Source organism: Spongiactinospora sp. TRM90649 (assembly GCF_029382225.1).
GTDB lineage: Bacteria > Actinomycetota > Actinomycetes > Streptosporangiales > Streptosporangiaceae > Spongiactinospora.
Window position 1 is genome coordinate 172,346 of sequence record NZ_JARLTC010000009.1, and the last position, 113,454, is coordinate 285,799.

Here is a 113,454-nt window from a genome sequence, read left to right on the forward strand (position 1 = left end):
GCTGATGAGCGGGGCGAAGGTCCGCCTGCTGGACGAGCCCTTCGGCGCGCTCGACGAGCTGACCAGGGAACTGCTGAACACCCAACTGGCGGAGATCCACGGGCGCGCGGCCTCGGCGACGATCCTGGTCACGCACAGCGTCTCGGAGGCCGTGCTGCTCGCGGACCGCGTGGTGGTGATGACGGCCAGGCCGGGCACGATCGCCGCCGACGTGGCGATCCCGCTGCCCAGGCCGCGTCCGATCTCGGTGGTGCACACGCCCGAGTTCCAGGAGCTCGCGCTGACCGTGCGGGACGGCCTCGGCCGCGTCCGGGCCGAAGGCGGGTGTCCGGAGTGACCGCCGGGCCGACCTCGTTCGCCGCCGCCGGGGCCAGGTCGTCCCACAGGCGGCTGATCCCGCCGATCGCGCTGTTCGCGGTGATCGTGGTGCTGTGGGATCTGGCGAACACCCGGCGCTGGGTCAGCGACCTGATCCTGCCCAGGCCGGGCGAGGTCGTCGTCTCCGTCTACGAGCACTTCGCCGGCGGGCTGGTCTGGCCGCATCTGGCGACCACCCTGTACGAGACGCTCGCCGGTTTCGCCCTGGCGGCGGTGCTGGGGGTCGGGCTGGCCGTCGCGGCGGGTTCGTCTTCGCTGCTCAGGCAGATGATCTACCCCTACGCGGTGACGCTGCAGATCCTGCCGATGCTGTCGATCGCGCCGATCCTGATCTCGGCGTTCGGCTTCGGCTACACCTCGAAGATCGTCATCGCGGGCATGATCGCCTTCTTCCCGATCTTCGTCAACGCGCTCACCGGCCTGCTCACCCCGGACCCGGACGCCGAGGAGCTGTTCCGCTCGCTGCGCGCCGGGAAGAAGAAGACCTTCACCGGCCTGCTGCTGCCCACCGCCGCCCCGATGATCTTCGCCGGGCTGCGGATCGGGCTCACCCTGGCGCTGGCGGGCGCGGTCGTCGCCGAACTCGTCTCGGCGCAGGAGGGGCTGGGCTTCCTCATCCAGCGGCACACCGCACAGCTCAACCAGGACGACGCGTTCGCGGTGGTGCTGATCCTGACCGCGATGGGGCTGCTGCTGTACGGGGCGATCAACCTCATCGACCACGTCGTGGTGTTCTGGCGGCACCCCGGCAGGCTCACCCGCAAGTCAAGAAGCCGGAGCAGGCGCTTCCAGCGGCTGCTTCCGCCGGCGGCCGTCACGGCGGAGAAGGTGCCATGACAAGATCTCGGCCAACACCCGTTCTGCTCACACTCCTGCTGATCATCGCGCTGTCCGCCTGCGGCGGCACCGGCGCCGCCACCGGCGGCTCGGACGGCAGGCTCACCCTCGCCACCCCCGCCCCCAACTCGCTGTTCACCTTCAACCAGGTCATCGCGGAGAAGCTCGGCTTCTTCAAGGACGAGGGCCTGACCGTCACGCTCGCCCCGGTGGTGGACAGCATCCCGATCGCCGGGCTGGTGCAGAACGGCAAGGCCGACATCGGCCTGGTCGCGGCCACGGACGCGATCACGGCGGCGCTCCGCACGGACGAGCTGCGCATGCCGTACGACGAGCGGACCGGCGGCAACGGCTTCCTCGTCGGCCTCGTCGTCCCGGAAAAGAGCGGCGTCAAGACGGTCGCCGACCTTGCGGGGAAGAACGTCGGCCTGGCCTCCCCCGACCAGGACCGCGCGTACCTGACCGCCGTCCTGCGGAAGGCCGGCATGACCATCGGCGACGTCGAGACCACGATGGTCGGGCCGGGCAGCCCGTCGGTGGCGCAGACCCTGGAGTCCGGGCGCATCGCGGCCTACGCCGGGACGCTCACCGACTTCTTCGCCTTCGACGAGGCCGGGCTGCCGGTGCGCGACATCACCCCCGAGGGCCTGGAGGGCCTGCCGGTCGGCGGCTACATCGTGCGCGCCGAGAGCCTGAAGCAGGGCGACGCGCTGGTGCGGTTCTTCCGGGCGATGGCCAGGGGCACCTACGTCGGCCTGGAACGCCCGAAGGTGGCGGAGGCCGCCGCCCGGCAGGCCGCCCCGGAGGAGTGGGGCGAGCCGGAGAAGAGCAGGGGCCTGCTCGCGGAGCTGGCCAAGACCCTGGCACCCTTCGACGGGAAGAACTTCGGCGAGATCAAGGCGGATCGCTGGAGCAACGCGCAGAGCCTCCTGAAAGAGGCCGGGGTGATCGACGCCTCCGTCGATCTGAACACGTTCCTGGCGCGGGACGTGCTCGCGCCCGTCAACGCCTTCGACCGCGCCGCGACGCTGGCCAAGGCCGACGCCTGGCTCGCCCAGAACGGCTGAGCCCCCCATCCACCATTCCGGCAATGAAGATCCGACTCTTCTTGAGGAGCACACCTTGACGAACATCGCCGTTCTCGGTTCCGGGCGCGTGGGTGGCACCCTGGCCGCCAAGTTCGCCGAAACCGGGCACCAGATCACCATCGGCAGCAGGAACGTCACCGAGGTCTCCGCCAGGTGGGCGGGCCCGGCGGTGAAGGTCGCGAGCCCCGCCGACGCCGCGCGGGCCGCCTCGGTGGTCGTCAACGCGACCCCCGGCGACACCTCCCTGGAACGGCTCACCGCGCTGCGCGACGAGCTGTCCGGGAAGATCCTGATCGACGTGTCCAACGCCACGGAGCACGGGCCGGACGGCATGCCGGGCGGCCTCTGCTACCCCAACAGCAGCGTGGCCGAGCACCTGCAGGCCGTCCTGCCGGAGACGCGGGTGGTGAAGACCCTGAACACCATGGTCTTCCCGGTCATGGTCGATCCGCACCGGCTCAAGAGCTCGCCGAACGTGTTCCTGTCCGGTGACGACGACGCCGCCAAGAAGGTCGTCACCGAGCTGCTGGGGGACCTCGGCTGGCCCGCGGAGTGGATCGAGGACCTGGGGGGCATCACCACCGCGCGGGGACCGGAGGCGATCATGCTGCTGGTCCCGGCGATCATGCGCAAGCACGGCATGGTCCCGTTCGCGTTCCGCGTCGTGCTGTAGGCGGCGGGCATGCGGAAGGAACCGCACTGGCTGACGGCCGTCGAGGCCGTCCGCCTGCTGCGCGACGGCGCGCTGAAGATCGACGACTATGTGGAGGCGCTGATCGAGCGCACCACCCGGCTGTCGCACCTGAACACCTACATCACCCACGATCCCGGCCTCATCCGGCGCTCGCTGAACGACGGCCCGGAGCCGGCCGGCCCGCTGTACGGCCTGCCGTTCGCGCTGAAGGACTCCATCGGCACCGCGCACCTTCCCACCACGGCCGCCACCCCGGGCCTGCGTAACTGGCGGCCGGGCCGGGACGCGCCGATCGCGCGGCGGCTGCTCGACGCGGGCGGCACGCTGATGGGCAAGCAGGCGCTGGGCGAGCTGTCCTTCGGGATGACCGGCGACAACCCGGCGTTCGGCACGGTGGGCAACCCCTATAACGAGTCGTACATAGTGGGAGGAAGCAGCGGCGGGACCGCTGCGGGCGTCGCGGCCGGGCTGGTCCCGGCGGCGCTGGGGGCCGACACGGGCGGGTCCTGCCGGATCCCGGCGGCGCTGTGCGGCTGTGTCGGTTTCCGCCCCACCCACGGGCGCTACGACCAGCGCGGCATCGTGCCGATCTCCTCCACCCGCGACACGGCCGGGCCGATCGCCCGGTGCGTGGCGGACGTGCGGCTGATCGACTCCATCTGCTCCCCCGACGGCGCGGACCCGTCGGCCACGGCCGACCTGTCCGGGCTGCGGCTGGGCGTGCCGTCCGCGTACTTCTACGAGGACCTCGACCCGGACGTGGCCGCGGTGACCGAACGCGCGCTGGCCGAACTCGCGGCGCGGGGCGCGGTGCTGGTCGAGCAGGACATCCCGCACCTGCGGCGGCTCAACGAGCTGGTCGCCTTCACCATCGTGCTGTACGAGGTGGGCCGGGAGCTGTCGGCCTATCTCTACCAGCACGCGGCGCCGCTGAACTTCCGCGACCTGGTCGGGTGGGTCGCGATCGGCTCGGTGCGCGAGACGCTCTCCGCGCTCGTCGGCGAGGACCAGATCTCCGCCGCCGACTACCGGGAGGCGCTCACGGTGCACCTCCCGGCGCTGCGCGCGGCCTACGCCGGCTACTTCGTCGAACACGAGGTGAGCGCCATCGTGGTCCCGACGACGCCGCTGCCCGCCCGTCCGCACCGGCCTTCGGGGCAGGACGCCACGGTCCCGCTCAACGGCGTCGAAGTGGACACCTTCCTCACCTACATCCGCAACACCGACCCGCCGAGCAGTGCGGGGCTGCCGTGCCTGTCGATTCCGTCGGGCCTGTCCGGCGACGGCCTGCCGATCGGCCTGGAACTCGTCGGCCCCGCCGCCTCCGACACCCGGCTGCTGGCCATCGGCGAGGCGATCGAGGCCGCCCTGCCCCCGCTGCCCAGGCCCGCGCTCTGAAGCCCCGTCCACTCAGGAGCCGAATCATGAACGAGAGCAAGGCCGTGCACTACGAGCGGCGGGACGGGCTGGCGCTCATCCGCCTCGACCGGCCGGAGGCCGCCAACGCCATCGACCCCCCGGCGCTGCGGGCGCTGGGCGCGGCCTATCACCGGGCCGACAACGACGATCAGGTGAAGGTCGTGGTGCTGCACGCGGAGGGCCGCGACTTCTCCGCCGGACTGGACCCGACGAGTTTCCTGCCGGTGCTGCGCGCCCGCGAGTACAGCGCCGACGGGCCCGGGCTGATCAATCCGTTCGGGACGACGACGCGCCTGTCCAAGCCGCTGGTCGTGGCGGTGCAGGGCACGGTGGGCGCGATGGCGCACGAGCTGATGCTGGCCGCCGACATCCGGATCGCCGCGTCCGACGCCAGATTCGGCCAGGGCGAGGTCAGCCGGGGAACCTCCCCGGCGGGCGGCGGCGGCGCGCGCATGCCGCTCACGGCGGGGTGGGGCAACGCCATGCGGTGGATCCTCACCGGGGAGAGCTGGGACGCGGCGGAGGCGTTCCGGCTCGGGCTGGTTCAGGAGGTCGTCGCGCCCGGCGAGCAGGTGCCGCGCGCGGTCGAGCTGGCGGAGCGGATCGCGACGCACCCGCCGCTCGCCGTCCGCGAGACGCTCCGGCTGGGACGGCGGGCCTGGGAGGGCCACGCCCAGCAGGTCCTCGCCGAGCTGGTGCCGACCCTCTACCGGCTGCTGAACACGCGTGACTTCGCCGAGCGGCTCACCGCCATGCGCGAGGGAAGGGAGCCGGTGTACGTGGGCGAGTGATGCTCCCGATACGCCTTATCGCCGCAGGCCGTCGAACGCCATCGCGCGGACGGCCGCGGCGAGCCCGGCCGCCCCGGTCGGCTCACCGGGGCGGTACCACTCCACCACCGAGTTGATCATGCCGAACAGCAGCCGGGCGGCGATGGCGGGATCGACGTCGACCCGGATGTCGCCGTCGTCCTTGGCCTCGGCGACGAGTTCGGCCACCAGCCGGTCGAACCGCCGCCGCCGCGCCAGCGCGCGCTGCTCGACCTCGGTGTTGCCGCGCACCCGCAGCAGCAGGGTGACGAAGGGCAGCCGCTCGACCAGCACCGCGACGCTGCCCTGGATCAGGTGGTCGAGCCGGTCGATCGCGGGGGCCTGGCGCGCTGCGGCGTCGGCCGCGGCCTCGAACAGGCCGTCCAGGGCGTGATCGACGGCCAGCCGCAGCAGTTCGTCCTTGCTCGCGACGTGATGGTAGATGGCGGCCTTGGAGATGCCGAGCTTCTTGGACAGGTCGTCCATGCTGGTGCCGTCGTAGCCGCGCTCGTTGAAGACCTGGACCGCCACCTGGAGCAGGGTCTCCCGGTTGTATCCGGGGCGTCCCCTGCGCGGGCGGCTTGAGTCCACGGTCGGCACGCTTTTCATTATGGGCCCATGGACCAGGGCTTCCGCCGGGCGCACCCGGCGGGTTACATTACTAACCGAACGTCCGGTCAGTTAATGGAGGTGGCCAGGGTGATCCCACTGCGGAGCTTCGTCTCGGGTCGTTGGCAGGTCCCGTCCGACGAAGGCCGCCCGGTGCTCGACGCGGTGACGGGCAAGGAGGTGGCGCGCGTCTCGGCGGCGGGCGTCGACCGGGCGGCGGCGCTCGCCTACGGCCGCCGCGCCGGCGGCCCCGCCCTGCGCGAGCTGACCTTCCACCAGCGCGCCGCGCTGCTGAAGCGGCTCGCCCTGTTCCTGCGCGAGCACCGCGAGGAGCTGTACGCGCTGTCGGCCCGCACCGGCGCCACCCCCGCCGACTCCCGCGTCGACGTGGACGGCGGGATCGGCGTGCTGCTGTCCTACGCGAGCAAGGGCCGCCGCGAGTTGCCCAACGACACGGTGCTGGTGGAAGGCGAGACGGAGCCGCTGAGCAAGGGCGGCACGTTCGTCGGCCGCCATCTGTGCACGCCGATGCCGGGCGTCGCGGTGCAGATCAACGCCTTCAACTTCCCCGTCTGGGGACCGCTGGAGAAGTTCGCGCCCGCCTTCCTCGCCGGGATGCCGAGCCTGGTCAAGCCCGCCACCCCGACCGCCTACCTCACCGCCCGGCTCGTCGAGCTGGCCGTCGAGTCGGGCGTGCTGCCCGACGGAACCCTGCAGCTCCTGTGCGGCGAGGCCGGAGACCTGCTCGACCACCTCACCGAGCAGGACCTGGTGGCGTTCACCGGCTCGGCCGCCACCGCCGCCCGGCTGCGCGACCACCCGGCGATCTCCGGCCGCTCCGTGCGGTTCAACGCCGAGGCCGACTCGCTCAACTGCGCCGTCCTGGGCCCCGACGCCCGGCCCGGCACGACCGAGTTCGACCTGTACGTCGGGCAGCTCGTCACGGAGATGACGGTGAAGGCCGGCCAGAAGTGCACCGCGATCCGCCGGGCCATCGTCCCGGCCGATCTGCTGGACGCGGTGGCCGAGGCGACCAGGGAACGGCTTGCGGCCGTCAGGGTCGGCGACCCGGCGCACCCGGAGGTCACGATGGGCCCGCTGGCCGGCCGCGAGCAGCGCGAGGAGGTCCGCTGCGCGCTCAAGAGCCTGATGGACGCGGCGACCGTCGTGCACGGCACGCCCGACCGGGTGGACGCGCTGGGCGCGGACGCCGAGCGCGGCGCGTTCCTGTCGCCGATCCTGCTCTCGGCGGGCGATCCCGCGCGCGGCGAGGTGCACGAGGTGGAGGCGTTCGGGCCGGTGGCCACGCTGGTGCCGTACCACTCGGCGGCGCACGCGGTGGAGCTGGCCGCACGCGGCCGGGGCAGCCTGGTGGCGTCCGTGGTCACGGCCGACCCCGGCTTCGCCCGCACGGTCGTCCTCGGCGCGGCGCCCTGGCACGGGCGGATCCTGGTGCTCAACGCCGAGGACGCGCGGGAGTCCACCGGCCACGGCTCGCCGCTGCCGATGCTGGTGCACGGCGGTCCCGGCCGGGCCGGGGGCGGCGAGGAGCTCGGCGGCGTCCGGGGCGTGCTGCACCACATGCGGCGGACGGCGATCCAGGCCGGTCCGGCCATGATGAGCGCGCTCACCGGCAGGTGGACCCAGGGCGCGCCGCGCGCCGAGGGCGTCCACCCGTTCCGCAAGCACCTGGGCGAACTGCGGGTCGGCGACTCGGTGACCGCCGGGCCGCGCACGGTGTCGCTCGCCGACATCGAGCACTTCGCCGAGTTCACCGGCGACACCTTCTACGCGCACATGGACGAGGAGGCCGCCGCCGCCAACCCGTTCTTCGACGGCCGGGTCGCGCACGGCTACCTGGTCGTCTCACTGGCCGCCGGGCTGTTCGTGGACCCCGATCCGGGGCCGGTGCTGGCCAACTACGGCCTGGAGAACCTGCGGTTCCTGACCCCGGTCTACCCCGGTGACGAGCTGAGCGTCACACTCACCGCCAAGCAGATCACGCCCCGGGAGGACGCCGAGCACGGCGAGGTCCGCTGGGACACCCGGGTCACCAACCAGGACGGCGCCGTGGTCGCCGCCTACGACGTGCTCACCATGGTGCGGAAGTGAGGGCCAGATGAGTGACCCGATGAGTGACCCGATGACCGGATTCGACGCGATCATCGCACGTGACCAGCGGGTGGAGCCCCGCGACGAGATGCCGGACGCCTACCGGGCGACGCTGATCCGGCAGATCGCCCAGCACGCCCACTCGGAGATCATCGGCATGCAGCCGGAGGGGTACTGGATCACCCGGGCGCCCTCGCTGCGCCGCAAGGCGATCCTGCTGGCCAAGGTCCAGGACGAGGCCGGCCACGGCCTCTACCTCTACGCGGCGGCCGAGACCCTCGGCGCGGACCGGGACGACCTCACCGACGCGCTGATGTCCGGACGCCAGAAGTACTCCTCGATCTTCAACTACCCGTCGCTGACGTTCGCCGACGTGGGCGTGATCGGCTGGCTGGTGGACGGCGCGGCGATCTGCAACCAGGTGCCGCTGTGCCGCACCTCCTACGGCCCGTACGCGCGGGCGATGATCCGCATCTGCAAGGAGGAGTCCTTCCACCAGCGGCAGGGCTACGAGCTGCTGATGACCATGATGCGCGGCACCGGATCGCAGCGCGAGATGGTCCAGGACGCGGTGGACCGCTGGTGGTGGCCCGCGCTGATGATGTTCGGCCCCCCGGACGGCGAGTCCCCCAACTCCGCCAGGTCGATGGCCTGGAAGATCAAGCGGCACACCAACGACGAGCTGCGCCAGCGGTTCGTGGACATGAGCGTGCCGCAGGCGGACGCGCTCGGCGTCGCCCTGCCCGACCCGGAGCTGCGCTGGAACGCCGAGCGCGGCCGGCACGACTTCGGCGAGATCGACTGGGCGGAGTTCCGCCGCGTGGTCGGCGGCGACGGCCCCTGCAACGCCGAGCGGGTCGCGGTGCGCCGGGCGGCGCACGAGGACGGCGCCTGGGTCCGCGAGGCCGCGGCGGCGCACGCCGCCAAGAGCGCCGGGCGGGCGGCATGAGCTGGCCGCTGTGGGAGGTCTTCGTCCGGGCCAGGCGCGGCCTGAGCCATGTGCACGCGGGCTCGCTGCGCGCCGCCGACGAGGCCATGGCCCTGCACAACGCCCGCGACCTCTACACCCGCAGGGACGAGGGCGTGAGCATCTGGGTGGTCAGGAGCGAGCACATCGCCGCCTCCAGCCCGCAGGAGCGCGACCCGTTCTTCGCCCCCAACGCCGACAAGATCTATCGCCACCCGACCTTCTATGAGATTCCCGAAGATGTCCCCCATATCTGAGGAACTGGCGCAGTACTGCCTGATGCTGGGCGACGACGCGCTGATCATGTCGCATCGCCTCCAGGAGTGGTGCACCCACGCCCCCGAGCTGGAGGAGGAGGTGGCCCTGGCCAACATCGCGCTCGACCTGCTCGGCCAGGCCCGCCTGCTGCTGGCCCGCGCGGGCGGCTCCGAGGCGGACGAGGACCGGCTGGCCTTCTTTCGCGACGCCGGGGAGTTCCGCAACGTGCGGTTCGTCGAGAAGAGCGGGGACTTCGCCGTCGTCATGGCCCGGCTCCTGGTGTTCTCCGCATGGCGGCTCGCGCTGTTCGGCGCGCTGACCGCCTCGCGGGACCCCGAGCTGGCGGCCGTGGCCAAGAAGGGCGTCAAGGAGCTCGCCTACCACCGCGACCACGCCGCCCAGTGGATGGTCCGGCTCGGCGACGGCACCGACCTGTCCCGCGAGCGCGCCCAGCGGGCCTGGGACGACGCCCTCGACGACGCCGCCGAACTGCTGCACGCGCACCCCGTCGAGCGGCGGATGGCCGGGGCCGGGATCGGCGCCGACCCGGCCGCCGCGCGTGCCGCGCTGGACGAGGTCCTGACCACGGTGGCGACGGCCGCCACCCTGCGCCACCGCCCCCTCGGCCCACCGCCGGACGGCGGGACCGGCCGGTACGGCGAGCACTCCGCCCCCATGGCCGGGCTGCTCGGCGAACTGCAGGGCGTCGCCCGCGCCCACCCGGACGCCACATGGTGACGGCATCGGGGGCACCGACGGCCTCGACGGCACCGACGGCACGGCAGGTCGCCGAGACGGTGACCGACCCCGAGCTGCCGGTGCTGACCCTGGCCGATCTCGGCGTGCTGCGCGAGGTGACCGAACGCCCGGACGGCCTGGTCGTGGTGGCCATCACACCCACCTACACCGGCTGCCCGGCGATCGAGGCGATGCGCGACGACCTGCGCGCCCGGCTGGCCGAGGAGGGGTTCACCCGGGTCGAGATCCGCACGGTCCTGGACCCTCCGTGGACCAGCGACTGGATCAGCGCGGCGGGCCGGGAGAAGCTCCGGGCGGCGGGGATCGCGCCGCCGTCCCCCGCTCCCCCGTCCGGCGGCCCGGTGAACCTCGGGCCGATCCACCGCCTGGTGCGCTGCCCGCGCTGCGGCTCGGCCGACACCGTGACGCTGTCCGCGTTCGGCTCCACCGCCTGCAAGTCCCTGCACCGCTGCCACGCCTGCGGCGAACCCTTCGAACGCGTGAAGGAGATCTGAGATGAGCGGTTTCCACGCGCTCGCCGTCGATCGGGTCGAACGGCTGTGCGACGACGCAGTCGCGATCACCTTCGCCGTGCCCGCCGAGCTGACCGGCACGTTCGCCTTCCGGCCGGGGCAGTTCCTGACCCTGCGCCGCGTGGTGGACGGCCGGGAGGAACGCCGCTCGTACTCGATCTGCGCCCCCGACGGCGAGGCCCCGCGCATCGGCGTGCGCGAGGTGCCCGACGGGCTGTTCTCCTCCTGGCTGGTCCGCGAGGTCGGGCCGGGCGACGTCATCGAGGCGCTGCCCCCCGCCGGGTCCTTCACCCCTGACCTGGCCCGGACGCGGCACCACGTGCTGATCGCGGCGGGTTCGGGCATCACGCCGATGATGTCCATCGCCGCCGCCGTCCTGCGCGACCCGGAGGCCCGCGTGTCCGTCCTGTACGGCAACCGCCGGGGCCGGACGGTGATGTTCGCCGACGAGCTGGCCGACCTGAAGGACGCCCACCTGGACCGCTGCGAGGTCACGCACGTGCTGAGCAGAGAGCCCAGGGAGGCCGGGCTCGGCGGCAGGCTCGACCGGGCCGCCCTCGCCGAGCTGCTCCCCCGCCTCTACCCCGTGGACGAGGTCGGCCACTGGTGGCTGTGCGGGCCGCTCGGCCTGGTCACCGGCGCGCGGGACGTGCTCGGCGAGCTGGGCGTGCCACGGGAGCGGATCCACCAGGAGCTGTTCTACGTCGGGGACGAGCCCCCCGCGCCCCGGCGGCACGGCGAGGAGGCGACCGGGGGCGAGTGCGCGGTGACGATCACCCTGGACGGCCGGGCGACCACCCTCCGCGCCACCCGCGAGACCCGGCTGCTCGACGCCGCGCGCCGGGTCCGCCCCGACGCGCCGTACGCGTGCCGGAGCGGGGTCTGCGGCACCTGCCGGGCCAAGGTCGTCAGCGGGCGGGTGGACATGCGGCGCAACTTCGCGCTCGAACCGGAGGAGATCGCCGCCGGGTTCGTGCTGACCTGCCAGTCGGTCCCCGACTCCGACGAGATCACCCTGGACTTCGACGGCTGACCCGGCCTCACGTGTGGCCTACATGTGGGTGAACAGGACCTCCGGGCGCTCGACGCAGTCGGCGACGAACCGGAGGAACCCGCCCGCGACGCCGCCGTCGCAGACGCGGTGGTCGAAGGTGAAGGAGAGCTGGGTGACCTCGCGCAGCCGGATCTCGCCCTCGAACGCCCAGGGGCGGGGGGCGATCCGCCCGACTCCGAGCATGGCGGCCTCGGGGTGGTTGAGGATCGGGGTGGAGCCGTCCACGCCGAACACGCCGTAGTTGTTGAGGGTGAACGTGCCGCCGGTGAGGTCGGCCGGGGCCAGCCGTCCCTCGCGGGCCGCCTCGGTGCGTTCGCGCAGGGCGGCGGCGAGTTCGGCCAGGGTCATCGTGTGGGCGTCGCGGACGACCGGCACGACCAGGCCCCGGTCGGTCTGCGCGGCGAAGCCCAGGTTCACCCGCGACATCCGGACGATCTCCTGACGCCCGGTGTCCACGGTGGCGTTGAGCTCGGGGAAGCGGCGCAGCCCGGCCAGGCAGATCCGGGCGAACAGGGCGAGCATCCCGACCCGCGCGGCGGGGTCGGCGTCTCCGATGTCGTGCTTGAGGCGCACCAGGGGGGTGGCGTCGGCCTCGACCCAGGTGGTGGCGTCGGGGATCTCCCGCCTGCTGCGGGACATCTTCTCGGCGATGGTCCGCCGGATGCCGGTGATCGGCACGCGGACCGTGTCGCGCTCCTCCGGGACCTTTGGGGCGCTTGGGATCTCGGTGGCGGCGATGGCGGTCTCGACGTCCTGCCGCAGCACGACGCCGCCCGCGCCGCTACCGGTGAGCGTCTCGACATCGACGCCGTTGTCCCTGGCCAGGCGGCGCACCACGGGCGAGATGACCCGCGTGGCCGTCCCCGCCGGGGCAGAGGATGAGGGAGGCGCCGCCCGGCGGCGGCGAGAGCGGCGGGTTTCGGTCGTCGTGCCGTACCCGACGAGGACGTTGCCCGAGCCCGCCGGTTCCGCCGGGACGGTCACCGCGATCAGCGGCGACCCGACCCCCAGTACCGATCCGGCCTCGGCGTACAGCTCGGAGACCGTCCCGGCGAACGGCACCGGCACGTCCACGGCCGCCTTGGCGGTCTCCACCTCCACCACGACCTGGTCGATCGTCACGGTGTCGCCGACCGACACCCGCCACCGCAGGATCTCCGCCTCGGTCAGCCCTTCGCCGAGATCCGGCAGGCGGAAGACCGTCGCGCTCATGCGGCACCGTCCAGGAGGTAACGAGTATCGGGCCGGTCGTCGCGCTGGAGGCGGTCGAGCACGTCGAGGATGCGATCGACGCTCGGCAGGTGGTGGCGCTCCAGCATCGGGGGTGGATAGGGCACGTCGAACCCGGCCACCCGCAGCACCGGCGCGCGCAGGCTGTGGAAACACCGCTCCTGCACCCGTGCGGCGATCTCCGCGCCGACCCCGGCGAAGCCCGCGGCCTCGCTGACCACCACGCAGCGGCCGGTCCGGCGTACGGAATCACCGACGGTCACGTCGTCGAACGGCACGATCGTGCGGACGTCGACGACCTCCAGGTCCCAGCCCTCCTCCTTGGCCGCCTCGGCGGCCTCCAGCGCGACCGGGACGCTCGGCCCGTACGCGACGAGGGTCGCGTCGCCGCCCGCCCGCCGCACGACGGCCCGGCCGAACGGCTCGGCGCGGGTGAGCCGCTCGACGTCCGCCTTGGCCCAGTACAGCTTCTTCGGCTCCAGGAAGACGACCGGGTCGGGGTCCTCGATCGCCTCGCGCAGCAGCGAGTACGCGTCCTGGACGGTCGCCGGGGTGACGACCTTCAGCCCCGGCGTCTGCGCGTAGTACGCCTCGCTGGAGTCGCAGTGGTGCTCCACCCCGCCGATCCCGCCGCCGTACGGGATGCGGATGACGAGCGGCAGCCCGACCTTCCCCCGGGTCCGGTTGCGCATCTTGGCGACGTGCGAGGCGATCTGCTCGAAGGCCGGGTAGGCGAACGCGTCGAACTGCAGCTCCACGACCGGGCGGAAGCCGCCCATGGCCATGCCGACGGCGAAGCCGACGATGCCCGCCTCGGCGAGAGGGGTGTCGAAGCAGCGGTCGTCGCCGAGCGCGGCGGCCAGCCCGTCGGTGATCCGGAACACGCCCCCGAGCGCGCCGACGTCCTCGCCGAACACCACGACCCGCTCGTCGTCGTGCATCGCCTCGCGCAGGGCGGTGTTGAGCGCCTGGGCCATGGTGATCGTGCTGATCACGGCTGTGCCTCCTCTGCCAGCAGTTCGGCGCGCAGCAGCGCCCGCTGCTCGGCCAGTTGCGGGGTCGGCGCGCTGTAGACGTGGTCGAACAGCCCGAGCGGGACGAGTTCGGGGTCGGCGTTCATCCGGGTCCGCAGGCTCGCGGCGAACTCCTCGGCCTCGGCCGTCCACGCGGCCTCGTCTTCGTCGGTGAGCAGGTGGCGGCGGCGCAGGTGGCCCGCGAGCCGGGCGATCGGGTCGCGGGCCCGCCACTCGTCGGCCTCGGCGTCGTCGCGGTAGCGGGTGGCGTCGTCGGCGTTGGTGTGCGACTCCAGCCGGTAGGTGTGCGCCTCGACCAGGTAGGGGCCGTTGCCCGCGCGGGCGTGCCGGACGGCGGCGGCGAGCACGGCCAGCACCGCGACCGGGTCGTTGCCGTCCACGCGTTCGGCGGGCATGCCGTAGCCGATGCCCTTGTGCGCGAGGGACGGCGCGGCGGTCTGGCGCTCCAGCGGGACGGAGATGGCGTAGTGGTTGTTCTGCACGAGGAACACCACGGGGGCCTTGAACACGGCGGCGAAGTTCAGCGCCTCGTGGAAGTCGCCCTCGCTGGTGGCACCGTCGCCGACGCAGGCCAGGGCGACCTTCCCGGTTCCCTTCCGGCGCTCGGCGTAGGCGACCCCGGCGGCGTGCGCGCACTGGGTGGCCAGCGGCGTGCACTGCGGGGCAACGTGGTGCAGCACGGGGTCGTAGCCGCAGTGCCGGTCCCCGCGCAGCAGGGCGAGCACCTCCACCGGGTCGATGCCGCGCGTGACCAGGGCGACCGACTCGCGGTAGGTGGGGAAGAGCCAGTCGCCGTCGCCGAGGACGAGCGCGGCGGACACCTGGCAGGCCTCCTGGCCGTGGCTGGAGGGGTAGACGGCCAGCCGTCCCTGCTTGGTCAGCGCGGTGGCCTGCGCGTCGAACCGCCGTCCGATGATCATCGCGCGGTGGGCCGCGCGCAGCAGCTCGTCGTCCGGCGCGGGGTGCGGATGCCGGCCGCGCCGCAGCGCGCCGGTGTCGGTCAGGTAGCGGACGGGCTCCGCTGAGGGGAGCAGCGTCTCTGCCCGAGCCGTCATGGGGTTCACCTCCGAATGCGATCCGTGCTAGGAATATGCGCCAGGTGAGCCATTAGTCTCAATAGCCAGGGAAAAGTGTGGACGTACGGCCCAGATCAGGAGGTTCCATGGACCAGTTGCCTCCCGAGGCCCCACCGACCTCCGATCCGATCGGACGTTCGGCCGGTCGTCCAGCCGCCCCTATCGACGACATCGACCGGGCCATCATCCGGGCGCTGCGGGACGACGGCCGTCTTTCCGTCCGCGCGCTGGCCGAACGGGTCAGCGTCTCCCGCTCCAACGCCTACACACGCCTGGAACGCCTGATCGACGACGGCGTCATCACCGGCTTCACCGCCCTCGTGGACCCGGTCCGCGCGGGCCTGGCCACGGGCGCGTACGTGCTGGTCACCATGGAGCAGCACTCCTGGCGCGAGATCGCCGCCCGGCTGCGCGAGATCCCCTACATCGAGCACCTGGCCTTCGTCGGCGGCGACGTCGACCTGGTCATGCTCGTCCGCACCCCCGACAACGCCTCCCTGCGCGACGTCGTCCTGGCCCGCATCCACGCAGTAGAGGGCGTCCGCTCCACCCGCACCTGGCTGATCTTCGACGAGCCCCCGGCCGACTAGCCGGCGCAGCCGGAGAGCATGGCCTCGACCAGGTCGCGGACGACGTCCCTGGTGACGGCACCTGGCGGGAGGCCGACCAGGGTGAACAGCGCACCGCTGTAGAGCGCGATCAGGATGGGAATCCGCTCGCGGGGGACGGTGAGACCGAGCGTTTCGTGCTGCCCGACCGTGATGTGCTCCGCCGTGGCCGCAAGGCCCGCGAGCGCCGACGCGAGGGCCGGGCTGCGCGTGGCCTCCAGTCGCAGTTCGAAGATCGCCAGATAGCGGTCCCGAAGCGTGGTCGCCGCCGTGAACAGCGAATCGGTGAGCAGCTCGGCCGGCGCGGCCGGCCGAACTGCCAGCGCGGCGGGCCGCTCGACGGCCTCGGCCTGCTCGGCGTGGTGCAGCTCGGCGACCCGCTCGGCCGCGGCCACCAGCAGCGCCTCCCGGCTGCGGAAGTAGTTCGAGGCCGTCCCCGGCGGGACACCGGCCGCCTTCTCGACCGCGCGATGGGTCACCCCGTGCACCCCCGACGAGGCCAGCAGGGCGATCGCGGTGTCGGCCAGCGCCCGGCGACGGGCCGGATTCGTGGGCGGCATCCGGCCATGCTACCAATATCCGTACTAGTACGATCGTAGTGAACCGGAGGCTCATATGAGGATCGCGGTGGTCGGAGCCGGGCTCGGCGGAGTCGCGGCGGCGGTGGGGCTGCACCGCACCGGGCATGAGGTGACGCTCTTCGAGCGGGCCGCCGAGCTGCGCGAGGCGGGCACCGGGATCGTGGTCATGCCCAACGGCCTGCACGCCCTGGACACGCTCGGCCTGGCCGAAGACGTGCGCGGGCACGTCATCCGGGCGACCCGCGCCGGCCTGCGCGACCGGCGGGGACGTCCGCTGCTGATCACCGACCTGAACGCGGCGCAGTCGGTCTTCGGCACACCGGTCATCATCGACCGTGCGGAACTGCACCGAATCCTGCGCGCCCCGCTCCCGGACGCCCTGGTGCGGACGGCGACCCCGATCGAACGCCTGGAGCCCGCCCCCACCAGCGTGCGCGTGATCGCCAACGACCCACCCGCCGCCACCGGCGTGATCGCCGACGGTACGCCCGGCCCCACCGACATGAACGTAATCGCCAACGGTACGCCCATCGCCACGGTGGACGCCGTGATCGCGGCCGACGGCATCGGCAGCGCGCTGCGCGCGCAACTCTTCCCCGACCACCCGGGGCCCCGCCGGATCGGCCGGATGGACCTGCGCGGCATGCTGCCGCGCCCCGCCGGCCTGGACCCGGAACCGCTGGCCGGTCAGTTGGTCGACCGCCGCAACGGGGCGATGTTCGGCCTCTTCCCGCTCGGCGACGACCGGCTGTACTGGTTCACCGACACCGCACTGCACGGCCCGCCGCCCGGCCCCGAGGAAGCCCGCCGGCAGATGCTGTCCCTGATGGCCGACTGGCATCCGACCGTCACGGCGGTGATCGAGGCCACCCCGCCCACCGCCATCTACGTCGACCCGATCGGCGCCCTGCTCGACCCGCTGCCCTCCTATGTGAGCGGCAGGGTCGCCCTCCTCGGCGACGCCGCGCACGCCATGTCCCCCGACCTCGGCCAGGGCGCGAGCCAGGCCTTCGAAGACGCCGCCGCCCTGACCCGCCACCTGACCGGCGCCACAACGACGGAGGTCGCCCAGCGCCTGCTCCGCTACGACGCCGAACGCAGACCCAGAGCCGGAACCATGGTCCGCGCGGCCCTCCGCCAGTCCCGGCTCACCTCCCAGACCGGCCCCACCGCCTGGCTACGCGACGCACTGCTGCGCACGGTGCCATCACGCCTGGCCGCCCGCCAACTCGCCGCCCTCTGGCAGGTCTAGCGGCCAGAACGGCGGGCGCAGACCGACGCATTCACGCAGTGCACGCCATATAGCATCACGGGAGCGTGAATTCGACTTTGTTGCTGACAATGTTGACCGCTTCGACTTGGACGAGAATAGTTTCGCCAAGCGACGGCCAGGCATAGGCGGGCTTTCGCTCGAATTCGGCTGCGGGGATCAAACCTTCTATGCCAACATCGGGACGTACGAACACCCCGAACGGCAGGACCTTACTGACTTCGGCCTGGAGAGTCTTTCCAAGACAGGTGCGAGCAAACTTCAGCAGTGGCTTGGGTTGCAGCTCTCTGAGAGACAGCGATAGCTGCATTCTTTCTAGGTCCACCGCCAGGACCACTACTGCTACATTTTGGCCGACATTGACGATATCGGCAGGGTGATCGAAGCGACCCCAAGACAGGTTTACGTTAGTTATCACGCCCTCCACATCACCGAGATCTACAAAAACACCGAAATTTCTGATGTCCGCGATGACTCCATTACGGACCTGGCCGATCTCTAGAGCAGACAATGCCCTCCGATATGCCTCATCCCCTACGGTGCGGTCCATGGCGTCACTCCTTCCAGATAGATCCCCTATATCACAAATTTGATAGAATGTAATCCTTGCAACTTCCCGTTGTGTCTTCCGATTTTTTCTTTGTGCAACGACTCGAGGTGTGGCAGACATAGAGCCGACCCGCCCGCACGCCAGCCCGATACGAAGCATCGGGCTGGCATGGGGAGGACTATGCGTCGGTGACCAGCAGTAGCAGGTCGGCTTCTAGATTTCTGACGCCGCTACCAAGTGTAGCCGTTTCCGAGTTCATCTTGGTAGTAGTTTATCCAGCGCACGTTGCTTATATACGAGTTGAAGCGAGGTATCTCGTTGCGTGGAATAAGCCATTGATACTCGTGCGGTTTACTGTCGTGCGTGGTCCTGTACTTGCCGGGAGGAAACGCTTTTAGGAATCCCGGTCGCATCGTGTACTCGTGATAGCCGTCCTCATGCGTTCCCTGCGCCGCATAGTGCTGAGCTACACGTTCAGGATCTCCGAGATATGCCGTACCTGGGTGAACTCGACTCGGAGTTACGACGTCCGGATGATTCGCGGGATCCAGGCCCTTGGATTCGCTTAGCCTGTTACCCTTCGCCGGGGAGCGGTAGAGTTTGTACGAATCATCATCATTTTCATCGTTTTGTTGGACAGATTGACAGCCGGTCGCATTGGGCGTGTCGCCACAAAGCGACAGAACGGTGAGAAGCGTTCCGACGAACCCTACAATCGAGAGGATGCGTGCGGCAGCGCTCACCGGTGCCGCCGGTGGGGGTTGTGGCCCTATTACCGGCGCCTTCGGTACCGTAATCGGGGGCTGGGCGTAGCCCACACGCGGCTTGTTTTCCTCTGAATTGACCGGCCCTTTTGGAAGGTTTATATTGCGACTGTTACCGCAACTTCCTGGGCTTTTTTCACACCGCCAGTACCTGTCGTAATCGAACGTTTCTGACTTGAACTTCGGATTATGCCATGGACGGGGTTCGTGGCCGTCGATCTCGATGTTGGTGACGGGGTTTCCACCAGTGAAGGCGTAGCGATTGGCGGTCCAGGGATCTAAGCCGAGCCCGAGGTCGGCCAGGGCGCCACTGTAAGAATCGAGGGTGAGGAAGCGGTTGAGGTTGGGGTTGTAGTCCCGGAACCCCATGTCGTACATGCCGGTGGAGTTGTCCCAGCGCTTTGCGTTGAAGCGGTAGGGGTTGTACTCCTCCTTGGCGGTGGGGTCGGCGGGGTCGGGTTTGTCCACGCCGGTGAAGAGTTTGTCGTCGTTCTTGCCGTAGGCGGTGTAGCCGTAGGTGGCGCGGGTGTCGCCGTTCTCCTTGGTCAGGGTTTCTACGTCGCTGTGGGGGTTCTGGCCGTAGTAGGAGGACTCTTCGGAGTCGTCGGGGCCGACCTTTGTCTGGGAGAGGCGTTCGCCCCAGGGGCCGTATTGGAAGGACTTGGTGAGTTTGCCGGCGACCTCTTCGTCCAGGACCTCTTCTGACAGGCCGAGGTAGGAGTAGGTGGTCGTCTTGGCGCGGTCGGTGCCTTCCTTCTCGGTCTTGGAGGTGGTGCGGTCGAGCGGGTCGTAGGTGTAGGTGGTGACGGTGGTCTCGTTACCCTCGCCGAGCTTTTCGTGGCGTTTGACGTGGTCGAAGCCGTCGTAGACGTACTTCTCCAGGGTGGTGCCACCGCCGGTGATGGAGCGGAGGCGGCCGTAGGGGTCGTAGTTCTGATTCGCGGTCGCGCCGTCGGTGGTGGTGGAGATCAGGCGGTTGCGGTCGTAGGCGAAGGTGGTTTCCTTGCCCTTGACGTTCTCCTCATAGACGTTGCTGTTGGCGTCGTGGAGGTAGGTTTCGGTGGTCGCGGCACCGGTCACTGGAGTCTTGACCGTTTTGGCGATGCGGTCGCGTGGGTCGTACGCGTAGGTGTACGTGTGCTCCAGATAGGTGCCGGGGTCGTCGGCGTTCTGGAGTTTGGCCTCGTCGCGGCTGCGGTGCAGGTTGCTCTGGTAGCCGATGGTGTGCTCGGCGACGACTGCGCCGTTGGGCTTCTTCTCCAGGCTGTGGCGGAGCAGGCCGTCCAGGTAGTAGTCGTAGGTGACGGCGTTGCCGTTGCCCTTGGTCTCGGTCGCCCGTTCGGCGCGCGGGGTGTAGGTGTAGCGGGTGACCTTGGGGTCGGTGTCGGTCGCGGACTTGCGGTTGGTGACGGAGTCGACCAGGTCGCGGATGTCGTAGCCGTAGTCGGCGATGGTCTTGTCGTGGGTGCGGCGGGTGACCGCGCCGTTCTCGTTGTAGGTGTAGGTGGTGGTGTTCTTGACCGCGCCGTTGAGCTTCTCGACGATGCGCTCGATCTGGTTCAGGCCGGTGTAGGAGATGTCCCAGTCGTCGATCCTGGCGGTGGCGGTGCGGTCGAGGATGCCGGTCAGGTTGGCGTTGGGGTCGTAGGAGTAGGTGAAATCCTTCTTCTCTGCGTCGGCCGCATTGGTGTCGCGGATGAACTGGACGGCGTCGGCCGCCACCGTTCCGTTGGCCTTGTCGGTGAGAGTGACCTGATACGGCTTGTCCTTGGTGAAGGAGTACTTGCCGAGGTCGGCCCACTCACCCGGTTCGCGGGTCTGATCGAGAGTGGCGGTCGCGGTACCGGAGTCGTGCTTGATCTGGTACTTCGCGTTGGTGGCGGTGGCTCCGGCGGGGTAGCGGACCTGGACCTTGTAGGTGCCGGTCGCCGGCGGGGTCAGGGTCCAGGTGAGGGATGACGTGCCCGTCCCGGCGGGGGCGATGGCGTGGTCGTAGCCGAGGTCGGCCGATGTGGCCGATGGGCCTGCTGGGCGGCTCCAGGTGCCGGTCGTCTTGGTGGTGGTGTCGGAGTTGTCGGCGATGACGGCGTCGATGTCGAGCGGGACGCCGTTGTCGGAGTGGGTCCTGGTCTTGCCGTCCGGGTAGTACGACCAGTCCTGGGCCCGTTGGGAGGAGCCGCCCGCCGAGGTGACGGTGCGGTTGGTCTGCAGGCCGAGGGCGTTGTAGTCGTAGGCGGTCTGGATGTCCCACGGGTCGGTGCTGGTCTTGGTCCAGCCGTTGTCCCAGTAGGTCATCGTGGAGACGTTGCGGACCGTCTGCCCGTGGGAGGGCGGCTGGGAGATCTCCTTCAGCCGTGACACCGCGTCGTAGACGTAGCGGACGGAGTCGGGGGTGTTGTAGCGGGCGTCGTCGGGGTCGTAGGGGTGGATCTCTTCGATGGGCCGGTTGAGCTTGTCGTACTTGGTCTCGTTGACGAAGTCGGCCGCATCGTCGGTGGTCTCGACACCGCGTGGGGTGATGGTCTTGGTCTTGTTGCCGGCCTGGTCGTAGACGAACCGGGTGACGGTGTACTTGACCACCCCGTCCGCGGAGGAGTGCGGGACCTTGGTCTCGGTCACGTCCCCGCGTCTGTCCAGGGTGAGCAGGGTGGTGTTGTTCTCGGCGTCGGTGGTGGCGGTGACCAGGCCGTCACGGTCGTAGGTGGTGGCGGTCTGGTGACCGGCGGCGTCCTTGACCGTCTTCACCTGGTGGTTGCGGTCGTAGGTGGTGGTGACGGTGTGGTCGGCCGGGTCAGGGGTGGCGTTCTTACGCGGGTCCACCACTTTGGTCACGTTGCCGACGTTGTCGTAGGTGTAGGTGATCTTGTGGCGTTCGGCGTTCAGTACGTCGGTGAGCTGGTAGATCGGGTCGTAGACGTAGGTCGTGGTGAAGTCGCCCGGCGTGGCGGTCAGGTTGCCCTTGGGTTCGGTCTGGGCGGTCAGGTTGCCGGCCAGGTCGTAGGTCATGCTGGCCCTGCGCTCGGGGCCGTCGTCGGTGTCCTTGGGTAATGAGGATTCGAGGAGCTGGTCGGCCTTGTCGTAGACCGCGGTGGAGACGGCGCCGTTGGGGGCGGTCGTCTTGGTGATGTTGTCGTTGGTGTCGTAGACCGGGGCCGGGGTGGTGATGAACTTGCCGTCTGCCTGGTCCTTGGGAACGCGGCTTTCCAGTGGGCGGGTGAAGACGTCGTAGGTCTGGGTGGTCTTCTTGCCCAGCGCGTCAGTGACCGACAGCACGTTGCCGCGCACGTCGTAGGCGGTCTGCGTGATGTTGCCGTACGCGTCGGTGATCTTCGCCGGGTAGCCGGTGGGGTGGTAGTCGCCGTAGGTGGCGGGGTTGCCGTTGGCGTCCACCGACCGGAGCAACTGGCCGTACCCGTCGTACTCGTACGAGGTGGTGTAGTCGCCCGCCGCCGGGGAGGCGACGCCGAGCGGGTCGGTGACGGTCTTGAGGTTGCCCCGCGCGTCGTAGCCGAAGGCCCACTTGCGGCCTTCCGGTGAGGTCTTCTCGACCAGGTCGGCGATGCGGCCGTTGAGGCCGGTCCGGTAGACCAGCGTGGTGGGGGCGGTGCCGTTGGCGTTGGCCTCGGCGTCCTTCAGGGTCAGCGGGAAGCCGGTCCTGGTGTCATAGGTCCAGGTCGTGACCGAGCCGTTGGCTTCGGTGAGTTTGATGGTGTTGTGGTCGTCGTCCCATTCCGCCGATGTGGTCTCGTTCTTGGCGTTGGTGATCGATGTCGCTCTGCCGTACCCGTCCAGCACGTACCGCGTCGCGTTGCGCAGTGGGTCGGTGACCGTGGTTCGTACCGCGCGGGTGAACGGGCCGGTGTCGTAGTCGAAGGCGGTCACTCCGCCGAGCCGGTCCACGATCGAGGCGACCCGCAGCTTGCACCAGAACAGCGAGTGCGTGCGGTGGTAGGTGAACGTCGTGGTGTTGCCACGCGGGTCGGTGACCCCGGTCAGCTTGGTGTTGCCGGTTCCCCAGCCCGAGTCGTAGTCGAAGGCGAACGTCTTGGCCTGGGCGTCCCCGGCCCCATCGACGGTGCGGGCGAGTTCGCCTTTCAGGGTGTAGGTGAAGGCGACCTTCCGCCCGGCGATGTCGGTGATCGACTTGATGTTGTCGATGATGTGCGTGTTCGACAGCCGACGCCCGGTGACCTCGCGGCCTGCGCCGTCGATGTAGGTGTAGTCCTGCCCCTTCTTGTAGTAGTCGATCGTCAGGGTGCGGCGACCGGTGGCGTCGGTGATGTGCTGAAGGAACTTGGTGACCTTGTTCCAGCACTTGACGCGACGCTCGTAGCCGAACGACATGGTGTTGCCGTTCTTGTCGACGATCGCCGACTGGTAGCCGTCCTCGTCGAAGAAGAACTGCGTGCGGTCCGGCTTGGTGAAGACCCATTGGCGCAGCGGGTCACGGGAGATCCGGGTCGGGTCGTCCGGACGCGCCACCCGCTGGAGGTAGAGGTGAACGCCCTTCGGGCTCACGTAGTCACAGACAGACGGGTTGCACTGGCTGCTCGGACGCCCGTGGGTGTCCAGCGTCCAGGTGTGCGTGGTGCCGTCTCCGTCGGTCAGCCGGAGCTGTTGCGGCCAGTCGCTCCAGGTCGGGTGGAAGGTCAGCGGCGAGCCGAGCCGTTGCAGCGATGAGATCTGCAGCGACCAGCCGTACCCGGCCGATGAGGAGCTGGTGTCCAGGCTGTTGTAGGTCATCCGGGCGAAGGTCTGCGGCCCGCGCGAGGGGTTGGAGAACGCGTTGTAGCCCCACACCAGGTTCCCCGAATAGGCGTTGACCAGGGCGGTTCCGCCCGCGCCTGTGTTCTTGCCGGAGTAGGTGTAGAACTTCTCGGCGCCGAGCTGGTCGCTGGTGGGAGCCTCCAGCCGGACCCGTTGCGGCAGGCGCGGCAGGCGGTGGGTGCCGGATTTCCAGCCGGTGCCGTCCCAGATGTCCCAGCTGAGCGTGGCGGCCTCGGCCTTGTTGGTGCCCTCGCCGGTCAGCTCCGGCGCGGTCACGGCGGCGGCGACCACGGTGCTCTGGCCGGGGGCGAGGTCTTCGGGCAGCGAGGTCTTGGCCTGGTTGGCGGGGGTGGAGACCTCGGTGCCGTCCGGCTGGGTCCAGTGGTAGCTCAGTTCGGTGGTCTCGGCCGGCCACACGTGGTCGGTGGTGTTGGTCACCACCACGGGAACCTGCGTTGATGCGGCGGTGTCCAGCCGGTCGGGAGTTCCAGGGGCGTAGAACGTGCTGGCCCCGTCGGAGGTGTCCCGGTAGGTGACCCGCAGTCGCGGGCGCAGCAGCGGCTCGTCGGCCTCGGTGGACAGGAACGAGATCGACTGCTTGGCCGTACCCGCCTCGTTGGCGACCTTGACCAGCAGCCCGTGGTTGGCCGCCGGGTCGGCGAGCCACGCCTTGGCCGCGCCGGTGACGGTCAGCCGACGCCAGCCAGGAGCGGCGGTCAGCCCGGAGGCCGAGCCCAGGGCCGGGGCGGCCAGGTCACCGCCGGGGGTGGTCCACGGGGTTGCCCAGGTCGCGGACTCGTCGAACCCCTTGGTCAGGCGGTGGGCGTCGAGTCGTACGCCGGAGCCGGTGGCGTTCGCGCTCCACAGCGACAGCGACGCCTCACTGATCTGTGCGCCTTCGGGAATCTTGGCGGCGAAGTCCTCGAACTTCAGCACCGCGCGGGTGTTGCCCTGCGGGGTGGCGGTGTTGCCGACCTGCAGGCGCTTGCCGTCGTGGGCCGCGGACGGCTCGCCGGACGCCAGCGTGGTGTCGGCCGAGCCGTCGATCAGCGTGGTGATCAGGCCGGGACGCGGCAGGATCACCCGTAGTTCCTGGGACGGCACCGCCTCCCCGTTGGCCAGCACCGCCTCGATCCGGTACGTGGCCTCGTGGGTGTATTCGGGGTCGTAGACCGCGTACGGGTCGCCGCCGCTGCTGGTGTCGGTATACGACGTAACGTCCGGCGGCAGCGTGGTGACCAGTTCGTCCTCATCGGTGGACTGGCCGTTGCCGTTCTGGCAGCCGGACGGGCAGTACCGGTACAGGCGGTACTCGGCCAGGTCATCGGACGCGTCGCCGGGGGTCGGGTCGGCGTACGGGGTCCAGGTCAGGTCCGAGCCGAGGGCGGTGGCGACCGGTCCCGGGCTCAGTGTGACGGACGGCTTGCCCCAGGTGATGATCAGCCTGGGGTGACTCGTGGTGTCGCCGATCATGCCGTCGCCGCCGTACAGGTCCTCGCTCGACTCGTACACCGGCCCGCCGACCTTGCCGGTGGCGCTCTCGTCGGCGGCCTTCAGCACGATCCCGTCCATCGGCGCGTCCGCCGAGGACAGCCAGCCGTTCACCACCGCGGTCACGTTGAAGGAGTGCCGGCGTGACACCTCGCCGGGCTGGCGGGTGACGGTGGAGGCGACGGTGGGCGAGTAGGTCGGCTGGTCGTTCCAGGTGACGTCGTAGGAGTCCCATTCGGAGGTGATCTCCCGGGCTTCCACGGTCACCGGGCCGGCCTCGCCGAGCGCCTGGTCGAAGTACGTCTCCAGGTGGGCTTCGTCGATCCGCGATCCGATCGGGATCTCCGAGGGGATGTTGAACCGCAGCAGCGCCCGGTTGATCCCGGTCGCCGTCTTACCCACCGGCAGTTGCCAGGCACCGTCGAAGTTGGCGGTACGGCGGGCGGAGTCGACGTAGGTGTCGAACCGCTCGGGCGACAGGCGGAAGGTCGGGTCGATCAGCACCGGCCACTTACGGTCGGGCGCGGCCAGCCAGCCCGCGTCCGGAGTGATGGTGATCGTGGTCTGGCCGTCCTTCTCGATGAGGTCCTGCTTGACGGCATCGGTGTGGCGCAGTCCGTACGGCGAGCCGGGATCCTTGGCCGAGTCGACCATGAACGGCTTGGGTACGGTGAACGCCGCCGTCCCGTCATCGGCGGTGAAGGCGATGGAACCATCGGCCTGCCGTACCGGCTTCAGCCCCTCGCCCTTGACGGTGAAGGTCAGCGGCGCGGTCGGCGGCTTGGACAGCACGATCAGCTCTTTCAGGCCCTCCGGCGTGACCACGTAGACCAGATCGGCCCCGTCCCACACCCCGGGATAGGTCACCTTGGAGCCCTCGGCCTTGGGCGTGATCCTTCTGGCCTCACCGGGCAGGCCGATGGTCACTCGGCGGTCGCCGATGGCGGCCTGTGCGAGCTTGTCGGCCTTGTCGCCGAAGCGGGAAGTGAACCCGGCGGCATCGTTGCCGAGCACGAACCCCTGGTCGGCGACCGGCCGGACACGTGGGTCGATGTCGCGCCAGACGCCCTTGGCGTCGCGGTAGTGCGCCGGCACCGCGGACACCTCGGCCTGGCGACGGCCGTCCTCCAGCTCGAACACCTTGTTGTGCGCGGTGCGCTCACCGGGCAGCTCTTTGACCCGCTTTCCGGGCTTGGCGGGCTCCCGCGCGGGTGGCGGATCGGCGCGGCCGGGAAGAGCGGCCATACCTTGGGCGGGACGCGTCCCGCCTTCGGGCTCGGGCTCCAAGGTCTCCCGCAGCCAGTTGAACGGCGCGGCCATCCACGTGCCGACCTTGGATAACAGCGCGCCGCCCGGGAGCGTCGCGCGGGTATCGGCAAGCGCGGATGAAGCAGGGGCGAGAGAGGCCGTCAGCATGACGACCGTCACGACGATCGTGAGCCGGCGGAGCGGCCAGCGCCACCGTTTTCTGTTGGTCTTGCGCGAGGTTCGGACCGAACGTAACAGCGGAGAACTCATAAGTCACCCCGGGTGATCTCGGTCGCTACGACGCCCCGAGGGTAGGAATTCGAACAGATACTGTAAATATCCACGGTATGTGTCCGCGAAAATACGATGTAACACAGACAGGGGAACGCCCGATGTCTATGACTCCCCCACGCGACCCACCTTGGCGCGCAGGCCGCCGTCACGTACGGCGACCTGTACGGCGGCGCCCGAGGGACGGAACCTCACCGGCATTACGGTCAGCCCTCTACCGGACGTTCTCCGAGAACCAGAAAGGCACTGTGATATAGATCACACTTACAGAAATGGCGTTATATACTATTTCAGCAAGGCTGAATACCAAATAATCTTATGCCCGGTGACCTGCGGATATATCACACGGAAACGCGTAAGATACCTGCCGTCGCCTGGATTTCGAGAATCGAGCAAGAGGACCTGGTCACCTCACTCTCCGCTCAGATCACCGGACAAATGGGCACAATCCGCACGCCAAGCTCCGCAGTCGCCTGGGGCCGCGCCGACACCCCGACGCTGCACGCCGCCCAGTGGTCGATCCGGCGATGCCGACCCCAGGCCCAGGCACGCCCGCTCCTCGAACACGGCCGCCCGACTATGGCAGAAGCCAATAGCTCAGCAGATAAATGGATACTGCCGTAATACGGATCATTGGCCTTATTTCATGCTGATAGGACCGGTCGACATCGGTCATCGCGTGAGGTATTTCTATTCGTTCCCGGGACCGCGATCCCCAAGTGAGTGCCATAGTTAGGGCAGGTCAAGACCACGCACCAGAGATGAACCTCTGGCACCTGGCTACCTGAACGATCAGGAACGGAGTGAACGCGTTGGGCGCAGGTCGTATCCCTCACCCCGTGGATCCTCGTGAGTCGCCCTGGCATCTGCTGGGGGCCGCCATCCGGCACTGGCGGGTCATCGGTTCGGGCACTCAGCAGACGACGGCCAAAGCGGCATTGGTCGATGCGGGGGACCTCTCCAAGTGGGAGCGGGCGGTGATGCGGCCGACCAGACCGGCAGTTTGTTCTCTAGATCAGCATTTCGGCGCCGGTAACCAACTTATAGCCCTATATGACATTATCTCCGAGCTGGAGAGACTGCATAAAATAGCGGAGAACAGCACGCACGAATTCAAGGAGGACGCCACGGACCGCAGACGACTACTACAATTCGCCGCCGCCGCCGGAGTGACCGTGACGGCGGGTGATCCCACACGGCTGTTGTTCGAGCTGGCGCTGGGCGGCGAGCCGCGCACCGCCGAGCAGTGGCACCGCAGCACGATGGATCATCTGCACGCGCTGCGAACCCGCGCTCCGCGCGTGGTCGCCGACGAGATCCTGATCGACCTGATGCTGCTGCGCGAGCAGATCGGGCGTCCCGGCGGCGATGACACGATCGAGTTGCAACGCGCCCTGGCGGTGCTGGCCGCGTTCTACTCCAGCATGAAGGTCCGTCTGGGCGACCACGGGACCGCGCTGCGGTTCTACCGCACGGCCAACCGGGCGGCCGACGCCAGCGGGGATCTGGATCTGCGCCTTCGAATCCGCGCCCATGAGGCGTATCACAGCCTCTTCGGGCCACGCGACCCCGCCGTGGTGCTGGAGATGGCCCGCGACGGACAACGGCTGACCGATGGCCGGCCTTCGGTGGGGCTGGCCTCGTTGGTATGCGAGGAGGTCAAGGCTCTGGCCGACCTCGGGCGAAACGCCGAGGCCGCGAGCCGCCTGCAAGACCTGGAAGACCTGGCCGAGGCAGACCTTCCCGCGATCCCGGGCTTCTGGGAGTCGGCGGCCGATAGGGTCTCCTGGGCCGCACTGTGGGTTCACGCCAAGGCCGGGGACGAGACGTCACTGTCCGGCGATATCGACCTGTTGCGCATCGGCTCGGGTAACTACCAGTACAGCACCTCGACAACGTTGCATCGGGCGCTCTGCACGGTGGCGGCTGGCGGAGTGAAGAACGGCACGCGGCAGGCCACCACCGCCATCGCCGCGCTGCGGCCGGAGTTCCGCAACGAGATGATCACATGGACCGCGCACAGGGTGCTGCAAGCCGTCCCGCGTGACCAACGAGACCGAGGCGAGGTCCGCGAGCTGGCCCACATCCTGTCGGCCAGGACGTCGGCCTGACCAACGCCGGAGTAGCGACGCGGCGTACCACGGGCGCTCCGGAGACCACGGTCAGGGCGGCGGGCGCAGGCCGAGGAGGGTGGCGAAGCGCAGGGCGGTGTCGAGTTCGGTCCGGGTGCGGCCGTCGGAGAGGCCGGCCTGGGTGAGGTCGTGGATGCGGCCGAGGCGGTACTTGCCGCCCGAGGGGGGCCGCGCGGTTCGGCTACTGGGGCAAGGTCCTGGCCGTCGCGGCGGAGCGGTGCGGCGTGGCCGGGCTGATCATCGACGGCGGCGTCCGCGACACCGCCCGGCTGCGCGAGCTGGGCTTCCCCGCCTTCAGCACGCACATCGCCATCCGGGGAACCGGCAAGCGGTGGCGGGGGACCGTCGGCGCGCCGCTCGTGCTGCGCGGACGCCCGGCCAGGACCGGCGACCTGGTCGTGGCCGACGAGGGCACCCCGGCCCGGGTCGAGACCTTCGCCGATGCCCTGTCGGCCCGTCTGCACGCCGACGGCCTGACCCCGCACCAGCTCATCGAGGCCCAGCACGCGCTGGAGCCCGCCGCCGCCGAACCGGCCGCCAATGTCCGATTTGCGAATATTTGCCGCTGATCGGGGTGGGCCACACCGTGCGTCCGGTATTGAAACGGTGAACGGGAAAGGAGACCCGCCATGGCCCAGCGCCACAAGATCAAGTCACGTAAGGAACACGAGGATCACCCCGGCGAGACTCTCGTCACGACCCAGCACGACGTGATCCGGAAATGGGCGGAGGAGCGCGGCGCCGTGCCCGCCACCGTCCCGGGCACAGAGCACGACGGCCACGCCGGCGTGCTGCGCCTGGACTTCCCCGGTTACGCGGGCAAGGACCTGGCGCACATCGACTGGGACGCCTGGTTCAGCGCCTTCGACCAGCGCGGCCTGCGCTTCATCTACCAGGAACACCTCAAGGACGGCGACACCAGCAACTTCTTCCGCCTGGAGAACTCCGACGGCTAGCCGTCACGGCGTCACTGAACCGGCGCAGGCCCACGGCTTCCGCCGGCTCAGCCGACGGCCTTCTCCAACAACGGCAGCGGCCTTCCGCCGGGAGTTCGCCAAGGCCACGCCGGCCGCCGCCATCGGCGCGCTCTGCGGCGTCGCGGTGGCCGCCGACGCCGAGGTCCTCCGCGAGCTCCGCGTTCTCACCGCGCTGCGCCAGGCGTTTGTTTAACGCCCCATCGGCGGGAAGCAGAACGGGGCCATCGTCTCCGAGAATCAAGGAGGATCTTCGTGTCCGACATGTGGAACTACCGTCCTGGCGTGTACGACGACGACAGCCTCAACATCGTCGACTTCGACGTCGAGGCCACCGACGGCTCGATCGGTACCGTGGACGAGGCCCAGCACGAGGTCGGCTCCCGCTACATCGTGGTGGACACCGGCCCGTGGATCTTCGGGTCCAAGCACGTGCTCCCGGCGGGGACCGTGGACCGCATCGATCCGCAGCAGCGCAAGGTCTACCTGGCGCGGACAAAGGCGCAGATCAAGGACGCTCCGAAGTACGACAAGGACACCTACCGTGACGCCCCGTACCGTGACGAACTCGGCGGATACTACGGGCGCACGGGCGGCACGCTGTAGCAGTAGCCGGTTCGGTTCACCCCGGACCGTTCCGAGCGGCCGCCCGCCGATCTCAGGCGGGCGGCTCGGCTCCCACCCTCGCCGCCTGGCCCGGGTGGGCGAGGAGCCGGTCGAGCTTCGCGTGGACGGTGGCCAGCTCCGTCCGGAGCGCGGCCAGTTCGGCCTCGGCCCGCGCGTCGCCCGCGCTGGAGTCCGCCTCGTGCATGGCGTTCACGACGACCGCGATGAACAGGTTGAGCGCCACGAAGGTGGACATCAGGATGTAGGCGATGAAGAACACCCACGCCCAGGACTTGTGCTCCATCACCTCCTGGGCCACGTTCCCCCAGTCGTCGCCCGTCATGATCTGGAAGAGCGTGAACAGCGACCGGGGCAGGTCGTCGAAGCGGTCGGGGACGATGTCGCCGAACAGAGTGGTCGCGATCACGGCCGCGATGTAGACCATCAGGACCAGCAGCCCGATGATGGAGATCATCCCGGGGACCGCGCTGAACAGCGCGCCCACGACGCGGCGCATGCTGGGCACCGCCGACACCAGCCGCAGCGCGCGCAGGATGCGCAGCGACCGCAGCACCGACAGCGGTCCTGAGGCGGGGATGAGGGCGATGGCCACGATGGCCGTGTCGAACCAGTTCCAGGGGTCCGACCAGAAGGCGCGGCGGTAGGCGTAGAGCCGCGCGGCGATCTCGACGGTGAAGACCGCCAGGGCGATCCGGTCCACGGCGTGTAACAGCCCGCCCGCGCGCGCCATCACATGCGCGCTGGTCTCCATGCCGATGGTGATCGCGTTGACCACGATCACGGCGATGATCGCGTGCTGCGTGACGGGGTGCTCCAGGACGGCGCGCGCACGCTCGCGCCCCGGGGATGTGTTCTCGGTCATCGCGGCGACCGCTCAGCCGGCCTGGGGCGGCGCGGGCTCGTGCGGCGCACGGACGTGGGGCGTCAGCCGTACCTCGGTGATGGCGTGGCGGTCGAGCGCCGTCACGGTCAGCTGCCAGTCCCCCGCGACGACCTCCGCGCCCGGCGCGGTCGGCACGCGCCCGAGCAGCGCCATGATCAGGCCCGCGACGGTGGTGTAGTCCCCGTCGGGCCGTTCCTCCAGGTGGACGCCGATGTCGGGCAGGTCGTGCATGGGGAAGCCGCCGGGCAGCGTCATCCCGCCGTCGCTCTCCCTGCGGATCTCCAGCACGTCGCGGTCGGTCTCGTCGTAGATCTCGCCCACGACCTCCTCCAGCAGGTCCTCCAGGCTGACGATGCCGTCCACGGCCCCGTGCTCGTCGATGACCAGCGCGAACTGCTGGCGTTCCGCCTTGAAGTGGCGCAGCGCGTCGGAGACCCGCAGGCTCTCGGGCAGCAGCAGCGCCGGGCGGGTCACGTCGGCGGCGGTGTGCCCGGACTCGTCGGTGAACAGGTCGCGCAGGTGGGCGATGCCCACGGTGTCGTCGAGCGAGCCGTTGCGGACGACGGGCGCCCGCGAGTGCCCGGAGGCCGCCAGTTCCCGGCCCGCCTGCGCCGCCGGGGTGTCGGCGGCGAGGGTGAACACCTCGCGGCGGGGCAGCAGCACCTCGCGCAGCGTGCGTTCGGTGATCTCCACCGCGCCGGAGATGATCAGCCGCTGCTCGGGCGTGAAGCCCCGATGCGCGCCGACCAGCTCGCGGATCTCCTCCGGCCCGATCTCCTCCCGGTGCCTGGCCGGGTCGCCGCCCATCAGCCGCACCGCCACGTCGGTGGACTTGGCCAGCGCCCACACCACCGGACGCGTGACGGTGGCGATCAGGTTCAGCGGGCGGGCCATCAGCAGGGCCCAGGGCTCGGCGCGCTGCATGGCCACCCGCTTGGGGGCCAGCTCGCCGAACACCAGGGTCAGGAAGGTCAGCACGATCGTCACGACGATGATCGCCGCCGGCCCCGCCGCCGCGCCGAGGAATCCGAACAGCGGCACCAGCGGCTCGGACAGCGTGACCGCCGCGGTGGCCGAGGCGAGGAACCCGGACAGGGTGATCACGAGCTGGATGGTGGCCAGGAACCGGCTCGGGTCGCGGGCCAGGCGCACCAGCACCCGGCCGCCCGCGCCGCGCTGTTCCAGCCTGCGCAACTGCCCTTCGCGGAGGGAGATGAGCGCGAGCTCGCTGCCCGCGAAGACCGCGTTGACGATGATAAGGATCACGACCAGGGCGAGCTGGAACCAGTAGCCGTCCAGGGCGACCCTCCCATAACAGTTGCCGTATTGCGCAACTATACAACTAAATCGGGAGGAGGTGGCGATCCCGCAGGCGGACCGACAGCGCCAGCGCCACGCCGTACACCAGCAGCAGCACGCAGAGCAGCAGGTAATAAGACGCGGGCAGCACGACCAGCCCCAGCGCGGGGGCCAGCGGCGACAGCGGGAAGAGCACCCCGGCGGCGGCCAGCGCCCCGGTGGCCAGCCACAGCGGACGCGACACCCCGCGGCCCGGATGCAGCATCAGCATGATCAGGGCCTGGGTGAACAGGTTCTCCACGAACCACCCCGTACGGAACGCCGCCTGGTCCTCACCGGCGATCAGCCGGTCCAGCAGCATGAACGTGGTCAGGTCCGCGGCCACGTTGAGCGCGCCGAAGGCGGCGATGAACCCCAGCAGGCCGTTCGGCCGCAACCGAATCGGACGGCGCAGCGTCCCCGCCGCCGGACGGTCGAACGCGAAGGCGAGCTGGGCGGCGTCGAAGCACAGGTTCTGCACGAGCACCTGAACCGGCAGCATCGGCAGGAACGGCAGCATCACCCCCGCCGCCAGCATCGCGATCACGTTGCCGACGTTCGACGACAGCACGATCCGCAGATACGTGATGATGTTGCCGGTGCAGGTCCGGCCCACCGTGATCGCCCGTTCGATCGCGGCCAGGTCCTTGGACGCCACGACGACGTCGGCCGCCTCCCGGCTGACATCGACCCCGTTACGCGGGCAGATCCCGACGTGCGCGGCGCGCAGCGCGGGCAGGTCGTTGACCCCGTCGCCGAGGAACCCCACCACGTGCCCGGACGCCGCCAGCGCCCGCACCAGCCGGGCCTTGTCGGCGGGGGTGCAGCGGGCGAAGACCACGCCGTCCCCGGCGACCGCCGCGAGCGCGTCGTCGTCCAGGTCCGCCAGGTCGTCGGCGACGATCACGGCGTCCGGGCCGAGGCCGAGGTCGCGGCACGCCCTGGCCGCCGCCCCCGGGTGGTCGCCGGTGAGCACCTTGATCCGCACGCCGCGCCCGATCAGGTCGGCGAGGGCCCCGGCCGCGCCGGGGGTCAGCGCGTCGCTCATCGCGACGAACCCGGCGAAGGCCAGGCCGTCCTCGTGCGGCGGTGCGAGCGCCGCGCGCCGCGCCGTCGCGACGGCCAGCACCCGCAGCCCCTCCCCGGCCAGCCGCGCGGCCTCCTCACGCGTGCCCGGCGGGACGGCGGCGCAGCGCCCAAGCACGTCCTCCACCGCGCCCTTGACGATCAGCAGCCGCTCGCCGTCCTCCACGCGGACCAGCGCCGACGACGTCCGCGAGACCGGATCGAACGGCCGGGCCGTCAGCCCCTCCCCCGGCTCAAGGTCCGGGACGGCCCACAGGATCGCCTCGTCCAGCGGATCCGGCACCGGCAGGTCGGCCAGGTGGAGCGTCCAGAAGCCGTTCAGCGCCGCCCACCTGAGCACCTGTGGATCGGGTCCGGCGACCCGGTCGAGCACCGGCCGGTCCTCGGTCAGCGTGCCCGTCTTGTCCGTGCACAGCACATCGATCGCGCCCAGGTCGTGCAGCGCGGGCAGGCTCTTCACGATCACGCCCCGGTCGCGCGCCAGCACGGCCGAACCGCGCGCCAGCACGGCGGTGACCACCACCGGCAGCATCTCCGGCGTCAGCCCGACCGCCACCGCCACGATGAACGGCACGGCCTCCAGCCCGCGTCCCTGCACGATCGCGTCGGCCACCAGCGCCACCGGCGGCACCAGCAGCATGAAGCGGACCAGCAGCCAGGAGATGCCGTCCACCGCCCGGTCGAACGCCGGTCTCGCCCGCCCCGACCCGGCGCCCAGCCGGGCATCGGCCAGCCGGGTGCGCTCCCCCGTCGCCACCACCACGGCCAGCGCGCTGCCCGACGCGACGCTCCCGCCCTGCCGGCACAGGTGATCCCGCTGCCCCGGCGCGGGACGATCGACGGCGTGCAGCGCGGTCGGCGCCGACTCGCCGGTCAGCGCCGCCTGTAGGACGGTGAAGCCGGAGGAGCGCAGCAGCCGCACGTCGGCGGGCACGAGATCGCCCGGCCCGAGCTTGACCGCGTCTCCCGGCACCAGTTCCTCGATCGGCACCTCGCGCGCCCTCGGCGGCTCCTCCGGCGACGGCCTGCGCACCACGGTCGCGGTGGCCGGGATCAGCGCGCGCAGCGCCGCCGCGGCCCGGTCGGCGCGGTGCTCGCCGGTGGCCCGCAGCAGGCAGCTCACCGCGACCAGGACGACGATGACGCAGGCCGTCCCCCAGGAGGAGATCATCGCCGAGACCGCGCCGAGCCCGAACAGCACCAGCGTGAACGGATCGCTCGCGGCCCGGGCCAGCCGCGACGGCCAGCCCGGCGGACGCCGCTCGGGCAGCGTGTTCTCCCCGTAGACGACCAGGCGCTCGACGGCCTGCGCCTCGGTCAGCCCCTTCGGCCCGCCGGAAAGCGCCCGCAGCAGTTCGTGACGGGTGGCGCCGGCGATGTCGTCCAGGCGGAGGGCGGGGGCGTGTTCGGGTGCCCTGCTCTCAAGCGCCCATACCACGCGCGGCCCCAGAGGCGGGCCCGGCGAGGGGCCCGGTAGTCGAGCGCCGCATCCGCCGATCGACCAGCAGCCGGACGGTGTCCACCACGTCGGCGTCGTCGACGAGATAGACGACCCGGCGTCCCTCCCGGCGCGACCTGACCAGCCCCGCGAGCTTCAGCTTGGTCAGATGCTGGCTGACGGCGGGCAGCGCGCCGCCGACGCGGTCCGCCAGGCCGGTCACGTCGCACTCGCGCTGCGCCAGCGCCCAGACGATGTGCAGCCGCAGCGGCGAGGCCAGCAGCCCGAACACCTCCGCGACCTCCGCCAGCACCTCACCCGGCGGATCGTCGAAGGTCTCGGCCATCGTCCCCGGCCTCCTTCCCACCGCCTCCAGCCAGGTCACCCAGTGTAGGCCGGACGCCGCGCCGGTCCGAGCGTCAGCGGGCGGCGACGGCCGCGCCGACCAGCCCGGCGGTGGCGCCGAGGGTGGCGAGCTCGATCGGGGGGCACAGCCCGGGGAGAAGGGAGGCGGTGACGGCCCGGAGGCGGCCGAGGTAGGGCTTGAGGTCTTCGGTGATCCCGCCGCCGAGCAGCACGAGCCCGGGGTCCAGCACTCCGCACACCGTCGCCAGGGTGAGCGCCCACCCCTCAATGGCCTCCTCGGCGATCACCCGCGCCACGGCGTCCCCGCGCTGAGCCGCGCCCAGCACCCGCTCCAGCCGCCCGCCCTCCGGCAGCGGTTCGGACAAGGCGGCCGACAGGGCGCGGCCACCGTAGAGTTCCTCGATCCATACGTATCCGGGGGGTGGGGCCGGATGCAGGGACTCGGCGGGGCGGGTGCGGAGGACGCGCTGCCAGGTGCGGTCCTCGGTGGCGGGCAGGCGTAGGGGCAGGGTGCCGATCTCGCCCGCCGCGCCGCGGACGCCCCGGTAGATGGCGCCGTTCGCGACGATCCCCATGCCGATGTTGGTGCCCAGCGTGATCAGGACGAGGTCGGGACGCCCCTGTCCCGCGCCGTGCGTCGCCTCGCCCAGGGCGGCCAGGCTGGCGTCGTTGTCCACCACGACCCGGGTGCCGAACCGCGCGGCGACGCGGTCGCGCAGCGTCTCGCCCGCCGGGATGCTGGTGCCGAGCGGGGCGAGCAGCACCCCTTCGGCGTCCACGACGCACGCGACGCCGATGCCGATCGCGGGCGGCGGCGCCCCCGGTTCCACCGTCATCCGCGCGGCGGCCCTGGCGATGACCTTCTCCAGCCCCGCCAGGAAGTCGCCGTCGTGCTCGCGGGCCAGGTCGCCGACGCGGTACTCGGCGAGGTCGTGGATCCGCGCGCCCTCGGCGACGCCCACCCGGACGTTGGACGCCCCGATGTCCAGGCAGATTCTGGCCGAGTCGTGCACCGGCATGTTCGTAACCTCCGTTTCGGCGGTCCTGGCACCCATGCCGGCCGAATCTCTCACGCGGCGAAACCCCTCAGGCCCTCAGAACGGGAAGAGCGTCTTCGCCATCTCGTCGCTCAGCGGCGTGCCGTACTCAGAAACCTCGTAGGCCTCGGCGTACCGAGCGGCGGACCCGCGTTCCGCGCCGTACCGGGTGATGAGTTCCGCCCGGAACCGGTCGGCCTCGGTCTCGGGGTCGGCCCCGGCCTTGCGCCGGATGAACTCGCCGCGCTCGGCCGGGTCGGTGGGCATCTCGTCGGCGTAGCCCTTGATCCACGGCAGCCACTCGGTCATCTGCCGCTCGTGGCTCGTGATCGCGTCGACCTTCTTCTCGATCACCGAGGTGAGGTCGAACACCAGGTCCGGCTGGAACGGGTACGGCCGGGTGAAGCGGTCGGACATCATGATGACGACCGGTACCGCCGGCGGTACGGTGACGTTCGGCACGATGTTCGGCACCATGATCATTGACAGCGCGTCCTGGACGAGAACGCCCGTGTAGCGGTGATCAGGGTGGTAGTCGTTGGGACGATGCGTCGCGACGACATCCGGCTCGAACTCTCGGATGGCCCTGATGATCTGGTTGCGGTTCTCGATGGTGGGGAGCAGCGTGCCGTCCGGGATGTCGAGCACCACCGACTCCGCGCCCACGGCCGCCGCGCCCGCCAGCGCCTCGGCGCGGCGCGAGCGGGCCAGCGGCCCGCCGCCGATCTCGTGGTGCCCGGCGTTGCCGTCGGTCACCGACAGGAACCGCACCGCGCCGCCGCGCCCGGTCCAGAGCGCGGCCAGGCCGGCGGACCTGATCTCGCAGTCGTCGGGATGTGCGCCGATGCACAGCAGCCGGGGAGCGTCACTGGAGCGCTGCGACATGGGGGATTCCTTTGACTTCAGCATGGTTGATAGGAAACTAACCTATCATTTATCTCGTCGCAAGCCTTGGCATCAACACAGACAGGAGAGCGATCCATGACAGACGGCCTGGAGCCGCCGGCAGTCGCGCGGCCGCAGTTGATGCGGGAGATGAACACCCAGGTCGTCGTGGATCTGCTGCGGCGCTCGGGCCCGCTCTCGCGTACCGACCTCGGCCGCCTGACCGGGCTGTCCAAGCCCACGGTGCAGCAGGCGCTGGCCGGGGCGGAGAAGGCCGGGCTGGTCACGCTGCACGGTCACCGGCAGGGCCTGCCGGGGCCCGCCGCCAAGCTCTACAAGATCGACATCGCCGCCGGGCACGTGCTGGCCCTCGACGTCGGCCACGAGTACCTGCGCGGCGCGGTGTGCGACCTGACCGGCGAGGTGTACGCCCGCCGCGCCCTCCCCGTGCAGGCCACCAGCGCGCGCGGGCGGGTCGCCGAGGTGGTCGACTTCGGCCGCTCCCTGCTCGCCATCGCCGAGCTGCCCGGCTCCGGACTGCGGCAGACGGTGCTCGGCAGCCCCGGCTTCTACGACCCCAGGCGCGACGCCCTCACGCTCACCGGCGGCCTGGAGGGGTGGGACTCCCCCGACGTGCTCGCCGCGCTGCGCGCCGAGTTCGGCGCGTCCATGGTGATCGAGAACGACGTCGACCTCGCCGCCGTCGCCGAGCACGCCGCCGGGCACGCGCAGGGCGTGGACAACGTGGCCTTCGTGTCCATCGGCACGGGCGTGGGCGTGGGCCTGATCATCAACGGCCGCCTGCACCGTGGCGCGCACGGCGCGGCGGGCGAGGTGGCGTTCCTGCCGTTCCCCGAGGGGGGCGACGCGCAGGACGCCAGGCGGCGTGGGTCGCTGGAGGCGGCGGCGTCCGCGGCCGGGGTGGTCCGCAGCGCGCGGGCGCTCGGCGTGGCCGGATCCGGCTCCGCGCAGGACGTCTTCGACCTCGCCCAGGAGGGCGTGCCCGCCGCGGCGGCGGCCGTGGCGAGCGAGGCCGACCTGGTGGCCAAGGTGCTGACCACGGTGATCGTCGTGCTGGACCCGGCCCTCATCGTGGTCGGCGGCGGGATCGGCCAGGCCCCCGGCTTCCTGTCCGCCGTGGTGGAGCGGGTGCGCGAGCTGGCCCCGGTGATGCCCCGGATCACGAGCAGCGCCCTCGGCCGGGAGTCCGTGGTGGACGGCGCGCTGTCCCTCGGCGTCGATCGCGCGTGGACGCGCCTGCTCGGGGAGGACGGCGAGAACGGCGCTCAGGAGCGGCGCGACTGACGACACCAGGCACCCGGCACAAGGGGCTTGTTGGATTCTGATAGATAGGCTACTTTCCTATCAATCACAGGCGGTGAAGCCGCCTCGCGCCGCGATCGGAAGGACGGTCTCGTGGTGCTGTGGAAGAGACCCGGATTGACATTCACCCTGGCGGCGACGGCCGTCCTGATGGCCGCGTGCGGCACCGGCGGGAACGAATCCGCCCAGACCGATAACAGCAGCGGCGGCGACAAGATCGCGTTCCTGCTCCCCGAATCGAAGACCGCCCGCTACGAGGTGGCCGACCGGCCGTACTTCGAGAAGAAACTGACCGAGCTGTGCCCCACCTGCGAGATCATCAACGGCAACGCCCAGGGTGACGCCGGCAAGCAGCAGCAACAGGTCGAGGCCGCCATCACCAAGGGCGTCAAGGTCCTGGTGATCGACCCGGTCGACGTCAAGGCCGCGGCCAGCGGCGTCTCCCAGGCCAAGGCCGCGGGCATCCCCGTCGTCAGCTACGCCCGCCTGGTGCAGGGCGCACCGGTCGACTACTTCGTCTCCGTCGACTCCTTCCGCGGCGGCCAGCAGCAGGCCGAGGCGATGCTCACCGCGCTGAAGGCCGCGGGCAAGGACAAGCCGCGGATCGTCATGATCAACGGCTCGCCGACCGACAGCAACGCCGAGCCGTTCAAGCGCGGCGCCCACAGCGTCTTCGACCCGGCGGGCGTCGACGTCGTCCGCGAGTACGACACGCCCAACTGGGATCCCACCGAGGCGCAGCGGCAGATGGAACAGGCCATCACCTCGCTCGGGGCCGACGGCTTCGACGCCGTGTACGTCACCAACGACGGCATGGCCAGCGGGGTCATCGCCGCGCTGCGCGGCGCGGACATCGACCCCGGCTCGCGTTACGTGACCGGGCAGGACGCCGAGGTCGCCGCGCTGCAGCGGATCGTCGCCGGGGAGCAGTTCATCACGCTGTACCAGCCGATCAAGAAGATCGCCGACACCTCGGCCCAGCTCGCCGTGAACCTGCTGCGCGGCACCGCCCCCACCGGGCTGACCACCACCGACCAGGACAACGGCGCGGGCAAGGTCAAGTCGATCCTGCTGGACACCGTCGTGGTGACCAAGGACAACATCAAGGAATCCGTCCTGGTCGACAAGTTCACCACGGCCGAGCAGATCTGCACCGGCGCCTACGCGGCGGGCTGTGAGAAGGCCGGGCTGACGCCCTAGGGGCCTGCCGGACGAATGGACGGCGAGACGGCGCGCACCGGCGCGGCGGGAAAGGCGGATCGGTTCCATGACCCAGGCACACGACGCTCCACTCGATTCTTCGCGCGATGGGGCACCGGTGCTGGAACTGCGCGGCATCACCAAGTTCTACGGTGCGGTGCGGGCGCTCACCGACGTCGATCTGACCGTCGCCGCCGGGGAGGCGGTCGCCCTGGTCGGCGACAACGGGGCGGGCAAGTCCACGCTGATCAAGGTGGTGTCCGGGGTGGAGCAGCCGGCGGCCGGAGGCATCCTGTTCGAGGGCCGCCCGGTGACCGTCACCGGGGCGCAGGACGCGGCGACCCTGGGGATCGCCACCGTCTACCAGGACCTCGCGCTGTGCGACAACCTCGACGTCGTCGCCAACCTGTTCCTCGGCAGGGAGCGAGTGCGCGGCGGCCCGCCCGGCGTCGTCGGCTGGATGGCCGAGTCGGAGATGGAACGGCGGGCCGTCGATCTGCTCGACACGCTGGCGGTGCGGCTGCCCGACGTCCGCATGCCGGTCGCGTCGCTGTCCGGCGGGCAGCGCCAGTCGGTCGCCATCGCCAGGTCGCTGCTCGGCGAGCCCAAGGTGGTGCTGCTCGACGAGCCGACCGCCGCGCTCGGCGTCGCCCAGACCGCGCAGGTGCTCGACATGGTGGTGCGGCTCAAGCAGCGCGGCCACGCGGTCGTCGTGATCAGCCACAACCTGGCGGACGTGTTCGCCGTGTGCGACCGGGTCGTGGTGCTGCGGCACGGCCGCAACAACGGGTCCTTCGTCGTCGCCGAGGCGACGCCCGAGATGGTCGTCGCGGCCATCACCGGGGCGGACGCGGGTTCGGGGACCGGTGCTAGGGCCGGACGGCGGGTCGGGCTGCCCGCCGGACACGCCCAGGACGCGGTGAAAGATCTTGGAGGCGACGAGTCGTGACCACCACCGACACCGGCAGGACGCCGCCGCCGGGGCGCTCCGTCAGGGGGCGCGACGCCGTCCGTGCCGTCAGCGATCGGGCCACCCGGGCCGGACGGCGGCTGCGCGGCGGCGACCTCGGGGCGTTCCCCGTGGTCATCGGCCTGGCGATGATCTGGACCACCTTCCAGACGCTCGACTCGTCGTTCCTCACCGCCGCCAACCTGACCAACCTGATGCTCCAGGTCGCCTCGGTCGGGATGATCTCGGTGGGCATCGTCATGGTGCTGCTGCTCGGCGAGGTCGATCTGTCCGTCGGCTCGGTGAGCGGGCTGTGCGCCGCGATCATGGCGGTGCTGAACATCAAGCTCGGCATGGCCGCGGAGCTGGCCGTCCTGGCCGCGCTGGCGGGCGGGCTGGCCGTCGGCGTGGTGCAGGGCTTCTTCGTCGCCCGGTTCGGCGTGCCGTCGTTCGTGGCGACGCTGGCCGGGCTGATCGCCTGGCAGGGCCTGCAACTGCAACTGCTGGGCAGCACCGGGACGATCAACCTGAGCCCGGGCTTCATCACCCGGCTGGTCACCACGTTCCTGCCCGGGTGGGCGAGCTGGGCGCTGGTGGCCACCGTGATCCTCTGCTACGGGACCAGCCAGTTCGTCGAGTCGGCGCGCCGGACCCGCGACGGGCTGTGGGCCAGGCCCGCGCCCGCCGTCCTGGCGAGGACGGCCCTGCTCGCCGGGTCGCTGCTGCTCGTCACCGCCATCCTGAACGGCCATCGCGGCGTGCCGCTGGCCGTCGTGATCTTCATCGGGTGCGTGGTGCTGTTCGACCTGATCCTGCGCCACACCCGGTACGGCCGGTCGGTCTTCGCCATCGGCGGCAACGCCGAGGCGGCCCGGCGCGCCGGGCTGCGGGTGAACCGCATACGGATGTCGGTCTTCGCCATCGCCGGGCTGATGGCCGCCGCCGGTGGCGTGCTCGCGGGCGCGCGGCTCTTCGCGGTGAACCAGTCCTCCGGCAGCGGCGACATCCTGCTCAACGCGATCGCCGCCGCCGTCATCGGCGGGACCAGCCTGTTCGGCGGACGCGGCAGCGCCTATTCGGCGCTGCTCGGCGTCCTGGTCATCGGCTCGGTGTCCAACGGTATCGACCTGATCGGGCTCGGCGCGCCGATCAAGCTGATGATCACGGGCGCGGTGCTGCTGACGGCCGTCACGATCGACGCCCTGGCCCGCCGATCCCGCCGGGCCACGGGACGCGGTTGAGGTTCCCGGTCAGAGAAGCCCTGCGGGTGCCGCCCTACATCACCGCCGCCCGCGCGGGCGGCGGCCCGGGACGCGCGCCGGGACGCGTTCGAGCACGCCGCCCGCGAACACGTGGTAGAGGCCCAGCCGTTCGAGGTGCACGTATCCGATGTGGCAGTCGCACACGGGCAGCGGGCACGGGCGCGGGGCGAGGGCGCGCAGCGCCGACCCGTCGTAGAGGTTGCCGATCGGCCGCTCGACGAAGTGACACCGGCGCACCGTGCCGTCGCCGTCCACCGACACCACGCTCTGCCCGGTCCGGCAACGCGCCCCCAGGCTGCGGTGCGGCCTCCTGCTGTAGCCGAACAGCGGGTCGATCTCGGTCCAGGCCACGGCCTCGCACTCGGTGTAGACCCGGCCTTCGGCCGCGTTGATCCACAGGTACACGTCATCGGGCAGCTCGGCCCGCAGCCGCCTGGCCGGTTCGGCGTGGTCGGGCAGGCCCACCACGCCGACGCTGAAGCGCACCCCGAGGTCGAGCAGCTCCCGGCACCGGGTCAGGAACCGTTCATGAGTCACCTGGCCCGGGTGGTAGGTGACCCACAGGGCCAGGGTGTCGAGGTCGGCGTCGGCGAGCCAGCGCGACCGGGCGCTCAGGTTGGTCTGGATGGCCACCCGGCGCACGTGGGCCAGGTGGCTCAGCTCCACCATCGCGGTGCGGTACCACGACCTGACCAGCCCCTCCCCCCACGGCGTGAACAGCACCGAGATCGGGAAGTCGCGCCCGGCGACCCAGGCGGTGAAGCGGGCCAGCGCCGCCCGGTCGGCGCGCAGGAGGTCCGGGCTGTCACGCCGCTTGGCGAAGGGGCAGTACGGGCAGTCGTAGTCGCAACTGGCCAGCGGGCCCCGGTAGAGCAGGGTCAGCTCCTCCGGCCTGGGCGCGTCGCAGGCAGGCGGGGTCGGGTCCACGGGTCTCGGGGTGATGTCCCAGATCGACAGCGGCCGGCGGTCAGCGGAGGTCATAGGAGTCCATCAGGGCGCGCACCCGGCCGGAGAACAGGGCCGGGCCGATGGCGTCGGACCTGGCCAGGCCCTCGGGCGTCAGCCGGACGCGGGTGGAGTCGGCGGTCACCCAGTCGCGTTCCGCGAAGGCGTCAAGGGAGAAGTCGCCGAGGACGTCGGCGCCGAACCGCGACTTGTAGGCGGCCCGGTCGAGGCCCTCGGCCTGCAGCAGGGACTGGATGAGGTGACGGCGGCGGCGCTCGGCGCCGTCGAGCGCGAAGCCGACGTTGGCCACGTCGAACGCGCTGCTCGGCAGCCGGACGAAGTCATCGATGATCGCGCGCACGTGGCGCACGCCCACGGCGTACTCGAAGGAGTAGTGCAGCCCGGACGTGTAGGAACGGGCGCCGCACCCCAGACCGACCATGCCGTCACTCTGACAGCGGTACTCCGTGGTGGATTCGGTGCCGGGCCGCCGGAACATGCGCATCGAGACCTGCTCGTAGCCGGCGCCCAGCAGGTGGTCGCGCCCCTGACGGTAGAGGCCGAGCCGCTGGTCGTCCCAGTCGCGGCCGAGCAGCCCCAGGCCGGTGAGCGGCCGGACGTACAGCGGGTAGAGGTAGATCTCCTCCGGACGCCAGGCGAGGGCGGCGTCGAGGGAATGACTCCAGGTCTGCGGGGTCTGGCCGTCGATGCCGTAGATCAGGTCGATGTTGAGCGTCGGGAACCCCGCCGCGCGGATCGCCGCCAGCGCGGCCTCGACCTCGGCGCGGCGCTGCGGGCGCAGCGCGGCCCTGGCCTCGGTGTCGATGAAGCTCTGCACGCCGATCGAGACGCGGGTGGTGCCGCGTTCGGCCAGCACGGCCAGGCGATCGGGGGTGGCGGTGGCCGGGGAGGTCTCGACGCCGAGCGGCGTGGCGGAGAAGTCGGCGCCCATGGACTGCTCGGCCAGGTCGAGCAGCCTGGCCAGTTCGGGGGCTTCGAGGTAGGTGGGGGTGCCGCCGCCGATCGCGGTGGTGGCGAAGCGGGCGCCGGGGGGCAGCGCCCGCCATACGGCCTCGGCCTGTCGCTGGAGCGCGTCGAGGTAGGAGCCCACCAGCTCCTCAGGGGCGCCGGTCCTGGTGAACAGGTTGCAGAAGCCGCAGCGCATCTCGCAGAACGGCACGTGCAGGTAGAGGAAGAGCGCGTCGGTGCTCTCCCCCGCCCAGACCTCTTCCAGCCGGGGCCTGGGTTCGAGCGGACGGTAGGCCGTCTTGTGTGGATACGCGTAGACGTAGGCTTCGTACGGCCTCATGGGCGCCCTTCCGGGTGGAGCACGAACTCGGCATAGGGGACCGTCCAGACCACCTCGTGGCCGAGGCGATGACCGGTGTATCCGTCCTCGCCGTACGCGGTGCCGTGATCGGAGCAGACGATGGCCAGGCACGGCCGTCGCGCGCTCATCAGCGCGAACAGGCGGCCGATGTGCCGGTCGACGTATTCGAGCGCGGCGGCGTGGGTCGCCCGGGAATCGCCGGCCGCGCCCGGCAGATAGAAGTGGTTCGGCTGGTGCAAGGCCGACACGTTGACCAGCAGGAACACCGGCTCCGCGCGGTCGCGCACCGAGCGTTCCGCGCGCGCGATCTGCGCCTCGAAGGAGACCGGCGATGTGACCCCGAACTCGGGCCGCCAGTGCGACTCGGCGAACAGCGACGGCAGCGCCGCGCCCAGCGGGGTCAGCTTGTTGAAGAACCCGACGCCGCCCACGCAGACCGTGTGATAGCCCGCCTTGGCCAGTCCGCCCGGCAGGTCGGCGGCGTCGAAGACCCAGGTGCCCTCGGCGGTGGTCTCGCTGCCGGGGAAGGCGGCGGCGAACGGCCGGGGATGCGGGCCGGGGCCCGCCGGAGTGGGCAGGAACCCGGCGAGGATCGCCGCGTGCGCGGCATAGGTGAAACTGCCCGGCGAGTGCCGCCGCTCCCACACCCCGCCCGGCAGCACGCCCGCGAGCGTGGGCAGCCTGCCCTGGGCCAGCAGCTCGGCGGCGACGTCGTAGCGCAGCGTGTCGAGGGTGACCAGCAGCAGGTCGTGCGTGCCGATGATCGCGCGCATGTCTCTCACGCCGCGGCCCGCTGGAAGAGGTGGGCCACCTGCGCTTCGTAGCAGCCGAGGCCCTCCGCGCCACTGCCGGGCAGCCCCATGAGCCCGGGCAGCAGGTCGCCGAACGCGTTGACCTCGGCGACGGCGAACCGCCTCCCGGTGATGCCCACCATGAGATCGACCCCGACCGTGACCGAGCCGGGGAAACAGGCGGCGGCCCGCGCGCAGACCCGCATGGCCTCCTCCCAGCCCTCCGCCCCCAACCTGGCCCGGACCTGTTCCAGGTCACCACGGGTGCCGCCCAGGTGCAGGTTCGTCATCGGGGTGCGGCTGGTGCGCACGACGGCGTGCGTCGGCCGTCCGCCGATCACCACGACACGAAGGTCGAACACCCGCCCGCCCACCGACGCCTTGGGGAACCAGCGCTCCACGTGCAGCCCGTCTGGCGCGAGCGCGTCGATGATCGCCGCCACCTCGCCCTCGTCGGTATAAGCCCGGACCCGCAACGAGTTGTGCAACTCGGGAACGACCCGGCCCGCCTCCGGCCGTACCAGCTCAACCGAACTCACCGCGTGCACCCGCGCCCCTTGAACCTGCAGCGCCACGATGCCCGAGGCCGACGAGCCGTGCGCCGGTTTGACGAACACCCGCCCCCAGCCCTGCCGGGCCATCAGCGCGCGCAACCGGGCATAGCCGGCGACGGGACCGGGGAGGGCGAGCGGCACGGGCACACCGGCTTCCGTCAGCCGGGCGTGGGTGCGGCGCTTGTCGAACATCACGGCGATCTCGTCGATGTCGGCGAGCAGCCGGGCGCCGGGGGCGCGGGCCACCGCTCGCCGTACGCGCTCAAGCCCGCGCACGAACCCGGCGTGCCAGGCCGCCCCGCCGCCGACCCTGGTGGCCGCGCCGGGCCCGCGCAGCAGCCGGTCGGCCGCGAGGTCTTCGCCGGGCGAGTCGATCCGGACATACGCCCGCTCCGGGATGTGGAACGCGGCCCCGGCGAGCACGTCGTGCCAGGGCACGACCAACGGCCCGGCCAGACCGTGCCCGCGCAGGGCGTCGCCGAACATGCCGACCCGCCGGTCACCGGGCGTGCCGACGACCACGAACGGCGGCCCCGCCCCATGCGCGACGATCACTCGGACACCTCGATGAAGCGCCAGTCGCCGTCGGGCTCCTGCCTCTCGGAGACGTCCACCTCGACCCCGCGCAGGACTTCCACGACCTTCCCGGCCATCTCCTCGCTCAGGTAGTTGTGCCGCAGGTTGAGCCGCTTGAGGTGCGTGAGCGGCTGCCCCGCCAGCAACGCCTCGGCGCCCTCGTCGGACAGCGCGCCCATCGACAGGTCGAGCGACTCCAGCCGCGCCACGATCGGCGCCGTCGCGACGGCGGCGGCCACGTCGTCCTGCCGCTCGCTGTCCTGCAGCCCCAGATGCGTCAGCGCGGGCAGCCCCCGCCCCGCGAGGATCGCCGCCCAGTCGTCGGGCCCGGAGTCGCCGGAGTAGTTCTCCTCCCCCAGCCACATCTCCAGATGCCGCAACGCGGGCAACGTGGACGCCCCCACCGCCCGCACCACCCCGGACGGCAGCCCGCCCGTCTCGAACCGCAGCGTCTCCAGCGCCTCATGCTCCACCGGCCGCAACTCCAGCCCGTCACCACCCCGCACATCGAGCCGCCTCAGCCGGGGGTAGGCCTCCAGCAACGGCGTGACGTCGGACTGCCCGATCCAGGAGATCTCCGACTCCTCGCTGACGTAGTCGCCCAGGAAGATCGCCTCCAGCGCCGGCAGCCGCTCCGCCGCCTCCACGAGCAGCGCGACCGGCACATCGGCCCGATCGTCATCGTGCGCCCATCCCCAGGTCCCGACCACCAACGCCCGCACGTCACCGCAGTCGACCTTGCCGAACAACTCCTGAAGAGAGTCGCCGATGCTCGCCTCACTCCCATACGGATCACCAGCGACCCGCCACGCCACCTGCGACGCGACCTCACCCTCAGCACCCACGTACCGAACGGGCAGACCGTAGAACTCAGTGAGATGCTCGTGAATCACCAGAACTCCTCAGCGGAAGGGGGGAGTCAAGTTCTAGCAGCCCCCGCCGACAGATTCCGCCCCCCGTCCACCACGAGCGGTTACATCTCCACGCGCAACGCGTGGATGAAGCGGTGCCATTCGCCGGGTCCCGTGCCCTTGTGGTCGTACCGGTCCAGGACGATCCGCAGCGTCTTGTTCAGCGGGTACGGAGACAGCATGATCGCGTCATTGCGCCGGGCGAGCCGGGCCAGTTCCTCCGGGAGGGGCGGACGGTCGCTCTTCTGGCGGTTGCGGGCGCGCGCGCTCGCCGCCGCCGACGGGCATGACTGGCAGACGATCGAGAAGACCGCGGAAGCCAAGCGAGACGCGCGCGGAGCATTCCTCGACCGCCTCTATCTGGAGTGATCCTTACGTGGTGGGCGGCGGTAGGTGAGGTGGCGGAGGGCGGATTCGGCGGGGCCTCGGCGGCCGGATGGGGCGAGGGAGGCGGCGAGGATGACCGTGGCCAGCCAGGTCAGGACGGCGATGGCGGAGGCGGTGGCGTCGCCGACGCGAGTGCTGAGACCCCCGGCGTATGGGGCGAAGACCGCCACGAAGACGACCGACTGAAGGAGATAGCAGGTCAGCGACCACCGGCCGCATGCGGTGAGGGCGCGGGTGATCGGGCCCGGACCTCCGGGGCGGGTCCGGCTCGCCGCGAGGCCGATGAGGGCGGCGTAGGCGAGGCCGCCCGCGATGCCCGTCACGCTGTGCAGCGCGTAGGCGGGCACGGCCGCGGCGTCCGCCGGTGACCAGAGCCTGGTGTCGATCAGCATCAGCGGCACCGCACCGATGACGGCCAGCGCCGTACCCGCGACGGCCGTCCGGGTGAGCAGCGCCCGGTGGGCTCCGGGGTCTTCGAGCACGCGACGCCGGGCCGCCCAGATCCCGAACAGGAAGGCGGGCACCACGCTCGCGGCGAAGTAGGTGGGCGTCATGCCGATCCACGCGATCACCCGCGTCACCGTGGCCGCGATCGGGTCGGCCATGGCGGCGGGCGTGTCGCCCTTGGGGGCCGAGACGGTGAGCATCCCGAACGCCAGCAGCACCACGACGTGCAGGACGAGCCCGGCGACGGCGGCCCGCAGCACGGCCCGGTCCTCGCGCCGGACGAACCCGACGAGCAGCAGCCCGATCAGCCCGTACGCCCCGAGGATGTCGCCGAAGAACAGCAGCAGCGCGTGGCAGAACCCGAACGCCAGCAGCCACAGGCTCCGGCGCCGCAGCACCCGGCGCACTTCCGGCCAGCCCTGGTCTCCGCCTCCGGCGAGCCGCCGGTCGGCCAACTGGACCAGGCCATAGCCGAACAGCGCGGCGAACATGGGCAGCGCCCGGCCGTCCACCAGCAGGATCTGCGCCCCGGCGACCAGCCGGTCGGCGACGCTCCCGTCGATGGCGTATCCGCGGAAGCCCGCCTCGTGACCCGACAGGTACATGTGCGCGTGCGCCAGCGCGATCAGCAGCAGCATCAGCCCGCGTGCCAGATCCGGCGCGAGCGCGCGCCGGTCGATGGGGGTGGCCCCGTGAACGGGAGCCGGTGGAGCGATGGACATGATTGTCCCCTCAGCATTAGATACATGACTGTAGCTAAATTCCACGCTAAAGTACAGTCGTGTAGCTAAGCAAGGGGGTGACGGTGGCCGACCACACGAGCCGCACGCGCCGGCGCGGCGAGGAACTGATCAAGGCCATCCACGACGCCGTCCTGGAAGAAGTGGTCGCGGTCGGCGTCGGACGCCTGACCATGGACGGCATCGGCCGCCGCGCGGCCACCCCCCGCACCACGCTCTACCGCCGCTGGTCCGACCCGACCGAGGTGCTCCTCGACGCCCTCTACCACCAGCACCCGGTCGAGGAGCCCACCCCAAGCGCCGACGACCTGCGCGGCGACCTCATCCGCGCCCTCCGCCTCATGGTCGACTGGGCCCTCAGCCCGGCAGGCCGCGCCGTCGCCGCCATCCTCACCGACCCCAAGAGCGTCGCCCTGATCTCCGAAGCCCTCTTCGACCGCGTCTTCGCCGACCGCGGCGGCACCTTCACCGCCACCGTGCTCCACCACTACGCCGCCCAGGGCCACTTCCCCACCGACCGCCTCACCCCGGTCGTCACCGACATCGGCGAGGCCCTCGTCACCAAACGCCTGATCGACACCGGCACCCCTCCAACCGACGAAGACCTCGCCGCCATAGTCGACCAGGCCATCCTCCCCGCCCTCGGCCTCGACCCCCGAGCCTGAGCCGGGCAGGACGGTGAGCAGCGCTCTAGCGGTGAGCTGAGATCACGCCTGCGAAATGGCGCGAACTCCAATTTCCGGGCGAGTACTCCATGGCGACTCAAGGAGAACGGCGCGCCGGGCGTCGGCCTTGGCTAGAGGCGATTGAGGATTTGCCGCATTTGATCGATCTCGGATCGCTGGGTGGTGGCGATGGTGCGGGCGAGTTCGGTGGCTTCGGGGGATCGGCCCTGGGACTCTTCGGCCTTGGCCATCGTGATGGCGCCCTCGTGGTGGGCGATCATCAGGCGGAGGAAGCTCTTGTCGAACTCGGGGCCCTTGGCGTTCTCCAGGGCGGTCATGTCCTGGTCGGACATCATGCCGGGCATGTTGTGATCCATGCCGTGGTCCATGGTCGCGGGCTTGCCCCAGGACCTGAGCCAGCCGGTCATGGTGGCGATCTCGGGGGCCTGGGCGGCTTTGATCTTGGTGGCTAGTTCCTTGACCTCGGGGTCGGCGGCGCGGGTCTCGGCGAGGTCGGCCATTTCCACGGCCTGCTGGTGGTGCGGGATCATCATCTGGGCGAACATCACGTCCGCGTTGTTGAAGGACGCCGGCTGAGACTCGGTGGCCGACGCCGAGGGCGCGGCGGTGGTCGTCGTCGGGTGGGCGGCGGAGGCGGCGGTTTCGGTGGTGCCGCCGCAGGCGGTGAGCAGGGCGAGTGCGCCCGCCGTCGCCGTCAGGGCCGAGATTCGGCGCAGGGCTCGGTCACGGTTCACGTGCATGGTCGATGACTCCTGGTAACGGTGGTCGTGCATGATGGGCTGTCGCGGGGCGGCGATCGGCCTATGTGCGGAGCACCGTCACTCGGGTGAGCCGGAGTGCCATGCCGGGCGGCGGGGGTCTCGCCGGGCGGAGGCGGGGGCCGGAGCGGCGCAGGACGGCGAGCGCCAGGCGCTGGGCGCGCAGGCGGGCCGTCCCGATCCAGAGGAGAAGCAGCGAGGTCAGTACGGCCAGGCACATGGCCCCGGGGTCGAGGTCGGGAAGATCCCGGCCGGGAGCCACGAGACCGCCCGCGACGGCGGGGCCGTGGCCCGCGGAGACGCCCACCGAGTGGGAGCCCGCGTCGGCCATCGCGTGGTGGGTGGTGGCGTGGCCCAGGGTGTGCATGCCGGTGACGCCGAGGACGAGCAGCAGCAGAAGCAGCAGCCGGGAGGCGTGGTGAGCGGGGCCGTGGCCGGTGCCATGGCCCGGTCGGTGCGCTCGTGCGGCCACCCATTCCCCTTCTGAACTGCGGTCTCGCTACGACTCATGGTACGGGGGCACGCACCCCTGAGGCCCCTTGTCCGGTGGGTTCCAGCCCGGCCGGCAGCACCCGGACGGCGACGCCGATCAGCGCCGCCTCGCGGGCGTCGGCGGGGTCCAGCGCGGTCATACGTCGCATCACGTCTCTCCTTTCGCGCCTATACCCTACCCCCGTACCATATGCCCTTTCTGTCGGGGGCCGGAGATAACTTGCGAAGCGGTTCACCACACGCACAGGGGGGGCGTCATGGCCAGATTGGTGCGCGAACTCGGCACCGAGGTGTTCGCCGGGGAACGGCGGTTCAAGTTCGTCGTGCGCGACGACCTGGATGAGTGGCAGGGGCGCGGGCGGCTGGAGCCGGACGAGGGGGCCGTGCTCGTGCACAGTGCCGGCGATCATCATTACCCGGCCGTGCGGCTGGAGGCATGGGACGCCGAGCCGGAGCCGCCCGACCCCTCATGGCAGGAGGTCGGCTCGGCGATGATCGAGTCCCCGACCGGGATCATCCGCTTACCGAGAGGGTTCGAGGAGCCCGACGCGCTGTTCCTGATCGGTCCGCCGATCTTCGAATACCGCGTCGCCGCCTACACCAAGGACGCCCATCTGCTGCCCGCCGAGGGCCGGTCCGTCCCTCGCGGGGCCGAGAAGTGGCTGTTGCGGTTCTGGCCGCTGCGCGACGCGTTCGACCCGCGCGTCCACCTGCGTCCGCCGCCGTACTCGCCGGACGGCACCAGCATCGGGGACCCTGGGCCAGCGCCGGTGTCGCAGGCCGCCGAGTGGCCCGCGATGCGAACGCCGGAGTGGCCGGTGTGGAGTGAGGACACCGAGGAGGATCGCGTCGCGCAGGAGCTGAACCCGGCGAAGGCTCAGACCACGGGCAGCCTCGCCGACCGGTTCACCCCCGCGCTGTGCGCCGAGCCGGGCACCACCGTCCGGGTCTGGCAGTGGGACGACGCCGACCACGAAGGCCCACTCGGGGCCATGGCGGCCCACCGCGAGATCCTCGCCCACGATGTGATCGAACGGCGGGTCTTCGTCACCGCGATCGTGACCGTGCTGCGGAACGTCGGCGACTGGTACGACCTGCGCCCAGCAGAGCCCGTGGAGGCGGCCAGGCTGCTCTACGCCGAACGCGCGTGGGGCGTACCGGTGGCGCCCTCGGGGCCACCTGCTCCGTCAATACCGGTATGACGTCATCGTGGCAGGTCGAGGACCTCGCGGACGCCGGGGCCGATCAGGCCGCGGAAAACCGCGTCCACCTCCTCCGGGCCGGCCGACGGGTCGCCGTCCGCCCACCGCGAGAGCATCGCGACGAACGCGCCGACCACTCCGGTCACCACCAGGTCCAGCGCGGGTGGCGGCGGGGCTCCCGGGGGCAGCGCGGCGATGATGTCGTCACGCACGATCTCGCCGATGAATCGCTCGGCCCTGGCGATGATCGCCGCGCCGCCGCGCCGTCCGAGCACGGCCCGCATCAGCGAACGCTGCTCGGCGACGTGCTCCAGCATCGGCAGGCTGAAGCCGAACAGGCCGTCGTCGCCGTGCGCCTTGGCGGAGCTGCGCAGGGTCTCGGCGAGTTCGTCCAGATTGCTAAAGAGCACGTCCTGTTTGTCGGCGAAGTGGGCGTAGAAGGTGGAGCGTCCGACGTCGGCGCGGTTGATGATGTCGGTCACCGTCACCGCGTCGTAGCCCTTGTCCAGGATGAGTTCGATCAGGGCGCGCTGGACGGCCTGCCTGGTGCGCCGAACCCGCCGGTCCGCGCGGATCGCGTTTCCGGGCAATTCCTGGCTCCTGTCCTGTTCGGCACACCTTGGCCGGTTTGGTGGTTGACCTTGCCATAGCATCGAACACAATTTCATTAAGTGAACATTTTTCTTCAGGGAGCTAGATCATTATGGCGATGACCAAGCATGACCACGAACATGACCACGAACACGACCATGGCGGCGGCACCATCGATCATCCACGCGTGTACGAGGCGTTCACCTCGTTCGCGTTCTTCGGGCGGCGGCGTGAGCTGTTCACGCGCCTGGCGACGCACGCCCGGGTGCGCCCCGGCCACCGGGTGCTCGACGTCGGCTGTGGCACGGGATATCTGACCCGTGTCCTTTCGCCGGTCGTCGGGCCCGAGGGCCAGGTCACCGGGGTGGATCCGGCTCCCAACATGATCGACTACGCCTGGGGGCGCGCCCCGGGCAACTGTTCGTACCTGGTCGGCGAGGGGCAGTCCCTCGACCTCCCCGACGCCTCGTTCGACGTCGTCATGTCCACGCTCGCCGTCCATCACATGCCGCCGGCGGCACGCGGCGCGGCGATCCGGGAGATGTTCCGGGTGCTGCGGCCCGGCGGCCGGCTGGTGATCGCCGAGTTCCGCCGTCCCACGAACCCGCTGGGTGTGGCCGTGGCACGGGTGCTCGCGGCCCCCGCGATGCGGCACGACATGTACGACCTGCTGGCGGAGGAGATCCCGGCCGCGGGGTTCGCCATCGAGGAGCGCGGCGACCTGCCGTCACTGCTGACCTACGTCCGCGCGGTACGCCCCGCCTGAAGAACGGCCGGAAGAACGGCCCGACCACTGGCGATCGCCTCGCCCCGGCCCACTGCGAAGCAGGGCCGGGGCACGCCGGAACAGGGGTGACGCCGGGGGTGGTGGGGGCGGCGGCCGACCGGCGTCACCGTCGAGATCGGCCATCGGGTGAGGGGGCGGAACAGGGGCGGGATTAAGGGTCGCAGGGGTGGTGCCCGCCTCCGGGGACCACCGACTCGCGCTCACTAAATACCGATATGGCACGTGTTGTCCTAGTTTAGCGCCGACATTCATTCGAAACTACGTTATTGCGGCCCGACAGTTAGGGAGCTTTGCTTGGGTTTTGTTCTGGGCAAAGGCTACCGAGCAGCCGTAACGGTGATAATCAGCGTGGGCGAGGATACTACCAATCAAATTACCCAAACGTTCTTCCTTGCCGCGGTGAAAGCGAGGGATCGCCGTGAGCATCGAGTACGGCACGGCCGCAGGGCCCTCCCGGCGGCGGCTCCCCGCCCCTGAACAGCCCGCTGTCAGCCGGCGTCGCCGCGTGACCACCACGAATGCGCTCTGATGTCCACCCAGCGACACACGGAGAACTCACCGCTGCCGGAAACCGTGGAAGGCGTGGCCGTGGTCATTCCCGGCCTTCCACCGGAAAGCGCCGCGGCCACGGCGGAGCGAACCCTCGCCGCCCTGGAAGGAACGTGCCAAGGGCATCGGATCATCATCGTGGGCGCGGATGTCGGCGAAATCACCGACGAACTCGCCACCCGATATCCGGGGCGTGTGATGGCCGTGCGTCACGAGGACACCACGGACCGGGAAACGGCGATCGTGGCCGGAATTCGGGCCGCGCTCGAAGCGGACGGCACGCGATGGGTGGTGCTGGCCAACCCCGACGGCGGGTTCCACACCGACGACGTGCTCGACGTGCTGCGGGTGCGGCACGCGGAACGGGCGGACGCGGTGATCGCGGTCCGGTGCGAGCCGGGCGACCTGCCGTCCCGGCCGCGGCCGGGTGGGCACTCCATGGCCGATGCCGTCCGCCTGCTGCTCGGCCCGCGCGGCCACGACGCCTTCCGCACCTGCACGCTCCTCGACCGGCGGCTCCTGGAACACCTCCTCCCGACCGGAGTCCCGGCGAACCCCGCGAACCCCGCGAACCCCGCGAACTCGGCCAGAACCGCCCGCGACCGCGTCCGGATCGTCGAGCACCCCATCGAGCGCCCCATCGGGCCGCCGCGCGAAAGGCCCCGGAGGGTGCGGCCGAGGCGCCCGAGGATGCGGCCGAGGTGGAGATTCGCACCGCGCGATCCGGTGCTCGCCGGGGTGCTGGTGGTGTCGGTGCTACTGTCCGTCGCCGCGTTCGTGCATCACCTGCACCTGGGCACCGTGCTGTCCTACAGCGACGCCGTCTCCCACCTCCTCATCTCCCGGCGCGTCATCGACAGCCCCACCGCGGGCGCGGCACAGCTCGGCGGGGTGTGGCCGCCGCTGCCGCACGTCCTGACACTGCCGCTGATCTGGCACGACGGGATCTTCTACTCCGGCATCGCCGGTTCCCTGGTCTCGATGGCGTCGTACGTGATCGCCATCAGGTACGTCTATCTGACGGCCGCGCGGATGGTCGAGGGCGGGCGGAGCCGGGCCGCCGGGCTGGCGGCGGCCGGGCTGGTCGCGCTCAACCCGAACATGCTCTACCTGCAGAGCACCCCGATGACCGAGCTGCCATTGATCGCTTGCACCGCCGGGGCCGTATTCCACCTGCAGGAATGGTGCCGGACGGAGCGGTACCGGCAGCTCACCATGGCGTCCGCCGCGACGCTGCTGGCCACGCTGACCCGCTACGAGGGCTGGGTGCTCGCGTTCGCGCTGACGCTCGTGGTCGGGTACGTCACGCTGCGCCGCAGGCGGGGGCTGGTCCGGATGGAGGCGCACCTGATCTTCTTCGGCCTGGTGGCGTTCAGCGGCATCGCGGCCTGGATCGGCTGGAGCCGGTTGATCTTCGGGGACTGGCTGTACTGGCACTCCGGCGAGTACGCCAAGCCGTCCCTGTGGATGCTGCCGCACGACGTGAACATCGGCTCATCGGTCATGTCCACGCGTACCTACCTGTACGCGATATTCCATGACATGGGCTGGCTGTCCCCGGCCGTCGCGGTTGCCGGGCTGATCGCGTACGGCGTGCGACGGCGGCTGCGTCCCGAGGCCGCCGCGCCGTACACGCTGCTGGTGTTCCTGCCGTTCTTCCTAAGCGCGCTCTACCTGGGCATGCGCCCGCTGCTGGTGCCCGAAGTCGGGGAGTACCTCTACAACGTCAGATTCGCCATGGTGATGGTGCTGGCGGTGGCGGTGTTCGCCGGGTACCTGGTGTCGCTGGTCCCGCTGCGGCGGCGGCTGCGGCGGGCGGCGATGGTGGGCACGGCGGCCACGGTGCTCGCCGTCCCGGGGACGGCGACGCTGGCCGAACCGCTCCGCTGGGAGACGTTCCGGGACCGCGCGGTGGTCGCGGACGCGGTGAACTGGCTGCGCGGCCACTACGACGGCGGGCGCGTGCTGATGGAGAACCACGGCAACGAGGCGGTCGTGTTCGGATCCCGCATCCCGATGGGCCGGATCGTCTACGAGGGCAGTTTCCGCCTGTGGAAACGCGCCCTGGCGCGGCCCGCCAGGCAGCGCATCCGGTGGATCTACGCGCGCACCACCCCCGGGTCGCCGGACCACCTCTGGCGGGCGATGCACAACGGTCCCGTGCTGGAGACGCACTACACCCTGGTCTACCGGGACACGTTCCAGCGGATCTACCGGCGGAAGGAAGTGTGATGACCTCGCTGGACCAGCGGCTCACGGCAGCGGTGACGACCACCCCGCCTCCCGCCGAGACCCTTGAACGCACGGCCCCCGACATGACCGCGCGGCGGCTGCTGAGCCGCGGCCAGGTGGTGACCGGGAGTGTCGTGGCCGGCGGCCTGGGCGCCCTGCTGATCCTGCGGTGGGCGTTCGGCCTGGGCCCGTCGGCGCTGTGGTGGGGCCGGGCGGTGATCGCCACGGTCACCGCGATCTACGTCGCCGTCCTGGTCTTCCGGACGGCCGTGCTGGTGGGCGGCTGGCGATCCAAGGTGATCGAGTTCGGCGCGGCGACCGTGCGCGGCCTGGCGGATGACACGCTGCCGGTCTACACGGTGCTGGTGCCGCTGTACCGGGAGGCGAAGGTCCTGCCGCGCCTGCTGGAGCGGCTCCGCCTGCTGGACTATCCGCGCGACCGGCTGCAGATCCTGCTGCTGGTCGAGGAGGACGACGCGGAGACCCGCACGGCGATGCCGGAGCTGGAGCCGCCGTTCGAGGTGGTCCTGATCCCGCCGTCGCACCCGCGCACCAAGCCCAAGGCGTGCAACGTCGGGCTGGCCAGGGCGCGCGGCGAGTTCGTCGTCATCTACGACGCCGAGGACCGTCCCGACCGTGACCAGCTCCGCAAGGCCATACTGGCGTTCCGCGGCCTGCCGGACCGGGTGGTGTGCGTGCAGGCCGAGCTGCAGTACTGGAACCCGTGGACGAACTGGCTGACCCGCTGCTTCGCGGCCGAGTACGCGGCCAACTTCAGCCTGATGCTGCGCGGCCTGGACCGCCACCGGCTGGCGATCCCGCTGGGCGGCACGTCCAACCACTTCCACACCGGGGCGCTGCGCGCGCTCGGCGGCTGGGATCCGTACAACGTGACAGAGGACGCCGACCTCGGCATCCGCATCGCGCGGCGCGGCTGGGACGTACGGATGATGCTCTCGGTCACCGAGGAGGAGGCCAACAGCCGCCTGGGCAACTGGATCCGGCAACGCAGCCGCTGGATCAAGGGCTACATCCAGACCTGGCTCGTGCACACCCGCCATCCGGTGCTCCTGTGGCGGCAGCTCGGCACGCGGCGCACGGTCGCCTTCCACCTCACGATGGGGTTCTCCACGCTGACCACGCTGGTCAACCCGTTCTTCTGGGCGCTGACGCTGATCTACGTGTGCTCGGGCACCCGGTATGTGGCGGCGCTGTTCCCGGCGGTGCCGCTCTACTTCGGCACCGCGACCCTGGTGGCCGGGAACCTGCTGATGATCTACTGCATGATGGCCGGCTGCCTGGAGCGCGGCCTGTTCCGGGCCGTGCGCGCCATGCTCACCATCCCGCTGTACTGGGCCTTGATGAGCGTGGCGGCCTACAAGGCGGTCTTCCAGTTGCTGCGGCCGAGCCGCCGGCACTTCTGGGAGCTGACCGACCACGGCCTGGTCGAGGACGACGCCACCGCCACCCACGTCGCCCGGCGCGACCCGAGCCGCCGCTGGTGGCGGTGCGTCGGTGCGGCTATTCGGCGTCCTGGATCACGAACTTCTGGTTGACGTTGCCCGTGCAGGTGAACTGGATGATCGGCGTATCGTTGGCGGTACGCGAGCCGAAGACGTCGAAGCACTTGCCGGCGTCGGTGCGGATCTCCACCCGGCCGGCGGTGGTCCGCTCGATGCGGAACCGCTGGTTGGCCCCGCCGTGACAGGTGTACTGAATGATCGGCGCGCCGTCGGCGAGACTGGCGCGCGCGACGTCGAGGCACGCGCCGGCGAAGGTCCGGATCTCCACCCGCTCGCGGTCCACCCGCCTGATACGGAACTCCTGGTTGGCGGCGCCGTTGCAGGTGAACTGGATGATCGGCGTCTCGATGTCGATGCTCCTGCCCTGCACGTCGACGCACTTCTCGGCGAAGGTGAAGATGTTCACCTCGTCGACGCGGGGCGGCCCGCCGGCGTGCGCCGCGGGAACGGCGAGCGTCAGAGCCGTCATGGCGCCGGTCGCGGCCAGCAGGGTCAGGCGGCCGGCGAAGCTTCTGGTAAGGCGTGACCTCATGGTCGTGTGGGTCCTCTCTTCGGGAGCGGCGGGACCGGGCGCGAACGGGACTGGACGGCGCCGGCTGCCTCCCACGGGACCCGCGGGCGCCACTCGCTGCTGCTGATGCGCATGCTAACCATGCGCATCAGCAGTGTCACTCACCGTGCGCACGGCTCGCCGATGCCGTCCCCACCTGCTCCCTGAAGGGCTCCCTGAAGGCTCCGCGGAGGACTCCCCCGCTGGTCAGCCGCCCGCCACCAGGTCGGCGAAGGCACGGGCCGCGTGGTCGGAGGTGAACAGCCGGTCGAGCCGCGCCCGCGCGAGCCTGCGGCGGAAGTCACCCGCGAGCGTGGGGTCACCGGCCTCGTGGATCATCTCCGTCATCCAGCGGGAGAACTCCTGGTGGTTCCACACCCGGCGCAGGCAGGTCTCTGAGTAGGCGGCGAGCCGGGCGTCGTCCTTGTCGTGGACGGCGGCGCGCAGCGCGTGTGCCAGCACATTGGCGTCGGCGACCGCCAGGTTCATGCCCTTGCCGCCCATCGGGGTGATGATGTGCGCGGCGTCGCCGACCAGGAAGAGTCTGCCGTAGCGCATCGGATCCACCACGAAGCTACGCATCTCCACCACGGTCTTCTCGGTGATCACGCCGTCGGGCAGCTCGTCGTCGCCGAGGCGGATCCGCAGTTGCGACCAGATCCGCTCGTCGGGCCAGTCGTCCGGCTGGTCGCCGGGGGCGCACTCCAGGTAGAAGCGGCTGGCCTTCGGCCCGCGCGGGAAGTGCGCGGCGAACCCCTTGGTGTGGACGGCCAGCAGCGGCCGGCGCGGCGGCGCGACGTCGGCGAGCACGGTGAACCAGCCGATGCCGTGGTCGTAGGAGTAGGTGGTCACGGCGTCGGCGGGCACGGTGACCCGGCTGACCCCGTGGTGGCCGTCGCATCCGGCGACGTAGTCGCAGACGATCTCGTGCTGGACACCCTCGGTGTCGCGGTAGGTGACGCGGGGCGCGTCGCCGTCCACGTCGTGCAGGGCTACGTCGGCCGCGTCGAACCGCAGGTCACCGCCGTCGGCCGTCAGGGCGGCGATGAGCCGCCCGACGAGGACCTGCTGCGGGACCAGGCGGCCCGCCCGGCCGTCGGACAGTGCGGGGATGTCGAGGTAGCGGGGACGCCCGTCCACCCGGAACTCCAGCACGCTGTCGTACGGCATGCCGGACAGCACGGCCTCGCCCATCCCCCATTCCTCGAACACCCGGGCCCCGGCGTATTCGAGGACGCCCGCCCGCTGCCGCCGTTCGATGTAGGTACGGCTGTGGCGTTCGAGCACCACGCACTCGACGTTCGCCCGGCGTAACAGGTTGGCCAGGGTGAGCCCGGCCGGACCGGCGCCGACGACGACCACCGTGGTGCGTTCCTGGGAGATCTCCGGCATGGGCGTCCCTTCGGCTGAACGGCTCGCGGGGAACCGTGGGGGGTGGGGTGCGAAATCACCCCATGCCATGGCCTCATGCTAGGACGGGGAAGACGGATCGGCATCAGGTCCGTTGGCGAGCGCGGTGAGCAGGGCGTGCAGTTCGGCGGTCCGTTCCGGGCCGAGGGTCTTCTCGACGTGGCGCTCGACGGCCACCATCGCGTCGCGGACCACGGGGACGCGGGCGCGGCCGAGGTCGGTCAGCTCCAGGGCGTAGCGGCGGCGGTCGTGCGGATCCTGGCCCCGGACGGCCAGCCCGGCCTGGACCAGCTCGTCGACGATCGAGGCGGTGGCGGGCTCGGTGAGGGCGAGCTCGTCGGCGAGCCGCTGCTGCGGGCAGGGGCCGAGCCGGTCGAGCGCGGGCAGCATCGCGAAGTGGCGGGTGCGCAGGCCGTGCTCCTTCATCAGGGCGTCGCCCCTGCGCCGCAGGGCGTAGTGGGCCTGCGCGATCAGGTGCTCGGCGCTCGGGGCCGCCGCCTCCTCGTCGTCGGCCACCAGCGCGCCCAGCAGTTCGACGAGCCTGCGGCCCTGGGCGGGGGTGAGCGCGGCGGTGATCTCGGCGTCGCGCTCGGCGGCGGCGCGGCGCATGCCATCCAGCGCGGTACGGCCGGCGTCGGTGATCGACACCACGTGTGTACGGCGGTTCGCCGGGTTGCGGGTGCGGGTGACGAAGCCCTGGGCCTGGAGCCGGTCGAGCAGCTTGACCATGATCGTCCGATTGATGCCGAGCCGGTGGACCAGGTCGTGCTGCGAGGGGGCGGCCTCGTCGGCGAGCACGTCGAGCACCACGAAGTCGCGGGAGGGGCGGTTCTCGCGCACGGCGTGGGTGGTGATGGCGGTGAACACCCGGCGCAGCAGGTGGCCGGTCGTGGGCCGGGCCATGGCGATCACCTCCTTGGTCGGTTCACAGGATAGCGGTTCCCTTAGTGGTTGATAGTTGGGAAGTTGACAGTTAGGTGAGTTGACGATTAGCGTCGGTGGCCTGATGGAAGGGACCGGAAATATGGCTTTCAAGCTGGACATGTCGATGATGTTCGTCATGCACGACGCGCTCCGCCGCGAGCTGGAGCGGATCGCCCGCGTCACCGCCCCCGGCGGCGACGACCCTCGGACGATCTTCCGGACCGCCGTCGGCTGGGAGCTGTTCAAGTCGTACCTGCACGCCCACCACCGCGCCGAGGACGAGACCCTCTGGCCGGTGATGGCCGGGCTGCTCGAAGGCCGCCCGGGTGACCTGGCGCTACTGGACGCCATGGAGGCCGAGCACGCCCGGATCGACCCGCTGCTCGACTCGATCGACGCCGCCCTCGCCGACCACGAGTCCGGACCCGCGCGGCTGGGCGAACTGGCCGACACCCTGCACGCCGAACTCACCGGCCACCTCGCGCACGAGGAGACCGAGGCGCTGCCGCTGATCGATGACGTATTCGACGAGCAGAAGTGGAGCCGCCTCGGCGCGCGGCAGCGCGAACGGATCGGCGGTGACGTGCCGCGCTACCTGCCGTGGCTGCTCGACGACCTCGAACCGGAGCGCGTCGCCGCCATCCTCGGCGGGATGCCGGCGGAGATTCGGACGGCGTATGACAAGGAATGGTCGGTCGCGTACGGGCGTCTTATTCTATGGCCGGGCATTCCCGGTAAATAGCAAATCGAGGCGTCGGCCGTCCGGTAATCTGCGATGGTTCCCCTGCCACAGGAGTCGGCCCATGACGCAGCTATTAGCGGTTCCCGTCGCCGGGGGTGAGGCCGTGCTCTTCGAGGTGGACGCCGCCTCGATCGACGGCTCCGACCTCGAACTCGCGGCCGGGAACGGCGCGGTGGCCAGGGCCCGCGCGAGCCTGGACGACGTGCTGCGGACCATCAGACCGGCGCTCGGCAGCGTGGCCAAGGCGCTGAAGGACATGCGGCCGGACGAACTGGAAATCGAGTTCGGCGTCAAAGTCGGCGCCGAGTCGAGCGTGGTGATCGCCAAGGGCACCACGGAAGCGAACTTCACAATTCGCCTACTGTGGCGGCAACCTTGAAATATGGCCACCACGTCGCGTAAGGGATTTATCGTTCGAATTATTCGGGCGAGCATCGGCGACTCGGCCGGAGTGGGCTTCGTCGTCGGCGACCGCGAGATCGTCACGTGCGCGCACGTCGTCAACGTCGCGCTGGGGCTGGACAAGACCGCCACCGGCCGGCCGTCCGAGACCGGCCGCGTCCTGATCGAGTTCCCCCTGCTCGGAGACGCCGAAGGCGCGCCGCTGCGCAACTGCAAGGTGACCGCGTGGAGCCCGCCCGGCCAGGGCGGGCGCGACGTCGCCGGACTCACCATCGTCGGCGGCGACGCCCTGCCGGTCGGCGCGGGCCCGGCCCGGCTGATGGACCTGCGGAACCTGCACGACGCCCAGGTCTCCGTGTTCGGCTACCCGGCGGCCCCCGCCAGGAGACGCAACGGCGGCTGGGCCGTCTGCCGGTTCCGGGGCGCGGTCGGCGGCGGACTGGTCCAGCTCGACGCCGAGGGCGAGTCCGCGCTGCGCGCCCAGCCCGGCTACAGCGGCAGCCCCGCGATCATGGAAGACGAGTGGGGCGACGCCGTCGTCGGCATGCTCGCCGTCGCGCCGCGCGAAGGGACACACGCCGACGCCTACGCCGTCCCCGTGGAACACGTCGCCAACGCCTGGCCCGAACTGCTCGGCGAGAGCGCCATGCCGCCGTGCCCCTACCGGGGACTGCAGGCGTTCACCGCCGCCGACGCCCAGGAAGGGGTGTTCGTCGGACGCGAGGACGAGGTCGCCCGGCTCAACACGATGGTCCAGCGGCACCCGCTGGTGCTGGTGGTCGGGCCGTCGGGGGTTGGCAAGTCCTCGCTGGTGGCCGCCGGTCTGGAACCCACCCTGCGCGCCGGCGGGTGGGACGTCGCCTCCTTCCGGCCGGGACGCAACCCGTTCGACTCGGCGGCGCACACACTTTTGAATCTGGAGAAGTCGGGCGAGCCGCACACCCTCGACGACCTGAACGCGATCGCGGCGCGCATCCACCGGGACGGGCTGCTTGCCGTAACAGAACAGCTCTCGCTGCTGCGCGACCGCCCGGTCGCGCTGGTGTGCGACCAGATGGAAGAGATCTTCACCGCCGAAGGCGGTGCCGACCTGGAGTTCCTGCAGAAGATCCTGCCGTCCGCCGACGACGGCCCCGACCGCGCCGACGTCCGCCTGATCTGCACCCTGCGCGCCGACTTCCTGCCCGCGCTGCTCGAACTCCCCGGCATGGGCCTGCGCCTGCAGGACCGCCAGCTCAACATCACCCCCCTCGACGAGCACGCGCTCGCCCGGGTCATCGCCGAGCCGTCCCAGGTCGCCAAGGTCACCTACTCCCCCGGCCTGGTCGAGACCATCGCGCGCGAGTCGAGCCGCAGCCGGGGCGGCCTGCCGCTGCTGGAGTTCACCCTCACCAAACTGTGGGCGACGCAGCACCGCCGCCGACTCACCTTCGACCACTACCACGCGCTCGGCGGCGTCGCGGGCGCGCTCAACCGGCACGCCGAGGAGGTCTACGGCGAGCTGTGCGAACGCTACGGAGAAAAGGACATCCGGCGCGTCCTGCTGGCCATGGTCCGCGCCCGGGGCGGCGCCGCCAGCGCGGCCCGCGTCGTCGCCCGGCGGCAGCACCTCGGCGACGGCTGGAAGATCGCCGAAGACCTCGCCCAGTCCACCACCCGCCTGGTCGTCCTCGCGCCCGAGGGCCCCGACACCGCCGAGATCGCCCACGAGGCGCTGATCCGCGAATGGAAACGCTTCGGCGACTGGGTCGAGGAGGACGCCGAGTTCCAGCGCTGGCTGGCCGTCATGGAAGAACGCGCCGCCGACGGCGACCTGCTCTCCGAGGTCCGGATCGCCGAGGGCAAACGCTGGCTGGAGGCCCGTCCCGCCGACGTGCCGCAGGGCGTGGTGGAACTGATCGAGCACAGCGAGCGGGAGATCTCGATCCGGCTGGCGGCGCAGAAGGAACTGCTGCGGTCGAACGCCGAACTGGAGGACAAGGCGGCGCTGCTGGCCAGGCAGAACCGGGCCATCGAGATCCAGAACTTCCAGATCGAACAGGCCAGGCGCACGCTGGAGGAACGCGCCGAACAGCTCGCGCTGGCCTCCCGCTACAAGTCCGAGTTCATGGCGAACATGTCACACGAGCTGCGCACCCCACTGAACAGCCTGCTCGTACTGGCCAAACTGCTCGCCGACAACCCCAGCGGGACCCTGACCTCCCAGCAGGAGGAGTTCGCCCGCGCCATCCACGGCGCGGGCTCGGGCCTGCTGCAACTGATCAACGACATCCTCGACCTGTCCAAGGTCGAAGCCGGACGGATGGACATCCACCCGCAGCCGATCCCGCTGTCCGACCTGGTGCGCTACGTGGAGACGCTGTTCACGCCGCTGGTCCTGGAGAAGGACCTGACCTTCACCGTGGAAGTGGACGACCTGGCGCCCGTCGCGCTGCACGCCGACGAGCAGCGGTTGCAGCAGGTGCTGCGCAACCTGCTGACCAACGCGGTGCAGTTCACCGTGAGAGGTGAGGTGCGCCTGCGGATCGTCCCGCCTCCGCGCGAGGTCCTCTTCGAGGACGAGAAGCTGCGCGCCGCCGACCAAGTGATCGGCTTCCAGGTCTGCGACACCGGCATCGGCATCCCCACCGACAAACTGGAGATCATCTTCGAGCCGTTCCGCCAGGCCGACGGCACCACCAGCCGCAAGTACGGCGGTTCCGGCCTCGGCCTGTCGATCTGCCGCGAGATCGCCCGCCTGCTCGGCGGCGAGATCCACGTGGACAGCGAACACGGCGTGGGGAGCGTGTTCACCCTCTACCTACCGGTCCTGTGGGAGGGCCCGCTGTCCGCACCCGACGGCGGAGCCGTCATCCGGCCCCGGTCCGCCTCCGGCGACACGTGGCCGTACCTCGCAAGCGTGCCGCCCCCCGCCGCCGAACCCCTCGACGCCATGCCGATCATCGGCGAGGAGCCCCCCGTCCGCTCGTCCGGCGACGACGACCCGCTGCGCGGAGCCAAGATCCTGATCATCGACGATGATGTCCGCGTCGTCTTCGCCCTGGCGAGCGTCCTCGAACGCAATGGCGCGACGGTGCTGTACGCGGAGAACGGCGACGATGGCTTCACGGCGCTCGAACGCGACGACGACGTGGCGCTCCTGCTGATCGACCTCATGATGCCGGACGTGGACGGCTGGACGGCGATGGCGGCGATCCGGAGGATGCCTGCTTACGCCAAGCTTCCGATCATTGCCCTGAACAACCTGAACGTGGGCAGAGAGCCCTACTCGGTCGCCTCCGACTACGTCCCCAAGCCGGTGGACATAACGGTGCTGCTCAACCGGATCCGCCACTGGCTCTCTCATTCCACAGGCAGGTAACGGTCATATCCATCACAACTCACCCGCTGTTCGTCCGGGGTGGCCCGGAACGCGTACTGCTTCCAGTTGGGACGGCCCGCGCTTCGCCACCACGCGTACGCCTCCTCCAGTCCGCTCCACAGCCGGGCGGGCCCGGCCTGGTGCAGGAGGTGGCTGCCGTCGGCGTCGGGTTCATAGACCTCGGCCCATGATCCGTCGGGCGTCGCCAATCCGGTGAGATCGCGCCCGTTCTCGTCGGTGGCCCAGTAGCGGCGGGCGTTGTGGACGTGCAGTTGGGCGCAGAACGCGAACGCCGGGTCGTCGAGGACCTTCGGACTCAGCCGGGTGGTGCCGGCGACGTGATCGCCGGCGGCTTGGTGTGGTGGTTTTGTGGGGTGACGGGACGGCATGAACCCGGCCCAGTCGGCGAGGAACCGTCCACGCGCGGTGTTCCGCGGGCCTACTTCGGCGAGCAACATCGCCCCGCCGACCAGCCCGGCCAGGTTGGTGATGATCAGACCTCCTGGTCGTGTCTGCTCGATCCAGGCGGGCGGGAGGTACGGCAGAGCGCACGTTGAGATCATCCGGTCGTAGGGGGTGCAGGCGGGGTGGCCCTGGCGTCCGTCCGCGGTTCGGATCTTTGGGTAGAGGCCGAGCTCGGCCAGTTTCGCTTCGGCTCGTTTGGTCAGCTCCGGGTCGATGTCGATGGACGTGACACGGTGGCCGCCAAGGCGGCGGCTGAGCAGGGCGGCGTTGTAGCCGGTGCCGGTGCCGATCTCCAGGACTGTGTGGTGGTCGCGGAGGTCGAGGGCGTGCAGCATGCGTGCCATCAGGCTGGGCTGGGTGGAACTGGAGGTCTGCCTGCCGTGGCCGCCCTTGGATTGGGCGAATCTGGCTTCCACTGGCTCGCCCTCTATATGAGTAAGGAGGGTGGTGTCGGAGTAGACGCCCTTGAGCCAGGCATCGCGGTGGGCGGGGTCGGCGCTGGTGATCAGGCGGTAGTGGGTTCCCTGCGGCGTGTTGGTGGCGTACGCGAAGTGGGGGACGAAGTGGTGGCGGGGGACGCTCGCGAAGACCTCCCGCCAGGTGGGATCGGTGATGGCACCTGCCTGGACGAGCATGTCGGCAAGCCCTTCGGCGAGACTCATCGGGTGCCTTTCTGGAGGAGGTCGGCGATGGCGGAGGTGATGGGGATTTGGGTGTGGTCTTCGAGCCAGCCGTAGCGCGCTCTCGGGATCGTTGGTGATCAGAGTTTCGGGCACGGCCAGGCCACAGGCCCTCGCCGTGGCGAGCTGCACCGGCTTGTACTCCGCGGCGGCGACCTTGATCGGATGGTTGATCCACAGGCAGTCCAGCGTGTGCAGCACCCCACCCAGCCCGCGCCTCGCCTCGTTGTACGCGAAGAGCCGCTCCGGCCCGGACATCCCCTCCGGCAGCCGGAACTGAGTCGGCCGCCGGTAGTAGACACCGGTCACGTGTCGCAGGGCCAGGCGTACGGCGAGCCCGCGCAGTTCGCCTTCCCAGCGTCCTGCTCCAAGCCCGGCCGTCATCCGCAGATCGAGCGGAAAGTCCCCCACATCCACGCGGTGGACGGTCGCGCCCCGCCCCGCCAGCTCCCGGACGACCCGATCGTCATCGGCCGCCAGCGCCAGCACGTACGTCGGGGCCTCAGTCACTGTTGGTCTCTTCACCGGACGGCCGGTTGCCGTCCAGGTCACCTGTGGTCTCCTTGGTCCCACCGGAGTGGCCACCCGCACGCGGCACCAACCGCCGGACATGACGCAACCCCCACGGGCGTACGGCCGACGGCGGCTCGTCACTCGCTTCGAGCCGATGACCGGTCGGGTCGAGCGGGAACAGATCCCCGATTCGAGCGATCCGCCCTCGCGACTCCCCATCCGGCGAGCATTCGAGCAGTACGTTCATGACACTCCTTCAGTGATCGGTAGGTGTGGGCCACTCAGAACGTGGTCTCCCAGGCGTCCCCGGCGAAGGCGACGAAAGCTCGGTCGTTCCGGTGCGCGGTCACGACGGTCTCGCCGTACCGGTAGGCCGAGCCGGGCACGAGCCACGCCAACCGCACGCGGCCACGCCCTTGCGAGAAGTCGTCCAGTGCGCGGATCATCTCCCGATGCGCGACGGCCCGGTTGTCGGTCACTCCGCCGACACCGCACTTCCCCGCCTCCACCTCCCACACGGCAAGCACCACGCGGGCAGGGTCGAGCGCTCTATCCTCATTCATGGGTCGCTGCCTCTCAGCGATCAAGGAACCCGTTGAGCTTCGCAAGCGCCTCGACGGGTTCCGCGTTCTCACGCTCCGTGAGCATCCGGTGATGCAATGATGAGCAACAGCGCGGTCTTCGACCAGGTGAAACCGTCGCACCGTGTCGCGAAGACCGGTGCAACACATGACGTGTGAGGTCACCATGCCCCTCGGCCCAATGTGGCGAATGCTCGGAACGGCGATGCGCTTCCACCGCGACGCGGTCGGCCTGAGCCTGCGCGACGTCGCGGCGCGCATTCACACGCACGCGAGCGCGATCGACCGCTGGGAGACGGGAAAGACCCGCCCTTCCGCCGACTCCGCGCACGACTACGACCGAGCGGTAGGCGCGGGCGGCGAACTCATCGCCCTCCACGCGGAGGCGGTGGCATTGGAACACCGGCAAGGGGGTACACCCACGGCGGACACCTCAATAGGTGACGAGGGTGGCGATATGGAACGCCGAGCCGCGATGCGCTTTCTTGCCACATTCACCGCAGGTGCTGCCATTCCGGCATCGGCGGTCGACGCCCTGCACGGAGACCTGTGGCGATTCCTGGAAGCGAACGCCAACGACTACAGCCTCAGTGAGTGGGAGCAGATCGCCTACGACTACGGGCAGACCGTGTGGACCGAACTGCGCCCTCGCAGCACCCGCACGACCGACCTGGTCGGCGACATTCACGCGCTCAACATGCGACTGCGCCGCGCCAAGGACTCACCGGAACAGTCCGCGCTGCTCCGCACCTACGCGCAACTCTCGGCGTTCCTCGCCTGCGAACTCGCCCAAACCGCCAGCCCTCGCGCCTGCTGGCGTTCCTGCCACGCCGCCCGCACCGCGGCTGACGCATCCGGCGACCGCGAACTCCGGGTGTGGACGAGAGCGTGGGAGGCATCGCAGTCCTTCCACCTCCACCGTCGAGGCCCGGCCGCCGACGCCCTCGTTCAACAGGCCCTCGACCTGGCCGACGGCCGCCCCTGCCTCGGCGCGGCACTGGCACTCGAAACCCGCACCCGCCTCCTGGCGAGCCGCCGCCAGCCCGAGGCCGCCAAACAGGCCATCACCGAACTACGCCAGATGACCGACGACCTCCCCGACGCCACCACGGCCGACCGCATCTCGGTCTGGGGCATGCCGATGGAGAACCTCGACTTCTCGCGTGCCTTCGTCTACACGGCACTCGGCGACAGCAAGAACGCCGCCCCACTCCTCGACGCCGCACTCGCCGCGACCCCACCAGAGAAGGTCGGCGCGAGAACCAACATCGCCCTCATGCAGGCATGGGGCATGATCGAGAACAACGACATCACCCAGGGCCTGACAAGGGCACTCGAAGTCGCCCACCCCATCCCCGTCACCAGCTACCGCCGCGTGGTAATCACCGAACTCCTCAAGGGCCTCCCCGCCAACGCGCAAGCCCACCCAGCCGCCCACGAACTCAGACTGGTGGCGACACCTATCGGCTGAGACATGACGTCACCAGTGCTGCATGCGATCTACTAGGCCGCCCTTCCGGCGCTCGCAAGGGACAATGCACCCCGTCCGCACAACCCACAAGCTCCCCACCAGCCCAACGCCCTGCCACCACCGGACCCGGTCATACTCGCGCCCGCGAGATTCAACATGCTCAACAAGTGACCCTGGGCATCGCAGACGCCCTCGCCTTCGGCCTGGATGTCATAGCTGAATGCCGTGAGGCCGACACAGGGAAGCTAAGAGAAGCCGCCAGCGACATCAATGTAAATAATGATGCCATTGATACATAAGTAGGACAGGTCATAGAGTGACCGAATCTCATACACCACGAACTCGGATGCGACCCAATAGAATGCCCGACGTCCTCTGATAACATCGCGGGGGTGCCGGACCCAATGCGTATTGCGCTCGCATCATTCGGTGTTGAGGAGTTCGCTCTCCTACATGCGGCATGCGCCGATTTCGGCCATATTCCTGCCGCATATGTGTACTGCCGTTCGATGAAACCGAACAGCATCACGGATACCCACGCGACTGCGGCGATCAGTGACATCGTTGAGGCGCTACCGCCCGGGATGGATCTCCTGCTGCCGGGCAACCCAGAAGGGCTAGCGCACGAACTAGCGGGATACGACCTTGACCTCCTCATCGTGTACGGCTTCAACTGGAAGCTCCCCGCTGCCGTTCTCGACACACCCCGGCTGGGCGTGATCAATGTTCATACTTCGCTGCTGCCGAAGTATCGGGGCCCAGCACCGGTGCTTTGGGCCATCCGCAATGGCGATACGGAAGTCGGGATCACCATCCATCGGATGGACGAACGATTCGACGCCGGTCCGATTCTCGCTCAACGTGGCGGCATCCCACTAGAAGATGATGTCGCTCCCCGGCCGCTCTGGGAGCTGATCCGCCCCGTACTCGCCGACCTGCTCGCCAGCGCCATAGACCAGGTGGCACGCCACGTTCCTGGAACAGCGCAGGATGAGGCCAGTGCCTCTGCCGCCGGGTTCATCGAGCCGGAGTTCTCGGTAGTGGACTGGTCTCGCTCAGCACGCGAGGTGCACAATCAGGTACGGATGTTCGCGTTCATGGGCCGCGATCAGGCACCCATGGCCCGGGTAGGCGACAAACAATTGAGGGTGTTCCGCACGTGCTTGGAACCAACGGACGGCATACGTGTCGAATGCGCGGACGCCCCGATCTGGATCGTAGATTCGGAAGCGGTCAAAAGTCCCTGAGACGCCGGCGTAGTTCGACCGCGCGGGAATCATCGAAGGTAGAGAGCAGATCGACCGCCTGCCCTCGAAGTGTCTGCGCCTCCTCTTCGGAATCCGTATGAACCAGGGTGCTCGCAAGGCGGGACAGCGTTTGGGCCAGGTTCCACCGGTCGTCCAGGTCGTGGTGGATGCCGGCGGCCGTGCGATAGAAGTCGACCGCCTCTTCGAAGCGGCCCATTTGCTGATACGCCTGGCCGGCGCCGTCGAGTGCGAAAGCTTCCCTGCTGCGGTCGCAGAGTCGCCGCTGAATCGAGGCAGCACGCTGATAGGCGACGAGCGCCTCGGCAGGCTGCCCAGAGGCCCGCTGCACATTGCCGAGTTCGACCGACCAATGGGCCAGCCAGACCGGGTTGTCCTCGTCCTCCGCAATACGAATCGCTTGGTCGATGGAGCTGTGTGCGGCTGCGACGTCACCTTGTTCCCGGTGCGCCCAACTCAGGTGGTACAGCGCATTGCCTTCGCTGGCTCGGTCGGCGAGGTCACGGAAGACGGAAAGTACGTCGAGCAAGACATCTATCGCTGCCTGAAGCTGCTGTACCTCGCACAGTGTCTCGGCCAGGTTGCTCCTCATGAGCGCTTCCCAGCGATGTTCGCCGAGGCGGTGAAAGATGACACCAGCCTGCTCGAAGAACGACCGGGCATCGTCGAGGTGTCGGCGGCGCAATCCGATCAAGCCAAGTGTGTTGAGAGAAACTGCCTCCCCGAACTGGTCGCCGATCTCTCGGCGAATGTCCAGCGCAGCTGAATGGTTGATCTCCGCCTCATCGAGCCGACGCGATTGGAAGTACGCTCTGCCGAGGCTTTCCAGGGCTTCGGCTCTGCCGCCGCGGTCGCCGTCTCGCTCAGCGGAGTCGACTCCGATGCCGCCGGTGGTGAGCCAGTCATCGAAGGCGTTCTGGTGCATATAGATGGCACGGAGGACAGCGGCGAGTCGCCATGCGGTCCCGTGCGAATTGGCCTCGGCGGCGGCCCTGGTCACCCCCACGAGATTCGCGCGTTCGATCTGGTACCAACGTAGAGCGCTGTCGTAGTCGTCGAAGGAGAGTGGCGCGACGTCGGGCGGAACCGGCTCGCTCAGCTTGTACCGGTCGAACGGTGCAATACGGTTCTGCGCAGCGTCGGCCGTGTGCAAGTACCAGTCGAGGATCCGCTGCGAGACCTTAGTGCGGGTTTCGGGGGACTCTAGGTGGCGAACCTGGTCGACGGCGTAGGCGCGCAGCAGATCGTGAAACTCATACCGCCCCGGGGCAGGCTGTTCCAGCAGATGCGCGCCGACGAGGACATCGAGTTGCTGACGTGCCTGCGTGATGCTGAGCCCGGCAAGTGCCGCGGCAGCAGGGAGACCGAACTCGTTGCCAGGGTGCATACCGAGGAGCCGAAACAATCGTGCCGGCGCCTCCGGTAACGCCCGGTATGACCAGGCGAACACGGTCCGGACCGCATCAATGTCATCGTCGCCCTCGGCAGTGAGGGCGTCCCAAAGGGCAGACTCGTCGCGCAGGTCAGCGATCAGTTCGTCCAGCCGCATCATCGGCCGACTCGCGGCACGTTCGGCAGCGATACGTAGCGCGAGCGGGAGGCGAGCGCAGAGCCGAGCGAGCTCGACCAACTCATGACGTTGGTCGTGTCCTCGATAGCGGGCGATCAGAGTTGCCAGTAAGGCAACAGCGTCGTTCTCCGCCAGGATGTCCAGGCCCAGCCGGAACGCACCATGTAGGGCGACCAGTCCGGACAACCGACTCCGGCTGGTTATCACGACTAGAGATGTGGCTGCTCCCGGCAGCAACGGCCTGACCTGACCGGCACTTGCGGCGTTGTCTAGTACTACTAACATCCTGCGGGCTGCCAGTAACGACCTGTACAACGAGGCTCGATCCTCCACATGGACTGGAATCGCTGTAGCTGGAACGCCCAGGTCGCGAAGGAATCGATCGAGGACCTGCTCTGGCATCGCAGGCAGGCCAGGGTCATAACCGCGCAGGTTCACGTACAACTGGCCATCGGGGAAATGCTCGCGGACGCTGTGCGCCCAGTGCAGCGCCAACGATGTCTTACCCACTCCGGCGGTACCGGTGATGACAGTGACCGCTGCAGCAACCGGATCCTCGTGGCTTTCGGTTAACACGCTGCTGAGCGTTGTCAGCTCGACATGCCGGTTGACGAAGCCTCGTACGTCACCGGGAAGCTGCGAGGGCGTAACTGCAAACACGGGCGCAGATTGATGGAAGTGTACCCCTCCATGCACGTTCCGGGCCTGGACGGCATCGCCGGAGCCGGACGCCTCTAGGCGGTTGACGTGGCGTGCAGCATCGTCCCGGCTGTCGCGCTCCTCGCCCATCACGGTAGTCAGATTACATTTGCGATGGGTGCGTCTGCGAGGGCGGTGGAAGCGCTGCGACGTGGCTGGCGAAGAACGACTGTAGAGGCTGACCAACCTCGTACAAACCCTGGACGAACTGTTGACACCGCATGATGAGGTCGCGATCGATGAACCGGCGTACCGACTCCAACACCCCGTCATCGTCGTAGACAGCCTCGTACATCACTGCGGAGCCAAGCGTGTATATCTCCGGAAGCAAGCTGTCGTCTTCAAACTGCGCGATCTGATCCGGACCAACGATTCGCACGCTACCGCCGCACTGGTCACGAACCCTCAGCGCGTGGAGCTCCCACTGCAGGTACGGTGTGATTGGTTCTTCGACGACCCGGACTCGGCGTGCGGCGAAGCCACGCTTCCTGATCCGATCGTGATAGTCGGCCATGTCGTCCCGACCGGCTTCGAGAATACGCAGAGATTCTTGCCAGTCGCCTTTAGCGAACGCTTCCCAACTGTCATACCCTGGCTCTTTGAAGTGTTGCTGCCGCTCCAACTTCCAAAAGCCCAGATCGCCGCTCTTCCAGAAATGCTTCTCAAAGTCGACATAGTAGGCGGCCAGCTCCATTCGTTCACCGACGGCGCCATCAAGCGGGCTAGGCATCAGGAATATCTGCCTTCGCCGCCAGTATGGTCGCCCTGGGAATGATCACCAGTCGTTCGCCGGGGTCAACACTCACTCCGTCCGGAAGACGACCCTCGTACGAGACCGTCAGGTCCGACCCGATGACGGCGACGTCACCGTTATCAAGCTCCCAGATATCGGGGCAGCTTGAGTTGCCGGAGGTTTGTCCGAGTTCGTGCGAAGACTTACCTATGCGCCGCTGGAACGATGCCGATGGGTCCGCTTCCCACTTTTCGGACATGACAGTTCTCCCGTAAGATCGGGGCCTTGATCACGCTCAGTGAGCGTAGCATGACTAATGCGTAACTACAAACAGTCCGTTTAGTGTTTCGACCTCCATGCATACCTGCAACTCTCTCAGCATGCAAGCAGAACAAAGTATATAAGTGCACAACCTTGGAGATATATGACGAATACCGCTCAATAGTCACGCTCACGCCCCGAATAGACCGTCGCAATCACAGAGTCCCGTTCGCCCTTCCGGCCGGTTGATACACGCCAATCCGAAAGCCCCGATTTCAGACAATCCGCTCGCCAACGTACGAACGTCCAGCAAAGACACCGCCTCAGGACCTCTCCGCTAGGCACTGCAGAGGCCATCTCTCCCAGTCAAGGCTCAACGCCACCCAAGGCAGAGTTGGCCTACTGGTTCGACCAACCAAGGCGGTGAACGGCGTCTCCTACCTCGCCCGTGAAGCCATCAAGGAAGCGTGTAGCCCACAAACCGGTCCCTGAGCTCACCGTCTCTCGTCCACGCGTCCGCTGGATCCCCCTAGTACTATCCGACCGTCCTCGGCGCGCACCCGGCCATCGATCAACAGGCTGCCCCATCCGGATAGACGGACTGTTTCGACGCGATCTCGCAGAACGCCGCAGGCCGTCACCCGGCGATGGCTGCCCTGCGGAACAGATCGGCCGGCATCTCTTCATCGAGCTTCCAGGTGATCGCCATCGGCCGCTCTCCTCGATGCTCGACGTACCGTGCCGTTCCGTGGAAGACGAACGGCTCTGGGTGACCGCTCTCGTTCTCCTTGCGCTCCCGAGTGAACAGCAGGATATGACTACGCTCAGCCTCATGGTTCCGGTAGCGCAGGCCGGTAGCAGAGTTTTCCCCAGTACGGTTTTGCGACTCCCAGTGGAACAACTCAGGGGTAAGCGCGTAATCACGGTACATCGTCTGCGGGGAAAACTCTCTGTCGTTCTTATGAAGCGTTACGAACAGAGCATCGCACTTGGTGGCGGGGCTCCACGCGACACCCTCGCGCATGGTAGATGGCACTGACCCACCAAATGAGGCCCACCCGATCGCCGCAAGCACCTCGTCGCCGGAGTAGCGGGCGTTAACTACGAGGGGTACCGCTTCCAGGTCCGGCTGCAGGGATCGTCCAACGTGAGGCGGACGGTCCGCTGAGTATGCCAAGACCTGCCGAATCTCATCGCACAGGGCATCTTCGCCGCGAAGCCGCTGAAGCGCCTCGTCGTAGCTGCCGAAGTTGCCGCCATCGCGCCAGAAGGAGAAGCACAGCATTCGAGCAAACGCCTGATCGACGGGCGAACATTCCCCATACCGCGGACCGTCCGCCTGGATTAGCCGCTTATACGCGTCGACTCGACGGCGGTCATCTACGTGGAGAAGAGCTCGAATCCGACGCCCCAACTGGTCCTCCATAGGGGAGCCAACCTCGCGTAGCAGCCCGGCGCGGCGGAGCAGCAAGGTCCAGTAACGCCGGTTGCGATAGAGATCGCTGATGTCCCGACCGGTCGATTCGAGATACCCACGCAACGATGTCTCAGCATATGAGCGAATTTCTTGGGCCAGTGTGCTCACCTTCGCGCTGAGATGGATCTTGAGTTCAGCCAAGAGCCGATCCTTGGTCACGCGGTCGAGCACGATCTGACTCCCTGAAGGCAGCAGCGGAAAGTCGTCCTGCACCTGCTTGTCGAGGCGCCCTCGGGCAAACCCAGTGAGCGCCTGGAAGCGATTGGCGAAGCGATACTCCTTTCGGTGCTGCCCGACAAAGTCGAGCACCGTCAGCACTTCCTTGTCGGGAGTTCGCCTCAGGCCACGGCCAAGCTGCTGAAGGAAGATGGTGGCGCTCTCGGTTGGACGGAGTAGGAGGAGAGTGTCGACATCGGGGATGTCGAGACCTTCGTTGAACAGATCGACTGCGAAGAGGAAGCGGACCTCACCCTCCTTCAGCGCCTTGAGTGCCGCCTTCCTAACGTCATCCTCAGTCGTGCCGTCCACCGCCTGAGAGGGCAACCCCGCCGCAGTGAAGAACTCGGCCATGAAGCGGGCGTGACGTACTGAAACGCAGAAACCTAGGCCCCGAACTGCACCAAGGTTGCTGACCTTGTCCCGCAAGGCATTGAACACGAGTCGCGCCCGCGCGTCGTCACCGGTGAAGAGGTTGTCCAGCTCAGCCGACTCGTAGGAGCCCTTCGACCACTTCAAGCCGGAGAGGTCGGTCTCGTCATTGATGCCGAAGTAGTGGAAGGGGCACAGCAGGTCGGCATCGAGCGCGTCCCAAAGCCGCAGCTCCGAGGCAATGCGGCCGTCGAAGAACTCGTCCTGAACCCACGTGCCATCTGCTCGCTCGGGTGTTGCCGTCAGCCCGAGCAGTTCCTTGGGCTTGAGGTGCTCGATGATCCGCCGATAGGTCCGCGCCGAGGCATGGTGGAACTCGTCAATGACGACCACATCGAAGTGCTCAGGGTCGAAGGTGTCGATCCCCTTGCTGGTCAATGACTGCACACTTGCGAAGGTGTGCCGCCAGTGCCGCGAGCGTTCCTCACCGACGTGTACCTCCCCAAAGTCAGGGACGGCCAGCACCTGCCGATACGTGCGCAGCGCTTGACGCAGGATCTCCTGCCGATGGGCAACGAAGAGGAGCGACGGCAAGCGGCCCAGACGTTGCTGCAAGTTCCGGTAGTCGAAGGCAGCCACGACTGTCTTGCCCGTGCCCGTCGCGGCGACTACAAGATTGCGATGCCGATCATGTACCGTGCGCTCGACATCCAGGTCTTCAAGCATCTCGCGCTGGTGTGCAAAGGGGTGCGGCACGAGTTCGGGGATGTCGAACAGCCGCTCGCCGGCCTGCGACCGTGACAGCGCCTCGTCCAGCCGCTCGGCATCAGTCTCCGGGTTGTACGCCTCGAACTGCGGCCGGTTCCAGTAGGAGTCGAAGGTGGCTTCGAACTTGTCCAGCAATCGCCCAGTGCCCACTGAGGACAGTCGAACGTTCCATTCCAGTCCATCGAGAAGAGCTGCGCGGGAGAGGTTGGAGCTCCCCACGTAGGCTGTGTCAAAGCCAGTACGGCGACGTAGGAGCCACGCCTTCGCATGCAGGCGTGTCGAGTTCTGCTCGTAACTAATCCGTACCTCGGCCCCAAAGTCGCGGACCAGCCGGTCCAGCGCCCGCCGCTCTGTGGCCCCCATGTAGGTAGTCGTGATCACGCGCAGTGGCACGCCCTTGCGGCGTAGCTCGGCTAACGGCTGCTCCAGGATCCGCAGGCCGGACCACTTGACGAACGCACACAGTAGGTCAACCCGATCGGCACTCGCCAGCTCGGCCGCGAGCTCGTGGGCCAGATTGGGATCCTCGCGAGCGTTGGTCAGGAGCGCCGCTTCAGACAGTGCCGTCAACGGCCGCACCGGCGAGTTTGCGCCTGGCTCGTCCTTCACGATGGAAAGCAGTCTGTTGGGACCGTCTGCCACGGCCTCCGACTCGGCGAGCTGGCTCAGCAGTCGATTCGCAAGGTCTACCTGATCCTGCGGACGATCTTTCAGTGCAGCGAAGGCCCTGGCCGCTGCCGCACCGACGAAGCGGCCCAGCAGGTGAGCGACTTCCTCGTTATCAACCCCCGACACCTCCACCAGATGCCCGACCTGCCGCCACGCTCGGATACTACGTTCGAGCGAACTCGTTATCAGCGAGTCGTACAGACCTAAGCTGGGAGCATCGTCCACCGTTACATCCTTTTGGGTCGGGCCTACGCTGGCGATCAGCGTACCGATGGAGGCTTCCAACGCGCAGGCGAAGGCAATATTTAGCTCCTAGATCTCAGCAAAACCACCTTCATATCGACAGATGATCCTGATATTCAGGGATTGGAGGTAATCTTGGAGATCCCTATTCGGTTTCGACGGTAAAAGCACAGCCAAGGTCAGCCCAGCTACTGTGATGTGGCGGCGATAGTCGAGCAGCTGCCCAACGGCCATGCGAATGTCCTCACGAGACACAGTACTCTTAGCCTCATAAAGCACCGCCTCGGTAGCATCATAGATATCTGTAAGCAAGGTCGACCGAAGGCCCTGCACTCGAATCTGAAAGCGCTGCACAGAATGCCCTTTTCCTTCCAGGTAGGCAGTGTAGGCATCAGAGAGCCGTGCTTCTCTGCGCTGAACTTCGAGGCGCGGGACCGCTACCCGTTGTGTCGCCGTCCTAGTGTTCACCTCGGGCCTGACCAGCCTGCTTTCAGTGACATCGGCAGGAACCGGAGTAGCCTCTGTGACACGAGCAGGCGGGATGTCGTCTCGATCTTCGCGTACCACTCGATTCACCGGGCGAAGACGAAAGACGATCACCCAGCGGGGAATCCCGTCCTCGCCGGGAGCCCTTCGCATCAAATAGGGCTGCTCCTCGTCAAGGACGAACTGGCCCAGATAATGGTGTGTCTTTGTCTGCGTACCCGCAACGACGCCTATCGCACTGAAGATATGTATGGTGCGTTTTGCGGCGACGTGATTCAGCACAGCCTTGTTGGGGCCTACGAAGCGTTGATCTCCGTTCCGACCCGTACCAGTGTATTCAAAGAGCGGGTCATTGCTCCCTTCATCAGCCAACCATCCGTCGTAGTAGCCGTGGCGCGCCCCGCCGGCATGGTCGCTGTAGAGGATGATGTGCTTATCCGCAGGGATGATTCCACCCTGCAACCCACCCCCCACGATAGCCTTCACATCGGCGCGGGTCATGGTCTGCCCAAGCTTGTCCGATAAGTTCCTCACAAAACGGACACTAGCTGAGCTAGGCGACAATTCTTCGCCGGCATCGATTCGAAAACCAACTGCGATCAAACCGTTACATAGTGTACATAGTGCTCCCCTAGCGGGAGCTTCCCGTCCATTGCCAGAGGGAGATGGCGGTGGTTTCGGATGTGGTGGCTAGGAGGTGGCCTCGGGGGTGGAAGGCGATGGTGGTTGCTGAGGTCCGCAGAGGGGCTCGGGCGGGGGTTCCGGTCACTGTCCAGAAGTGGATGGTGTCCTTGGTGGCGGTCGCGATCAGATGACCCTTGGGGTGGAAGGCCATAGCGGCGCCTTCCAGGTCCGCCGTCGGGCGCCAGGCGCGAGTGTCCCAGAGGCGGACGTGATCCGCTTCCGCGATGGCCAGGGTGTGGCCGGTGGGGTGGAAGGCGAGGCCGTGGGCGCGGTGGTGCAGTGGCTCTCTGACCGTGCGAGCTTCGCGTGGGCCCCAGAATCGGATCGTTTCGTCGTCAGCTGTCGCTATCAGATGGCCGGTGGGGTGGAAGGCCACTGAGTAGACGTGTCCGGCGTGGCCCTTGAGAACCCCTGCGGGGCGGCTGGTTTCGCAGTGCCATAGGCGGACCGTTGTGTCGGCTCCTCCGGTGGCGAGGAGTTGGCCGGTGGGCTCGAAGGCCAGCGTCCAGATCGCGCCTGGGTGGCCGGCCAGGGGTGGGGAGGCGGGGCGCCAGGTGCGGGTGTCCCAGAGGCGGACTGTGCCATCCAGGCCTCCGGTGGCGAGCAAGTGTCCGCGAAGGTGGAAGGCCATGGTGTAGACGTGGCCCGGCAGGGGCTCGCGGGTGGGGCGCCACGTGCGGGTGTCCCAGAGGCGGATGCCGTCGGGGCCGGCGCTGGCCATGAGGTGGCCGCGGGGATGGAAGGCCAGGGTGGTGACCGGCCCGGTATAGCCGGTCAGGGTGCGTTCGGTGGGGTGGCTGTGGAGGGTGAGCGCGGCCAGTTCGTCGCGTTCACGGCGGACGGCGAGCAGTTCTGCCCTCACCGCTGCCAATTCTTCGCGTAGAGCGGCTACCTCATCGACTTCGTCGCTCTCGGTACGTGCGGATATCCACAGGGTGTGGAAAACATCCACCTCTCCATCGAGGGCTTCGACGACCAGCTTGACCTGTCCCCAGCGGGGCAGCCGTTCGCAGCGGATCACCGCGTGGGCCGTCGTGTGGCTCATCGCGCCCGTGCGCGTGGCCACTGCGCGGTAGCCCGGTTCGCCAGCCCGCAGGTACAGCTCACGCAGGCGAGTACGAAGGGCGCTCAAGCTCATGGCACATCGAGCATTTCAGAATTCGGGGATCTCGCATACATAGAGAGATCAGGCGAAGCGTTCGATGGTTACCGGGATCAGGCCTTGGGCACGGATTGCCTGGCGGTGGTTGGTAAGGAGGGTGGAGGCGATTCCGATGCCGGTGAGAGGCACGGTCATGTCGAGGGCCCAGGCCACTCCGCCGCCGATTCGGCGTAGCTCCCAGGTGCAGCCGTCCGAGCTTCCGGTTCCCACGACCCGTGGGTCCTCGGCCGGACGAGGGGACAGCCAGGACGCCAGCGCGGTCAGGTCGTCCGAGTAGAGGGAACCTGCGAAGAGGACGCGGTAGTGCCGGGCGTCGGAGGTGCCGAAGTCGAGGGGTGGGTCGGTGGGCAGGGTCCAGCGGTCGCCGAAGCGGGAGCGGATATCGTCCTCGCCCGGGAGTTCTCCCCCGCCAACGCGGGTGAAGGTCGCCTCGGCCTCCTCTCGGTCGAGCACGCGGACTCGTAGCGACCGGTCGGCGCGGATAAGGCGGCTCGATTCGGCGGGCGTGTGCCAGGCGGCGCCGTCCCACTGGGCGCTGTCGATGCCGGCCGCGGTGTGGTCGTCGTGAAGTGCGAACTCCTCGACCAGCAAGTACGCGTCGTCGATCAAGTAGTAGTCCAGCGCCACGGCGCACAAGTCTAGGGGCGGGCGCCGGGGCCGGGGAGAGGGTCGGCGTCCATGGCGTGCATGGGTTCGCCGCATTCGGAGCAGATCAACTCGACGTGCGAGATCTTGCCGCAGGCATGGTGGCGGGTCAGTACGGGTGGGCCGGCCTCGCCGGCGAGCCAGCGGTCGCCCCAGCGGGCCATGACCAGGAGCAGGTCGCACAGTTCGCCACCCTTCTCGGTCAGGGTGTACTCGTACCGGAGGGGGTGGGTGGAGTACTCGACGCGCTCCAGCACACCCTGTTCGACCAGCCACTTCAGCCGTATGGTGAGCACCTTTCGGGAGATGCCCAGGTCCTGCTGGATCTGGTCGAAGCGGTTGATGCCCACATACACGTCTCGCAGGATCAGCGGCGACCAGGGTTCGCCGATCACGTCGAGGGTGCGGGCGATCGAGCACGCCCAGTCGCCGTAGGAGGTGCGCTGCATGGGGTCATTCTAGTTCCCTTAGGGAACTCATACTGCTATGGTCGGTTCCCTTAAGAGACCAACAGGGGGAGAGCTATGAACCGTCCCAAAGTCGTATCCCGGGAAGAGTGGCAGACCGCCCGTGACGCGCTCCTGCTGAAGGAGAAGGAACACACGAGGGCCCTGGACGCGCTGGCCGCCGAGCGGCGCAGGCTGCCGATGGTGCGGCTGGAGCGCGACTACGCGCTCACCGCTCCCGACGGCGAACCCACCGGCCTGGCCGAACTGTTCGACGGGCACCGGCAGGTCGTGATCTACCACTTCATGCTGTCGCCCGGTCAGCGCTCGATCTGCAGCGGCTGCGCGTCCTTCGCCGACAACATCCCGAAGCACTCCCAGCCGCACCTCAGTGACCGTGGCACCCGGATGATCCTGGTGTCACGCGCCCCGCAGGAGGACATCGAGGTGGTACGGCGGCGCATGGGCTGGACGGTCCCCTGGTACTCCTGCCACGGCACCACGTTCGCCGACGACCTCGGCAACACCGGCGGCTTCGGCCTCAGCGTCCTGCTCAACGACGGCGACGAGTTCTTCCAGACGTACTACACCACCGGCCGGGGCGTCGATCGTCTGCACTTCGACTTCAACGTGCTCGACCTCACCCCGTACGGCCGCCAGGAGAAATGGGAAGACTCCCCGGAGGGATGGCCCCAGGATCCGACCATGGGGTGGATCCGTCTTCGGGACGAATACTGACCATTCCCCATCCGAGGAAGGAGACGAGCATGCCGCGTGCGCTGACCGCCGCCGAGCGCGAGGAGTTCCTCGCCGAACCCCGTATCGCCGTGCTGAGCGTCGAGGCCGAGCCGGGCTCGGGCCGTCCGCCGCTCACCGTGCCGGTCTGGTACGCCTACTACCCGACCAACGACGTCTTCACGTTCTTCACGGGCACCCAGGGGCGTACCGCCCGCAAGGCTCACCTGCTCGAACAGGCCGGACGGCTCAGCCTGTGCGTGCAGCAGCCCGAGCCGGTCTACAGGTACGTCACCGCCGAGTGCACGGTGACGTCAGCCGACCGCGAGCCTTCCTTCGACGAGGTGTTCGCGATCACCTCCCGTTACCTGCCCAAGGACATCGCGCACGCCATGGCCGAGGCCGAGGCCGAGGCCGAGACCGCCACGCGCGGCGGGACGTTCGTGCTGTTCACCGTCGCCCCGACGCACTGGACGACCTTCGACTTCACCGGCGAGTGACCCATTCGAACCAGAGCGGGTAACGTCCGGGCATGACATCCGACCTGGAGGGGCTGGCCGAACGGCTGCGCGAGTTCGCCCGTGTCCGTGACTGGGAACGGTTCCACACGCCGAAGAACCTGGCGATGGCCCTGGCGGGTGAGGCCGGGGAGCTGCTCGCGGAGTTGCAGTGGCTGACCCCCGAGGAGACCGCCCAACTCGATCCGGAGACCCACGACCGGGTGCGGCGCGAGCTGGGCGATGTGACGAACTATCTGGTGCGCCTGGCCGACGCGCTCGGCGTCGACATCATCGCCGCCGCGCACGAGAAGCTGGACGACGGCGAGCGCCGCTACGACCCCGCGACCCACCGGGGGTCGGCCCGGAAGGCCCCGCGCTAGCCGGAGCGGCCGCAGCGCGCCGCCAGTAGGCGGGCGGCCTCGCGTATGTCGTCCTCAGTGGTACCGCGGCCGAGGGACAGGCGGATGGCGGACGCGGCGCGGACGTGTGGGACGCCCATGGCGATCAGCACCGGTGACGGCGCGGTGGCGCCCTCGTGGCAGGCCGAGCCGGTGGAGGCGGCGATCTCGGGGACGGTGGCCAGCAGGGCCCGGCCGTCCGTGCCGTCGATGCTCACGTTGAGGGTGCCGGGGAGGCGTTCGCCGGGGTGGCCGTTGAGGTGCACGCGTCCGGGCAGCAGCGCGGCGAGTTCGTCGTGCAGCAGGTCGCGTAGCCGGGCGAGGCGGGGGCCGTCGTCCAACACGGCCTTGGCCGCGATCTCGGCGGCGACGCCGAGGGCCGCGATCCACGGCACGTTCTCGGTGCCGGCGCGCAAGCCGCCCTCCTGCCCGCCGCCGGGCACTACCGGCAGCATGGGCGTACCGCTGCGCACGTAGAGGGCGCCGACGCCCTTGGGGGCGTACATCTTGTGGCCGGCCAGGGTGAGCAGGTCCACGCCGAGGTCGGTGACGTCGATGGGGACCTTGGCGACGCTCTGCGCGGCGTCGGTGTGGAAGACCGCTCCGGCGCGCCGGGCGGCGGCGGCCAGGGCGCGGATCGGCTGGAGGGTGCCGGTCTCGCCGTTGGCGTGGGCGATCGTCACCAGGGCGGTTCGGCGGCTGAGCGCGGCCTGGAGGTCGGCGACGGCGACGCGTCCGGCCGCGTCCACCGGGAGCAAGGCCGTGGTGAAGCCGTCGGCCGCCAGGGCGCGGCAGGCCTCCAGGACGGCGGGGTGCTCGGTCGGCTGGGTGACGATCTCGGTACGGCCGGAGCCGCGCAGCGCGAGCGCCGCGCCCCGGATGGCCAGCGTGTCGCTCTCGGAGCCCCCGCCGGTGAAGACGATCTCGCCGGGTGCGGCCCCGAGCAGCGCGGCGACCTGGTCGCGGGCGCGGGCGACGGCCCGGCGGGGCGTCTCGCCGTACGCGTGGGCGCTGGCGGGGTTGCCGAAATGCGTGGTCAGGTACGGCAGCGCCGCCTCGGCCGCCCTCGGGTCCACGGGGGTGGTGGCGTTGTGGTCCAGGTAGATCGGCACGGGCATGGTCATGCCTCAGACGATAGGCGGCGGATAGGCGGGACGACCTCTCGCCGCCCCCGCATCCCGCATTGACAAATTCCATTTTTACGTACAAACTCTCTTGTACATCAACCGAACGGGAGACCGAGATGACCGACCTGATGAGCATGACCGCCCGTGCCGGAGCGAGCCGGGAGGACGTGCGCCGGGCGCTCACCGACGCCGCGGAGATGCGGATCTGGCTGGCCGACCACGCGGAGAGCGAGCTCCCCGAGCGATACGCCTTCTGGGGCGACCACGTCATCGAGGGCGCGGCCGCCCACCAGCGTCCGCTGGACCCCGAAGGCCACGACCTGCGCTTCGCATGGACCCTCGCCGGCCGCGAGACCATCGTCACCGTCGACCTGGCCGAAGAGAGCGCCACGAGCACGCTGATCACGCTCACGCAGACCGAGTTCGACCTGTACGACCCCGGCAGCCTCGGCATGCTGCAGACCTTCTGGGCGCTGGCCATCGCCAACCTGGTCGACCACCTGGAGGGCCGCCCCCTCACCTACAGGTGTGACTACACCTCGTCCGACCTGTCCGGCGGCATGGTCATCGCCGCCACCGCCGACCAGGTCTACGACTCGCTGATCGACCCGGCCAAGGTCTCCCGGTGGTTCGGCTTCCCCGTGGAGATCGAGCCGAAGGTCGGCGGCAAGTACGGCATCGGCTCCATCGCCGCCCTCACCCCCGGCCGCTCCCTGACCGTGAGCTGGGGTCCGATGGGCACGACCACCTTCGACATCGACGAGTCGTCAGGTGCGACCACGCTCACCCTGGTCCAGGGCGGGTTCGACGAGTCGAACCCGCCGTACGCGGCCTGGGCGGGCACCATGTGCGGCATGGCCGAGGTGCGACGGCTGCACGAGCTGCCCGACTGGAACCCGATCTGGCAGGGCGAGCACTGAGCACAACAGACGGCCGGTCAGGCGTCCCTGCGGGTGATCGCCAGATACCCGGCGCCCAGCGCCACCGCCGCATAGGCCAGCAGTGCGGCCAGCGCCACCGCCGGCGGCAGCCCCCCGGCGACGATCGGCGCGATCGGCTCACCCGCGATCTGCGGCACCAGCGTCATGGGCATGAGGTACATGAACCGCTCGCCCCACGGGGCGGGCAGGAAGCTCGCGAAGCCCGGCAGCACGAACAGCACCCCGATGACGGCGGCCAGCCCGCCCACCGTGGACCGGGAGACCGTGGCGAACCCCAGCCCCACCAGGGCGAGCACGGTCACCGACAGGCCGGAGGCGAGCAGCAGGGGCAGGTCGTCCAGCAGCGAGCCGCCGTTGAAGCCCATCGGGCGGTCGCCAAGCACGACCCGGGTGACGGCGTACGTGGCGAGCATCACCGCGCACCCGGCCGCCAGGGTGACGGCGGAGACCACCGCGGCCTTGGCGGCGAGCAGCGCGCCGCGCCCGGGCACCACGGTGAGGCTGGTCCGGATCATGCCGGTGGCGTACTCCCCGCTGATCGCCAGCACGCCGAGCACCGCCAGGCTGATCTGCAGCAGCGGCAGGAAGCCCCGCTCGGGCGGGGTGACCATCATGTCCGCGCGGGCGACCGCGTCGCGGGCGTCCCAGGCGCTCCCGGCGTAGTACGCGTACACCCCCGCGACCACCACCATGGCGGCCCCGCAGGCCAGCGCGGTGACCGTCGAGCGGACGGACTTCAGCTTCAGCCACTCGGCGGCGAGGACCGACGACAGGGCACTGTTCATCGTGTCACTCATCTGGCCGCTCCGAACTCCACGCTGCCCGCCGTGAGGTCGATGTAGGCGTCTTCAAGGGAGGGGTACCGGCCGGTCAGCTCGGCCACGGTGGTGTCGGCGATCAACCGGCCCCGGCCGATGATCAGGACGTGGTCGGCGGTCACCGCCATCTCACTCATCAGATGGCTGGACAGCAGCACGGTGCGGCCCTCCTCGGCCAGGGAGCGCATCAGGCGGCGGATCCACCGCACGCCGTCCGGGTCGAGGCCGTTGACCGGCTCGTCGAACATCAGCACCTTCGGGTCGCCGAGCAGGGCCGCGGCGATACCCAGCCGCTGCCGCATGCCCAGCGAGAACCCGCCGATCTCACGGCGGGCGACGCTGGTCAGGCCGACGGTCTCCAGTACCTCCGCGACCCGCGTCGCGCCGATGTCGTTGGCGCGGGCCAGGCACATCAGGTGGTCGGACGCGCGGCGCCCGCCGTGCACGGCGTCGGCGTCGAGCAGCGCGCCCACTTCGCGCATCGGCCTGCGGAAGGTCGCGTAGCGCCGCCCGTGCACCAGGGCCTCGCCCGACGTGGGGGCGTCCAGGCCGAGGATCATCCGCATCGTGGTGGATTTCCCGGCGCCGTTCGGGCCGAGGAACCCGGTCACGTGACCGGGTTCCACCCGGAACGACAGCCGGTCCACGGCGAGCACCCCGCCGTAGCTCTTGGTCAGCTCGCGCACTTCTATCACGGGGGCGACTCTGCCAAGGGGCACCCTTCCGGCACATCGGCCCGTCGTCCGCCGTACCCAGGTCCGACGCGCCGCGCCGAGGGCCGTCCAATGGCCATCTTGCGACGGGACACGTTAAGTGCCACCCTCGTTACCGTACGTTGGCTACCAGTTGGCGACCATGAGAGCAGGCCCCCCATGCACGCCTTCACGCTGCCCGACTTCTACATCGCCCATCCGGCGCGGCTCAACCCGCATCTGGAGCGCACCCGCGCGCACAGCGACGCCTGGGCGAAAGAGATGGGCATGCTCGACGCCCCCAAACCCGGCGGTGGTGTGGTCTGGGACCAGCCCGCGCTGGACCGGATGGACTACCCGCTGATGTGCGCCTACACCCACCCCGATTGCGACGGCCCCGCGCTCGACCTGATCACCGATTGGTACATCTGGGTCTTCTTCTTCGACGACCACTTCCTTGAGCACTACAAGTACTCCGGCGACACCGAGGGCGCCCGCGCCTATCTCGACCGCCTGGAGTCGTTCATGACCATGGACGACGAGACCCCGCCCGAGCCGACCAACCCGGCCGAGGCAGGGCTGGCCGACCTGTGGGCGCGCACGGTCCCGGCGATGTCGCGGGAGTGGCGGGTGCGGTTCATCACCAGCACCCACAACCTGATGGTCGAGTCCATGTGGGAGCTGGACAACATCAACCGGGGGCGGGTGGCCAACCCGATCGAGTACGTGCAGATGCGGCGCAGGGTGGGCGGCGCGCCCTGGTCGGCCAACCTGGTCGAGTACGCCGTGGGCGCGGAGATCCCCGACCGGCTCGCCGCCACACGGCCCATGGAGGTGCTGGCCGACACCTTCGCCGACGCCGTCCACCTGCGCAACGACCTGTTCTCATACGAGCGCGAGGTGCGCGAGGAGGGCGAGAACGCCAACGCCGTCCTGGTCTTCGAGCAGTTCTTCGACGTCCCCACGCAGCAGGCCGCCGAGCTGGTCAACGACCTGCTGACCTCGCGGCTGCAGCAGTTCGAGAGCACGGCGCTGAACGACGTCCCGGCGCTGCTGGCCGATCGCGGGGCCCCGCCGGACGAGCAGCTCGCCGTCGCGGCCTACGTCAAGGGCCTGCAGGACTGGCAGTCCGGCGGCCACGAGTGGCACGCCCGCTCCAGCCGCTACATGAACGACGGCCTGGCCACGCCCGGCGCGCTCGGCACGCCGGGGGCGCCCGCCTTCGGCCTCGACGGCCTGGGCACCTCGGCGGCCACCTGGCTGCTGCCCGCCGCCGACCGGCCGGGCCAGCGGGTGCGGCTGCGCCAGCACTCGTTCATCCCGTTCCAGCAGGTGGGGCACCTGCCGCTGCCCGACCTGCCGATGCCGTTCCAGGCCCGGCTCAGCCCGCACCTCGACGCCGCGCGCGAGCACGCGATCGCCTGGGCCAGGCGGGTCGGCATCTTCGACTCCGTCCCTGGCGTCGAGCACGGCGGGGTGTGGGACGAACGCCGGATGCGCGACATCGACCTGCCGCTGTGCGCGGCCGGAATCCACGCCGACGCGGGCCCTGAGGAGCTGTTCCTGTCCTCCGAGTGGCTGGCCTGGGGCACCTACGGCGACGACTACTACCCGGTGGTCTTCGGCGCGCGACGCGACCTCGTCGGGGCGCGGCTGTCCAACGCGCGGCTGACGCAGCTCATGCCGCTCGACGCGGGCGCCCCAGGCGTCATCCCGACCGGCCCGCTGGAGACCGGCCTCGACGACCTGTGGCGTCGTACGGCGGGCCCGATGACCGGCGACGCGCGCGCCCATCTGCGCCACGCCATCGAGATCATGCTGGAGAGCTGGCTGTGGGAGCTGGCCAACCAGGCGCGCAACCGGGTGCCCGACCCGATCGACTACGTCGAGATGCGCCGGCGCACCTTCGGTTCCGACCTCACCGCGGCGCTGGCCCGCATCCCGTACTCCGACGTGGTGCCCCCGGAGATCTACCACACCCGGGCCTGGCGCGAGCTGGAGACCGCCGCCCACGACTTCGGCGCGTTCACCAACGACCTCTTCTCCTACCAGAAGGAGGTCGAGTACGAGGGTGAGCTGCACAACCTGGTCGTGGTCGTCCAGCACTTCCTCGACGTCGACCGCTGGAAGGCCCGCGACGTCGTGGCCGCGCTGATGGCGGCCCGGATGGAGCAGTACCAGTACGTGCTGGCCAACGACATCCCGGCGCTGTTCGAGGAGCGCGGTCTCGACGACCGGGCGCGCGCGGCGCTGCTGCGCCAGGCGGAGGGCTTCCAGGACTGGATGGCGGGCATCCTGGTCTGGCACCGCGGCTGTCACCGCTACGACGAGGCCACGCTGCGGCGCGAGCACGCGCCGCTCGACCATGCCGGAGTGTCCCGGTTCCTGCCCGCGCTGGGCACCTCGGCCGCGCGGGTTGGGCGTCGCCCCTGGTCAAAGGATGATGACTCTATGTAAAGTCTTCACTACGTCACGAAGCCGGGGGTCACGCATGCGGCATGCCTCACTACAGTTCGCGATCCTGGGACCGCTCGACGTCCGGCGCGGCGGCCGTCCCATCGTGGTCAACGCCGCCAAGCAGCGCATCATCCTGGCCACGCTGCTGCTGTCCGCCAACCGCGTGGTGCTGGCGGAAGACCTGATGGAGCGGTTGTGGCAGTACCGCTTCCCGCGTGACGCCCGGGCCTCGTTGCAGACGCACGTGGCCCGGCTCCGCCGGGTACTCGGCGACGGGCACGACGGTCCCCAGACCATCCGCACGAGTCCGGGCGGCTACCTCATCCGGGTGGCCGCCGACGACCTCGACCTGCTGCGTTACCGCTGCCTCCTCGACCAGGCGTGCCGAGCCGAGACGGTGGGCGACCTGGCCGGGGAGGCCCGGCTGCTGCGCGAGGCGCTCGGGCTGTGGCGGGGCGCGGCCCTGGCCGACATCGCCTCCGACTCGCTGATCCGCGACGAGGTGCCGCAGCTCACCGAGGAGTGGTTTCGCGCGCTGCACCGCCGCTTCGACGTCGAGCTGGCGCTGGGCAACCACGCCGAGATCGTCGCGACGCTGCGCAGGCTGGTGCTGAAGCATCCGCTGCGCGAGCGGCTGTGCGGGCAGCTCATGATCGCGCTGTTCCGCTGCGGTCAGCAGGTCGAGGCGCTGAAGACCTACGCCTCGGTGTCGGCGGTGCTGCGCCAGGAGTACGGCCTCGACGTCGGCGACGAGCTGTCCGACCTGCACCGGGCCGTGCTGACGCGCGACCCGGCGCTGGCCACGGAGCACGGCTGGCATCGCAGTCTGGCCCGCCGCGCCCCGTAGCCGCCTCATTCGGATCTGCTCGCCACCAGCACCCGGAAGGCCAGGCCGGGCACGTCGTGCCGCCGCCCGCCGGTGAAGCCGGCCCGGGTGAGCATCCGGTCGTAAGCCTCGATCGAGTGCACCTCACCTTCGAAGGTCCAGGCCAGCATCAGGATGGAGAACAGGTGCGGGGCGGGGTCGTCGGCCGGGTTCTCGTCGCCGAGGGTGAACCCGACCAGCACGATCTTGCCGTCCGGTCTGAGCGCCGGCGCGAGCCGGGCGAGCAGTTCGCCCGCCTTCTCCTCGGAGAAGTGGTGCAGCACGTTGGTGACCAGGATGACGTCGTACGGCCCGCCGAGCGGCACCTCGAACATGTCGCCGGGCACGTGGTGCACCCGGTCGGCCACGCCCGCCTGGTCGGCGTGCCGATCGACCTGGGTGAGCACGTTGGGCCAGTCGAGCGCCCACACCTGCGCCTGCGGGTTGCGCTGGGCGAGGGTCAGGCCGTACAGGCCGTGGCCGCAGGCCACGTCGAGCACGTCCATCGTGTCGCGCCCGCTCGCCCACGACTTGAGCGCGTCGGCGACCACGTCGGCGGTCGGCCTGGCGACGGCCACGGCGTAGGCGGCGAAGTCCTCCCAGTACTCGTAGCCGGGGGTCTCGGCGTGCACCTCCATGACCGTGCCGCCCCGGCGCACGGCGTCGTCGAGGCGTTTGAGCGCGTCCCACTCCCAGTCGCTGGACATCACCTTGACCATGTCGCCCAGGTAGGCGGGGCTGCCGCTGACCAGCAGCGGTTCGGCGCCCGGCGGCAGCGCGTAGTGCCCGTCGCGCTCCTCTGCCAGGCCGACCGCGGCCAGCGCGTTGAGCAGGATGCGCATGCCCCGGGGCGCGCAGCCGAGGCCCCGCGCCACCGTGTCGGCGGAAGCGGGCCCGGCGGCCAGGTGGTCGAAGACGCCCATCGACACGGCCGTCTTGAGCAGGCTGGTCACCTTGTACGCCTGCATCATGCCGAACAGCGACTCGCGGCTGATCGCGACGCCTTTCATACTGGCCGCCTCTCGGGCTCGTACCGGTAGAACTCCGTGGCCATGGCGTCGCGCGGGGAACGCCACGTGGTGGGGTCGTAGGGTTCGATGAACCGCGTCAGGTTCCGGCTCAGCTCCTGGAACTCCGCACGGTCGCGGACGTTCGCCATCGTCCGCCCGGCGGGCTGGTCGACCTCCATGTACTGGAAGTACAGGTCGCGGAAGGCGAACAGGCTGCGGCTCACCACGCCGCCCAGCTCGGGCAGCGGGGTGCCGCGGTCCGATTCGTCGAAAAGCCGGGCCACCTCCGCGCGCTCGGCCGGGGCCCGCATCCGGGCGACGATCAGGATCCGTTCGGTGCGCTTTTCCATGCGCTTGCTTCTCCCCGAAGGTGTGGTTGCTCGCGGAGCGGAGAAACGCTCTGTTCAGGAGTCTGCGCGGTGGCTCTCGAAGGGCACTTGAGCGCGCTTGGAACGCCGTCGCGCCGGACGACAGAGAGACGACAGCGGCACGTCAGGGGCGGGGACTAGAACAGCAGAGGGATCGTGACCGTGGCGGAAGCGGGGGTGGACGATGCGTTTTCAGGTGCTCGGAACTCTTGAGGTGCAGGACGGCCCTCGGCGGATCACTCCCAACGCCCCCAAACAGCGCAGCGTGCTGGCGCTCCTGCTGTCGGCGGCCGGCGAGGTGGTGCCGACCGAGGTGCTGACCGAGGAGCTGTGGGAGGGCCGCCCGCCGCCGAGCGCGCGCACCACCTTGCAGACCTACGTGTACCAGTTGCGAAAACAGTTCGTGCGCAGCGCGGGCCCGACCGGGCTGCCCAGGCTGGTGACCAAGCACGGCGGCTACCTGCTGGTGATCCCGGACGGCGCGCTCGACGCCGTCGACTTCGAGCGGCTGGTCACCTCCGCCCGTGAGCTGCTGCGGGAGGGGCGCGCGGACGACGCGGCCGAGACGCTCGGCCGGGCGCTGGCGCTGTGGCACGGCCCGGCCCTGGCGGACGTGGTCACCGGCCCGAGGCTGGCCATCTACCGCACCCGTCTGGAGGAGCTGCGCGTCCACGCGATCAAGCTCAAGATCGAGGCCCGGATGCGCGCCGGGCAGCACCAGGAGCTGATCGGCGAGCTGAAGGAGCTGACCACCGTCTACGAGCTGGACGAATGGTTCCATCTGAAGCTGATGGAGGCGCTGTCGCGGGCCGGGCGGCGGCACGAGGCGCTGGAGGTCTACCAGCGCCTGCGCCGGATCCTGCACCGCGAGCTCGGGCTTGAGCCGAGCGGCGAGATGCGCGAGTTGCAGCGGGTGGTGCTGGCCGCCGGTTAGCGGCGGCCATCGGCGGCCCCGGCTATCGACACAGCGCGTAGATCACGTTCATCGCGGTCATCGTGCCGTTGGAGCGGTAGGGGTGCAGCTTGACCCGGTGCTCGACGTGCTCGGCGGTGCCCTCGAAGGCGCGGAACGACGGCTCGTCGACCCAGTCGCTCATGATGTAGTAGACGCTCTCCTCCTCGGCGCTGCGCAGCAGCCACTGGCCGATGTTGGCCGGGTTGCCGCCGATCACGCCGGAGGTGTCGTGCCAGACGCGTTCGAACTCCCGCTCCATGCCGGGGTGGATCTGCATGCGCAGCATCACCCGGAAGACGGTGCCTTCCGCTGGTCTGCCTGAGACGACGGCCTCGGTCTGGGTCACTGGGTGTCTCCTTTCGTGGGCGGGTTCACATGGCCTGCGCGAGCAGCGCGACTGCGGCCGAGGTGTTGAGGACGAGGGCGAGCACCGCGAAGGACGCCCGGGTCTGGTTCCATCGCGCCCAGCGCTCGCGGAAGGTCTCAAGGTCCCAGCCGGTCGGCATGGCGTCGGGGTCCTGCGCCATGATCCAGCGGTTCATCGGGACGTTCCGGGTGACGGAGATGCCGACCACGGTGATCGCCGCAAGCGCGGCGGCCAGGGTCAGCACCCGTACGGCGAGCGGCTGCACGGTGACGGCCACGACGACGTCGAGCACGACGGTGGACAGCAGGCAGATCGGCTGGAACGGGTCGTAGCGGGTGGCCCCGAAGGCGTGCGCCCGAACGTAGTCGGCCACGCCGAGGGTCCGGTAGAACGGCACGCTGCCCAGCAGGGTCCCGACCATCACCCCGGCGGCGAGCCCGTTGGTGAGAAACGCCAGCGGTAACAGCAACTCGGTCATCCGTCTCCCTCCGCGGGTGGGTGCAGCCCGATGGTCGTGCAGCGCGCTCGAAAAGCCCTCGAAAGGCACTCGAATTCGACGGCGGCCCGCCTGCCCCAGTGGCGTTCGAGTTCGCCTCAAGCCCGGCGCGGCAGGATGGCTTCCGGTGACCGGCGAAAGGATCAATAGGTGCTCGCCCGAATTATCACCACTGCGGTAATCGTCGGAAACGGGCTCGTGGCCGGCGTGCTGTTCAGTCACGCGATCGGCGTCTGGCCCGCCATGCGCGCCCTCGCGGCCGACCGCTACGTGGCGTTTCACAAGCTCATCGGCCGCGCCTACGACCCGCTGATGCCCATCACGGTCATGGCCGCGACGGCCGGCGACGTGGTCCTCGCGGTCTACGCGGCCGACCAGCCGACGCGGGTCCTGTTCATCGCCTCGGCGGCCTTCCTGGTCGCCTCGGGCGTCGTTTCCCAGACCCGCAACGTGCCCATCAACCGGCGCGTCAAATCACTAGATCCCACCGCACTTCCCCCGGATTGGGTAGACGAGCGAGGCAAGTGGGAGAAGTGGAATTTCGTCCGAACGGCTTTCGCCGTTCTCGCCCTCATCGGAAACGCCGCCGCCGCGATTTCCGTCGCCTGACGACGGCGACGGCGGCGAAAGGAGTGGACATGTCGTTGACCGGAGCCGCCCGCGCGGCGGCCCCCCAGCCCATCCGCGACGCCGGGCGGCGCAAGGCCGACGTGCTCGACACGCTGGTCAACTCCGGGCAGGTGTGGCTGGCCACCGGCGGCGCGTCCGGCGCCCACATGGTCCCGCTCGGCTGCGTGTGGGACGGCGCCCACCTGGTGATGGCCACCCGCGAGCGCCACCGCACGGTCCGCAACCTGCGGGAGAACCACCTGGCCCGCGCGGCGTTCGGCGATCCGGCCGACGTCGTGCTGATGGACGGTCCCGTCGAGATCGTCCCGCCGGACGGCCTGCCGTCCGGCGTCGCCGTCCCGCCCGGGCTGCCGCTCGACCCGGCACGCGTCCCCGGGTGCGTCTACCTCTTCCTGACCCCCCGGCGGGTGCTCGCCTGGCGGCACCGCGGCGAGATCCCCGACCGCACGCTGATGCGAGACGGCCGCTGGCTGGCCTGACCGGCCCCCTCTCAGAAAGGACCGGCATGACCGAGACCGACACGCTGCCCGCCTATCCCTTCGCCGCCGGGGGCGCCTTCTACCCGCCGGTGGAGTTCGGCCGGCTGCGCACCGAGGAGCCGGTGGCCCGGGTCCGGCTGCCCAGCGGCCAGACCGCCTGGGTCGTGTCCCGCTACGCCGATGTGCGGCAGATCATGACAGACCCGCGGTTCAGCAAGGCGGCGATGACCACCCCCGGTGCCCCGCGCATCATGCCCATCCAGGGCGGATCGCGCTCCCTGGTGATGACCGACCCTCCAGACCACACCCGGCTGCGCAAGATCGTGGTGGGGTCGTTCTCCAGCCGCCGGATCGAGGCGCTGCGCCCCAAGATCGAGGAGCTCACCGGCGACTGCGCCGAGCGCATGGAGAACGCCGGGCCGCCCGCCGACCTCGTCGCCCACCTGGCCCTGCCGCTGCCCGTCGCGGTGGTCAGCGAGATGCTCGGCATCCCGCCGGTCGATCGCGAGCGCTTCCGGCAGTGGACCGACGACATGCTCACCGTCGGGGTGCCCACGCCCGATACCGCCCAGCGGATCAAGGCCGCGGTCGGCCGGTTGATGGGCTTCATCCGGGGGGTGATCGCGCAGAAGCCGCCGGAGGGCGACGCCGACCTGCTCACCGTGCTCGGTCAGGCCCACCGCGACGGGCGGATGACCGAGGAGGAGATGCTGACCATGGCCGTGATGGTCCTGGTCGCCGGTTACCACACCACCACCTCGTCGATCACCCACGGGCTGTTCCACCTGCTGCGCGAGCCGGAGCGGTTCCGGCGTCTCGGCGACTCCCCCGAGCTGATCCCGGCGGCGGTGGAGGAGCTGCTGCGGTTCAGCCAGATCGGCTTCGGGGCCGGGTCGATCCGGATGGCCGTGGAGGACGTCGAGGTCGCCGGCACCCTGATCAAGGCCGGTGAGGTGGCCATCCCGCTGTTCAACTCGGCCAACCGCGACGGCGCGATCTTCGACGACCCGGAGACGCTGGAGATGACCCGCGCCGACAACTCGCACATGACCTTCGGGCACGGCATCCACTTCTGCCTGGGGGCGCAGCTCGCGCGGGCCGAGATGCAGATCGTGATCGCCGAGCTGGCCCGGCGCTTCCCCGGGCTGCGGCTGGCGGAGGACGAGCACGACATCGCCTGGGAGAGCGGGCTGGCCTTCGCCAGGCCCGCGTCGCTCGCCCTCACCTGGTGATCCGCTCCCCCTCGGCCGCCGATATGGTCGGTGGCGGAAGGGGGGTCACCGGCGATGCGATCCGATCAGCCCCGCCTCGTGGTGGTCACCGGAGGACCGGGGTCGGGCAAGAGCACGCTGATCGACCTGCTGGCGGCCGGCGGCCACGCCCGGTCCGCCGAGGCCGGGCGGGCGATCATCCGCGACCAGACGGCGATCGGCGGCCCAGCGCTGCCGTGGGGCGACCGCGCGCTGTTCGCCGAGCTGATGCTCGGCTGGGAACTGCGGTCCTACCACGCGGCCCAGGAGACCGCCGGGCCGGTCTTCTTCGACCGGGGCGTCCCCGACGTGCTGGCCTACCTGCGTCTTGAGGGCCTGCCGGTCCCCGCCCACATGCGGCGGGCCGCCGAGCGGTTCCGCTACGCTCGCCGGGTGTTCCTGGCCCCGCCGTGGCCGGAGATCTACACGACGGACACCGAGCGCAAGCAGACCTACGAGGTGGCCGTCCAGACCTACGAGTCGGTGCGCGCCACCTACCTGGAGTACGGCTACGAGCCGGTGCCGCTGCCGCTCGTCCCGCCCCGCGAGCGCGCCGGGTTCGTACTCCGCTCCCTTCCGGAAATCGTCGGTGGCGACCGGTAGCGTGAGCGCATGATCACTGTCGATGAGGTGCGCGCGCTGGCGCTGAGCCTGCCGCGCACCGAGGAGCACCTGATCAGAGACCACGTCAAGTTCAGAATCCGCAGCATCGTCTATCTGACGATCTCACCGGACGAAACCCGGATGGGCTTCGCCTTCCCCAAGGAGGAACGCGACGCGGTGATCGCGGCCGAGCCCGGCAAGTTCCTCCTGCCGCGCCCGAGCGACCTCCGCTTCAACTGGATCGAGGCCGACATGGCGGCGCTCGACCCCGCGGAGATGCGCGAGCTGGTCCTCGACGCCTGGCGCATGGTCGTACCCCGCAAGGTCTCCACCGCCTACGACGCGGCCCGGCACGCCGCCTAGCCGCGCTGGTGGGCCTCGGCCTCCAGTGCCTTGGCGAGGTCCATCCAGCGCTGGGCGAACATCCGTGACAGGCCGGCCAGTTCACCTGTCCAGTGCGCCGGTACGGCCCGCAGCGCGACCTCGCACTCACCGGTGCCGATCGCGTGCGAGTCCAGCCAGCGCAGCAGGCGGCGACCCGACTCGGCGTACTTCAGCGCCGGGTCCTTCCACAGCTTGTCCCTGACCTCGGGCCAGTTCGCCGACTCGTGCCGGATGGCCGTGACCGCCGACGCCTTGGGCAGGGTCGCCGCGCGCTGCCGTGGCGGCAGCGGGTCCTCTCCCTGGCGGATCCGTTCCCGCACGTCGCGGGCGGTCGCCACGGAGATCCCCGCGCGCCTGGCCACCTCGCGCAGCGACACCTCCGGCTTGGCCTCGATGATCTGGGAGGCCCGTAGTCTGCCCTCGCCGCCGTCCAGCGGCCTGACTCGGCCGTCCCGGCCGACCCGGGCGCGCAGCCGCTCGCCCTCGCCGCCGATCCGCCGCCGGATCGCGGCCACCGTCTTGGCCGACAGCCCGGACGCCTTGGCGATGGCCCGGTCGGACCACTCCGGATGGATCCTGATCACCCGGATCGCCGCCGCCTCCCGGTCGGCGGGCGACAGCGGGAGGCCGTGCGTGATGTTCTCCCTGACCCCCAGCAGGAATGCCAGTTCCGCGTCTCCGTCGAAGAAGCGCGCCTCGATGGTGTCCGCTCCCCTGATGACCGCCGCCCGCAGCCGGTGCATCCCGTCGATCACGCGCATCGTGGGACGGTGCACGATGATCGGCGGCAGGCGGACCTCCATCCCGGCGAGCAGCAGCGCGTGCCCGGGATCCTCGCCCGCCAGACGCGGCGAGTCTCCCGGTAACAGAACGTCGATCGGCACATGGGTCGGCGGCCCGACCACCATGGTGTCTCCGCGTGGCACCTCGCCCACTCCCCCTGACCCGGTTCTCACCAATGCGGCATGACACCGTTGTTTCGCTCGCGGGGAGTGCGTGGATCAAGAGCGGAACAAGATTCCGGTGACTTCCTGTCCGCCCGCGTCAGGCCGCCCATGACGTACGGCGTGGGTGACCGGGACGCCGTGCCAGGCCAGCAGGGCGGCGGCACTCAGGCCCGCGTAACCCGCGCCGACGATCAGGATCGAAATTCTCGTCGTGTTCACGAAAACCTCCACGGTGAGTTAGGTGGAGACGACGCCCGGTAACCTGGAGGTGCCTTGTACTGAGGCTCCGGGTCTCGCCCGCCAGTGAGACCTGCCGCCCTTGGCCGGTGTTGCAGCACCGACCAAGGGCACTTTTTGTGCCCTTTGCAATACCCGACTCAGAGTATTCAAGAAGACGCGATATATCGCAAGTGTCGATCGCGCTTCGTGTTTGGGTCTTGTCGCCGTAAAGGGCCGGGGTTACGATCCGGCTTAATTGTTAGGAAACTTTCTTTTAAGAAAGGGTCCGCCGCATGCGCCGATATGCCGCTGTGCTGCTGGTTCTCATCGTGGCGGTCGCAATGGCCGCTCCCGTCAATGCCGCCGCCCGATTGACCGCCGCCTTCACTCTGACCGGCAACCAGGGCAAGTTCGTGGTGAGCAATCCCAACCCCACCGCCGTGACAGGTTGGTCGATTATTTTCGATCTGCCGTCCGGGGTGACCGCGAGCAACCCCCAGAACGCCACGATCACGCAAACCGGTACCAAGGTGAAGCTCACCCCTGCCTTCTACATCGCCACGGTGCGTGCGAACGGCAACACCGATCCTTGGAGCCCGACCGTCAACCTCAGCTCCGCCGTACAACCGACCACCTGCACCATCAATGGCGCCAACTGCGATGGCAGTGGCGACCCGCCGGGGCCGGAGGCCCCGGTGGTGGCCGAGTACACCGCCACGGGTAGCCGTGGCAAGTTCGTCATCGCCAACAACACCGACACCACCCTCGCGAGCTGGTCGATCACCTTCGACCTGCCCGCCGGTGTCACCGCGAGCAACGCCGAGAACGGCACCATCGCCCAGAACGGCCGCACCGTCACGCTGACCCCCGCCCACTACAACACCAGTGTGGGCGCGCGACGCACGACCGAGCCGTACAGCCCGAGCTTCACCCTCAGCTCGGCGTCCGCGGAACCCGCCAACTGCCGCGTCAACGACGTGCGCTGCGACGGTTCCGCCGACACCGCGCCGCAAGCGCCGGGGAACCTGCGCTCGCCGGTGAAGACCACCACCACCGTGTCGCTGGCATGGGACGCCGCCACCCCCGGCAGCCTGCCCATCACCGGCTACAACGTGTACGCGGGTGACAGCCTGAAGACCACGGTCACCGGGACCTCCGCCACCATCACCGGCCTGACGCCGAACACCGCCTATTCCTTCACGGTGAAGACGGTGGACCGCAAGGGCACCCTGTCCCCGGCGAGCAGCGCCGTGTCGGTGACCACCAACAACCCCTCCGACGACACCTCGCCGCCGAGCGTCCCGGGCAACCTGCGCTCCACCGGCTCGACCTCCTCCAGCGTCTCGCTGGCCTGGAACGCCTCCACCGACAACACGGGCATCGCCCTCTACCACGTGTACGTCGGCGACACGCTGAAGGCCTCCGTCACCGGCACGACCGCCACCGTCAGCGGGCTGTCGCCGTCCACGGAGTACACCTTCACCGTCAAGGCGCGTGACTACTACGACAACCTCTCCAACCCGAGCTCGGAGCTGAAGGCCAAGACCGGCGACATCGTCGCCAACGGCTACGCCAGGGTCGGCTACTTCGTGCAGTGGGGCATCTACGGCCGCCAGTACTTCGTGAAGAACCTGGACACGACCGGCAACGCCGCCAAGCTCACCCACATCAACTACGCCTTCGGCAACGTCGACCCGGTCAACAAGACCTGTCTGCACGGCGTCACCAAGGGCACCACGTCCAACCCGCAGGACCCCAACCAAGGTGACGGAGCGGGCGACGCCGAGGCCGACTACGGCCGTCCGATGAGCTCCGCCCAGTCCGTGGACGGCGTCGCCGACACCGGCTGGGAGAAGCTGCGCGGCAACTACAACCAGCTCAAGAAGCTCAAGGCCAAGTACCCGCAGCTCAAGGTGCTGATCTCGCTCGGCGGCTGGACCTACTCCAAGTACTTCTCCGACGTGGCCGCCACTGACGCCGCGCGGAAGAAGTTCGTCTCCTCCTGCATCGACATCTACATCAAGGGCAACCTCCCCGTGTACAACGGCGCGGGCGGCCCCGGTACCGGTGCGGGCATCTTCGACGGCATCGACCTGGACTGGGAGTGGCCAGGCGCCGAGGGGCACCCGGGCAACCACGTCAGCCCCGCCGACAAGCGGAACAACACCCTGCTGATCGAGGAGTTCCGCAAGCAGCTCGACGCGCTGACCGAGACGACCGGCAAGCGCTACGACCTCACCGCCTTCACCCCCGCCGACCCCGCCAAGATCGAGGCCGGCTGGGAGCTGGCCGAGGTCGGGAAGAGCCTGGACATCTTCAACATCCAGGGTTACGACTTCCACGGCGCCGGCAGTGACAACTCCTGGGAGCCGAACCGCACCGGCCACCAGGGCAACCTGTACGCCGACACCGACGACCCCTACCCCTTCCACTTCAGCGTCGAGAACGCGGTTCAGGAGTACCTGGACGCCGGTATCAACCCGCGCAAGCTGACCATCGGCCTGGCCTACTACGGACGCGGCTGGCAGAACGTCACCGAGGGCGGCAAGTCCGGCGAGTGGCAGGCTGCCCAGGGCGCGGCTCCCGGCCAGTTCCAGGAGGAAGCGGGCACCCGGGGTTACAGCAACCTGCTGCAGATGGTCCCCAACTGCACGGTCAAGCACGACGAGCAGGCCGTGGCGACCTACTGCTACACCGGCAACAACGGCCAGTGGTGGACCTTCGACGACGCCTGGGCCATCCAGAAGAAGGTCGCGTGGCTGAAGTCCAAGAACCTGCTCGGCGCGATGATCTGGGAGATGTCCGGTGACACGGGCACTCTCACCACCGCGCTGGACAACGCCCTGAAGGCCCCCTGATAACGCCGCACTGACAAACCCCACAGGCGGCCAGGGCCCGCGAAAGGTAGCCCACGTGAGATTGACCCGACGAAGACCCCGATGAAGGACGCATCCCGCGGTGTCCGGGCCGGACGTCGACGGCACCGCGGGATGCGATCCAGCCCAGTGGACGTGTCGCCAGTGGGAGCGTCAAAGCCGACCCAGCCCCGGCATCCCCCCGCCGGGAACGGCCCACTTTCCAGGTCAGGCACTGGAGACGCGTACCCCGTCCCTGTCGAACCCCCCGCAACATCGAGGTGATCCACATGACGCTTGACCGGTACAGTGGGCCGACGCTCTCGCTGTTCCGCATCGTCACCGGCCTGTTCTTCTTCACCCACGGTCTGGCCTCGCTCTTCGGCGTCTTCGGCGGCCACCGTGGTACCGGCCAGGTGGTCGCGTTCGGCGCATGGCCCAACTGGTGGGCCGCAATCATCGAGCTCGTCTGCGGCGGCCTGGTGCTCACCGGGCTCTTCACCCGGCTGGCCGCCACTCTGGCCTCCGGCACGATGGCGTACGCGTACTTCACCGTCCACGCGCCGCAGGGCCTGATCCCCGTCCAGAACGGCGGCGAGCTGGCCGCCATGTTCTCCTGGTCCTTCCTCATCATCGCCGTGCTCGGCCCCGGCACCTGGGCGCTGGACACGCTCATCCACCGTAAGTACGGCCACGCCGCGGACACACCGGCCGCGACGGCGACGGAAAATGTCGGTCGTGCTGTCTAGCATGAGTCGCCAATAGATAGGGGAGGCCCGGGAGGCTGCCGATGTTGAGCGCGCACATCGTTCCACTGCTGGTCACGACCGACCTGCCGACTGAGGCCGAGCTCACCGACTTCGGCGAGCTGCTGGTCGGGGCGGTGCGCGCGCTCCCATCTCGCGATGGCACGACCTTCCCCGGCCATCTGCACGGCGGGGTGTTCTGGCTGGGCCGCCCGGCACCACCAGACGCTCCGCCGCCCGCGGCCGGCGAGCTGCGCTTCGCGGCGCTGCTCGGCTTCCTGTCCGCCGCGGGCCGTCCGGGTCTCTCCACCTCCAAGGTCGTCGCCGCGGCCCGCCAGGCGATCACCGCCGCGGTCACCGCCCGCTACGGCGACCTCGGCAGCCCGCCCGCCGTGATCACGATCCGCGCCGACGACGTCCGGGAGCGCACTCCCGACGACGCCCTGCCGGTGATCACCCTCACCCAGCGGGCCGCGGGCGTAGCCTGACCGTCCCACGCGCCGCCACCCGGCCCGTGGCGCGGCTACTGTTGCCGCATGGACGACACGGACCATGATCGGCTGATGCCGTTGCTCGCCGAGGCGGGAGTGGATTCCTGGCGGTTGCGCGCCGTGCTCGGCCTGGTCGCCGACGGAGCCTGGTGGGAACTCGCCGATCTGGTCAGGGCCACGGCCACCTCCAGACGCGGCGTCGAAGAACTGATGCGGGCGGCGCGGGCCGAACGCTCGGGCGACCGCTTCCGGCTCTCCTCCGAACGGATCGGCGCGCTGCCCGGCCACCTGCGCGGCGGCACCGGCGACACAAGCGGACCGCGCGACCCCGTCGCCCACCTGCTGCCCGCGCACGGTGAGCTGCTGGAGGCCATGCGCAAGCTGATCGGCGCGGCACCGCGCGGGCGGACCGCGCTCGACCATGTGGCCGCCACCCCGGAGAGCGTCGTGCGCCGGGCGCTGCTGCTCGGCGAGCGGTTCTGGCTGCCGGGGGCGCGGGTGCTGTTCGCCGGTGACCACGACCTCAGCTCGCTCGCCGTGGCGATGGCGCATCCGCAGACCGAGACCATGGTGGTGGACGTCGACGAGCGGATCCTCGCCTACATCGACGCGCAGGCCGCCCGGCTCGGGCTGAACGTCCGGACCAGGTGGTGCGACCTGCGGCTGGGGCTGCCGCCGTCGGCGCGGGGGTGGGCCGACCTGGCGCTGACCGACCCGCCGTACACGCCGGGGGGCGTCGGGCTGTTCGTGGCCAGGGCCGTCGAGGGGCTGCGCGACCTCGACCAGGGGCGGGTGCTGCTGGCGTACGGCGCGAGCGAGCGGACGCCGATGCTCGCGCTGAAGGTGCAGACGGCGCTGCACGAACTCAACCTCGTCAATGAGGCCATTTATCCAGACTTCAACCGCTATACCGGCGCGGAGGCCATCGGCTCGGCCGCCGACCTCTACATCCTGCGCCCCACCACCAAGACCCTGCCCGCCGTCGCCGCCCGCGCCGACCGCTACGGCACCGCCATCTACACCCAGGGGCCGCAGGCCATCGAGGCCATCGGGGGCAGGCCCGGCGAGCACGAGATCGCGGCCGATCCCGCGTTCACGCCCGGCGTGCTGGTGGGCGACTGGCCGAAGGGACATCTGCCGTCGGTGCCGCGCGCCCGGCTGTCCACGTGGCTGGCCAGGCCGTACGCCGCGGCGCCCGCGCGGGTGGCGCTGGCCGTACCGGCGGGGCTGGAGGCCGCCCTGCCCCGGCTGCTGCTCGCCTCCCGGGCCGCCGCCGTGCGCGTCCACCTGGGCGATCCCGGCGTCTCACCGGAGCACGTGGAGGAGCTGGTCGCGCCGGTCTACGAGATCACGGCGCGAGACGGCGTGCTCGACGCCGTGCGCCGCCCCGCGCCCGCCGAGCCGTCGGCGGCCGTGCTGCGCGGCATCCTGGACAACGCGCACGGCAAGCTCGCCAACACCTGGCGCGAGGGCCTGATCAGGGCGAGCGGCGGCATGCTCACCAAGCGGCAGGCCCGCGCGGCCGTCACCGAGGCCGCCCCCTGGGCCGACGACGTGACCCCGCTGGAACTGCCCGCCCACCGCCTCCGCGAACTCGGCCACGCGGTGCGCACGTCCCTCGTCAACGGAAGCGGAACCCGGTAAGCGCACGGCACACCGGCCGACCGGGGCCGGGACACGGCTGGGCGTGCGGCACGCCGGTCAGTGGGGGCGGGAGACGGTGAGCGCGAGCGAGAGCGCCAGGCGGTCGGTGGGCTGGTCGAGGTTGAGGCCCGTCAGGCCGGCCAGCCGGCGCATCCGTTCCCGCAGCGTCTCCCGGTGCACCCCGGCCTCCGACGCGGCCGGGTCCCAGTGATAGTTCGCCGCCACCCAGTGGCGGGCCGCGTCGATCAGCTCCCCGGAGTCCGGGGCCTCGGTGACCGGGGCGAGCAGCGTCTCGGCGAACCGTTCCGCCGAGGGTGAGGCCAGCAGCCGGTCGAGTTCCATGGCGGCGGTGTCGGCGTAGCGGACCACCGTACGGCCCGCGCCGGTGAGCTGCGCGGCCTGCCGCGCCTCCCGGGCCGCCGTCTCCACCTGCTCGGGCGCGCGCGGGACGGACAGCCCCGCGCGCCCGCCCTCCAGCAGCACCAGCAGCCGTTCGTCGCCGAAATCCGGGGTCACCAGCACCAACGACTCGGTGTCGCCCTCGTTGGCGAGCCACCCCCCGGCCGCCACCAGCCGGGTCGCCGCGCGGCGGCGACCCTGCCCGACCAGCGCCACCGCGACGAACCGCGAGGGCAGCGGGATGTCGGAGACGGCGGCCACCCGCTCGGCCGATCGCACGTCGCCCTCCAGCAGCAGCCCGCCGACGACGCCGCGCAACTCGTGCTCGCCGCCCCGGTCGAGCACGGTCAGCAGCGCCGCGGCCGTGCCCACCACGCTGGACGCCCACACCGGCCGCTCCTCCACCGTGGGCGAGCCGACCACGAGGGTGCCCCGGCGTTCCCTGGCGAGCCCGAGCGGCACCGCCGTGACGGCCATGCCGTCGATCTCGTCGTGCAACGCCTGGCGTCCGGCCTGGTCGCCGCGCCTGGCCAGGTCGCCGAGCACCGCGTCGTCCGGGCCCGCCCCGGCGGGGACGCGCAGCGCGACCTCGTGCCCGGCGTCCAGTAGGGCCACCCAGCCGTGCAGTTCCCTGGCCAGCCGTTCGGCGACCCCCCGGCGTCCGGAACGGCCCGCCTCGGCCAGCCGCTGCTGCACCCGCCTGCCCTGCTCGGCCTCGCGCCGCGCCTCGGCGGCGTTCAGCTCGGCCACCGCTCGGTCGATCGCCACGAACGGCGTGCGGGACGGAATCTCGATCAGCGTCAGCCCCCAGCGCCGGGCCGCGTTGATGATCTCCGGGGGGACCTCGCCGAACCACGGATCGAGCCCGAAGCCGATCGCCCGCGCCCCCGCCTCGGCCAGGCGTCCCGCCCACGTCTCTGCGGCCCGCGCGGGCTCCCGCTCCTCTCGCAGCCACATGCCGCTGGTGAGCAGCAGTTCCGCGCCGTCGAGCCAGGGGGCCGGGTCGGGCAGCTCGGAGACCACCGCCCAGCGCACCGGCTGGTCGAGACCTTCGTGCCCGAGCACCACCCGCAGCCCGAGCCGTGTGTCGGCGACGAGCCGCCGGATCGTCACCGTCATGGCGTCACCGTCCCCCGCGTCCCCCTCACATCAGACTATCTCGCAGGTCAGAGCAGAGGTAGCATGAGAGCGTGAACAGGAGAGCACTCACCGTGACCGCCGTCGTCATCGCGGCGCTGGCCGCCGCTTCGGCCGTCGCGGTCGCCCTCACGCGCGCTCCCGCCGACCCGGGCGACGGCACGCGCAACCCGCAGGCCCCGGCCGACGTCTCCGACCACTGGACGGGCGAGCGGATGCGCGAGGCCACCGGCGGCTGAGCCGGTCCGCCGGCCTCCGGTCAGGAGCCGGTGACGCCGTCGATGCGCTCCCTGAGCAGGTCGGCGTGGCCGTTGTGCCGCGCGTACTCCTCGATCATGTGCACGTAGACCCAGCGCAGGCTGATGTCCTTCGCATGCCCCGGGTGGAAGAAGGTGTCCTCCAGCGAACGCCCGGCCGCCGCCGCGTCGGCCAGTTCGACCTCCTCGGCGAAGGTCGCGAAGTCCGCCTCGGGGTCGGCGGCGCCCACGTCGTCGAAGTCGCCGTCGGGATTGGTGTCGAGGTCGCAGTACAGGAACGGCAGCGGCGTTCCGGTGAGCCTGCGGCGGAACCAAGCGCGCTCCACCTCGGACATGTGGCGCACCAGGCCGAGCAGGGTGAGGCTGGACGGCTCGGCGCTGCGCTCGGTGAGCTGCTCGAAGGTCAGCCCCGCGCACTTGTGCAGCAGGGTCTGCCGGTGGTGGTCGAGCCACCGCTCCAGCATCTCTCGCTCACCGGCGACCGTGGGGGGATTGGTGCGTACGCTCTGCGGCGCGGTCCATGACATGTGCCCCATCATGCCGACCGGGATCGCCGCCCGAAAGACGGGCAAAGGCGCGGAAACGCGTCGGCGGGCGCCCGCCGCTCCGCCGCCGAGGAGGGCGTCGTCAACGTCGTCTTCGAACGCGGCGACGCCCAGGTCCACCCCTTCGAGCAGGCCGCCTACGACGTGGCGATCAGCCGGGGCGGGATCATGTACTTCGACGATAGGCGGCCAGCGCGTTCACCCCGACCGTCCGCCCGGCGTCCACCGCCAGCCGTACCAACACCCCCCGCACCAACGGCCCACCGACCCCCACAGACCGCCTTTCCCGGTCCTCCACCACCACCGGCCCAAGAATCCCCACCCGCATACCCACACCCTGCCACTCAGGGCCGCCTCGCCGACGCGACGGCGTGGCAGGCCACCTGGGAGTCCGGGGCGAAGGGCAGGAGGGCGGGAGGCCGGGTACGGCAGGCGTCCGCGGCCTCTGTCGCTTCGCCTGTGGCCAGGGTCGGGCAGCGGGGGTGGAAGGGGCAGCCGTCGGGGATCTGGGTGGGGTCCGGGGGTTCGCCGGTGAGGATGGTGCGGTCTTGAGACTCGGGAAGGACGGACAGCAGGGCCCGGGTGTAGGGGTGGGAGGGTGCGGTGAGCACCTGTTCCACCGGGCCTGACTCCACGATCCGGCCGAGGTACATCACCGCCACCCGGTCCGCGATGTTCCAGGCGAGGCCCAGGTCGTGGGTGACCACCAGGGCGGAAAGGCCCAGCTCTGCGCGGAGCCGCAGCAGCAGGGCGAGGATCTCGCCGCGCACCGGCGCGTCCAGGGACGCCACCGGCTCGTCGGCGACCAGCACCTTCGGTTCGAGGGCGAGCGCCCCGGCGATCACCACCCGCTGGCGCTGCCCGCCGGACAGCTCGTGCGGGTACCTGTCCAGGAAGCGGCCGGGTGGGCGCAGCCCGGCGCGGGCCAGCGCGGTGACGACCCGGTCGCGCTCGTCCGGGAGCCGGTGAACGCGCGGGCCTTCGGCCACGGCCTCGTAGACGGTGTGCCGGGGGTTGAGCGCGCCCGCCGGGTCCTGCGGGACGAGCTGGACTTCGCGCCGGTACGCGCGCAGCGCCCGGCTGGAGTAGGCCAGCGGCGTCCCGCCGTACGCGACCACACCCCCGGACGGCCGGACCAGCCCGAGCAGGGCACGGGCGAGCGTGGTCTTCCCACAGCCGGACTCCCCGACCAGGGCCACGATCTCTCCCGCCCCAACGGCGAGATCGACCCCGTCCACGGCACGCACCCGACGCCGCCGTCCCCGGAACTCCACCCGCACCCCCCGCGCCTCCAGCACCGTCATGCCGTCGCCTCCGGTCGAACATGGAGCAGGGGTGCGGCGGGAGGCGGGGTCGCCGACTCTTGGGGAGGCGGCGGTAAGGGCGGCGGTGTAGGGGTGGCGGGGGTGGGTCAGGAGGTCGCGGGCGGGGCCGGTCTCCACCACCTGGCCGGTGTACATGATGGCGAGGCGGTCGCAGGTGGCCGCCAGGACCGGCAGGTCGTGGGAGATCAGCAGCAGGCCCAGGGAGCGTTCGGCGACCAAACCCCGGAGCAGGTCGAGGATCTGGGCCTGGATCATCACGTCCAGCGCGGTCGTCGGCTCGTCCGCGATGATCAGCCGGGGCGAGCAGGCCAGGGCCATCGCGATCATGACCCGCTGGCGCTGCCCGCCGGACAGTTCGTGGACGTGGCTCTTCGCCCGCCACGCCGGCAGGCCGACGCGTTCGAGCAGGCCGGCCGTCCGGCGGCGGGCCTCCTTCGGGGCGGCCAGGCCGTGGGCCACGATGGGCTCGGCGATCTGGTCGCCGATCGTGCGCACCGGGTTGAGCGCGTGCTGCGCGCCCTGGAAGACCACCGACGCGGCGGTCCACCGTACGGCCCGCAGCCGTCCCCACGTCATCGCCGTCACGTCCTCCCCGCCGAGCAGGATCTGCCCGCCGACCCGCGCCTCGCGCGGCAGCAGCCGCAGCGGGGCCAGGGCCAGCGTGGACTTGCCCGACCCGGACTCGCCCGCGATCCCCAGCGCCTCCCCCACCGCGAGCGACAGCGACACCCCCCGGACGGCGGGCACGTCCCCCGCCGCCGAGCGGTACGTCACGAACAGGTCCCGCACCACCAGCAGGCTCATCCCGCCTCCCGCAGCCGTGGGTTGAAGGCCGCCTCCAGCGCCCGCCCGCACAGCGTGAACGCCAGCACGACCACGACGATGCACAGCCCCGGCAGCAGCACGTACCACCACGCACCAGACGTGGCCGCGCCCCAGTCGTAGGAGCCGCGCAGCATGCCGCCCCACGACACCTGTCCCGCGCTCGTGCCGAGGAAGGCGAGCGTGGACTCGGTCACGATCGCGTACGCGACCGTCAGCGTGGTGTTGGCGAGCACCAGCGGCGCGACGTTCGGCAGCACGTGCCGGGTCATCACGTGCCAGTGCCCGCCGCCGAGGGCCCTGGCCCGTTCGATGTACGGCCTGGCCTCCACCGCCAGCGTCTGCGCCCGGATCAGCCGGGCCGTGGACGCCCAGCAGGTGACCCCGATGGCCAGCACGATGGTGACCGTGCCGCCGCCCAGCACCGCCGCCAGGACCAGGGCCGTCACCAGCGCGGGCAGCACCAGGAACCAGTCGGTGACCGCCATCAGCACCACCGACACCCATCCGCGGAAGTGCCCGGCGACGATCCCGACCAGGGTGCCGAGCAGCACGCTGAGCAGCGCCGACAGGAATCCGATGAGCAGCGACACCCGCGAGCCCCACATGATCATCAGCAGGATCGACCGGCCCGACTCGTCGGTCCCGAACGGGAACGACGAGTCCGGCGGCGCCATCGGACGCCCCGCGGCCCGAGTGACGTCGAGCCCCGCCGGATCGGTGAGCACCGGCGTCAGCACCGCGACCAGCACGAACCCGGTGAGGATCACGGCCCCCACCGCGCCGGCCCGCTGCGTCCGCCAAAGCCGGAGCCCGAGCCTGAGTCCGGCTCTGGTCATACCGCCCTCACCCGGGGGTCGAGCAGGTGGTAGACCACGTCGGCCAGCGCGTTCATCACGATCACCGCGACGCAGACCACCATGAACGTGCCCTGCATGACCGCGTAGTCAGGCCCCTGGACGGCCTCGAAGAACAGCAGCCCGAGCCCCGGCCAGGAGAACACCGTCTCCACCGACACCGCGCCCTGCACCACGAACCCGATGTGCATGAAGACCAGCGTCACGGTCGGCAGCAGCGCGTTCGGCAGCGCGTGCCGCCGCCGCACCTCCGAGTCGCGCAGCCCCTTGGCGCGCGCGGTGGTGACGTAGTCCCGGCCGATCTCGTCCAGCAGCGAGGAGCGCATGACCAGCAGGTACTGCGCGTAGACCACGGCCACCAGGGTCAGGCACGGCAGCGCCAGGTGGTGGGCGACGTCCAGCGCGTAGGCGAACCCGGACGGCGCGTCCACGCTCTCCATCCCCCGGGTCGGGAAGATCCCGGGGATCGGGCCGACGCCCGCCGCCAGCACGGTGAGCAGCAGCAGTCCCAGCCAGAAGGTCGGCACCGACCACAGGGTGAGGGACAGGCCGGTGGAGAGGCGGTCCAGCCGTCCCCCTGGCCGCCAGGCGGCGCGCGCGCCCTGCCACAGGCCGAGGCTCACCGCGACGGCCAGGCCGGTGCCGGTGAGCAGCAGCGTCGGCCAGGCCCGCTCGGCGATCAGCTCGGCCACCGGCCTTCGGTACTCGTAGGAGACGCCGAGGTCGAGCCGGAGCGTGCGGCCCGCGAAGCCGAGGAACTGCTCGATCACCGGCCGATCCAGCCCCATCTGACGGCGCATCAGGTCGAGCTGGCCGGGGCTGAGCGCGACGTTCCTGGTGTAGGCGACGGCCGGGTCGCCGGGGATCAGCCGGAACACGAAGAACGCCGCGACGATCACCATGGCGATGCTGAGCAGCGCGCCGCCCAGCTTGGCCAGGGCGTACCGGGGCAGCGTGGCCGCCGCCCCGGTCGTCCCAGCCGCCCCGTGGCCGCCCGCGCGGACGGCCACGGCGTGCGGCGTGCTCACTCCCGGTCGTCCGCGGTGGCCCTGCGCCGCCGGGCGAGGGCGACCCCCGCCACGGCGGTGACGGCCAGCGCCGCCCCGACGCCCACCAGCACCCCGGTGCCCGGCCCTGCCGCGCCGGGAGCGGCCTCGGCGGCCTCCACGGTGTAGACCGGCCAGTAGCCCGGCCCGCCGTACAGGAAGCCGTTCCGCTCCGGCATCGGGGTGATCGACTTGATCCGGTCCTGGCGGTAGACCTCCAGGTTGTTCGGGTAGTACAGGGCGATCACCGGGGCCTCGGTGTAGAGCCGCCGCTGCATCCGCTTGACGATCTCCACCCGGCGGCCGCGGTCCAGCTCGGCGAGCTGGTCCCGGTAGAGCCGCTCGTACTCCTTGTCGCAGAAGAACGACTCGGTGCCGCCGCCCTCGCCCTTGGCCGTGGGCCTGCGCGAGCACAGGTGGGTGGCCAGGATCTCCTCCGGGTCCGGGTTGACCGAGTAGCCGCTGATCGCGATGTCGTACAGCCCGGTGTAGCCGGTCTCCTCGGTGAACCTGGTGGCGTCCAGCCGCTTGGTGGTCAGCTCGACGCCGATGGCCCGCAGCCAGCCGGTGAGGTACTGCGCGATCTTGCCTTCGACCGGGTCGGCGGCGTGGACGCTGAAGCGCATCGCGAGCCTGCGCCCGGCGTCCGGGCCGCCCTCCGGCATGGTGCGGACGCCGTCGGGGCCTCTGCGGTAACCGGCGCGGTCCAGGATCTCGTTGGCCCTGGCCGGGTCGAAGGTCACCAGGTCATCGCCCTGTGCCGACCAGTGGAACTCCGGGAACACCGGGGGCACCACCGCGCCGTCGGCGACCCGCGCCAGGCCGTTCTGCACCTGCCGGACCAGGGTCTCCTTGTCGACGGCGCGGTGGATCGCCTCGCGCACCCGCCGGTCGCGCAGGGCCGGGTGGCCGTCGCCGACCGGCCGGTCGTCGATGGTCCGCGCGCCGGGGTTGAGCTGGAGGTAGGTCGCGCGGCGGCCGGGGGTGTCCCACTGCCGGAAGGCGGGGTCGCCGTCGAACGCCTGGTACTGCGGGGCGGCCAGCCGTCCGACCCAGTCCACGTCGCCGCGCTTGAGCCCGGCGTTGGCGGCCTCGGGGTTCTCGTAGAAGATCACGTGCAGTTCGTCGATCTTCGCCGGGCCGCGCCAGTAGCCGGGGTTGGCGCGCAGCCGGACGTAGGCATCGCGCTTGTGCTCGACCACCGTGAACGGCCCGCTCGCCACCATCGGATACCGCTCGGCGTCGTACGACCCGATCGGCCCAGCGTTGGCGAACACGTGCCGGGGCACGATCGGCACCGGGTTCTCCAGCATGGTGGCCTGTGGCCGTTCGGTGGTGATGACGAGGGTTCTGTCGTCCTTGGCCACGACGCTGGCGAAGTTCTCCACGGCGGGGCCGTTGGCCTGCTTCGCGGCGTCGTTCGTCATGATCGTGTTGAAGGTCCAGGCGGCGTCGTGGGCGGTGATCGGCGTGCCGTCCGACCACTTGGCCGCGCGCATGGTGAAGGTCCAGGTGAGCTTGTCGGCCGAGGTCGTCCAGGACTCGGCGAGATCCGGGCTCGGCCGCAGGGTCTTGCTGTCGGGAACGGTGAGGAATCCGTACGTCCAGCGCTGGATCGACGTGCTGACCACCCGCAACGCCAGGAACGGGTTCATGTTGTCCACCGACTGGGCCACGCCCAGCCGGACGATCTTCTTGGCCTTCTTCGCGGAGCCGTCCGGCCCCTGTGCGGACGCCGCCCCCGGCGCCCCCAGTCCGGCGGCCCCCGCCGCCACCGTCAACGCCGCCAGGCCCGATACCAGGCGCCGCCAACCGGTCCCGTATTTCAAGTGCGCTCCTTCCGTGGTCGCCTACCGCCCGATGTGACGAAGGCTCACCGCAGAAAGTTCGGCGTCAACGCGCCGCGCGCTGGGTGCCACAATAAGGAGGAAAGTGTCGTCCGAGATCAGGAGGTCTTCATGGCCGCCAACGAACCGGAATCCGCGAGTCCGGAGGCCGGGGCACCCACGGAGGAGAACGACTCCGTGGCCGCCGACGCCGACGCCGGCACCGCCGACCCCGGCGCCGACGACGAGTTGAAGCGCAAGTTCCGTGAGGCGCTGGAGCGCAAGCGCAACGCCCAGGCCGACGCCAACGCCAACAGCGGCGGCCGGGGCCGCTCGAAGGTCGGCGGCACGCACGGCCCTGCTTCCCAGCGTCGTTCGTTCCGCCGCAAGAGCGGCTGAGTCCACCCACCCGCGGCGAGCCCGGAGTGAGCCAGGCAGCGACTCCGGCGGGGACCCCGAAAGGGGCCCCCGCGGGCCCGGGCGATGCCCCGGCGGCGGCCGGGGTCTCCGCCCATATCCAGGTGAGCGTGCTCGGCCCGCTCACGGTCACCGGCGCCGACGGCCGTCAGGCCGAGATCGGCGGTGCGCGGCTGCGCGCGCTGCTGGTGCGCCTGGCCCTCGACCCCGGGCGCGTGGTCACCGTCGAGGAACTGTCCGAGGCGCTGTGGGGCGGCACTCCGCCCGCCGATCCGGCCAACGCGCTGCAGTCCCTGGTGTCCCGGCTGCGCCGGGCACTGCCCAGGCCGCACGGCCTGACCTCGGCCCCGGGCGGCTACCGGCTCGCCGTCCCTCGTGAGGCGATCGACGCGCACCGGTTCGAGCGCCTCGCCGCCGAGGGCCGCGCCGCGCTCGGCGCGGGCGATCCCCGTACGGCGGTCCGCACGCTCGGCGACGCCCTCGCCCTGTGGCGCGGCCCGGCGCTCGCCGACCTGGCCGACGCCCCCTTCGCCGTCGCCGCCGCCACCTGGCTGGAGGAGGCGCGGCTCGCCGCCACCGAAGACCACTTCGAGGCCGGGCTCGCCACTGGTGCGGTCACCGGCACAGTGGCCGGAACGGTGGTCGGCACAGTGGCCGGCACAGTGGCCGGGCTGCGCGAGCTGGCCGCCCGCCATCCCCGGCGCGAGCGGGTGCGTGGCCTGCTGATGAAGGCCCTGTACGCCGCGGGCCGCCAGGCCGAGGCGCTCGCCGGATACGAGGAGTTCCGCCAGGGGCTCGCCGACGAGCTGGGCGTCGATCCCGGCCCTGAACTGCGCGAGATCCACCTCGCGCTGCTGCGCGCCGACCCGGCGCTCCCCCGCGCCGCCGCCGAGATCCCGCCGCCTGTCGCCGCCGCGCGCCCGCGCGGCAACCTGCGGGTGCCGCTGACCAGCTTCGTCGGCCGCACCGCCGAGATCGAGCGGATCTCCGCGCAGTTCAAGGAGAGCCGCCTGGTGACCCTGGTCGGGCCGGGCGGCGCGGGCAAGACCCGCCTGGCCACCACCATCGCCGCCGACCGGCCGCGCGGGGCGTGGCTGGCCGAGCTGGCCTCGGTGACCGACCCCGCCGACGTCCCCGCGGCCGTGCTGGGCGCGCTGGGCAACCCCGGTTTCCTGCGCGGCGGCGGCCGGGAGAACAGCGTCGCCCCCGACGCGATGCGCCGCCTGACCGAGGCGCTGTCCGGTTCGGACACGCTGCTGGTGCTGGACAACTGCGAGCACGTGGTCGAGGCGGTCGCGAGCCTGGCAGAGGAGCTGCTCGGCCGGTGCGGGCGGTTACACGTGCTGGCCACCAGCCGCGAGCCGCTGGGCATCGGCGGCGAGGCGCTGTGCCCGGTGCCGCCGCTGCCGCTGCCCGACCAGGTGGGGCACTGGCGCGACAGCGCGGCCGTCCGGCTGTTCGCGGACCGGGTGGCGGCGGTGCGCCCCGGGTTCACCGTGGACGACGGCAACGCCGAGGTCGTGGTGGAGATCTGCCGGCGGCTCGACGGCCTGCCGCTGGCGATCGAGCTGGCCGCGGCGCGGCTGCGCTCGCTGACGCTGGAGCAGGTGGCCGAACGCCTGGGCGACCGCTTCGGCCTGCTGGGCGGCGGCAGCCGTACCGCGCTGCCCCGGCACCAGACGCTGCGCGCGGTCGTCGCCTGGAGCTGGGACCTGCTGACCGGCGACGAACGCGCGCTCGCCGAACGGCTGTCGGTGTTCCCCGCCGGAGCGCGGCTGGAGGCCGTCGAACGGGTCGGCGGCAGCCTCGACCTGGTCGCGGCCCTGGTGGACAAGTCGCTGGTGCGAGTGGACGCCGGCCCCCGCTACCGGATGCTGGAGACGATCCGGGAGTACGGCGTCGAGCGGCTGGCCGAGAGCGGGCACCTGGCCGAGGCGCGGGCCGCGCACGCCGCCTACTACCTGGAGCTGGCCGAGCGCGCCGAGCCGTACGTGCGCGGCGGCGAGCAGCGTCCCTGGGTGGCGATGCTGGACACCGAGTACGACAACCTGCTCGGCGCGCTGCACTGGGCGGTGGACACGGCCGACGCCGAGACCGCCATCCGGCTGGCCGCCGCCCTCAGCATGTACTGGACGATCCGCGGCGACGGCATGGAGACGGCGGCGCGGCTGCGCATGGCCCTCGACGTGCCCGGCGAGTCGCCGAAGCGGCAGCGGCTGGTGGTGACCGCGATCTATCTGGTCACCCGTACGCTCAGCGGCGGCTTCGACCCGGAGGAGGCCGCGGACCTGTTCCGGACGGTCACCGCCGAGAGCGCGAACGAACTCGACCACCCGCTGCTGGCCCTGCTGCATCCGGCCCTGGCGCTGTTCACCGACGACACCGAGTGGGGCCTGGCGGCCGTGGCCGAACGACTCGACCACCCCGACCCGTGGGTGCGGGGCACGCTGCGGTCGATCAAGGCCGCGCTGCTGGAGAACGAGGGCCTGATGGCCGACAGCAGGCGCGACCTGATCGCGGCGGTGGACGAGCTTCGGCAGGTCGGCGAACGCTGGTCGCTCAGCATGGCGCTGACCGCGCTGGCCGAGGCGCACTCGGTTTTCGGCGAGTTCGACGCGGCGAGCCTGGCGCTGGAGGAGGCGAT

Annotated in this window: 104 protein-coding genes and 2 pseudogenes (2 of these 106 only partly in view); 53 read left to right on the plus strand and 53 right to left on the minus strand. The window is 70.1% G+C overall.

Translation table 11 applies throughout. The annotated features are described in order from the left end of the window. The 6 genes in view from P3X83_RS13270 to P3X83_RS13295 are tightly spaced (at most 55 nt apart) and all read left to right on the plus strand, a layout consistent with a single transcriptional unit that may run on beyond the window. Positions 1-337: the 3' portion of an ABC transporter ATP-binding protein gene (locus P3X83_RS13270; RefSeq protein WP_277305319.1), read on the plus strand. The gene continues 425 nt to the left of window position 1, outside the view; the window shows 337 of its 762 coding nt (coding positions 426-762); its start codon lies off the left edge, out of view; the stop codon is at positions 335-337. Beyond that, positions 334-1,215 (plus strand): ABC transporter permease, encoded by an 882-nt coding sequence (locus tag P3X83_RS13275; protein ID WP_277305321.1) that lies wholly within the window; start codon positions 334-336, stop codon positions 1,213-1,215. Before P3X83_RS13270 ends, P3X83_RS13275 begins: the two co-directional genes overlap by 4 nt. After that, positions 1,212-2,282, plus strand: a complete 1,071-nt coding sequence (locus P3X83_RS13280) for an ABC transporter substrate-binding protein (RefSeq protein ID WP_277305322.1) — start codon at positions 1,212-1,214, stop codon at positions 2,280-2,282. Before P3X83_RS13275 ends, P3X83_RS13280 begins: the two co-directional genes overlap by 4 nt. Positions 2,283-2,337: 55 nt before the next feature. Beyond that, positions 2,338-2,976, plus strand: coding sequence for an NAD(P)-binding domain-containing protein (locus P3X83_RS13285; RefSeq protein WP_277305323.1), 639 nt, complete (start codon positions 2,338-2,340; stop codon positions 2,974-2,976). A gap of 9 nt (positions 2,977-2,985) precedes the next feature. Next, positions 2,986-4,395: an amidase family protein gene (locus P3X83_RS13290; RefSeq protein WP_277305324.1), complete on the plus strand. Its 1,410-nt coding sequence runs from the start codon at positions 2,986-2,988 to the stop codon at positions 4,393-4,395. A 26-nt stretch (positions 4,396-4,421) separates the two neighbouring features. Continuing rightward, positions 4,422-5,207, plus strand: coding sequence for a crotonase/enoyl-CoA hydratase family protein (locus P3X83_RS13295; protein ID WP_277305325.1), 786 nt, complete (start codon positions 4,422-4,424; stop codon positions 5,205-5,207). 15 nt (positions 5,208-5,222) lie between these two features. Here P3X83_RS13295 and P3X83_RS13300 read toward each other — a convergent pair whose 3' ends face one another. Further along, positions 5,223-5,825 carry a TetR/AcrR family transcriptional regulator gene (locus tag P3X83_RS13300; protein WP_277305326.1) on the minus strand — a complete coding sequence of 201 codons (603 nt, stop codon included), beginning with the start codon at positions 5,823-5,825 and terminating at the stop codon, positions 5,223-5,225. A 99-nt stretch (positions 5,826-5,924) separates the two neighbouring features. Here P3X83_RS13300 and paaZ point away from each other — a divergent pair, with 99 nt between their 5' ends. From paaZ to paaE, 6 genes are read left to right on the plus strand one after another with little or no spacing between them, the layout of a single operon-like run. Next, the gene (gene paaZ / locus P3X83_RS13305; RefSeq protein WP_346742708.1) at positions 5,925-7,946 is read left to right on the plus strand and encodes a phenylacetic acid degradation bifunctional protein PaaZ; all 2,022 of its coding nucleotides are present in this window, start codon (positions 5,925-5,927) and stop codon (positions 7,944-7,946) included. A 19-nt stretch (positions 7,947-7,965) separates the two neighbouring features. Continuing rightward, positions 7,966-8,895, plus strand: a complete 930-nt coding sequence (paaA, locus tag P3X83_RS13310) for a 1,2-phenylacetyl-CoA epoxidase subunit PaaA (RefSeq protein ID WP_277305327.1) — start codon at positions 7,966-7,968, stop codon at positions 8,893-8,895. Next, a complete protein-coding gene (gene paaB, locus P3X83_RS13315) occupies positions 8,892-9,170 on the plus strand; it encodes a 1,2-phenylacetyl-CoA epoxidase subunit PaaB (protein ID WP_277305328.1) in 279 nt (92 codons plus the stop codon). Before paaA ends, paaB begins: the two co-directional genes overlap by 4 nt. Further along, on the plus strand, positions 9,154-9,909 hold the full coding sequence (gene paaC / locus P3X83_RS13320) for a 1,2-phenylacetyl-CoA epoxidase subunit PaaC (RefSeq protein WP_277305329.1): 756 nt from the start codon (positions 9,154-9,156) through the stop codon (positions 9,907-9,909). The genes paaB and paaC overlap by 17 nt, the downstream gene beginning before the upstream one ends. Beyond that, the gene (gene paaD / locus P3X83_RS13325; protein WP_277305330.1) at positions 9,903-10,424 is read left to right on the plus strand and encodes a 1,2-phenylacetyl-CoA epoxidase subunit PaaD; all 522 of its coding nucleotides are present in this window, start codon (positions 9,903-9,905) and stop codon (positions 10,422-10,424) included. Before paaC ends, paaD begins: the two co-directional genes overlap by 7 nt. Position 10,425: 1 nt before the next feature. Next, the gene (gene paaE, locus P3X83_RS13330) at positions 10,426-11,475 is read left to right on the plus strand and encodes a 1,2-phenylacetyl-CoA epoxidase subunit PaaE (RefSeq protein ID WP_277305331.1); all 1,050 of its coding nucleotides are present in this window, start codon (positions 10,426-10,428) and stop codon (positions 11,473-11,475) included. 18 nt (positions 11,476-11,493) lie between these two features. Here the strand turns inward: paaE and P3X83_RS13335 are convergent, their stop codons facing one another. The 3 genes from P3X83_RS13335 to pdhA are packed head-to-tail and all read right to left on the minus strand — an operon-like array spanning position 11,494 to position 14,815. Further along, positions 11,494-12,708: a dihydrolipoamide acetyltransferase family protein gene (locus tag P3X83_RS13335; RefSeq protein ID WP_277305332.1), complete on the minus strand. Its 1,215-nt coding sequence runs from the start codon at positions 12,706-12,708 to the stop codon at positions 11,494-11,496. After that, a complete protein-coding gene (locus P3X83_RS13340; protein ID WP_277305427.1) occupies positions 12,705-13,703 on the minus strand; it encodes an alpha-ketoacid dehydrogenase subunit beta in 999 nt (332 codons plus the stop codon). The genes P3X83_RS13335 and P3X83_RS13340 overlap by 4 nt, the downstream gene beginning before the upstream one ends. Positions 13,704-13,717: 14 nt before the next feature. Next, entirely contained in the window at positions 13,718-14,815 is a 1,098-nt protein-coding gene (pdhA, locus tag P3X83_RS13345; protein ID WP_277305333.1) for a pyruvate dehydrogenase (acetyl-transferring) E1 component subunit alpha, read from the minus strand. Positions 14,816-14,922: 107 nt separating this feature from the next. Here pdhA and P3X83_RS13350 point away from each other — a divergent pair, with 107 nt between their 5' ends. Next, the gene (locus tag P3X83_RS13350) at positions 14,923-15,426 is read left to right on the plus strand and encodes an Lrp/AsnC family transcriptional regulator (RefSeq protein ID WP_277305334.1); all 504 of its coding nucleotides are present in this window, start codon (positions 14,923-14,925) and stop codon (positions 15,424-15,426) included. Here P3X83_RS13350 and P3X83_RS13355 read toward each other — a convergent pair. After that, positions 15,423-16,004 carry a TetR/AcrR family transcriptional regulator gene (locus tag P3X83_RS13355; RefSeq protein WP_277305335.1) on the minus strand — a complete coding sequence of 194 codons (582 nt, stop codon included), beginning with the start codon at positions 16,002-16,004 and terminating at the stop codon, positions 15,423-15,425. The genes P3X83_RS13350 and P3X83_RS13355 overlap by 4 nt on opposite strands. A 55-nt stretch (positions 16,005-16,059) precedes the next feature. Between P3X83_RS13355 and P3X83_RS13360 the strand changes: the two genes are divergently transcribed. After that, the gene (locus P3X83_RS13360; protein WP_277305336.1) at positions 16,060-17,277 is read left to right on the plus strand and encodes an FAD-dependent monooxygenase; all 1,218 of its coding nucleotides are present in this window, start codon (positions 16,060-16,062) and stop codon (positions 17,275-17,277) included. 55 nt (positions 17,278-17,332) lie between these two features. On the opposite strand, the gene P3X83_RS13365 is transcribed toward P3X83_RS13360, so the two are convergent. Then, complete coding sequence (locus P3X83_RS13365; RefSeq protein ID WP_277305337.1) at positions 17,333-17,845, minus strand: S1 RNA-binding domain-containing protein; 513 nt, start codon at positions 17,843-17,845, stop codon at positions 17,333-17,335. Positions 17,846-18,075: 230 nt separating this feature from the next. Then, entirely contained in the window at positions 18,076-26,295 is an 8,220-nt protein-coding gene (locus tag P3X83_RS13370; RefSeq protein ID WP_277305338.1) for a DNRLRE domain-containing protein, read from the minus strand. Between the two features lie 950 nt (positions 26,296-27,245). Between P3X83_RS13370 and P3X83_RS13375 the strand changes: the two genes are divergently transcribed. The 4 genes from P3X83_RS13375 to P3X83_RS13390 all read left to right on the plus strand — a co-directional run bounded on the left by P3X83_RS13375 (position 27,246) and on the right by P3X83_RS13390 (position 30,118). Beyond that, positions 27,246-28,517: a hypothetical protein gene (locus P3X83_RS13375; RefSeq protein WP_277305339.1), complete on the plus strand. Its 1,272-nt coding sequence runs from the start codon at positions 27,246-27,248 to the stop codon at positions 28,515-28,517. A 245-nt stretch (positions 28,518-28,762) separates the two neighbouring features. Beyond that, complete coding sequence (locus P3X83_RS13380) at positions 28,763-29,107, plus strand: hypothetical protein (RefSeq protein ID WP_346742709.1); 345 nt, start codon at positions 28,763-28,765, stop codon at positions 29,105-29,107. Between the two features lie 60 nt (positions 29,108-29,167). Next, positions 29,168-29,494, plus strand: coding sequence for a hypothetical protein (locus tag P3X83_RS13385; RefSeq protein WP_277305340.1), 327 nt, complete (start codon positions 29,168-29,170; stop codon positions 29,492-29,494). Positions 29,495-29,776: 282 nt separating this feature from the next. After that, positions 29,777-30,118 (plus strand): PRC-barrel domain containing protein, encoded by a 342-nt coding sequence (locus tag P3X83_RS13390; RefSeq protein ID WP_277305428.1) that lies wholly within the window; start codon positions 29,777-29,779, stop codon positions 30,116-30,118. Between the two features lie 52 nt (positions 30,119-30,170). On the opposite strand, the gene P3X83_RS13395 is transcribed toward P3X83_RS13390, so the two are convergent. From P3X83_RS13395 to P3X83_RS13420, 6 genes are all read right to left on the minus strand, one after another. After that, positions 30,171-31,001 carry an ion transporter gene (locus P3X83_RS13395; RefSeq protein ID WP_277305341.1) on the minus strand — a complete coding sequence of 277 codons (831 nt, stop codon included), beginning with the start codon at positions 30,999-31,001 and terminating at the stop codon, positions 30,171-30,173. Between the two features lie 12 nt (positions 31,002-31,013). After that, positions 31,014-32,321 (minus strand): hemolysin family protein, encoded by a 1,308-nt coding sequence (locus P3X83_RS13400; protein WP_277305429.1) that lies wholly within the window; start codon positions 32,319-32,321, stop codon positions 31,014-31,016. A 43-nt stretch (positions 32,322-32,364) separates the two neighbouring features. Continuing rightward, a complete protein-coding gene (gene mgtA, locus P3X83_RS13405) occupies positions 32,365-34,884 on the minus strand; it encodes a magnesium-translocating P-type ATPase (protein ID WP_277305342.1) in 2,520 nt (839 codons plus the stop codon). Beyond that, on the minus strand, positions 34,868-35,230 hold the full coding sequence (locus P3X83_RS13410) for a metalloregulator ArsR/SmtB family transcription factor (protein ID WP_277305343.1): 363 nt from the start codon (positions 35,228-35,230) through the stop codon (positions 34,868-34,870). Before P3X83_RS13410 ends, mgtA begins: the two co-directional genes overlap by 17 nt. A gap of 73 nt (positions 35,231-35,303) precedes the next feature. Beyond that, positions 35,304-36,269 (minus strand): ROK family protein, encoded by a 966-nt coding sequence (locus tag P3X83_RS13415; protein WP_277305344.1) that lies wholly within the window; start codon positions 36,267-36,269, stop codon positions 35,304-35,306. 75 nt (positions 36,270-36,344) lie between these two features. Then, positions 36,345-37,172: a PIG-L deacetylase family protein gene (locus P3X83_RS13420; RefSeq protein WP_277305345.1), complete on the minus strand. Its 828-nt coding sequence runs from the start codon at positions 37,170-37,172 to the stop codon at positions 36,345-36,347. Between the two features lie 96 nt (positions 37,173-37,268). Between P3X83_RS13420 and P3X83_RS13425 the strand changes: the two genes are divergently transcribed. The 4 genes from P3X83_RS13425 (at position 37,269) to P3X83_RS13440 (ending at position 41,885) form a co-directional block, all read left to right on the plus strand. Further along, complete coding sequence (locus P3X83_RS13425; protein WP_277305346.1) at positions 37,269-38,477, plus strand: ROK family transcriptional regulator; 1,209 nt, start codon at positions 37,269-37,271, stop codon at positions 38,475-38,477. A gap of 135 nt (positions 38,478-38,612) precedes the next feature. Next, positions 38,613-39,695, plus strand: a complete 1,083-nt coding sequence (locus P3X83_RS13430) for a sugar ABC transporter substrate-binding protein (protein WP_277305347.1) — start codon at positions 38,613-38,615, stop codon at positions 39,693-39,695. A gap of 67 nt (positions 39,696-39,762) precedes the next feature. Continuing rightward, positions 39,763-40,644: an ATP-binding cassette domain-containing protein gene (locus P3X83_RS13435; protein ID WP_277305348.1), complete on the plus strand. Its 882-nt coding sequence runs from the start codon at positions 39,763-39,765 to the stop codon at positions 40,642-40,644. Continuing rightward, positions 40,641-41,885 (plus strand): sugar ABC transporter permease, encoded by a 1,245-nt coding sequence (locus P3X83_RS13440; protein ID WP_277305349.1) that lies wholly within the window; start codon positions 40,641-40,643, stop codon positions 41,883-41,885. The genes P3X83_RS13435 and P3X83_RS13440 overlap by 4 nt, the downstream gene beginning before the upstream one ends. A 39-nt stretch (positions 41,886-41,924) precedes the next feature. Here the strand turns inward: P3X83_RS13440 and P3X83_RS13445 are convergent, their stop codons facing one another. Genes P3X83_RS13445 through P3X83_RS13465 form a run of 5 tightly spaced genes read right to left on the minus strand, consistent with a single transcriptional unit; the run spans position 41,925 to position 46,947 of the window. Then, a complete protein-coding gene (locus tag P3X83_RS13445; RefSeq protein ID WP_277305350.1) occupies positions 41,925-42,887 on the minus strand; it encodes an STM4011 family radical SAM protein in 963 nt (320 codons plus the stop codon). Continuing rightward, the gene (locus P3X83_RS13450) at positions 42,874-44,160 is read right to left on the minus strand and encodes an STM4012 family radical SAM protein (RefSeq protein WP_277305351.1); all 1,287 of its coding nucleotides are present in this window, start codon (positions 44,158-44,160) and stop codon (positions 42,874-42,876) included. Before P3X83_RS13450 ends, P3X83_RS13445 begins: the two co-directional genes overlap by 14 nt. Continuing rightward, complete coding sequence (locus P3X83_RS13455) at positions 44,157-44,954, minus strand: STM4013/SEN3800 family hydrolase (RefSeq protein ID WP_277305352.1); 798 nt, start codon at positions 44,952-44,954, stop codon at positions 44,157-44,159. Before P3X83_RS13455 ends, P3X83_RS13450 begins: the two co-directional genes overlap by 4 nt. A 5-nt stretch (positions 44,955-44,959) precedes the next feature. Continuing rightward, the gene (locus P3X83_RS13460) at positions 44,960-46,081 is read right to left on the minus strand and encodes an STM4014 family protein (RefSeq protein WP_277305353.1); all 1,122 of its coding nucleotides are present in this window, start codon (positions 46,079-46,081) and stop codon (positions 44,960-44,962) included. Beyond that, positions 46,078-46,947, minus strand: coding sequence for an STM4015 family protein (locus tag P3X83_RS13465; RefSeq protein ID WP_277305354.1), 870 nt, complete (start codon positions 46,945-46,947; stop codon positions 46,078-46,080). Before P3X83_RS13465 ends, P3X83_RS13460 begins: the two co-directional genes overlap by 4 nt. A gap of 246 nt (positions 46,948-47,193) precedes the next feature. Between P3X83_RS13465 and P3X83_RS13470 the strand changes: the two genes are divergently transcribed. Beyond that, entirely contained in the window at positions 47,194-47,382 is a 189-nt protein-coding gene (locus P3X83_RS13470) for a hypothetical protein (RefSeq protein ID WP_277305355.1), read from the plus strand. On the opposite strand, the gene P3X83_RS13475 is transcribed toward P3X83_RS13470, so the two are convergent. Beyond that, on the minus strand, positions 47,370-48,569 hold the full coding sequence (locus P3X83_RS13475; protein WP_277305356.1) for a DUF418 domain-containing protein: 1,200 nt from the start codon (positions 48,567-48,569) through the stop codon (positions 47,370-47,372). The genes P3X83_RS13470 and P3X83_RS13475 overlap by 13 nt on opposite strands. An 83-nt stretch (positions 48,570-48,652) precedes the next feature. On the opposite strand from P3X83_RS13475, the gene P3X83_RS13480 reads away from it, so the two are divergent. Further along, positions 48,653-49,252, plus strand: coding sequence for a TetR-like C-terminal domain-containing protein (locus P3X83_RS13480; RefSeq protein WP_277305357.1), 600 nt, complete (start codon positions 48,653-48,655; stop codon positions 49,250-49,252). A 131-nt stretch (positions 49,253-49,383) separates the two neighbouring features. Here P3X83_RS13480 and P3X83_RS13485 read toward each other — a convergent pair whose 3' ends face one another. The 3 genes from P3X83_RS13485 to P3X83_RS13495 form a co-directional block, all read right to left on the minus strand. Further along, entirely contained in the window at positions 49,384-50,013 is a 630-nt protein-coding gene (locus tag P3X83_RS13485; RefSeq protein ID WP_277305358.1) for a DUF305 domain-containing protein, read from the minus strand. A 61-nt stretch (positions 50,014-50,074) separates the two neighbouring features. After that, entirely contained in the window at positions 50,075-50,503 is a 429-nt protein-coding gene (locus tag P3X83_RS13490) for a hypothetical protein (protein WP_277305359.1), read from the minus strand. Positions 50,504-50,537: 34 nt separating this feature from the next. Next, positions 50,538-50,672, minus strand: a complete 135-nt coding sequence (locus tag P3X83_RS13495) for a hypothetical protein (RefSeq protein ID WP_277305360.1) — start codon at positions 50,670-50,672, stop codon at positions 50,538-50,540. Between the two features lie 108 nt (positions 50,673-50,780). Here P3X83_RS13495 and P3X83_RS13500 point away from each other — a divergent pair, with 108 nt between their 5' ends. After that, the gene (locus P3X83_RS13500) at positions 50,781-51,725 is read left to right on the plus strand and encodes a hypothetical protein (RefSeq protein WP_277305361.1); all 945 of its coding nucleotides are present in this window, start codon (positions 50,781-50,783) and stop codon (positions 51,723-51,725) included. 2 nt (positions 51,726-51,727) lie between these two features. Here P3X83_RS13500 and P3X83_RS13505 read toward each other — a convergent pair whose 3' ends face one another. Continuing rightward, entirely contained in the window at positions 51,728-52,315 is a 588-nt protein-coding gene (locus P3X83_RS13505; RefSeq protein WP_277305362.1) for a TetR/AcrR family transcriptional regulator, read from the minus strand. A 119-nt stretch (positions 52,316-52,434) separates the two neighbouring features. On the opposite strand from P3X83_RS13505, the gene P3X83_RS13510 reads away from it, so the two are divergent. The 3 genes from P3X83_RS13510 (at position 52,435) to P3X83_RS13520 (ending at position 57,440) form a co-directional block, all read left to right on the plus strand. Beyond that, positions 52,435-53,082, plus strand: coding sequence for a methyltransferase domain-containing protein (locus tag P3X83_RS13510; protein WP_277305363.1), 648 nt, complete (start codon positions 52,435-52,437; stop codon positions 53,080-53,082). 549 nt (positions 53,083-53,631) lie between these two features. Continuing rightward, positions 53,632-55,884 carry a glycosyltransferase family 39 protein gene (locus P3X83_RS13515; RefSeq protein WP_277305364.1) on the plus strand — a complete coding sequence of 751 codons (2,253 nt, stop codon included), beginning with the start codon at positions 53,632-53,634 and terminating at the stop codon, positions 55,882-55,884. Beyond that, positions 55,884-57,440 (plus strand): glycosyltransferase, encoded by a 1,557-nt coding sequence (locus P3X83_RS13520; RefSeq protein WP_277305365.1) that lies wholly within the window; start codon positions 55,884-55,886, stop codon positions 57,438-57,440. Before P3X83_RS13515 ends, P3X83_RS13520 begins: the two co-directional genes overlap by 1 nt. Here P3X83_RS13520 and P3X83_RS13525 read toward each other — a convergent pair. The 3 genes from P3X83_RS13525 to P3X83_RS13535 all read right to left on the minus strand — a co-directional run bounded on the left by P3X83_RS13525 (position 57,406) and on the right by P3X83_RS13535 (position 60,270). Then, a complete protein-coding gene (locus P3X83_RS13525) occupies positions 57,406-57,939 on the minus strand; it encodes an RICIN domain-containing protein (protein WP_277305366.1) in 534 nt (177 codons plus the stop codon). The two genes, P3X83_RS13520 and P3X83_RS13525, sit on opposite strands and share 35 nt — an antisense overlap. A 225-nt stretch (positions 57,940-58,164) precedes the next feature. Next, positions 58,165-59,349, minus strand: a complete 1,185-nt coding sequence (locus tag P3X83_RS13530; RefSeq protein ID WP_277305367.1) for a 4-hydroxybenzoate 3-monooxygenase — start codon at positions 59,347-59,349, stop codon at positions 58,165-58,167. Positions 59,350-59,427: 78 nt separating this feature from the next. Further along, a complete protein-coding gene (locus P3X83_RS13535) occupies positions 59,428-60,270 on the minus strand; it encodes a MarR family transcriptional regulator (protein ID WP_277305368.1) in 843 nt (280 codons plus the stop codon). Between the two features lie 121 nt (positions 60,271-60,391). Between P3X83_RS13535 and P3X83_RS13540 the strand changes: the two genes are divergently transcribed. The 3 genes from P3X83_RS13540 to P3X83_RS13550 all read left to right on the plus strand — a co-directional run bounded on the left by P3X83_RS13540 (position 60,392) and on the right by P3X83_RS13550 (position 64,796). Further along, positions 60,392-61,033 (plus strand): hemerythrin domain-containing protein, encoded by a 642-nt coding sequence (locus tag P3X83_RS13540; RefSeq protein ID WP_277305369.1) that lies wholly within the window; start codon positions 60,392-60,394, stop codon positions 61,031-61,033. Between the two features lie 61 nt (positions 61,034-61,094). Continuing rightward, the gene (locus P3X83_RS13545) at positions 61,095-61,412 is read left to right on the plus strand and encodes a CU044_2847 family protein (protein ID WP_277305370.1); all 318 of its coding nucleotides are present in this window, start codon (positions 61,095-61,097) and stop codon (positions 61,410-61,412) included. A gap of 3 nt (positions 61,413-61,415) precedes the next feature. Further along, positions 61,416-64,796, plus strand: coding sequence for an ATP-binding protein (locus P3X83_RS13550; protein ID WP_277305371.1), 3,381 nt, complete (start codon positions 61,416-61,418; stop codon positions 64,794-64,796). On the opposite strand, the gene tgmC is transcribed toward P3X83_RS13550, so the two are convergent. The 3 genes from tgmC to P3X83_RS13565 are packed head-to-tail and all read right to left on the minus strand — an operon-like array spanning position 64,778 to position 66,984. After that, the gene (gene tgmC / locus P3X83_RS13555; RefSeq protein WP_277305372.1) at positions 64,778-66,451 is read right to left on the minus strand and encodes an ATP-grasp peptide maturase system methyltransferase; all 1,674 of its coding nucleotides are present in this window, start codon (positions 66,449-66,451) and stop codon (positions 64,778-64,780) included. The genes P3X83_RS13550 and tgmC overlap by 19 nt on opposite strands. Continuing rightward, entirely contained in the window at positions 66,444-66,701 is a 258-nt protein-coding gene (locus tag P3X83_RS13560) for a hypothetical protein (RefSeq protein ID WP_277305373.1), read from the minus strand. Before P3X83_RS13560 ends, tgmC begins: the two co-directional genes overlap by 8 nt. 34 nt (positions 66,702-66,735) lie before the next feature. Next, on the minus strand, positions 66,736-66,984 hold the full coding sequence (locus tag P3X83_RS13565) for a hypothetical protein (protein ID WP_277305374.1): 249 nt from the start codon (positions 66,982-66,984) through the stop codon (positions 66,736-66,738). A 241-nt stretch (positions 66,985-67,225) separates the two neighbouring features. Between P3X83_RS13565 and P3X83_RS13570 the strand changes: the two genes are divergently transcribed. The 3 genes from P3X83_RS13570 (at position 67,226) to P3X83_RS13580 (ending at position 69,753) form a co-directional block, all read left to right on the plus strand. After that, positions 67,226-68,506, plus strand: a complete 1,281-nt coding sequence (locus P3X83_RS13570) for a helix-turn-helix transcriptional regulator (RefSeq protein WP_277305375.1) — start codon at positions 67,226-67,228, stop codon at positions 68,504-68,506. 167 nt (positions 68,507-68,673) lie between these two features. Further along, on the plus strand, positions 68,674-68,805 hold the full coding sequence (locus tag P3X83_RS13575; RefSeq protein ID WP_277305376.1) for a hypothetical protein: 132 nt from the start codon (positions 68,674-68,676) through the stop codon (positions 68,803-68,805). Positions 68,806-68,898: 93 nt separating this feature from the next. Beyond that, positions 68,899-69,753 (plus strand): formyltransferase family protein, encoded by an 855-nt coding sequence (locus P3X83_RS13580; protein WP_277305377.1) that lies wholly within the window; start codon positions 68,899-68,901, stop codon positions 69,751-69,753. Here P3X83_RS13580 and P3X83_RS13585 read toward each other — a convergent pair. The 8 genes from P3X83_RS13585 to P3X83_RS13620 all read right to left on the minus strand — a co-directional run bounded on the left by P3X83_RS13585 (position 69,740) and on the right by P3X83_RS13620 (position 80,205). Beyond that, a complete protein-coding gene (locus P3X83_RS13585; protein ID WP_277305378.1) occupies positions 69,740-72,001 on the minus strand; it encodes a tetratricopeptide repeat protein in 2,262 nt (753 codons plus the stop codon). The genes P3X83_RS13580 and P3X83_RS13585 overlap by 14 nt on opposite strands. A 142-nt stretch (positions 72,002-72,143) precedes the next feature. Further along, positions 72,144-72,734, minus strand: a complete 591-nt coding sequence (locus tag P3X83_RS13590) for a DUF6879 family protein (RefSeq protein WP_277305379.1) — start codon at positions 72,732-72,734, stop codon at positions 72,144-72,146. Between the two features lie 28 nt (positions 72,735-72,762). Further along, positions 72,763-73,032 (minus strand): hypothetical protein, encoded by a 270-nt coding sequence (locus P3X83_RS13595; protein ID WP_277305380.1) that lies wholly within the window; start codon positions 73,030-73,032, stop codon positions 72,763-72,765. Between the two features lie 639 nt (positions 73,033-73,671). After that, the gene (locus tag P3X83_RS13600; RefSeq protein ID WP_277305381.1) at positions 73,672-76,761 is read right to left on the minus strand and encodes a DEAD/DEAH box helicase; all 3,090 of its coding nucleotides are present in this window, start codon (positions 76,759-76,761) and stop codon (positions 73,672-73,674) included. 87 nt (positions 76,762-76,848) lie between these two features. Continuing rightward, entirely contained in the window at positions 76,849-77,766 is a 918-nt protein-coding gene (locus P3X83_RS13605) for a hypothetical protein (RefSeq protein ID WP_277305382.1), read from the minus strand. A gap of 130 nt (positions 77,767-77,896) precedes the next feature. Beyond that, the gene (locus P3X83_RS13610) at positions 77,897-79,087 is read right to left on the minus strand and encodes a WD40 repeat domain-containing protein (RefSeq protein WP_277305383.1); all 1,191 of its coding nucleotides are present in this window, start codon (positions 79,085-79,087) and stop codon (positions 77,897-77,899) included. 48 nt (positions 79,088-79,135) lie between these two features. Beyond that, positions 79,136-79,738, minus strand: a complete 603-nt coding sequence (locus P3X83_RS13615) for a hypothetical protein (protein WP_277305384.1) — start codon at positions 79,736-79,738, stop codon at positions 79,136-79,138. An 11-nt stretch (positions 79,739-79,749) separates the two neighbouring features. Then, positions 79,750-80,205: a helix-turn-helix domain-containing protein gene (locus P3X83_RS13620; protein WP_277305385.1), complete on the minus strand. Its 456-nt coding sequence runs from the start codon at positions 80,203-80,205 to the stop codon at positions 79,750-79,752. A 75-nt stretch (positions 80,206-80,280) separates the two neighbouring features. Here P3X83_RS13620 and P3X83_RS13625 point away from each other — a divergent pair, with 75 nt between their 5' ends. From P3X83_RS13625 to P3X83_RS13635, 3 genes are read left to right on the plus strand one after another with little or no spacing between them, the layout of a single operon-like run. Beyond that, positions 80,281-80,940, plus strand: a complete 660-nt coding sequence (locus P3X83_RS13625; protein WP_277305386.1) for a DUF899 domain-containing protein — start codon at positions 80,281-80,283, stop codon at positions 80,938-80,940. A gap of 29 nt (positions 80,941-80,969) precedes the next feature. Next, positions 80,970-81,437 carry a pyridoxamine 5'-phosphate oxidase family protein gene (locus P3X83_RS13630; protein ID WP_277305387.1) on the plus strand — a complete coding sequence of 156 codons (468 nt, stop codon included), beginning with the start codon at positions 80,970-80,972 and terminating at the stop codon, positions 81,435-81,437. Between the two features lie 32 nt (positions 81,438-81,469). Then, a complete protein-coding gene (locus P3X83_RS13635; protein WP_277305388.1) occupies positions 81,470-81,817 on the plus strand; it encodes a nucleotide pyrophosphohydrolase in 348 nt (115 codons plus the stop codon). Here the strand turns inward: P3X83_RS13635 and P3X83_RS13640 are convergent. After that, complete coding sequence (locus P3X83_RS13640; protein WP_277305389.1) at positions 81,814-82,959, minus strand: cysteine desulfurase family protein; 1,146 nt, start codon at positions 82,957-82,959, stop codon at positions 81,814-81,816. The two genes, P3X83_RS13635 and P3X83_RS13640, sit on opposite strands and share 4 nt — an antisense overlap. A gap of 119 nt (positions 82,960-83,078) precedes the next feature. On the opposite strand from P3X83_RS13640, the gene P3X83_RS13645 reads away from it, so the two are divergent. Beyond that, positions 83,079-83,882 carry an SRPBCC domain-containing protein gene (locus P3X83_RS13645; protein WP_277305390.1) on the plus strand — a complete coding sequence of 268 codons (804 nt, stop codon included), beginning with the start codon at positions 83,079-83,081 and terminating at the stop codon, positions 83,880-83,882. Between the two features lie 17 nt (positions 83,883-83,899). On the opposite strand, the gene P3X83_RS13650 is transcribed toward P3X83_RS13645, so the two are convergent. After that, the gene (locus P3X83_RS13650; RefSeq protein ID WP_277305391.1) at positions 83,900-84,700 is read right to left on the minus strand and encodes an ABC transporter permease; all 801 of its coding nucleotides are present in this window, start codon (positions 84,698-84,700) and stop codon (positions 83,900-83,902) included. A 74-nt stretch (positions 84,701-84,774) separates the two neighbouring features. After that, positions 84,775-85,416 (minus strand): annotated as a pseudogene (locus P3X83_RS13655) (ATP-binding cassette domain-containing protein); the annotation flags it as partial. Between the two features lie 177 nt (positions 85,417-85,593). Between P3X83_RS13655 and P3X83_RS13660 the strand changes: the two are divergent. Both P3X83_RS13660 and P3X83_RS13665 read left to right on the plus strand, forming a co-directional pair. Further along, positions 85,594-87,870 carry a germacradienol/geosmin synthase gene (locus tag P3X83_RS13660; RefSeq protein WP_277305392.1) on the plus strand — a complete coding sequence of 759 codons (2,277 nt, stop codon included), beginning with the start codon at positions 85,594-85,596 and terminating at the stop codon, positions 87,868-87,870. Positions 87,871-87,904: 34 nt separating this feature from the next. Continuing rightward, entirely contained in the window at positions 87,905-88,717 is an 813-nt protein-coding gene (locus P3X83_RS13665; protein ID WP_277305393.1) for an AfsR/SARP family transcriptional regulator, read from the plus strand. Positions 88,718-88,722: 5 nt separating this feature from the next. Here P3X83_RS13665 and P3X83_RS13670 read toward each other — a convergent pair whose 3' ends face one another. Continuing rightward, complete coding sequence (locus P3X83_RS13670; protein ID WP_277305394.1) at positions 88,723-89,745, minus strand: class I SAM-dependent methyltransferase; 1,023 nt, start codon at positions 89,743-89,745, stop codon at positions 88,723-88,725. Beyond that, positions 89,742-90,095, minus strand: a complete 354-nt coding sequence (locus P3X83_RS13675) for a TcmI family type II polyketide cyclase (protein WP_277305395.1) — start codon at positions 90,093-90,095, stop codon at positions 89,742-89,744. Before P3X83_RS13675 ends, P3X83_RS13670 begins: the two co-directional genes overlap by 4 nt. Before the next feature lie 202 nt (positions 90,096-90,297). Here P3X83_RS13675 and P3X83_RS13680 point away from each other — a divergent pair, with 202 nt between their 5' ends. After that, entirely contained in the window at positions 90,298-91,047 is a 750-nt protein-coding gene (locus P3X83_RS13680; RefSeq protein WP_277305396.1) for an AfsR/SARP family transcriptional regulator, read from the plus strand. 22 nt (positions 91,048-91,069) lie between these two features. On the opposite strand, the gene P3X83_RS13685 is transcribed toward P3X83_RS13680, so the two are convergent. Next, a complete protein-coding gene (locus tag P3X83_RS13685; RefSeq protein ID WP_277305397.1) occupies positions 91,070-91,414 on the minus strand; it encodes an antibiotic biosynthesis monooxygenase family protein in 345 nt (114 codons plus the stop codon). A 25-nt stretch (positions 91,415-91,439) separates the two neighbouring features. Continuing rightward, positions 91,440-91,913 (minus strand): anthrone oxygenase family protein, encoded by a 474-nt coding sequence (locus tag P3X83_RS13690; protein ID WP_277305398.1) that lies wholly within the window; start codon positions 91,911-91,913, stop codon positions 91,440-91,442. A gap of 168 nt (positions 91,914-92,081) precedes the next feature. On the opposite strand from P3X83_RS13690, the gene P3X83_RS13695 reads away from it, so the two are divergent. From P3X83_RS13695 to P3X83_RS13715, 5 genes are read left to right on the plus strand one after another with little or no spacing between them, the layout of a single operon-like run. Then, positions 92,082-92,540 carry a DUF1772 domain-containing protein gene (locus tag P3X83_RS13695; RefSeq protein WP_277305399.1) on the plus strand — a complete coding sequence of 153 codons (459 nt, stop codon included), beginning with the start codon at positions 92,082-92,084 and terminating at the stop codon, positions 92,538-92,540. 29 nt (positions 92,541-92,569) lie between these two features. Further along, on the plus strand, positions 92,570-93,040 hold the full coding sequence (locus tag P3X83_RS13700; RefSeq protein WP_277305400.1) for a pyridoxamine 5'-phosphate oxidase family protein: 471 nt from the start codon (positions 92,570-92,572) through the stop codon (positions 93,038-93,040). 26 nt (positions 93,041-93,066) lie between these two features. Beyond that, entirely contained in the window at positions 93,067-94,272 is a 1,206-nt protein-coding gene (locus P3X83_RS13705) for a cytochrome P450 (RefSeq protein WP_277305401.1), read from the plus strand. 54 nt (positions 94,273-94,326) lie between these two features. Beyond that, complete coding sequence (locus P3X83_RS13710; protein ID WP_277305402.1) at positions 94,327-94,893, plus strand: AAA family ATPase; 567 nt, start codon at positions 94,327-94,329, stop codon at positions 94,891-94,893. 9 nt (positions 94,894-94,902) lie between these two features. Continuing rightward, positions 94,903-95,256 carry an MmcQ/YjbR family DNA-binding protein gene (locus tag P3X83_RS13715; RefSeq protein WP_277305403.1) on the plus strand — a complete coding sequence of 118 codons (354 nt, stop codon included), beginning with the start codon at positions 94,903-94,905 and terminating at the stop codon, positions 95,254-95,256. On the opposite strand, the gene P3X83_RS13720 is transcribed toward P3X83_RS13715, so the two are convergent. After that, positions 95,253-96,203 (minus strand): ParB N-terminal domain-containing protein, encoded by a 951-nt coding sequence (locus tag P3X83_RS13720; RefSeq protein WP_277305404.1) that lies wholly within the window; start codon positions 96,201-96,203, stop codon positions 95,253-95,255. The genes P3X83_RS13715 and P3X83_RS13720 overlap by 4 nt on opposite strands. A 75-nt stretch (positions 96,204-96,278) precedes the next feature. Continuing rightward, positions 96,279-96,443: an FAD-dependent monooxygenase gene (locus P3X83_RS13725; RefSeq protein ID WP_277305405.1), complete on the minus strand. Its 165-nt coding sequence runs from the start codon at positions 96,441-96,443 to the stop codon at positions 96,279-96,281. A gap of 311 nt (positions 96,444-96,754) precedes the next feature. On the opposite strand from P3X83_RS13725, the gene P3X83_RS13730 reads away from it, so the two are divergent. The 4 genes from P3X83_RS13730 to P3X83_RS13745 all read left to right on the plus strand — a co-directional run bounded on the left by P3X83_RS13730 (position 96,755) and on the right by P3X83_RS13745 (position 102,179). Continuing rightward, the gene (locus tag P3X83_RS13730; RefSeq protein ID WP_277305406.1) at positions 96,755-99,301 is read left to right on the plus strand and encodes a glycosyl hydrolase family 18 protein; all 2,547 of its coding nucleotides are present in this window, start codon (positions 96,755-96,757) and stop codon (positions 99,299-99,301) included. 287 nt (positions 99,302-99,588) lie between these two features. Then, positions 99,589-100,047, plus strand: coding sequence for a DoxX family protein (locus tag P3X83_RS13735; protein WP_277305407.1), 459 nt, complete (start codon positions 99,589-99,591; stop codon positions 100,045-100,047). Positions 100,048-100,088: 41 nt separating this feature from the next. Then, a complete protein-coding gene (locus tag P3X83_RS13740) occupies positions 100,089-100,532 on the plus strand; it encodes a hypothetical protein (protein WP_277305408.1) in 444 nt (147 codons plus the stop codon). Between the two features lie 48 nt (positions 100,533-100,580). Beyond that, positions 100,581-102,179: a bis-aminopropyl spermidine synthase family protein gene (locus P3X83_RS13745; RefSeq protein ID WP_277305409.1), complete on the plus strand. Its 1,599-nt coding sequence runs from the start codon at positions 100,581-100,583 to the stop codon at positions 102,177-102,179. Between the two features lie 57 nt (positions 102,180-102,236). Here the strand turns inward: P3X83_RS13745 and P3X83_RS13750 are convergent, their stop codons facing one another. Continuing rightward, the gene (locus P3X83_RS13750) at positions 102,237-103,697 is read right to left on the minus strand and encodes a PucR family transcriptional regulator (RefSeq protein WP_277305410.1); all 1,461 of its coding nucleotides are present in this window, start codon (positions 103,695-103,697) and stop codon (positions 102,237-102,239) included. Positions 103,698-103,768: 71 nt separating this feature from the next. Between P3X83_RS13750 and P3X83_RS13755 the strand changes: the two genes are divergently transcribed. Then, a complete protein-coding gene (locus P3X83_RS13755) occupies positions 103,769-103,954 on the plus strand; it encodes a hypothetical protein (RefSeq protein WP_277305411.1) in 186 nt (61 codons plus the stop codon). Between the two features lie 20 nt (positions 103,955-103,974). Here the strand turns inward: P3X83_RS13755 and P3X83_RS13760 are convergent, their stop codons facing one another. The 6 genes and pseudogenes from P3X83_RS13760 to P3X83_RS13785 form a co-directional block, all read right to left on the minus strand. Continuing rightward, positions 103,975-104,499, minus strand: a complete 525-nt coding sequence (locus tag P3X83_RS13760; protein WP_277305412.1) for a DinB family protein — start codon at positions 104,497-104,499, stop codon at positions 103,975-103,977. A 362-nt stretch (positions 104,500-104,861) separates the two neighbouring features. Then, positions 104,862-105,821 carry an ABC transporter ATP-binding protein gene (locus tag P3X83_RS13765; protein WP_277305430.1) on the minus strand — a complete coding sequence of 320 codons (960 nt, stop codon included), beginning with the start codon at positions 105,819-105,821 and terminating at the stop codon, positions 104,862-104,864. Between the two features lie 48 nt (positions 105,822-105,869). Beyond that, positions 105,870-106,646: pseudogene (locus P3X83_RS13770) on the minus strand (ABC transporter ATP-binding protein); the annotation flags it as partial. Beyond that, on the minus strand, positions 106,643-107,503 hold the full coding sequence (locus P3X83_RS13775) for an ABC transporter permease (RefSeq protein ID WP_277305413.1): 861 nt from the start codon (positions 107,501-107,503) through the stop codon (positions 106,643-106,645). The gene P3X83_RS13775 and the pseudogene P3X83_RS13770, both read right to left, overlap by 4 nt. Then, positions 107,500-108,549, minus strand: coding sequence for an ABC transporter permease (locus P3X83_RS13780; protein ID WP_277305414.1), 1,050 nt, complete (start codon positions 108,547-108,549; stop codon positions 107,500-107,502). Before P3X83_RS13780 ends, P3X83_RS13775 begins: the two co-directional genes overlap by 4 nt. Continuing rightward, positions 108,546-110,396, minus strand: coding sequence for an ABC transporter substrate-binding protein (locus P3X83_RS13785; protein ID WP_277305415.1), 1,851 nt, complete (start codon positions 110,394-110,396; stop codon positions 108,546-108,548). Before P3X83_RS13785 ends, P3X83_RS13780 begins: the two co-directional genes overlap by 4 nt. Before the next feature lie 129 nt (positions 110,397-110,525). Between P3X83_RS13785 and P3X83_RS13790 the strand changes: the two genes are divergently transcribed. Both P3X83_RS13790 and P3X83_RS13795 read left to right on the plus strand, forming a co-directional pair. Continuing rightward, the gene (locus P3X83_RS13790) at positions 110,526-110,792 is read left to right on the plus strand and encodes a DUF5302 domain-containing protein (RefSeq protein WP_277305416.1); all 267 of its coding nucleotides are present in this window, start codon (positions 110,526-110,528) and stop codon (positions 110,790-110,792) included. Positions 110,793-110,914: 122 nt separating this feature from the next. Beyond that, a protein-coding gene (locus P3X83_RS13795; protein WP_277305417.1) for a BTAD domain-containing putative transcriptional regulator crosses the window boundary here: on the plus strand, positions 110,915-113,454 show its 5' portion. The gene runs 643 nt beyond the window's last position; only the first 2,540 of its 3,183 coding nucleotides appear in the window; the start codon lies at positions 110,915-110,917; its stop codon lies beyond the right edge, outside the window.

Coding starts and splice junctions, on each gene's coding strand:
- P3X83_RS13750 (WP_277305410.1), bottom strand. CDS start 103,697: ATGACGGTGACGATCCGGCGGCTCGTCGCCGACACACGGCTCGGGCTG.
- P3X83_RS13495 (WP_277305360.1), bottom strand. CDS start 50,672: ATGCGACGTATGACCGCGCTGGACCCCGCCGACGCCCGCGAGGCGGCG.
- P3X83_RS13360 (WP_277305336.1), top strand. CDS start 16,060: ATGAGGATCGCGGTGGTCGGAGCCGGGCTCGGCGGAGTCGCGGCGGCG.
- P3X83_RS13665 (WP_277305393.1), top strand. CDS start 87,905: ATGCGGCATGCCTCACTACAGTTCGCGATCCTGGGACCGCTCGACGTC.
- paaE (WP_277305331.1), top strand. CDS start 10,426: ATGAGCGGTTTCCACGCGCTCGCCGTCGATCGGGTCGAACGGCTGTGC.
- P3X83_RS13560 (WP_277305373.1), bottom strand. CDS start 66,701: ATGAACGTACTGCTCGAATGCTCGCCGGATGGGGAGTCGCGAGGGCGG.
- P3X83_RS13660 (WP_277305392.1), top strand. CDS start 85,594: ATGCACGCCTTCACGCTGCCCGACTTCTACATCGCCCATCCGGCGCGG.
- P3X83_RS13280 (WP_277305322.1), top strand. CDS start 1,212: ATGACAAGATCTCGGCCAACACCCGTTCTGCTCACACTCCTGCTGATC.
- P3X83_RS13640 (WP_277305389.1), bottom strand. CDS start 82,959: ATGACCATGCCCGTGCCGATCTACCTGGACCACAACGCCACCACCCCC.
- P3X83_RS13435 (WP_277305348.1), top strand. CDS start 39,763: ATGACCCAGGCACACGACGCTCCACTCGATTCTTCGCGCGATGGGGCA.
- P3X83_RS13525 (WP_277305366.1), bottom strand. CDS start 57,939: ATGAGGTCACGCCTTACCAGAAGCTTCGCCGGCCGCCTGACCCTGCTG.
- P3X83_RS13670 (WP_277305394.1), bottom strand. CDS start 89,745: ATGAAAGGCGTCGCGATCAGCCGCGAGTCGCTGTTCGGCATGATGCAG.
- P3X83_RS13675 (WP_277305395.1), bottom strand. CDS start 90,095: ATGGAAAAGCGCACCGAACGGATCCTGATCGTCGCCCGGATGCGGGCC.
- P3X83_RS13395 (WP_277305341.1), bottom strand. CDS start 31,001: ATGACCGAGAACACATCCCCGGGGCGCGAGCGTGCGCGCGCCGTCCTG.
- P3X83_RS13715 (WP_277305403.1), top strand. CDS start 94,903: ATGATCACTGTCGATGAGGTGCGCGCGCTGGCGCTGAGCCTGCCGCGC.
- P3X83_RS13775 (WP_277305413.1), bottom strand. CDS start 107,503: ATGACCAGAGCCGGACTCAGGCTCGGGCTCCGGCTTTGGCGGACGCAG.
- P3X83_RS13475 (WP_277305356.1), bottom strand. CDS start 48,569: ATGTCCATCGCTCCACCGGCTCCCGTTCACGGGGCCACCCCCATCGAC.
- P3X83_RS13635 (WP_277305388.1), top strand. CDS start 81,470: ATGACATCCGACCTGGAGGGGCTGGCCGAACGGCTGCGCGAGTTCGCC.
- P3X83_RS13745 (WP_277305409.1), top strand. CDS start 100,581: ATGGACGACACGGACCATGATCGGCTGATGCCGTTGCTCGCCGAGGCG.
- P3X83_RS13550 (WP_277305371.1), top strand. CDS start 61,416: ATGGCCACCACGTCGCGTAAGGGATTTATCGTTCGAATTATTCGGGCG.
- P3X83_RS13450 (WP_277305351.1), bottom strand. CDS start 44,160: ATGAGGCCGTACGAAGCCTACGTCTACGCGTATCCACACAAGACGGCC.
- P3X83_RS13610 (WP_277305383.1), bottom strand. CDS start 79,087: ATGAGCTTGAGCGCCCTTCGTACTCGCCTGCGTGAGCTGTACCTGCGG.
- P3X83_RS13485 (WP_277305358.1), bottom strand. CDS start 50,013: ATGCACGTGAACCGTGACCGAGCCCTGCGCCGAATCTCGGCCCTGACG.
- P3X83_RS13350 (WP_277305334.1), top strand. CDS start 14,923: ATGGACCAGTTGCCTCCCGAGGCCCCACCGACCTCCGATCCGATCGGA.
- P3X83_RS13740 (WP_277305408.1), top strand. CDS start 100,089: ATGTTGAGCGCGCACATCGTTCCACTGCTGGTCACGACCGACCTGCCG.
- P3X83_RS13630 (WP_277305387.1), top strand. CDS start 80,970: ATGCCGCGTGCGCTGACCGCCGCCGAGCGCGAGGAGTTCCTCGCCGAA.
- P3X83_RS13595 (WP_277305380.1), bottom strand. CDS start 73,032: ATGTCCGAAAAGTGGGAAGCGGACCCATCGGCATCGTTCCAGCGGCGC.
- P3X83_RS13710 (WP_277305402.1), top strand. CDS start 94,327: ATGCGATCCGATCAGCCCCGCCTCGTGGTGGTCACCGGAGGACCGGGG.
- P3X83_RS13680 (WP_277305396.1), top strand. CDS start 90,298: ATGCGTTTTCAGGTGCTCGGAACTCTTGAGGTGCAGGACGGCCCTCGG.
- paaA (WP_277305327.1), top strand. CDS start 7,966: ATGAGTGACCCGATGACCGGATTCGACGCGATCATCGCACGTGACCAG.
- P3X83_RS13445 (WP_277305350.1), bottom strand. CDS start 42,887: ATGACCTCCGCTGACCGCCGGCCGCTGTCGATCTGGGACATCACCCCG.
- P3X83_RS13420 (WP_277305345.1), bottom strand. CDS start 37,172: ATGTCGCAGCGCTCCAGTGACGCTCCCCGGCTGCTGTGCATCGGCGCA.
- P3X83_RS13510 (WP_277305363.1), top strand. CDS start 52,435: ATGACCAAGCATGACCACGAACATGACCACGAACACGACCATGGCGGC.
- paaD (WP_277305330.1), top strand. CDS start 9,903: ATGGTGACGGCATCGGGGGCACCGACGGCCTCGACGGCACCGACGGCA.
- P3X83_RS13470 (WP_277305355.1), top strand. CDS start 47,194: ATGATCGCGTCATTGCGCCGGGCGAGCCGGGCCAGTTCCTCCGGGAGG.
- P3X83_RS13515 (WP_277305364.1), top strand. CDS start 53,632: ATGTCCACCCAGCGACACACGGAGAACTCACCGCTGCCGGAAACCGTG.
- P3X83_RS13415 (WP_277305344.1), bottom strand. CDS start 36,269: ATGCCGGTGCACGACTCGGCCAGAATCTGCCTGGACATCGGGGCGTCC.
- P3X83_RS13700 (WP_277305400.1), top strand. CDS start 92,570: ATGTCGTTGACCGGAGCCGCCCGCGCGGCGGCCCCCCAGCCCATCCGC.
- P3X83_RS13520 (WP_277305365.1), top strand. CDS start 55,884: ATGACCTCGCTGGACCAGCGGCTCACGGCAGCGGTGACGACCACCCCG.
- pdhA (WP_277305333.1), bottom strand. CDS start 14,815: ATGACGGCTCGGGCAGAGACGCTGCTCCCCTCAGCGGAGCCCGTCCGC.
- P3X83_RS13335 (WP_277305332.1), bottom strand. CDS start 12,708: ATGAGCGCGACGGTCTTCCGCCTGCCGGATCTCGGCGAAGGGCTGACC.
- P3X83_RS13570 (WP_277305375.1), top strand. CDS start 67,226: ATGCTCGGAACGGCGATGCGCTTCCACCGCGACGCGGTCGGCCTGAGC.
- P3X83_RS13295 (WP_277305325.1), top strand. CDS start 4,422: ATGAACGAGAGCAAGGCCGTGCACTACGAGCGGCGGGACGGGCTGGCG.
- P3X83_RS13390 (WP_277305428.1), top strand. CDS start 29,777: ATGTGGAACTACCGTCCTGGCGTGTACGACGACGACAGCCTCAACATC.
- P3X83_RS13425 (WP_277305346.1), top strand. CDS start 37,269: ATGACAGACGGCCTGGAGCCGCCGGCAGTCGCGCGGCCGCAGTTGATG.
- P3X83_RS13455 (WP_277305352.1), bottom strand. CDS start 44,954: ATGCGCGCGATCATCGGCACGCACGACCTGCTGCTGGTCACCCTCGAC.
- P3X83_RS13760 (WP_277305412.1), bottom strand. CDS start 104,499: ATGTCATGGACCGCGCCGCAGAGCGTACGCACCAATCCCCCCACGGTC.
- P3X83_RS13735 (WP_277305407.1), top strand. CDS start 99,589: ATGACGCTTGACCGGTACAGTGGGCCGACGCTCTCGCTGTTCCGCATC.
- P3X83_RS13620 (WP_277305385.1), bottom strand. CDS start 80,205: ATGCAGCGCACCTCCTACGGCGACTGGGCGTGCTCGATCGCCCGCACC.
- P3X83_RS13645 (WP_277305390.1), top strand. CDS start 83,079: ATGACCGACCTGATGAGCATGACCGCCCGTGCCGGAGCGAGCCGGGAG.
- P3X83_RS13340 (WP_277305427.1), bottom strand. CDS start 13,703: ATGGCCCAGGCGCTCAACACCGCCCTGCGCGAGGCGATGCACGACGAC.
- P3X83_RS13650 (WP_277305391.1), bottom strand. CDS start 84,700: ATGAGTGACACGATGAACAGTGCCCTGTCGTCGGTCCTCGCCGCCGAG.
- P3X83_RS13605 (WP_277305382.1), bottom strand. CDS start 77,766: ATGACCCGCGCCGATGTGAAGGCTATCGTGGGGGGTGGGTTGCAGGGT.
- P3X83_RS13535 (WP_277305368.1), bottom strand. CDS start 60,270: ATGGCCCGGCCCACGACCGGCCACCTGCTGCGCCGGGTGTTCACCGCC.
- P3X83_RS13530 (WP_277305367.1), bottom strand. CDS start 59,349: ATGCCGGAGATCTCCCAGGAACGCACCACGGTGGTCGTCGTCGGCGCC.
- P3X83_RS13705 (WP_277305401.1), top strand. CDS start 93,067: ATGACCGAGACCGACACGCTGCCCGCCTATCCCTTCGCCGCCGGGGGC.
- paaB (WP_277305328.1), top strand. CDS start 8,892: ATGAGCTGGCCGCTGTGGGAGGTCTTCGTCCGGGCCAGGCGCGGCCTG.
- P3X83_RS13590 (WP_277305379.1), bottom strand. CDS start 72,734: ATGGAGCTGGCCGCCTACTATGTCGACTTTGAGAAGCATTTCTGGAAG.
- P3X83_RS13365 (WP_277305337.1), bottom strand. CDS start 17,845: ATGGACCGCACCGTAGGGGATGAGGCATATCGGAGGGCATTGTCTGCT.
- P3X83_RS13690 (WP_277305398.1), bottom strand. CDS start 91,913: ATGACCGAGTTGCTGTTACCGCTGGCGTTTCTCACCAACGGGCTCGCC.
- P3X83_RS13765 (WP_277305430.1), bottom strand. CDS start 105,821: ATGACGGTGCTGGAGGCGCGGGGGGTGCGGGTGGAGTTCCGGGGACGG.
- P3X83_RS13410 (WP_277305343.1), bottom strand. CDS start 35,230: ATGGCCGAGACCTTCGACGATCCGCCGGGTGAGGTGCTGGCGGAGGTC.
- P3X83_RS13500 (WP_277305361.1), top strand. CDS start 50,781: ATGGCCAGATTGGTGCGCGAACTCGGCACCGAGGTGTTCGCCGGGGAA.
- P3X83_RS13790 (WP_277305416.1), top strand. CDS start 110,526: ATGGCCGCCAACGAACCGGAATCCGCGAGTCCGGAGGCCGGGGCACCC.
- P3X83_RS13290 (WP_277305324.1), top strand. CDS start 2,986: ATGCGGAAGGAACCGCACTGGCTGACGGCCGTCGAGGCCGTCCGCCTG.
- P3X83_RS13545 (WP_277305370.1), top strand. CDS start 61,095: ATGACGCAGCTATTAGCGGTTCCCGTCGCCGGGGGTGAGGCCGTGCTC.
- P3X83_RS13385 (WP_277305340.1), top strand. CDS start 29,168: ATGGCCCAGCGCCACAAGATCAAGTCACGTAAGGAACACGAGGATCAC.
- P3X83_RS13625 (WP_277305386.1), top strand. CDS start 80,281: ATGAACCGTCCCAAAGTCGTATCCCGGGAAGAGTGGCAGACCGCCCGT.
- P3X83_RS13540 (WP_277305369.1), top strand. CDS start 60,392: ATGGCTTTCAAGCTGGACATGTCGATGATGTTCGTCATGCACGACGCG.
- paaC (WP_277305329.1), top strand. CDS start 9,154: ATGTCCCCCATATCTGAGGAACTGGCGCAGTACTGCCTGATGCTGGGC.
- P3X83_RS13355 (WP_277305335.1), bottom strand. CDS start 16,004: ATGCCGCCCACGAATCCGGCCCGTCGCCGGGCGCTGGCCGACACCGCG.